Here is a 115,343-nt window from a genome sequence, read left to right as displayed (position 1 = left end):
CCGCGGCCAGTCGCTGTCCGTGCATGGCTGCATCTACGGGATCAAGGATGGCCTGTGGAAGAACCTCAACGTCACCGTCAGCGGCCTCGACCAGTTGCCGCCGCAGTATCGCTTGAGTCCGCTGGGCGGTTGCTGCTGAGAGAGGCGGAAGCTCTTTCCCACGAGTTCCCCTGTCCCTGGAGGGACAGGGGAACTGTCGAGGACGGGCTTCAGAACTCCACGCTATACGTCAGGCTGTAGGTCCGTCCCCGTCCCTTGTAGTCGAACAGTCCCGCTGGTGCGAGCCCGCCGTAGTAGACCTGGGCGCGTTGTCCCCAGACCGTGGTGTAGTCCTTGTCCAGTAGGTTCTGGATGCCCGCGGTGAGGGTGCCCACCGGCAGCGCCTGGGTGCCGAGCAGGTCGAACAGCGCGTAGCCGTCGATCTTGTTGCCCGCCTCGTCGTTCAGGTTGAAGGTGCGCACGCCCTGCAGGCGCAGGCTGCGCTGATCGTCCTTCCAGCCGACGAAGGCGCCGGCCTTGGACGGGCTGGCCGAGGTCACGTCCTGCTTCAGCCAGCGGCCGTCGACCTTCTCCTGGGAGCGGATGGCCAGGCCGTTGACGCCGAGCTGCCAGTGATCGTCCAGCCAGTAGGTAGCCTGGCCCTCCAGGCCGTAGTTGCGCTTCTTGGTGTCCTGCTGCAGCACCGCCAGGGTCTTCGAGTCGTACTTGATGCTCTTGTCCGACCAGGAATAGAACGCCGCCACCTGGGTATCCAGGGCACCGTCGGTGTGCCGCCAGCCCAGCTCAACCTGCTTGGTCTTGATCCCGTCCAGCGGCGAGTCGTTCACGCTGACCCCCTGCAACAGCGGGTAGTGGCCATTGCCGTCGGCTGCGCCGTAGCGTCCGAAACCGTAGTACTTGGCCGGGTCCGGCAGCTCGAAGCCTTCGCTGTAGTTGGCCCAGACCTGTTGTTGCAGGTTCAGCTTGTAGATGGCGCCGACGTTGACCAGGTTGACGTCGTAGTCCTTGCTCCCGCCCGGAACCGCGTCGGCGGTCTTGCCGAGGCCGTTGGCGATGAGGATCTGCTGGTTCGCCGCAACGAAGTCGCTGACGTCGGTGCTCATCGACTGGCGCCGCACGCCGGCGCTCAGGGTCAGGTCGTCGGTGGCCTTCCAACTGCCCTGGAGGAAGAAGGCGCGGCTGTCGGTATCGATGTCCGGGTAGCGGCCCAGCTTGGCCTGTTCGCTGGCTACCAGCCCGCCGCTGGCGGCGGCGAGCGGCAGGTTGAAGAGCATCTGGTCGGACGTGAATTTTTCCCGGTCCAGGTCCACCCCGTAGGTCAGGCTGGCGCGCTCCCAGGTCTTCACCAGGGCCAGTTTCATCCCGTAGTAGTCAGTGTCCTGCTGCGAGGCCGAGTAGTAGGAAGTGCCGTAGTTGATTGCGCCACTATTGCTGTAGCGGATGGTGGGGAAGGGGTTGAAGGCCATCTTCTCGTTGCGGTAGTAGGCCTGCAGGTAGAGGTCGTGACCCAGCACTTCCGGCGCATGGTAGGTGGCGTTGAACTGATGGCGCTTGCTTTCCGGCTCGCGGTCGAGGTCGACGCCGCCCTTGATCGAATAGGGTGCCCGTCCGCGCAGGGCATCGAAGTTGCGCCCGAGATCGAGGCCGCGGTCGCCGTCGTAGCCGGAGTCGTAGTACTGGAGGCCGAGATCGAGGCTGTGGCCATTGGCGAAAGTGAAGCCAAGGCTGCCCATCAGGTCTACCGACCTGTTGTACTGCAGGTCGGTCTGGGTGATGTCCGTCAGTACCTGGTCGCCACTGCCGTCGTAGGCCGCGCCGTTCTTCTGGTAGGCGATGGCCAGGCGGCCGTTGAACAGGTCGTTGCCGCCGCTGATCGACTGCGCCGCGCGCAGGTCGTGATCCTCGTGGCTCTGGAAGCCGCTGCGGGCGCCAAGCTCGGTGTTGAAGCGAGTGTCGCCGCCGACGCCCTTCTTGGTCACGATGTTGATGATCCCGCCGGTGGCGCCGCCGCCGTACACCGCGCTGGCGCCGGACATCACCTCGATGCGCTCGATGTTGAATGGGTCGATGGAGTCGAACTGCCGGCTGATGCCCCGCGAACTGTTCAGCGACACCCCGTCGATCATCACCAGTACGCTGCGTCCGCGCAGGTTCTGGCCGTTGTTGGTACGACCCTGGGAGCCGATATCCAGGCCCGGGATCAATTGTCCCAACGCCTCCTTCAGCGGCACGCCGGCCTGGGTCTGCTGGTCCAGTTGCTCGCGCTCGATCACCCAGACCGTGCCGGGCAACTCGCTGATGCTGGTCGGCGCGCGCGAGCCGATCACCACCATCTGCTGCTCCACCGGATCGGCAGCCAGCGCAGGAGCGGAAAACGAAGCGAAAAGGGACAGGGAAAGCGCCAGGGGAGCCGGGCGCGAAGGGATGGAGCGGGGCATGAGGAGATGTCCGAGTTGCTGTTGTTTTGATGGGCGGCAAAGCTAAACAAATCGATAATGATTATCAAATGATTCGAACTGTTTCAATGAGGCATGCCTGGCTTCCAAAGCAAGATGAAATGCCTGACACGGGGCGCTGCGCATGGCGTGGCCCTACAGCGGATCCTCGGGCATTCCTCGATGACGATGCGGTATGCGCACCTAACGCCGGAGCACTTGGAATCGGCGATGCGCTTTTCTCCGATTACTCAGTCTGGCTACAAATTGACCACATGAGGATCTGTGGTAATCTGTAGTGAAGTTAACGCTTAACGTTAAGGGTTAATGAATGATTCTGACCTTTCGCTGCGACGAGACTCGTCAGCTTTTTGAGACGGGTCTTTCGAGGCGGTGGGGAGCGATCCTCACAGTCGCTACGCGTAAGCTCGCAATGCTTCATGCGGCTACGGAGCTTCGAGACTTGCGCTCTCCACCTGGAAACCGGTTGGAGCCGTTGCAGGGAAAGCGGGCGGGCCAACATAGCATCAGGATCAATGACCAGTGGCGTGTCTGTTTCGTCTGGACGGATGCGGGTCCCGAAGAAGTCGAAATAGTTGATTACCACTGAGGAGGTGGACCATGGCTACCAATGGTATGCGCCCCATCCATCCTGGGGAAATATTGCGCGATGAGTTTCTGATGGAGTTGGATATCTCTCCAGCTGCTCTAGCACGCGCTTTGAAAGTCTCCGCTCCGACAGTGAATGATATCGTTCGTGAGCAGCGTGGTATCTCCGCAGATATGGCGATTCGTCTGGGGCGTTACTTTGATACGTCCGCTCAGTTCTGGATGAATCTCCAGAGTGAGTATTCGTTAGCAACTGCTTATGCGGCGAATGGCGAGCAGATCGAACATGAGATTGAGCCGCTGCTTGCTCACGGATAGCGGTGACGTTGATCGTAGAGCCCCGCAGATGCGGGGCTTTTTTATGCGAACCGTAAATCGGTAAAGGGGGGCGTAGACGGTTTGTAGTCTGCCGACCAAAACAAAAAGGGGTTAGCTTGCGCTAACCCCTTGAAAAATATGGTGGCTACACCGGGACTTGAACCTGGGACATCAGCATTATGAATGCTGCGCTCTAACCGACTGAGCTATGTAGCCGAGTGGCGCGCATTTTCCGTATCTCGGGCGGGGCTGTCAACCCCTGGGCCTAGATAATTTTCTGATCTTTCAATCGTTTAGACGGAAGGGGTCGGATCGCCGGAGAGAGGGCGATGGGGAGGGGCAGGAACGAAAAGCCCCGGCGCTTGGCCGGGGCTTTCCTGGGACGGGAAGGGGATTACACGTTTAAACGTTGATCGGTCGGCAAAGGGCCGTAAATGCTAGGTTTCACGAGGAAATCGGGCCACGGCCTTTGCGAGAATTGCTGGAAGTACCCCCAGTTGTACCCCCATAGGGGTATCGGGATGATAAATCAGTCTGGATGCCGGTGCCAGCGCTGCGCCTACCGGATAAAACGGGTATGACGCAGACCGCATTGTTGGCTGACGCCCGGAACGGTACGCGATGAGATGCAGGAGAACTGGCCGCTGTGGCCCAGACCTCGGAGAACTCTCATGGCAGACCATCACACCCGCCACATCCCGCTGGGGCAAGATGCCCTGTTCACCACGCCCGCCTCGCTCATGCTCGATGCTCGCCTCACGCCGCTGGAGCGCAATGGCTGGCAGGTGCTGCGCATGCTGCGCTCTGCGGAAGGCATCAGCCCGCTGGCGAATCTGGGGCAGTTGCGCCGCTATCTCACCTCCACCCCGCTGGGGCAGAGGGCCGGGTACGAGACGGCCCGGCGCGTTCTCGTGGTGCTTCGGCTGACGGGGTGGATCAGTCTGGTCGGCCAGCAACGCGACCCTCTGACGGGGCATGTGCTCAGCGAGCTGTATCAGGTTCACGAAAGCGCCCTGCACTTCCAGCAGGCCTGCACGCTCGATGCCAGTCTGCCCGCGCTTCTGCAATCTTCCATCGGCCACGAAAACAACCAGGTGGATCGGGTGGCTGTCCACATTCGGGCAACGCTGGCACAGGCACCTGAAGCTGCCTCCATTGCGACCCACGATCAGCGTCACGATGACGATGATTTGCCCCCTACGCCGCCGTCGCAGGCGAGCGAAGCAGCAGACCCACTGCCATTGTCTGGCGATTCCGCTGGCAACACGCTTGTTCCGCAACAGACCGGACACGCTCGCCACATGACGGCTGAGCAGGGCGGTACGTATAAGACGTATATGTATAAAAAAGAACGTACGTACCGCGCGCGCGAAAGCGACGGCGATTCGGCATCGCAATCGGTGAGCTTGCCGCCTTGCCTGAGTAATGCCCAGGCAGATCAGCAAAAAGACGTGCAGGCCGCCTTGCGGCGGCTGCCGCCGCAGCATCGCCAGGAAGTACTCGACGAGTTGCAGGCACGCAGCCAGAGCGGCACCGTGCGCAATGTCGTGGCCTACTTCTTCGCCTTGGTGAAGCGCGTTTTTGCGGGCGAGTTCCGTCTGTGGGCAGGACGCAAGGAGGCGTCTGCCGCGAACCGGCCTACAACTCCGCCGCGCACCGAAGCCCGCCCGGAACCGACTGCGCCACCGGCATCGCGTGAAACCGCCCTGGCGCACATCGCCAACATCCGCAAGATGCTGAACGTCCCGACGAACGCTGGGGACATCGCAGCACAGGTAATGCAGGTCAGGGGATGGCAGCCCCATCCTGCGTAGCAAATGCTGCCGCGAAACGGGTCGTCACTGCACTCCGCAGTGACGACCCGCGCCACACCACCAACAATGCGGGCAAAAGCCAGTTCCTATTGCGTGCGGCCTACATGATGATGGCCGCCCTACATTGATCGGGCAGTTGCCAAGACCGATGGGCTTCGTACATCGGCCCCCCATCAGCGCAGGTTCCTGCAAGCGCTGGCCCGACAGGGTGGAGCCACCCCAGGTATGCCCAGGCTCCGACCGCATACCGGCCCTACCCAGGGCGGAGCCTTCTTCGTCTGTTTGAACTCATCCCTATCGCGCCGCCTGGCGCACTGTCCTTTGCAGCAATTGCCTGTGCGCGACGCACAGGGCTCCCGTTGCATTTCTCATCCCACTCACTTCATAGGAGGACTCGTCCACGTTCACATCACTTTCGTCTTGTAGTACCTCCGTCCGGGCTTCCAGCAGGGAGCAAGACGGACGCCTCATTCGAGGCTCTGGTGTCTCCTGAACACCATGCCCTTGCCCTCACGGGATCTCGCCTTGGCGAGCTGGCACCAACACTAACCACTGAATTTCAGGACAACGCAGTACGGCGCTTTGCTTGGAGGCCGGAAGATGGACGACTTGACCTACTCCCTGCGACAGCTCTGCCAGCGCAACCGTGACGGCAGCTACACCACGCAGGCCGACCGGATGCGTTCGCTGTCGCTGGCCGCGCGGCAACTGCGCGAGGCCGGTTTCCGGCAGATGAAGGCGTCGTCACTCAAGGGCAAGCACGCCCAGGCGCTGCTGGATCGCTGGCAGGAAGAAGGCTTGTCGTCCGGTACCATCAAGAATCGGCTCTCTCACTTGCGCTGGTGGGCCGAGAAGATCGGCAAGGCCGGCATCCTGCCAGCGGACAACACGCAACTCGGCGTGGCCGAGCGCCGCTATGTGACCAACGTCAGCAAGGCCCAAGAACTGGGCACAGGTCTTGAACAGGTCACCGACGCGCACGTACGCATGAGCCTTCAGCTACAGGCCGCCTTCGGATTGCGTCGGGAGGAAGCGATCAAGTTCCAGCCCAGTTACGCGGATCGGGGCGACCACATCGCCCTCAAGGGATCGTGGACCAAGGGCGGTCGGGAGCGAACTGTGCCCATCACAACGACAGAGCAACGCGAGGCGCTCCACGCAGCACACCGCCTGGCGGGCACAGGATCACTGATCCCGGCAAACAAGACCTACATCCAGCAGCGGAACGTCTACGATGGACAGTGCAAGGCGGCGAGTCTGAGTCATATGCATGGCCTTCGCCATCAGTACGCGCAAAGCCGTTATGAGACGTTGACGGGGAGGCCGCCGCCAGCAGCAGGTGGACCATTAGTCACGGAGTTAAGTCCAACGCAGCGCATAGAAGACCGCCATGCTCGTCAGACCATCAGCCGTGAGTTGGGACACGAGCGCGTTCAAATCACTGCCATCTACCTCGGTAGCTAGATCAGGCAGTATGAGGCCCCCTGGCCTACATACACAGCCGTCCACCGGCTTAATCTGCAGGACCAACAAACGTATTCAGCGCCGTTGCAATCCTCTTGCGTCGCTCAAGCAAGAAATCCTTGTAGCTTTCCACTTCCAGCAGCGATGCCTCAACCGGGATGCACTGTGCTGCGAATGCTGGCTCGCCAAGCCGGTCCACCAGTGGGGGCAGGTAAACCGCCGGGGCCTTGTCGCTGATCGCGCGATTCGTCTTGCCGCCGATGAAGGCCAGATTGGCGATGTCATCCGCCTCGCGGGCAGTGAAGCTGGTCTTCAGTACGGCTTTGGGAAAGATGTGATGGAACTGCAAGCGATGCTGGGCGCCCGAATGATCTAGAGCAATGGCCAGATGGCTGCGCCAATCTTTCGCACCGGCAGCGCGGAAAGCCAGGAACATGGTCTTGAACAGCGCGCTGCGCTGGTTGCGGCCTTCCAGCTCCTCCGCGGTAATGTCCAGGCGGCCGAACTGCAGGCGCAGCCGGTCGATCAGCTCGCTCACCGCTCCGCCCTGACGAATATTTGCCAAATCCTGATCCAGAATGGTTTCGCTGGAGCCTCGGGAGAAGCGGCCTTTGGCATTGGCCATCAGCGCCCAGTAGCGCAGTTGGCGGGCCTCATCGTTGCTCAGCGCATAGTTGCGGCTATGCCCGAAATACGCCAGCACCACCAGCAGGAAAGGCGACGACAACAGTGCCGGGCTATCGATGCCAAGATTGCTGCGCAGGAAGTTGAGCGCGAACTCCATGCCATCGCAAGCTTCTTTCCATGCCTTCTGCAGCTTCTCCACATTCAGGCTACCCACGATCTGAAAACGTGATTGACCGGTGGCAAACGCCATCAGATTCTTCAAGTGCAAACCGAGATCAAGGTCAAAGCCCGTCTTGGCGCATGCCTTCTGGAAATCCTGGAACGTCTGCAGCGAGTGCCGCCACTTGGCGGTGATCTGAGCCAGAGCCAAGTCGGAACTGCGCAGCTTGGCTCCCAGTGAATTGACCCGGACGAAGATTTCCGTGACCTCATCGTAGGAAAGCGTGCGTTCCAGCACGTCCATCCGATAAACGTACTTGCGGATGCCACGTAGCCGGGCCAGGCGCTGACTGTACTTCTCGTACCGCGGATCGTCAAAACCACTGATACCGGCACGTTTGAGGAACGGCGCATCGTTGTCGGTCTTGAATACTTCCGACACTTTCACCCAATGCGGCAACTGCTCCAGCTTCCTCGTGGCCACCACGAACGTCATCTTGTTGAAGCGCTTGAGCAGTTCGTCCTCGGTCGAGTCCGTCTCATCGCCAATCAGTTCGCTATCGTCGTCAGCATCGTCCTCGTCGTCGCCGTTCTCTTCTACTTCGGTCACGACCGCCAACTGGTCGGAATGCTCCAAGTTGAACAGCAAGTCGATAGGCCGACGACGGCCGCGCACCGATACTGGCTCGCCGCGAATGACGGCAGAGAGCGATGTCAGACGCTGCTGACCATCCAGCAGGAGCCGGGTGCTCTGGTAGGGATTCGTGTTCTGGCTGACCGCGAAATCCTGCAGAGGCACAGTTTCATCCGTTTCCCAAAGCAGGATTGCGCCTGATGGATAGCCGCGATACAGCGAATCCAGCAGATCGCGCACTCGCGTGGAGCGCCACACATACTGGCGCTGCATCTCTGGCAAACGCAGTTCGCCCCGCTCGATCATTGATACCAGTTCTTCAACGCTTGCTTCGGCCTTGGCCATGTTTTTCCTTCGATCAGGCACCGAGCAGGAAGCGCTCGCGGTGCCACTGTAAATAATGCCGGTGCTCGCTGGCCAGCCAGCGCAACGTCATTCCCGAATGAATGCCAAGCCCAGGCAGATCGCTTTGGGACAGGCGGGTGCTGGTCAGCAGATGCCCGGTATCGTCGAAGCTGATCAGAAAGCGATCGAACAGCGCATCGAGATTGGCCACCAACAGAAAGCCGTTGAAGGCATCCAGCCGCTCGGCATCGTCGGCACATTCAGCCCAGGGTTTGGCATGGCTGGCACGCAGCGCTTCAGTCACAGCGACGCCGGTCACTGCGCAGGCACCACCCCAGTAGGTCAGCAAGGCATCGCGGTAACGCGCCTGCCCCACGCGCTGACGCACCAGGCGTTCGACTTCCGTGCCCCTGGCTTCGGCAGATATCGTCTCGACAGCTTGCGCCACGGCCGTGTGGTAGTCGCTCACTGCCTGATTCGGCAAGGCCTGCGACAGACTGGCCGTGCGGCGCAGGAGAGCCGCCAAATCGGGCAGGGTCAGCACACAAAACACGTCATCAGCTCCGGCCCGCGGTTGGAAACTGCGCAACAGTTCCGGCAGCAGCGCGGGCGTAGCCGGTTGAAGGCGCAAGCCGAAGCCATCGGCCGATGCCGTCACTACCGCCTGGCTGCGATGGCGGGCCGAAGCCAGTATCACCGCATCGCCAGCCGACGACAGCACGTGTTCGAAGCCGTTGTCGTGGCCGGTTTTTTCGATGAGGGCGCGTTGCAGCGGGTTCATTCAACCAACTCTCGGCCCAGTCTTCGGAAACTCATTCCTGTCTCACCTTTTACAAATCTCTTTTTAAGAGACGATCGGCAGCTGGCGAACCGCGAAGCTGCAAAGCAAGCCAAGGTGCTTGTGCATACTCTTTCGGAGGCGGGGTAGTAGTCGTCACGATGTACTGAAACAAGGGGGCCGATCCAAATCCTTCCAGTTCATGCACAAGATGAAATAGACCGTGGTACAAAGCGAGCCCAAGGTCGGCTTCACGTGGGCTGTCATGGATCAGGAAAGCCGGAAGCCTCGTGTCACCATCGATACTCATGCACAGGGTCGCGAGATCGAAAGCCACGACTTTCAGCGAATCGATCGCAGATGTCGAACGATCACCACCCATCTGGACAACCAGGCTCAGCCCGTTTCCGGTCAATCGGATTTCGCCACTGGCTTCAGGTCCGACCAAGCGTCGGATGATCGGGTCGAACTTCTGGGCAAGCTTCGAGAAAACCGTCGCGTTCTGGTTTTGCAGCGCCGCGATCCGCTCCCGCACTTGCTCTATCTCGGTTTGATGCCTATCCAGGCGGGCTTCGGTAGTTTGCTGCTGTTCGAACAGCGAGGCCAGGCGCTCGACATCGTCCACGGCCTTGCGTGCGGCATACCACGCCCCATCGCGCTGTTCGCGAAGCTTCAGCAGGTTCTGGTAATGCTCTTCCCTGCGCGTTGCATCCTGTTTCGCCAACGCCAGCTCAGGTCGCAACTGCTTCAGTAGCGATTGGGCTGATTCCAGACGCTCCTGTTCATCCTTGAGCGTTTTTCTGCCGTTCTCCAACCTAGCCTTGCAAGCCTCCAGATCTGGAACCTTGTGTGACAACCCGCATTGACTCGCCAGCACGCGGTCAATGGGCACCTCGCAGATGGGACAAGGATAGTTTTCTGCTTCCTTGAGCGAGTAGGCCAATGTTGGATATTCGCCCTTGATCGCGGATATCGCCCGCTCGATGGCTGGTATCACAGCCTCTTGCCTTCCGATATCAGCCTGGATTCTTGCCACCTCCGCTTGGGCCTTTTCGTGCGCCTGCCGCACGGAATCTATATCCAGAGTCGCGCCCGCCCCGCTGGACTGGGTTTCCGCTGCCAACCGCTCCTGCGCCGCCCGGCGCAGGATTTCGACGCCCAGAGCCCCCTGCGCAAGCTCATCGTCCGCAACGCCAAGCACTTCCAAAAGCTGCTTTCTCAGCTTGCGGATTTCCCAGGCACGATGGCCTATTTCCTGCTCCTGGCTGCGGCTCGACTCGCTCATCGCGGCGATGTCGACGCGGAGCGTCTGTTCGGAGGGATCGATGGCGTTCAACAGGGCTCGCAGTGCCTCCAGCCTCTCGGTTCGATTCAACCCCCGCGCCGGCGACTCCGAGTCGGATAGTGAGGACCGCCATTCAAGAACATGGTCGAATCTGCATTCCTGGTCCCTGCTCAACAGCGCCAGCGCAATCTGCCAGGCCTGATGCCCTTGTTTCTTGCCAGCGATCAGATCTCTGACGCCTGGTGTCAGCAGATTCTCTTCGATGGCGTTGAGCAACGGAGACAGGCCGGTGGCCGGCATTTCGCTGAGAACAAGCTCATCGAGATTGCCATCCAGTACTGCGAAATGCCGCCGCCGGATACCCAAGGGTCGAAGGACGGCCCAACAGGCGCCATCCAGCACGACTTCCATGCCAACCCATCCGTTGGGAAACGCCGAACCGATTCCGTCGCGCTGATCTTCGGGAGCAAACTTGTCCTCGCCCAGGCAATAGCGCAGCAGCCTGCAGAACAAAGTCTTGCCTCCGCCATGACCGATGCCATTGTCGTCCGGCGTCCAGACGATGTTCAGGCCTGGACGTAATGGAACATCCCGCAAGGGCGGCTCTCCAGGTTTCTCCCATATCACCAGCCGCCTCACCCATAAACGTGGCTCATGCATCTGTGCCGGCGGAGTAAGGCATAGCTGTTGCTGGAACATGTCAGGCTGCGGCTTCAATCCATCCCCCTATCTCGTCAGGCAATTCGCGAATGACACGATCGAAGTCTTGCCCTCGCGCTTGCAGGAAAACAAGAATCATCTGGGCGCGTCCTTCGGCCCATTCGGCAGCAGGCACATCCAGTTCGGCACCTTTGGCCCAAGTCCCCGCTCCAAGATCTTCAATCAGGTAGCCACTGCTTCGCAGGAAGCGCACAGCCCCGCCCCAAGCCTGATTTGCACGCGGGATGAAGCTCAACACCGCCCCGGGCAGCGGCCTGGCTTCTTCGCCTACCAGGCGTTGCCAATCCAGAGCATCCTGCGCATCCAGCAAAGGCGTCATCAGCCTGGGCTCAAGCGCCAAGACGGCGGCGAGACGTACATGGCGCACTGGCCATGGGGCCTGCGCAGCCTTGAGCAAGGCGGCCAGGGCCACCCCCGTCTCCGCACCTTCATTCTGTTGTGGTCGTGCCCAGATTCCATCAGGCAGGGACGCTCGATCGACGACCTGCCGAGCCGTGGCTTCAGCCTGAACAGGCAATGCGTCTTCTACCTGGAAACCTCGCTTGAAGGCTTCCAACACCAGATGCTGGGTGCGGTACTGCACATGATCGCGACGGGTTTCGCCATCGACACTGGCCAATCGAAGGGGCGTGACTGACGTCTCCCTGTACGCCCCGAAATCCCGCAGCTCATTGTTTCGGAGCACGCGGAAGGTTTCGCTGGGGTAGTCGGCGCCCATGACGTCGGCGGGGTCGAGGATATAGCGCAGTTCTTCCTCGGTGAGGCCGTAGAGTTTGGCGTAGTAGGCGTCGAGTTCGGCGCGCAGGGTGGCGCGGCGGTCGGGGTCGAAGGCGAAGGGCGGGCCTTCGTAGCCCAGATCTCTGGCCCAAGCGGCAAGGTCATGGGTGGTGTAGGTCAGTTCCAGTACGCGCGGCACGATGAAAGCGAGGTCGGCCTCGGTGTAGCGGTCTGGCGGCAATACGGGAAGCTGTTTGTAGATGAAGTAATTCATGTGCGTGCCGCCTGTCTTGTGCCGCGCCACAAAGTCAAATACCAGCGCAGACAGGTTGGCGAGCAGCGCAGCGAATCGTGCACGGTTTCCTCCGTCGGGGAACAGCATCAATGGCATCTGATTGCCAACGCCAGCCAACGGCACCACCGACGCAATGACCGTCCGCTCATTGGTCGCATTGGTAATATCCCGCCACCCCATCAACCACTGCGGGCAGGCGACCTGCAACCAGCGTTCGGCCAGGGCGAGCACGGCGGGTTCGTCCGCCAAGGGCGTCTCCGATGCAGGCAGATGGCCGTAGTCGGCGGCGAGCGCCAGCACGGCGCTCTCGGCTTCAGGGTCAGTGGCGTACCAGGCCGTGGCGTTGCGGGCACCGGGCGTGTAGGGCTGCACCTTGGCTTCGCCTTCGGCGGGCAGGTAGTCGTCGTTCAGGGGTTGCAGGCTTTCTGGGCTGTTGCCGACGAGACCCAACGACGTGGGCGCGATGGTTTGCGCATAGGGGTGGCGGACGACAAAGGCTTTCCAGGCGGGGTATGTGCCCATGCCCGGATGGGCGCGGCGCTGTTCGGCTAGGTGCCGACCGAACAGCAACTGGGTCACGCCGAGCACGGTGGCCTGTGCGTTGCCGTCCTTGAGAGCCTTCAGCAAGCCATCGGGCAAACGGGCGACGCGCAGCCAGACTTCGCGGGCTTGTACCCAGTAGCGCGGGGTGACGGTGAAATCCGGGTTGGATTTTTCGGCTAGCGTGACATCGCGGCTGTTGCCGTCCGCCGTGTAGGTAGCCCAGCGGTGGTCGAACTGGTGGATGAGCTTGGCTTCGTAGAGCGGCAGATGGTCGGCGGCTGGCTCGTCCTTGAACAGGTGGCTTGCGCTGGTCATGTTGAAGAGACCTTGCGCGAAAGTAATACCCCACGGGTTTTGCGTGGGTTCCACCTCCTTGGCTTGCTTGCCCTCGTCTGCGGTGACGGCATCGCGCATCAGCACCGGGGCGGCGCGGTAGAGCTTCTTGGTCAGTTCCGAATCGCGCTCGCTGCGGAATACCGGGCAGGTGAGCGTGTTGGGGTTGATGAGGAGGAATTCCTCGGGCGTGAGGGTGAAGCGACGGCGCGGGTCGGCCAGTTGGCTGACCTGGGTGGCGAAGCAGACGAACTCGGCCCGTTCCGCTGCGCCCAGAGTGAGCAGGCAGAACTTCATCCGGCTATCGACAGCAGGAAACAGCTTTTCGCGGTTCTCGATGTCGTACAGGCTGACCAGCCACCGGTTCTGTGTGATATGGCCGAAGTACGCCTTGGTGCTGTCGTCAGTAGCAATGCCGGTAGGCACGATGAAGCCGGCGCGACCACTGTCGGCATGGATTTGTAGAATAGTTTCGGCAAACAAGGGATAGGTGTTGAGCTTGCCAACAGCCGTCAGCGGAAAGCGTCCCGATTCCCGGTAGAAGTTGTTGGCGGCCGCAATCCGTTGGCTTTCCTTGACAAACTCATCCCACAGACGCGGATCGGTTTCAGGCAGTGCAGCAATGGCTTGTTTGCGCGCATCGCCCGCCAGTTCCGCGATGCGCTGGGCACGCGTGGCGAAGAACTCCTCTTCGCCCATCTGCGACACCTCCCACGGCGGATTGCCCAGCACGCAATCGAAGCCGCCTTGCGCAAACACCTGCGGGAAGGCCAGCGGCCAGTGGAACACGCGGGCCTGCTTGCAGGCGGCGCGCGCGGCGGCGATGGGGGCGGCGTGCTCGGTCTGGGCGCGTTGCGGGTCGGTCAGCAGCGCATGCAAGGTGATGCTGGTGGGCACGGTGTCGGCGGTGTCCTGCACCTTGGGCAGCAGGTAGGCACCCACCAACGCATCGGCCGTGTGGGCCAGCGAGCTGTTAGCGGAGTCCTCCAGAAAGTGGCGCCAGGCGTGTTCCTTGGCGGCCACCTGCTCGGGGGTATCGGCGGGCAGGGTTTCGATGGCACGTAAGGCTTCGAGGCCGCTTCGGTTGTCCACGCCCAGCAGCATCTGGCGGCCTTGCAGATCCTTGGCGATCTGCTTGAGGCCGGAGGCGTTGGCTTTGGCCAGCTCCTTGCAGACGTCCTTGTCATCGCCGCTCAAGGGTTTGAAGGCATCCTTGGCGATGCCTTGTTCCAGCGCGTTCATGTCGGTCAGGCCCAACAGGGCGTCGCCCACTTGCAGGTGGTGGTCGAGAAAGCCCAGTGGGCGGCCTTCTTCGTAGCCTTCCAGCCACAAGGCCATGCGCGCCAGTTCGATGGCCATGGGGTTGCGGTCCACGCCGTAGATGCAGCGGGCCACCACTTCGCGCAGGGCGTGGCGGTAGTCCTGCGGCTGGATGGCGCCTTCCTGCCCGCCTTCTAGGCTGCGCAACTGGGCGAGCTTTTCCGCCAAGCGGCGGGCGGCGGCGAGCAGGAAGTGGCCGCTGCCGCAGGCCGGGTCGATAACGCGGATGGCCAGCAGTGCCTCTGTAGGGTTGGTCGACTGCGCGGCCAGGCGCTGTTCGATGACGGGATCGAGCGCGCTTTTGATCAGCTCCTGCACCAGACTGTCGGGGGTGTAGTAGCTACCGGTGAGCTTGCGGGCGTTGCCAGCGGTGCTGCCTTCCTCGGTACGGCCGACAAAGCCGAACGTGCGCGCGGGCAGGTCGATGGCAGGCACCAGCTCCAGCAAGCTTTCGTAGACACTACCCAGTTCCTCCGGGCCCATATTGCGGTAGTCCACTGGGATGAGGCTGCTGCCCTTGCCTTGCGCGACCACTGCCCAGCGCAGGTGTTGCAAGGCGGTGAGCAGGTGGGCGTTGTCCAGGCTGGCGACATCCAGATCGGGGCATTGTTCGGGCGCGAACAGGCCGCCCAGCGCGGGCAGGGCCAGGCGCGGCTCGCCCTGTGCCAGACCACGGAAGACGATGCGGATGGCTTGCCACTGGTCGTCGTGGCGAGTGCGGGCACGGCGCTTGAGGCACAGCTCGCGCAGGCGGGCCAGGGCGTAGCCTTCGGCATAGGCGCGGCGGGCAACCTGTGCTTCGGCGCTGTCGTCCTGCGGGTGCAGCACGCCGCGCTCTTCCACGGTGAAAACGAAGATGAGCCGGTAGATCAGGCGCAGCAGTTGTTGGAAATAGTCATCCTTGCTGAGCGTGCCGTCGTTCAGGGCGGCGCGTAGGGCGTGGTTGGCAGGGTGTTGCAGGAAACCTGCGCCGAAGGTCAGCAGGGCCTGCTCGACGCCGTTGCGCAGGCCATCGCGCACCCGAGTGCCTTCCTGCTGGCCTTCGCTGCGCCATTGTTCCCAGATGCACGCCGTAGCGCCCTGGCCGGGGCGGGATGCGCGGCTGGCGTGCAGTAGACGCCAGACGTTGGCGAATTCGGCATAGCGCTGGCCGCCGAGCAGATCGGCCAGATCGACTTCGAGAAAGCTGGGGCGGGTGAGCGAGGCTGCGTCGCGCAGCAGCCGCAGCTGTCTGCCGTTGCTGACGATGCCCCATTGCAGCGGTTCGCTGGCGTTGAGCAATTCCTGCATGGCCTGGAACGGGGCTTTCTTACGGTTGCCGCCGCCTTGCACGGCAAACCGCGCGTCAGCCTCGTCCAGGCCCAGAGAGTGTGGTGCCACCAAGACGGGCAAGGTACCAGCCATGAGGCTGACCGGGTAACGCAGTTCACCCACTTGCTGTGCTGCCGCGGCTTGCGAGGTGGCGTAGCCAAAGGTATCGCGCAGCAGTTCGTGGACGAAGGCGGTGGTGAGCTGCGCGGCATCGACGTCGGCGCGTTCCATCTGCGCGGCGAAGTGCTGCCATTGGGCGCAGGCGATCTGGAAAGCGCGGCTGTATTCGTCCTTGAGCTTGACGCCCTTGGGGGTACCGTAGTCGGCCTCGCTCTGGGCGCTGGCGCGGCCCTGAGCGGCTTTTTCCAGTTGATCGGGCAGGAATACCCCCCCTTCGAGCTTGAGGGTGGGCAGGTTCAGCGTGGCCTGGGCCTTGCGGATGCGTTTCATGGTTGTTCTTCTCCAGGCCGAGGCTTATAGCGAGTCAGGCAGCAGCACGTACACGCCCATCACATCGACCGGCAGGCAGGGGCTGACGCTGTACTGGCCGACGTCACGGGTGGCTTCGCGCACGCGCTGGTGGTCGGCCAGCAGGGCATCAGCCCGCTGTTGGGCCACCGCTTGCAGTTGCTGCGGGTGCGCGACGAGAAAGTCGAGCGCAGTGCGGATTTCGCGCTGTGCCGCCTCTGGCGGCAGGTTACCGCTGGGCGTGCATTCGAGCAGGCGACTCACGCCATCGTCGGCCAGCCATTGGGGAGCGTTGCGGCCCTTCACAGCCAGAGCAACGGTTTCTTCCGCCATCATCTGGAAGGGTTCGCGACGGCGTACGTAGCTGAGCTGGTGGCGCAGGCGCAGAAGATAGAGGGTGGTGACGACCTCCACGTCATTGGTAAGAGTGGCAGCACAACGGGCGGCCAGCGGACGTTCGCCGCTGAGTGCATCTTCCAGCAGGTGCTGGGCGAGCAGGCCGACCAGCGGATGACTGCGGTGCAGTTCGCTGAAGTCGATGAGCTGGGGTTTGTCGATGCCCTCGTCGGCCAAGCGTTGGCGCAGGGCTTCGGGGAGGTGCTGCGGCAAGAAGCGTGCAGTCTGCTTGCGACCGATTTCCAGCGGTGACCCTAAACGCACGCAAGCGCTTTGCAGGAAACGCTGCACGTCATCCTGGGTACCCAAGGCCTGCTGCTGTTTGTGCCATTCGGGCAGCACCTCGTCTGGCTTGATGCGGCGCTGGGCGAACACGGTGCGATTGGCCTTGGCTTTTTCCAGCGCGTCGCGCCATTGGGCTTGCAGAGGAGCGAGCAATTGCTCCGGCTCACCGAAGTCGAATGCGACCTGCGGCGATGAGGTGCGACTGTCGCTGCGTTTCATCAATGCCGCCTTGACCAGGGCCTGATTGATGCGGGCAGTGTCCTCGGGCATGGGAACGAGCACGCCGAGCTCCTTCTGAATGGCCTCGCCCTTCTTGATGATGACATTGAGCACGAAACCATCTACCGGGTTGTCTTGCCCGTAGAGCATGGTGCAGCGCACCTCATCGGCCTGCTGGCCGAAACGATCGACGCGGCCTTCGCGCTGTTCATGGCGGGTGGGGTTCCAGGCCAAGTCGTAGTGGACGACAGCGGTGAATAGATGTTGCAGGTTGATGCCTTCGGAGAGGCAGTCGGTAGCGACCAGGATCCGTTGCTCGGTATCCTCCATGTCGTCCACGCGCTCGCGGCGTTCTTCGGGTGTGAGTTCGCCGGTGACGGCATCAACGGTGGCCTTGGGGAAAGCGGCCTTGATGTGTTCGGCCACGTAATGGGCGGTGGCGATGTAGCGGCAGAACACCACAGGATGGTAGCCCTCCTTTACCAGCAGGCCGATATGCCGGATGAGCGCCGCCAGCTTGGGATCACCGGCCTTGCCGGAAAGACGTTGCGCGTCGGCGATCAGGGCTTGCAGGCGCGGCGCGGCGTCCTGCACCTGGGCAGGCGGCTCCAGATCGCTGCCTGAAAGGTCGTCGGCCTCACCATCGTGCAGGCGCTCATCACTGAGCAGGTCGTCATCCGGCAGGGTGCCTTCCAGCCGCGTGGTCAGTGCCTTGACGGCGGCAGCGGGCGACGACGCCACGCAGCGCAGCAATGCCAGGGTGGCGTACCAGATGAGGCGAGCGCCGCCTTGCTGTTCTTGCTGCTCAACGGTTTCAGCCAGTTCGCGGCAGTAATCCTGCACGGCGTCGAAAAACGCGCCCCATTCGCCGCTGAGCTGGTAGGTGAGCTCGGTTTTCATGCGACGGGGAAAACCTCGTCCGTCATGGGTCTCGGCCTGCCATTCAACGATATCCTTGCGACGGCGCTGAACGAAGTGGCGGGCCAGTTCCTGACGCAGCGGGTCGGAGGCCGTCATGCGGCCTTGTAATGCGGCAAAGCGCGGATCGAGCAGCGACAGCAGGTTGTAGAAGGCGGTTTCGTCACCGGAGTGGGGGGTGGCGGTCAGCAGGATCAGGTGTCGCTGCGCGTCACGGGCAAGGCGTTGCAGCAGTTCGAAGCGCAATTGCTTGCCCGCGCCGCTGCTGGCGCAGGTGTGGGCCTCGTCAACGATGATGCATTCGGGGGCAGTGGCGAGAAACTGTTCGCGGTGGCGTTCGCTCTTGATGTAGTCCAGGCTGACGACCACCACGGGATGATGGTCGAACAGGCGCACACCATGCGGAAGATCACGTTCGATGCGGGAGGCCGAAGCCGAAGTCAGCGCCACGGCCTGAAGGTTGAAGCGGATTTCCAACTCACTTTGCCATTGCTCGACAAGGTGCGGCGGGCAGAGGATGGCCAGGCGGGCGATTTCGCCGCGATCCATGAGTTCGCGTGCAATCAGACCGGCTTCAATGGTCTTGCCGATACCCACGTCGTCGGCGATCAACAAACGCACCGTGGACAGGCGCAGCGCCATCAGTAGCGGCACAAGCTGGTAACCGCGTGGCTCCACGGCAATATTGCCGAAGGAGCGGAACGGGCCGGCCCCGGCGCGCAGAGTCAGGCGCAAGGCATCGCGCAGCAACAGCGCGGCGGCGTGGCTTCCCGCGCGTGCGGGGTCGGGCCAGTCGAAGGTGGCAGGTTCGACGGGATGCAGTTCCAGCTCGGGGATCAGGGCGATACTTTCGTCATCGGCCCCGCTCAATGGGCGCAAGCGCAACCAGTCGCGGCGGGAGTCGCTCTGCACCACCCATTCGCGGCCACGGGCACGCACCAAGTTGCCGGGCAGGAAGTCGTGTTCGAGGATCGTCATGCGCCTTTATTCCTTAGAACCGAACACATCGGCGTGCGCGGCGAATTGTTGTGGCCAGCGTGAAGCATCCGAAAAATCGAGTACCTGCCAGCCTTTGTCCTGCAATACGCTGGTGGTCTGCTGATCCACCGCGGACAGAAACACCAAAACACGAGATGCCTTGTACTGGGCCGCTGCGGTGGCTGCGCCATTGTTGACGGAGACGTTGACCGCATCAGGTTGCACGGCCCCTGCCTGGCGGAGCGCGGACAGCCAAGCATCAAGTGGCTCGTAAGCTGAAGTCGTCGAGGCAACGGTGGCCGGGCTGCTCGTTACGGGCTGTACCTGGGCATTGGCCAGCGCGACCAGCAGCTTGAGCGCATCCGCATTGCGGCGGTTGATGTGTTCGTGGTCCGGCTGGTTGAAGTAGGACAGTAGGCACTGGTAGCAGCCGGCTTCACACTGATGATTGCCAAGTGCATCGGTCTGTTCCAGCGACGGCAGATCGTCCAGCGTCCAAATGCCGCTCTGCGGTTTGCGATAGTGAATCAGTTGCAGGGCATTGCTGGCTACGAGTGCAAGGTCGTCGCGATTGTTTGCCAGACGCGTGAGCACACCCGCACCGCCTTCCGCCGCTTCGTAAAACAGCAAGGCGCGGCGCTCGTCGGACTTTGGCAGTGGCTCGACCACCAGTTCGGATTCCTCGATCTGGAAGGTCATTTCGATGCCGCGCTTAAGCGCGGCCTGCAATGTGGCCATGGCCTCCAGAGGCAAGGCATGTACGGGAGCGAAGATCAGCAGATTGCGATGATCTTCCACAAAGGGAACGATGCGTTGGTTGGGCACCTTCTCCAGCAAAGCATCGTCGCCGCCCTGGTCGTCTTCCGCATCCGGTGCATCCTGCTTGCTCCAGGTGCCCGTGATGGGGTTGATGTAGAAGCCCAGTTGCTCCTTGTCTTTGCGCCTGCGCCAGCCGCGGTTGATGCGCCAGATTTGCGCAGCGGGCGCGTAGGTGAGCTCGCCCAGCACGTCCTCGCCTTGTTGAATCGTGGCCTTCTGCTGCTGGATACGGCCATCGGGGCCGGGCAGGAAGCGGTAGGTGGTTTGCAGCTCGAAGCCCTGACGCTGGCGCTCCTCGTCGTTGATGGAGATGCGCTCGGTGGCCACAGTTTCTACGGTTTCGATACGGTAGAGTTCGCGCACCCAATCGTGCTCGGTGAGCAAGGCATCACAGTTCTCGCAGCGATTGACCAGCGGCTGTTCGCCGCCCGGCTCGCCGAGATGGCCGTAGCCACACTGGCTACACACTAGAGAGGCAATAGTTGCCAATTGGCTGTTGCCGGAAATGTGGTCTGTATTGCCTACGTTGAGTTTGGCACGCACCACGCGGTACATGCGGCCCTGGTGATAAATGAGGCTGCGGGGGCCGAATTCGGACAGGGCCAGGAAGCGCGGCCGGCTGACCATGCTGCCTTCGTCATCCTTGCCATTGACGGCCTGGCCGCCACGGGCGGGAATCCATGCCATCAGCGGCAGGCGCGGGAAGTTGTAGCCTGGCAGGAAGCCTTGGCTGGCCAAGTAGCGATAGGTATAGAAGTCATTGTTCTGGCCGTTGCCGGATTTGAGCAATACGGCGTACTGGCGCGCGGCGTCGCCGTAGCGGCGCTGGGCATTTTGGCGCTCAGTGTGCGAGGCGGTATGGCTCTTGACGATGCGATCAGCCATATCCATCTGCTGACGGGTGGCATCGAACAGCACGCGCCAGCGCTCCAGCGCCCCAGAGAACGCTTGCGCCGCATTGACGATGACCTGGCGCACATAGTCTGGAGTGAACCAGGCGCTGCCTTCAAGCTCGCCCTCAAGCTGGTCGATGACCCGGTCGGCACTGGCCAAGGCCCGCTGCTGGACAGCCTGCGCCCGGAGCGCTTCGTGCAAGGGCTGTTTCAGTGGTTTGCCGGACTGGTCAAGATCCAGCATGGGCGCAATGCTGTCGTCCAGCGGCACCTGGGTGCTGGCCAGCCAGACCGCTTGCAGATGGCTGTCGATGAGATCGCGGTTGCTCAGGTCGAGGGTTGGCGCTCGCACTACGCCATGCACCATTTGCTCTGCATTGTGGAAGAACCACTGGTCATGCGGACTGAGTGCCGCGCAGTAGGTGATGACTAGCGCCTGCTGACCCGAGCGACCCGCACGGCCGCTGCGCTGGGCGTAGTTGGCTGGGGTCGGCGGCACATTGCGCAGGTACACGGTGTTGAGCGCGGAGATATCCACGCCAAGCTCCATCGTGGGGGAGCAGAACATCACCGGCAGACGTTCCAACGGCGCTTCGTGGGCCGGGTTCTGCGCCCAATCCTGCCTGTCTTTTTCGGTGTAGCGAAAACGCTGCTCCAGCAGTTGCCGGCGTGGCGCATCCACCTGGGCCGTGTGTTCCTGGGCCTCGAAGTCGAACAGCGGATGCGAGGGCCGACGCAGCAGGTCGGCAATGCCGAGGTACAGGGTGCGGAAATACTGGTTGATTCGATTACTATCAGTTTGCGGCTGATCGGCAATCAGGCACCAGTCCAGAGCAGCCGCGTTCAGGCGCCAGCCTGCGAGCTGGGCGTCGATAGGTTGGCGCTGCACATAGCCATAGTCCTTGGCGGACTCCAGCAGCGCTTCGATCAGCTTAGCCCACTCGACATCTTTCCACTGCGCGACCTCGCTGGCGCAGGCGCTGTTGCGCCAGAAGGCGGCCGTCTTTATTTGCCGTAGCAGACGGGAGCGTGGACCACCTGTCACCAAGTCGGTGCGCGGCTTGCCCTTGTATTCCGGGCGCTTGCCGAGGATGAGATAGCGGCCGGTATCGAGTTTCTCGTCGGGAGCGAAGGCCCAACGTTCATTCAGGTAGGTGTGGGCGCTGGTGCGTGCCTTGTCCTGCTCGACCGGGTCGAGGTAACGACTTTCCAGGCACAGATGGCGGCGCAAGGCGTCGAACAGTAGTTCGAACAAAACTGTCCGCTGCACTGCCGTCAATTTGGTCAAGGTGCTGTTTGCAGCAAAGATGCTGGCGTCAGCGCAAAAGGCATCTAGGTCTCGATACCGAATCTGCAACAGGCCGAGTTGATCCAGATTCGGATTATTGAAGCGCCAGCCACGCCGCAGATCACGCAGTAGCCGGTAGGCGATGATGAAGCGCAATGTGCGTTGCGCTTCTTGTCGGGCCAGTCCCATGAGCTTGGGGGTGCGCAGATACTCCACCAAGGTCGCTTCATCGACCCCTTGAAAGCCGAGGGCCTTGAATACGCTTTCGGCCAAGTGTTCTTCATCGAGTTGGCCGCCGCTGCCCTGTAGTGCGCCGATCAAGCCGGCACGCAGCGTCAGCAGGAAAATGAAGTCGTTGAAATGCCCCGCCTGCAGAGCGGCATCCTGGCGGTTGTCGGTAAACCCAAGCAACTTGCGTGGGTCAGGCTGCCCTGGCGCAGGTTCGGAAAGTGCGAACAATTGCTGCAAGGCCGCCAGGGCAATCATGGTAGTGGCCGAAGAGCGGCCTTCGCCGGACAGGCTGGAGAGGCGGTTGGCATCCTTGCCGTGGGCTTCGTGTGTCGTGCCGCAGTTCAGGCAGAAGCGGAACTTTCCCGGAATGAACCAGAACTCCGCCCCCGAGCCCGTTTGCCCTTTGGCATCGACCGTGACCATATAGGGAACGGCATTCTTGTAGGCTGGCTTGATTTTGGGTTCGCTACGGCTGAGGTCGATCCAGGTTTCCGGCAGGTCTTCGAGCAGGCCACCGTATTGCTGCCCGGGCACCAGAGGACACAGGAAGCCATAGCTGGCGTCGTCTTCTGCCGCGATATCGTCGATTTCACGTGAGCTGAAGCTGACCGGTTGCTGTGCGTGCCAGACAGGTAGGTATTCCTGGCCGCAATCGCGGCAGAAGTGAGTCGGGTAAAGCAGCACATTCTCTTGCTGTCGCCCCGGCGCGAAACGCTGAGCATCGAGCGTGACATGGCGCTTACCTCGCGCCTCCAGCGTGGTGAGTACCTTGCCGGGACCGCTGATGAACTGGTGCAGCTTGAACGCGAAAGGCGGCCTGCCCTGGGGCGTGCGCACATCATGGGCAGCCACTAGAAAGCGCTGCAGGGCGGTGCGAGCGGCTTCAGGCTGGCAACCCGCGTCTTCGGCGAGACGGCGGCTGGCCTCTTCCAACATCATGGGGCTCGCCCGCCTGGGAGGCTCGTCGGCAGGTAGTTCGATACCCAGGTTCAACTCCACCCAGATGGATAACGGATCATTGCGAAAGGCGTCGAAGTCAGCCCAGATATCCTGCTTTCGCGTAATGGCCGCCGGTAGTTCTGTGCGGATGGCGTTGACGTCCTTGAGCGGGTTGGTGACGCGCTCCAAGGTCTCGCCGATGACGTCATGCTCGCTGATCTGGGTGCCAAAAAGTTTGCTAGCCACGTCGGCTACCACGCGGTTGCGGTCGGCTTGGCTACCTGTGCTGGACATGGTGGCCGACGTGCCGATGCAGACCAGTTGCTCGGCTTTCAAGCGCTCTCGCAGGCGCCGCACTAGCAAGGCAACGTCCGCCCCTTGACGGCCACGATAGGTATGCAACTCATCCAGCACCAGGAACTCAAGTCCCTCGCAGTGTTCCACCACACGCCGATCCACTTCGTCGAAGCGCGTGAGGATGTACTCCAGCATCATGAAGTTAGTGAGCAGGATATCGGGCGGGTCATCCGCGATGGCGCTGCGTTCCGCCTTGCTTTCCTGGCCGGTGTAGCGCTTGACGGTGAAGGGACGAAGCTCTGGCGCATAGCCATGCAGAAACTTGTCGAGTTCTTCCAGCTGGCTGTTGGCCAGAGCATTCATCGGATAGATGACAATGGCACTGGTACGTGCTTTGCCATCAGATTGCTTGGCCTTGAGAATGCGGTCGATGATCGGGATGAAAAAGGACAGGGACTTCCCCGACCCCGTTCCGGTCGTGACCACATAGCTTTGGCGTTCCTGGCCTTTGGCCAAGGCTTCCATCTGGTGCTTGTAAAGATGCAGGGGTTCTGGCGAACCTTCAGACTTCCCGACCTGGAAGATCTCTGCGCAGGCAGCATGCAAGACCCCCTGCGCCACCAGTTTCTGCACCGTGCCCTGGCGTTGGTAATTCGGGTTGATCTGCACCAGCGGCTCAGGCCAATAGCGGCCTTGCGCATATTGATGTTCGACCTCGGCTTGGATATCAGGCGCAGCGATGCGAACGAAACTGCGGGAAAAGCTGCCGTATCGTTCGATGAGCTGGTCGCGGAATTGGAAAACGTTATCCATGGAGAGTCCTCACTGATCCATCTTGTGGCCAATCGCCAGAACCGCTGTACTACCGGAGGTGCCTGCTGTGATGCGCTTCCATTTCGCACCTCGCCCCTTGCCAGTCGATTCGATCAACTCCTCTGATTTCATCGCTCGCAGCACTAGTCGAACCATGTCCCGGCTCACGCCCGGACAGGCTTCTTCAATCTCGGAAATCGAGAACGGCTGGGTGCGCCCCAGAACTTCCGTCCGCACTCGGTCGCCTTTGCTGCCACGTCCCCGTTCGATGGTGCCGACACGCTCCTCGAACTCACGGTAGGCCCGTAGTAAGGCACCCCAGAAGTAGTCGAGCCAGGGTTTGACGTCGTGCTGCCCCTGGTGCCAGCCCTGCGAGCTGGCTTCCAGCGTCTCGTAATAACCTTCCTTGGTGTCCTCGAAGACGCGTTCCAAACTGATGTAGCGACCCACGGCATAGTCGAAGTGGTAGAGCAGCAGCAGGGTCAGCAAACGGGACATGCGACCGTTGCCGTCCGGGAAGGGGTGGATGCACAGGAAGTCGAGCATCGCCAGCGGCACCAGTACGAGGGGGTCGGCCAGGTGCTGATCCAGCGCGGTGGCGTAGCGCCCGGCCAGATCGGTCATAGCCATGGGTGTGAGGTGCGCAGCGACCGGCTGGAAGCGTAGACGTGACGTGCCGTCCGGGTGACGCTCGATGATGTCGTTATTGGTGGCCTTCCAGCGTCCGCCCGCCTGCGGCATATAGCGGTACAGCAGGGTGTGCAGTTGCAGCACCACTCCCTCACTGAAGGGCATGTGCGCGGCGGACTCGTGGATCAGCGCCAGGGCATCACGGTAGCCGGCGATCTCCTGTTCGGAGCGGCTCTTTGGTGTTGCGTTGCGGATGACCAGAGACTTCAGCCGCGAGGGCGCTACGACAACACCTTCCAGCCGGTTAGACGACTCGGTGGACTCCACCACCGCGATCTGGCGCAGGCCCTTGAGGGCTTCGGGCGACTGCGCGGCGTAGAGTTGCTGCTTCCCCTGGTACTCGCCCAGTGTGCGCAACGTGGCGGCCTGAGTGCCATCGAAGCGAAGCGCGGCAAGGTACTCGGGTGTGAGCGAGTGCATGGAAATGTAAGCCCAGGCTGTGTAAATGGGGTAATCATAGCCTTTAAATGGGGCATTGTCTCTAAAAATACCTCATTAACAGTATTTGACTACCCCATTTCCTGAACATTGGACCGGTCGCGAGGGGCTGGCATGGCCGACCAAGAAGGAAATGAGCGACATGAGCCTCAAAAGGGGCAATCAATTCAAAATTACCCCATTTATTCCATTGTTTACCCCATTCCCAGCACCCAGCCTTAAGCAAAGGCAAATGGCAAGGGAACGGCACTCAAGGGACAACGGCCCTATCCAGAAAAGGAAAAGGCCGCTCCTGTCCATTCGTTCTACAACACCCGGTCAAATCGCCCCTATGCCGTGCCGCTGCCCTCCGCCGCACCCAGATAGTCCGCCCAGTCCTGCAACAGCGTCCTTCTCTGATCCAGCAACAGCGCCTTGTTGTAGGTCGCCCGCACCTTGTTGCTTTCCACGTGGGCAAGCTGCCGCTCAATCGCATCAGGCCGGTATCCGTTCTCATTGGCCCAGGTCGAAAAGGTCGTCCGCCAGCAATGCGGCGTCGTGCCCCGGCCCAGGTTCATGTCGCGCATCGCGTAGGTTAGCCGGTTGGGCGTAGTGAAGCCCTTGCCACTACGGTGTGGGAACAGATAGCGGCCACCGCCCGTGATGCACTGCAAATCCTTCAGCACTGCTACGGCCTGCGTGGACAACGGGCTGACATGGTCACGCCGCGCTTTCATCTTCGCCGCAGGCCGACGCCACAGAGCATCCTCAAAGTCGAACTCGTCCCACTCGGCATCCGCCGCTTCCCCTGGACGGCAAGCCGTCAGAGCAATCAACCGCAGACACAAAGAGGTTTCCGGATAGCCCCGGTAGCCGCGCAACTCCTGATAGAACTTCTGGATTTGCTCTCGCGTCATCGCCGCCTTGCTCTCGCTGAACGGCACACGCAGCAGCCCACGAAGACTGGGTATAGGATTGGCCTCGACCAGACCCCGCACTACCGCGAATTCGAAGATGGCCGAAAGATCGCCTTTGACGTGAATCGCGGCCCATGCACCGTGGGCCTTGCACTCCTCCAGCAACGGGCGGATCTGCTTCACGCCAATGTCGCTCATCGGCATCCCATCGAATTTGGGTGACAGGTATTTCCTGATACGGGACTCTTTCGTGCGGTAGGAACTGAGCGCAAAGACTGGCTTGATCTCGGCCAGGTACGCCTGCGCCACCTTGGCGAACGAGCTTTCCTTTGCGCGCTTGCGTTCCTCCAGCACTTCCAAGTTGCGCTGCTTGACCTGCTGCCGTTCATGGGCAGGATGGATACCTTGCTTGACGAGGATTCGCGCTTTCTCGCGGGCCGCACGCGCCTCAGCAAGGCTTACTTGAGGAAAGCCGCCAATGGCAAAGAGGTTCTCCTTACCTTGCAGGCGGTACTTCCACCGCCAGAGCTTGCCGCCGGTGGGCTTTACCAGTAGGAACAGGCCCCCGCCGTCTGATAGTTTCCAGTCTCGATCAGTCGATTTGGCCGACCTGACCTTGAGGTCGGTGAGTAGGTTTTCGGGCATCGTTGGACTCCACTGCGGGGAAAAGTACCCCCACGGTTGAACACGAGTACCCCCAACGCTACCCCCGAATTTTCCGGACCTCGATGAACAATAGGAACGCTCAGCAGACCGTATTGTTTACGTAACCCATTGATTTCAAATGGGCCAACCTGTCCACCAAGCGCTACTGAGCGCCACCGAGATCCAGCAAAAATCGTCAGACGTTGATCACACGTTGAAGCGGAAATGCATCACGTCGCCGTCCTTGACGATGTAGTCCTTGCCTTCCAGGCGCCACTTGCCGGCTTCCTTGGCGCCCTGTTCACCCTTGAACTGGATGAAGTCGTCGTAGGCGACCACTTCGGCGCGGATGAAGCCTTTCTCGAAGTCGGTGTGGATCACGCCGGCGGCCTGCGGGGCGGTGGCGCCGACGCGGACGGTCCAGGCGCGGACTTCCTTCACCCCGGCGGTGAAGTAGGTCTGCAGGTTGAGCAGGCCGTAGCCGGCACGGATCACACGGTTCAGGCCGGGTTCCTCGAGACCGAGGGACTCGAGGAACATGTCCTTCTCTTCGCCGTCTTCCAGCTCGGCGATCTCGGCTTCGATCTTGTTGCACACCGGCACCACCACCGCGCCTTCTTCCTCGGCGATGGCCTTCACCACATCCAGGTGCGGGTTGTTCTCGAAGCCGTTCTCGGCGACGTTGGCGATGTACATCACTGGCTTGCTGGTCAGCAGGTGGAAGCTGCGTACCAGGCGCTTCTCCTCCTCACCGAGGTTCTTCAGCAGCGAACGCGCCGGCTTGCCTTCGGTGAAGTGGGGGATGAGCTTTTCCAGCAGGGCCTTCTGGGCCAGGGCTTCCTTGTCGCCGCCCTTGGCGTTGCGGGCGACTTTCTGCAGTTGCTTCTCGCAGCTGTCGAGGTCGGCGAAGATCAGTTCGAGGTCGATGATCTCGATGTCGCGCTTGGGGTCGACGCTGTTGGACACGTGGATCACGTTGTCGTCTTCGAAGCAGCGCACCACGTGGGCGATGGCGTCGGTCTCGCGGATGTTGGCGAGGAACTTGTTGCCCAGGCCCTCACCCTTGGAGGCGCCCGCCACCAGGCCGGCGATGTCGACGAATTCCATGGTGGTCGGCAGTACGCGCTCGGGCTTGACGATCTCGGCCAGGGCGTTCAGGCGCGCGTCGGGCATCGGCACGATGCCGCTGTTCGGCTCGATGGTGCAGAACGGGAAGTTTTCCGCCGCGATACCGGATTTGGTCAGGGCGTTGAACAGGGTGGACTTGCCGACGTTGGGCAGGCCGACGATGCCGCAGTTGAATCCCATGCTATGTCCCTCGCGCTCAGACAGGCGCTAGAAAAGTGGTTCAGGCCTTCTGGCTGTGCAGCTTCTGCATCGCCCGGGTCCAGTCCCCGGCGAGCATTTCCGGCAGCACGCCGAGGGCGAAGTCGATGCTGGTGTCGAGCAGTTCCTGCTCGCTGCGCGGGGCGCGGCCGAGCACGTAACCGGAAACCAGGCTGCTGTGCCCCGGATGGCCGATGCCAAGCCGCAGGCGATGGAAAGAATTCTGATTGCCGAGCTGGGCGATGATATCGCGCAACCCGTTGTGCCCGCCGTGTCCGCCGCCGGTCTTGAGCTTGGCGACGCCAGGGGGCATGTCGAGTTCGTCGTGGGCCACCAAGATGGCGTCCGGGGCGATCCGGAAGAATCCCGCCAGCGCCGCCACGGACTGGCCGCTGCGGTTCATGTAGGTAGTCGGGATCAACAGACGAACGTCCTTGCCCTGGTGGCTGAACTTGCCGACCAGGCCGAAATACTTGCGGTCAGCCACGAGGCTGACGCCCTGGGCATGCGCCAGGCGCTCAACGAAAAGGGCCCCCGCGTTATGCCGGGTCTGGTCGTATTCAGGACCCGGGTTTCCCAGGCCAACGATCAGTTGTACGGCAGTCACGACGGGAGCCCCTCTCTATAAAAAGGCGATCGAGTAATGAATTACTCGGCGGCGCCTTCTTCGCTACCTTCTTCCTTCACCACGCGGGAAGCGTGGATGTTGGCAACGGCCAGATCGTTGCCGTGGGCCAGTTGTACCAGCTCGACGCCTTTCGGAGCCTTGAGGTCCGACAGGTGAACGATCTGGCCCAGCTCGACCTTGGCCATGTCGACTTCGATGAATTCCGGCAGGTCTTTCGGCAGGCAGGAAACTTCGACTTCGGAGATGGTGTGGGAGATCTCGCCACCGGATTGCTTGACGCCAACGGCTACTTCTTCGTTGATGAAGTGCAGCGGTACGTGGGCGGTCAGCTTGTGGTCGGCGACCACGCGCAGGAAGTCGGCGTGCATCACGAAGCCTTTCGCCGGATGGCGCTGCAGGGCCTTGATCAGTACGGTTTCCTTGGCGCCGCCAACGTTCAGGGCGATCACGTGGCTGAAGGCAGCCTCGTTTTCCAGGAGCTTGGCGATTTCGCGCAGTTCCAAGGTTACGGACTGGGGCTCTTTGTCGCCGCCGTAAACGACAGCAGGAACCAGACCGGCGTTACGACGCAGGCGGCGGCTCGCACCTTTCCCCAGATCGGAACGCACTTGGGCATTCAGAATAAAGTCGACCATTGTGTATCTCCAAAAATAACAATGCGCCCGAACGCTTGCGACCAGCGTTCGGGCGATTTCAAAGGCCCCGCCGGAGCGGGGCGTTTTCGTTCAGGCGCGTTCGCCGAGGCTGGGCCTCAGCGGAACATCGCGCTGATCGATTCTTCGTTGCTGATCCGGCGCATGGCTTCCGCAACGACCGGAGCGATGTCCAGCTGGCGGATGCGGCCACAGGCCTGGGCAGCGGCGGACAGCGGGATGGTGTTGGTCACCACCAGCTCGTCCAGTACGGATTTCTCGATGTTCTCGATGGCACGGCCGGACAGCACCGGGTGGGTGCAGTAGGCGATGACCTTGGCGGCGCCGTGCTCTTTCAGTGCCTTGGCGGCGTGACCGAGGGTGCCGGCGGTATCGACCATGTCGTCTACCAGTACGCAGGTACGGCCTTCGACGTCACCGATGATGTGCATCACTTCGGACTGGTTGGCCTTGGGACGACGCTTGTCGATGATCGCAAGGTCCACGCCCAGGGACTTGGCCACGGCGCGCGCGCGCACCACGCCGCCGATGTCTGGGGAGACGATCATCAGGTTCTCGAAGCGCTGGTCTTCGATATCGTCCACCAGCACGGGGGAACCGTAGATGTTGTCTACCGGGATATCGAAGAAGCCCTGGATCTGATCCGCGTGCAGGTCGACCGTGAGGACACGGTTGACCCCGACGACGGTCAGCATGTCGGCCACTACCTTGGCGCTGATGGCCACGCGGGCGGAGCGCGGACGGCGATCCTGGCGGGCATAGCCGAAGTAGGGGATGACAGCGGTGATACGAGTGGCCGAGGAGCGGCGGAAGGCATCGGCCATCACCACCAGTTCCATCAGGTTGTCGTTGGTCGGCGCGCAGGTCGGCTGAATCAGGAATACGTCCTTGCCGCGGACGTTTTCGTTGATTTCGACGCTGATTTCGCCATCGGAGAATTTGCCAACTGAAACATCGCCAAGAGGAATGTGCAGCTGACGCACGACGCGTCGTGCAAGATCGGGGTTAGCGTTCCCCGTGAAGACCATCATCTTGGACACGCTACAGGTACCTGTGTCGACCGAAGGGATCCGGATGAAATACAGAAGAGGAAAATGGCAGGGGCGGCTGGATTCGAACCAACGCATGGCAGGATCAAAACCTGCTGCCTTACCGCTTGGCGACGCCCCTGTGGTATTGCTCGAATGCCGTTTCGGCATTCCTTTCTCAGACCAGAGTTTCCAGCTTCCGGTGCAACATCGAAACGTTGCTTCCTTTGGCGACGAACCTCTGAAGGTGGTCTGGAAGAAGGGCCGAGACTTTATCAGCTTCAGCTTTGTTTGGGAAGCTCCCAAACACACAACCTCCAGTGCCGGTTAATCTAGCTGAAACAAATTTGTTTAGCAAGATCAAAGCGTTACGAACTTCTGGGTAACGCCTCTCGACTACCGGCTGACAGTCGTTTCGGCTGTCCCCCTCGAGAACGGTGCGCACTTTAATGGCGGGAGAATCGCGTGTCAACAGTGGATCTGAAAAAATTTCTGCTGTGCTGACAAGTACTTGCGGAACCAAGACGAGATACCAGAGCTCCGGGATGTCCACCGGGGTGAGCTTTTCGCCCACGCCCTCGGCGAAAGCCGCGCGTCCGCGGGTGAAGACCGGCACGTCGGCGCCCAGGCGCAGGCCCAGGGCGGCGATGCGGTCCTCGTCCCAGCCGAGTTGCCAGAGATGGTTCAAGGCCAGGAGCGTCGTGGCGGCGTCGGAGCTGCCGCCGCCGATGCCGCCCCCCATGGGCAAGCGCTTGTCCAGCCAGATGTCGACGCCTTGCAGGCTGCCGGAGGCTTCCTGCAGCCCGCGCGCGGCGCGCACGATCAGGTTGCTGTCGTGCGGCACCCCGGCGATTTCCGTGTGCAGGCGTACCTGGCCGTCCTGGCGGGCTTCGAAATGCAGCTCGTCGCCGTGGTCGAGGAATTGGAACAGGGTCTGCAACTCGTGATAGCCATCGTCGCGGCGGCCTAGGATATGCAGGAACAGATTGAGCTTGGCCGGGGCTGGCAGGCTGAGGCGCACGCTCATGTCAGCGGCCGAGCTGGCGCGGCTGCCAGTCCTTGATCACCAGGGTGACGTCGAGGTCCTGGCCGTGCAGCTTCAGGCGCTCGGGTAGCCAGTAGCCGTTCTGTTCGGCGTAGCGGGTGTATTCGATCTGCCAGCCGTCCTGTTCCAAGCGCGCCAGGCGACTGTCGGCGTCGAGGGTCAGGCGGCTCTTGCTGTCCGGCGCCGGGAGGCCGCGTACCCACCAGAGCAGGTGCGAGACCGGCAGGCGCCAGCCTAGTTGTTCTTCCAGCAGGGCTTCCGGGGACTCCGCCTGGTAGCGGCCCTGCCCGGCGACTTCCAGGCTCACCGCGCCTTCACGCCCGGTCAGGCGTGCTGCGCCGCGGCCGAGCGGGCCGGACAGGCGGATGTCGTAGTAGCCCTGGCGCTGCAGCCAGAACAGGGTGCCGCTGCCGGAGTCGCGCGGGGCGCGGATGCCGACCTTGCCGTCGATCTGCCAGGCATCCAGCTCGCTGAGTTGCTGCTTGTGGGTTTTCCAGGTCTGCGCATCGCCCTGGCCTTCCAGGGCTTCGTGGGAGGTCAGGCCGGCGCAGCCGCTGAGCAGGGCCAGCGCGGAGGCGGCGAGGAAAAGACGTAGACGCATGGTTTCAAGGAGTCTCGGCGCCGGTCAGGCGCTTGATGGTGCGGCGCAGCACGTCGCTGTCGGGCTGCTTGTCGAGGTATTCGCGCCAGATGGCTCGGGCGTCGTCTTGGCGCCCCTGGGCCCAGAGGACTTCGCCCAGGTGCGCGGCGACCTCGTGGTCGGGGTAGCGCTGCAGCGCCTGGCGCAGGTAGCGCTCGGCGTCCGCCAGCTTGCCCTGGCGATAGTTGATCCAGCCCATGCTGTCGAGGATCGCCGGGTCGTCCGGGTTCAACTTGTGCGCCTTGAGGATCAGCTCGCGCGCCTCGGTGTAGCGGGTAGTGCGGTCGGCCAGGGTGTAGCCGAGGGCGTTGAGGGCCATGGCGTTGTCCGGCTCGCGGGCGATGACGAAGCGCAGGTCCTTTTCCATCTGCGCCAGGTCGTTACGCTTCTCCGCCAGCATCGAGCGGGTGTAGAGCAGGTTGAGGTCCTCCGGGTACTGCTTCAGACCCTCCTGGATGGCCTGCCAGGCCTTTTCCTGCTGGTCGTTGTTGGACAGCGCCTCGGCTTCGATCAGGTACAGCTGGATGGCGTAGTCGGGTTGCTCGCTGCGCGCCTTGTCCAGGCGCTGGGCGGCTTCGTCGACGCGACCGGCCTTGAGCAGGACGTCGGTCTGGCGCAGTTGCGCCGGGAGGAAGTCATTGCCCGGGCCGACCTGGGCGTACTCGTCGAGGGCGCGCGCGGTGTCCTTCTGTTCCTCGGCGAGGCGGCCGAGGTTGAAGTGGGCGGCGTCGACGTGGCTGTCGCGCTCGACCAGTTCTTCCAGGTAGATCCTGGCTTCGTCCCAGGCCTGGGCTTCCAGGCAGACCAGCGCCAGGGAGAAACGCAGGTCGTCGTCGTCGGGGAATTGCTGGACCAGTCCGGCGAACTCGGCCTTGGCGTCGTCCAGGCGGTTCTGCTCCACCAGCAGGCGCGCGTAGGCGAGGCGCACGCGCTTGTCGTCCGGGTGTTCCTTGATCCCGGCCTTGAGCAGCGGCAGGGCCTCGTCGCTGCGCTTCATGCTCTGCAACAGGCGCGAGCGGAGCAGCAGCGGGGCGACTTCGTGGCGGCTTGCGGAGTTGTCCTCGAGCAGGGTCAGGGCTTCGTCCGGGCGGCCGTCCTGTTGCAGCAGCAGGGCCTTGCCGAACAGCAACTGGCCGTTGTTCGGGTATTTCTTCAACAGGTGGTCGAAGCTCTGCAGCAGGCCGGCGCGGGTATCCGGGTCGGTCTCCGCGGCAGACAGGGCGAGGAAGTCGAAGTGCGTGTCGCCCTGGCCGTTGAGGACCTTCTCCATGTACACCATGGACTCCTCGTAGCGCCCGGCGCGGGCCAACTGGATCGCGGCGGCGCGTTGGGCATCGAGGTTGTCCGGCGCGCTGCGCGCCCAGAGCAGGGAGGTGTCGAGGGCTTCCTGGTCGGCGCCGAGGTATTCGGCGATGCGGAAGGCGCGCTCGGAAACCCCGGGGTCGCGGGTTTTTTGCGCCTGCACCACATAGTTGCTCAGGGCGATGTCGAAGCGGTTGCGCTGCCCGGCCAGTTCGGCCACCAGCAGCGAATACAGGCTGTCCTCGCTGAAGGAGCCGTACTTTTCCGGCTTGGCCTTGGTCTCGACCGCGGTGTCTTCCACCGGCGGGGTGCCATCGGGAGTCTTGTGGATAAGTGACTGGCAGCCGCCGAGCAGCAGCGTGACGGTCAGCAGCGCAAGGGATTTGTTCATAGAGGAAGAAAGCCGGCCTTGAACCTGCGAGGGTGGCGCCATCATGACATAAGCCGTCCGGCAAGCCCAAGGGGGCCGGGACGGGCGTCGACGAAGCTGTCTATGGAGTCAATACATCGGCAATGGTTGTCCTGCCCTTGGCGAAGTAGGAGAATTGCGCGTTTCCCCGATTAGCTCAGCGATCCTGCATGGCCTTCATTGCCCTCGGCATCAATCACAAGACCGCCTCGGTGGCTGTCCGCGAGCGCGTGGCTTTCACTCCGGAACAGATGGTCGAGGCGCTGCAGCAGCTCTGCCGCCTGACCACCAGCCGCGAGGCGGCCATCCTGTCGACCTGCAACCGGAGCGAACTCTACCTGGAGATCGACCATCCGACCGCGGACGACGTGCTCGCCTGGCTGGCGGACTACCATCGCCTGACTCTCGACGAGTTGCGCGCCTGCGCCTATGTGCACCAGGACGAAGACGCGGTGCGCCACATGATGCGCGTGGCCTCCGGCCTCGACTCGATGGTCCTCGGCGAGCCGCAGATCCTCGGTCAGATGAAGTCGGCCTACGCCGTCGCGCGCGAGGCCGGCACCGTCGGTCCGCTGCTCGGCCGCCTGTTCCAGGCCACCTTCAGTACGGCGAAGACCGTCCGCACCGATACCGCCATCGGCGAGAACCCGGTGTCCGTGGCGTTCGCCGCGGTGAGCCTGGCCAAGCAGATCTTCAGCGACCTGCACCGCAGCCAGGCGCTGCTGATCGGCGCCGGCGAGACCATCACCCTGGTCGCGCGCCACCTGTTCGAGCAAGGCGTGAAGCGCATCGTGGTGGCCAACCGCACCCTGGAGCGCGCCAGCCTGCTCGCCGAGCAGTTCGGCGCCCATGCGGTGCTGCTTTCGGAGATCCCCGAGGAGTTGGCCAACAGCGATATCGTCATCAGCTCCACTGCCAGCCAGTTGCCGATCCTCGGCAAGGGCGCCGTGGAGCGCGCGCTGAAGCAGCGCAAGCACAAGCCGATGTTCATGGTCGACATCGCCGTGCCGCGCGACATCGAGCCGGAAGTCGGCGAACTGGACGACGTCTACCTCTATAGCGTCGACGACCTCCACGAAGTAGTGGCGGAGAATCTCAAGAGCCGCCAGGGCGCTGCCCAGGCCGCCGAGGAACTGGTCGGCAGCGGCGTCGCCGAGTTCATGCAGCGCCTGCGCGAACTGGCTGCGGTGGACGTGCTGCGCGCCTATCGGCAGCAGGCCGAGCGCCTGCGCGATGAAGAACTGGGCAAGGCCCAGCGGCAACTGGCCAACGGTGCCGACCCGGCCGAGGTGATGGCCCAGTTGGCCCGCGGCCTGACCAACAAACTGCTGCACGCGCCCAGCGTGCAGATGAAGAAAATGTCCGCCGAGGGCCGCATCGACGCGCTGGCCCTGGCCCAGGAGCTGTTCGCCCTCGACGAGGGCGCGCCGCGCCACTGACCGGTACCTATGCCTGCATGAAAGCTTCTCTGCTGAAAAAGCTGGATGTCCTCAGCGATCGCTACGAAGAACTGACGGCGCTGCTCGGCGACGCCGAGGTGATCAGTGACCAGACCCGCTTCCGCGCCTATTCCCGCGAGTACGCCGAGGTCGAACCGGTGATCCTGGCGTTCCGCGACTACCGCAAGGTGCAGGCCGACCTCGAGGGCGCCCAGGCGTTGCTCAAGGACAGCGACCCGGAGTTGCGCGACCTCGCCGAGGAGGAGGTCGCCGAAGCGCGCGGCCGTCTCGCTGCCCTCGGCGACAGCCTGCAGCGCATGCTGCTGCCGAAGGATCCCAACGACAGCCGCAACGTGTTCCTGGAGATCCGTGCCGGCACCGGTGGCGACGAGGCGGCGATCTTCTCCGGCGACCTGTTCCGCATGTATTCGCGCTACGCCGAGCGCCAGGGCTGGCGGGTCGAGACGCTGTCGGAGAACGAGGGCGAGCACGGTGGCTACAAGGAAGTGATTGCCCGGGTCGAGGGCGACAACGTCTACGCCAAGCTCAAGTTCGAGTCCGGCGCGCACCGCGTGCAGCGGGTGCCGGAAACCGAATCCCAGGGCCGGATCCACACTTCCGCCTGCACTGTCGCGGTGCTGCCGGAGCCGGACGAACAGGCAACGATCGAGATCAACCCGGCCGACCTGCGGGTGGACACCTACCGTTCCTCCGGCGCCGGCGGCCAGCACGTCAACAAGACCGACTCGGCGGTGCGCATCACCCACATTCCCAGCGGCATCGTGGTCGAGTGCCAGGAAGAGCGCTCGCAGCACAAGAACCGCGCCAAGGCCATGGCCTGGCTGGCGGCCAAGCTCAACGACCAGCAGCAGGCCGCGGCGCAGCAGGCGATCGCCAGCACGCGCAAGCTGCTGGTGGGCTCGGGCGACCGCTCGGAGCGCATCCGTACCTACAACTTCCCGCAAGGGCGGGTCACCGACCATCGCATCAACCTTACCCTGTACTCCCTGGGCGAGGTGATGGAGGGCGCGGTGGAACAGGTGATCGAGCCGTTGCTGCAGGAATACCAGGCCGATCAACTGGCGGCCCTGGGCGACTGATATGACCACTATCTGTACCCTTCTCAAGGATTCCCAACTGCCCGATTCGCCCAGCGCCCGGCTCGACACCGAGTTGCTGCTGGCGGCGGCGATGGGCAAGCCGCGCAGCTTCCTGCGTACCTGGCCGGAGCGCATCGTGCCGCGCGAGGCCAACGAGCGGTTCGACGACTGGATCGCCCGTCGGCGCAACGGCGAACCGGTGGCCTACATCCTTGGCCACCAGGGCTTCTGGAGCCTGGACCTGGAGGTCGCGCCACACACACTGATCCCGCGCCCTGACACCGAACTGCTGGTGGAAACCGCGCTGGCGACCCTCGCGGCGGGCACCGCTACCGTGCTCGACCTGGGCACCGGCACCGGCGCCATCGCCCTGGCCCTGGCCAGCGAGCGGCCGCTATGGACAGTGACTGCGGTGGACCGTGTGGAAGAGGCCGTGGCGCTGGCCGAGCGCAATCGCCAGCGGTTGCTCCTGGAGAACGTCGAGGTGCGCCGCAGCCACTGGTTCTCCGCCCTCGATGGCCGGCGCTTCCGGATGATCGTCGGCAATCCGCCGTATATCCCTGCCAGCGATCCGCACCTGAGCGAGGGCGACGTGCGTTTCGAGCCGAAGAGCGCGCTGGTCGCGGGTAGCGATGGCCTCGACGATATCCGCCAGATCGTCGCCCAGGCGCCGCGGCATTTGCTGGACGAAGGCTGGTTGCTGCTCGAGCACGGCTATGATCAAGGGGCGGCGGTGCGCGAACTGCTCGGCGCCCGCGGCTTCGCCGGGGTACATACGTTGCGCGACCTCGGCGGCAACGAGCGGATCACTCTCGGACAATGGGCATGCTGAGCGACGAGGAACTGCTGCGCTACAGTCGCCAGATCCTGCTGGCGCAGGTCGACGTCGAGGGCCAGCTGCGCCTGAAGCGCAGCCGCGCACTGATCGTCGGTCTTGGCGGCCTGGGTTCGCCGGTGGCGCTGTACCTGGCCGCGGCTGGGGTCGGCGAGCTGCACCTGGCGGATTTCGATACGGTCGACCTGACCAACCTGCAACGGCAGGTCATCCACGATGGCGCCAGCGTCGGCGTCGGCAAGGTGGAGTCGGCGATGCGCCGGCTGGGCGCGCTGAATCCGCAGATCCGCCTGGTCAGCCATAGCGCCGCGCTGGATGAGGACTCCCTCGATGCCGCCGTGGCGGCGGTCGACCTGGTGCTCGACTGCACCGACAACTTCGCCACCCGCGAGGCGGTCAACGTCGCCTGCGTGCGCGCCGGCAAGCCGCTGGTCAGCGGCGCGGCGATCCGTCTCGAGGGCCAGCTTTCGGTATTCGATACCCGCCGCGACGAAAGCCCCTGCTACCACTGCCTCTACGGGCACGGCAGCGAGGCCGAGCTGACCTGCAGCGAGGCCGGCGTGATCGGTCCGCTGGTGGGCCTGGTCGGTAGCCTGCAGGCGCTGGAGGCGCTCAAGCTGCTGGCCGGTTTCGGCGAACCGCTGGTGGGCCGCCTGCTGCTGGTGGACGCCCTCGGCACGCGCTTCCGCGAATTGCGGGTGCGTCGCGATCCTTCCTGTGCCGTCTGCGGGCAACGCCATGGCGGTTGAGTCGGCCGCGGTCGGCGTTTTCGATTCCGGGGTCGGCGGGCTCAGCGTATTGCGTGAGATTCGCGCGCGCCTGCCATCCGAATCGTTGCTCTACGTCGCCGACAACGCCCATGTGCCCTACGGCGAGAAGAGCGCGGAGTACATCCGCGAACGCTGCGAGCGGATCGGTGATTTCCTTCTGGAGCAGGGCGCCAAGGCTCTGGTACTGGCCTGCAATACCGCGACGGCAGCGGCTGCGGCGGAATTGCGCGAACGTTATCCGCAGGTGCCGCTGGTGGCCATGGAGCCGGCGGTGAAGCCGGCCGCGGCGGCCACCCGCAACGGTGGGGTCGGCGTCCTGGCCACCACCGGAACTCTGAAGAGCGCGCGTTTCGCCGCCTTGCTCGACCGCTTCGCCAGCGACGTACAGGTCTTCACCCAGCCCTGTCCGGGGCTGGTCGAGCGCATCGAGGCCGGCGATCTCTATGGGCCGCAAACCCGGGCACTGCTGGAGCGCCTGCTGGCGCCCATCCTCGAACAGGGCTGCGATACGCTGATCCTCGGCTGTACTCATTATCCCTTCGTCAAACCCCTGCTGGCCGAGCTGATCCCGGCGGAGATGGCAGTGATCGATACGGGAGCGGCTGTCGCCCGGCAACTGGAGCGCGTATTGTCGGCGCGGGCGCTACTGGCCTCTGGCCAGGCCGCGACGCCGCGTTTCTGGACCAGCGCGCTGCCGGAGGAGATGGAAAGGATCCTGCCGATCCTCTGGGGAAGCCCGGAAAGCGTAGGAAAATTAGTCGTTTAGTCGTTCCTGGCAGACGTGACAGCGATTTTTTGAACTAAAGCGTTTGGTCTAGTATCTGCTTTAGTAAGTGCGCTCTTATAATGCGCAGCTTGAATGCGGGGGCTTTCATGCAACTTTCGAAAAGGACGTTTCAATGAAGAAACTACTTCCGCTGGCCGTTCTGGCCGCACTTTCCTCCGTCCACGTGGCCTCCGCCCAGGCGGCGGACGTCTCGGCCGCCGTCGGTGCGACCGGCCAGTCGGGCATGACCTATCGCCTGGGCCTGAGCTGGGATTGGGACAAGAGCTGGTGGCAGACCTCCACCGGGCGCCTGACCGGCTACTGGGATGCGGGCTACACCTATTGGGAAGGTGGCGATGAAGGCGCCGGCAAGCATTCGCTGTCGTTCGCTCCGGTATTCGTCTATGAGTTCGCCGGCGACTCGATCAAGCCATTCATCGAGGCCGGTATCGGCGTGGCGGCGTTCTCCGGCACCCGTGTCGGCGACCAGAACCTGGGTTCCTCCCTGAACTTCGAAGACCGCATCGGCGCCGGCCTGAAGTTCGCCAACGGCCAGTCGGTCGGCATTCGGGCGATCCACTATTCCAACGCCGGCCTGAAACAGCCGAACGACGGTATCGAGTCCTACAGCCTGTTCTACAAGATCCCGATCTAGTCGGCACGGTCGAAAAAAGCCGGGTTCATCCCGGCTTTTTCATGCCTGCGATTCTTCCACCACGCCGCACCGCCCCATGGAAAGAGCGAGCCATTTGGCGGGAGGCGATAGCTCGCTGACGCGCCCTACGCGCGACCATCGCGCGGCGGCAGGTTGCGGAAAGCCGCCAGCGCCCGTTCGCGGCTGGCCTTCAGGTCGACCATCGGCCGTGGATAGTCGACCCCGGCGAACAGCCCCAGGCTGGACGGATCGTGGATCGCCTTGCGCTCCAGGCCGGCCAGTTCCGGCAGCCAGTGGCGGATGAACTCGCCGCGTGGATCGAAGCGTTCGGACTGTGAGAGCGGATTGAACAGGCGGAAGTAGGGGACGGCGTCGGTGCCGGTGGATGCGCTCCACTGCCAGCCGCCGTTGTTCGCCGCCAGGTCGCCGTCGATGAGGTGGCGCATGAACCAGCGTTCGCCTTCGCGCCAGTCGATCAGCAGGTTCTTGCTGAGGAACATCGCTACCACCATCCGCAGGCGATTGTGCATCCAGCCGGTGGCGAGCAACTGGCGCATTGCCGCGTCGATGATCGTTATGCCGGTGCGCCCCTGTTGCCAGGCTTCGAGTTCCGCCGGGGCCTGGCGCCAGCGCAGGGCTTCGGTCTCCTCGCGGAAGGGGCGGTGCCGGGAGACCCGTGGGTAGCCGACCAGGATGTGCTTGTAGAACTCGCGCCAGAGCAGCTCGTTGATCCAGGTCGCGGCGCCTTGCTGGCCGCCGCTGAACTCGCCGCGGTTGGCGACCAGCGCGGCGTCCAGGCATTGCCTGGGCGAGAGTACGCCGGCGGCCAGGTAGGGCGACAGTTGGCTGGTGCCGGGAAGCGCCGGGAAGTCGCGCCGTTCATGGTAGTCGGCCAGGTGCTGGTCGGCGAAGTCGCGCAGGCGTTCCTGCGCTACCTTTTCGCCTGCCGGCCAGAGGCGGCGCAAGCTATCGGCCGGCCGCGGGAAGGCGGGCACGGCATCCGGCAGCGGGTCGCTGGCCAGCGCATGCGGTGGCTGGGGCTGCGGACGCGGGCGGACACCCGGCAGGGCCTGGTAGAGCCGTTCGTGGCAGACCTTGCGGAACTGGCTGAACACCTGGAAATAGCCGCCAGTTCGGGTCAGCACCGAGCCGGGGGCGAAGAACAGCTGGTCGAGGTGGCTGTGGAAGGCCACGCCCTGTTCGCGCAGGCGTTGGCCGACGGCCTGGTCGCGGCGTTCCTCGTTCACCCCGTATTCCTGGTTGACGTGTACCGCGCCGATTCCCAGCTCCCGGCAGAGCCGGCCGATGACTTCCGGGGCTTGCCGCCAGTGGCCGCAGTCGCGCACCAGCAGCGGGATGTTCAGCGCGGCGAGCTGGCGTTGCAGCTCGCCCAGGTTGCGCAGCCAGAAGTCGACCTTGCAGGGCGCATCGTCGTGTTCCCGCCACTGCGCCGGGCTGAGCAGGTAGAGGGCCACGCAAGGGCGCCCATCGGCGGCGGCGAGGAGCGCGCTGTTATCGGTGGTTCGCAGGTCGCAGCGAAACCAGATCAGGTTCATCGGAAGTCCGTTCATGGGTTCAACAGGCCTCGTTCGCCGAGCAGGCGGCGGGCTTCCAGGGGCGTGCTCGCCAGCAGCAGGCCAGTTAGCGCCAGGGTTTCGAAGGCTTCGCGCTGGATCTCCACGGCCGGTCCGACCAGCACCACCGGGCAGCTCACCCCTGCCAGCAGGCGCGGCAGGTGCTCCGGGTTGAGGCGATGACTGGCGTACAGCAACACGCCGCGAGCTTCCAGGCGTTCGCAGGCCAGGGCCAGTTCGGCCGGTGGCAGCGGCCAGTCGAAGACCTGCAGCGGCACCTCGCCGCTGCCGAGCAACCAACTGCACAGCCAGAGGTTCGGTTCCAGCGACAGCTCGGACTGGTTGACCAGCAGCAGCGGCGCGCCCTGTTGCAGCCGCTGCTGGTGATAAAGGCGGGCGCCCAGCTTGCTGCGCAACCAGGAGAAGAAGAAGGCCCGCTCCATGCGCGCGCCGAATTGTCCCTGCCAGCGTCGTTCGAGGTGCTGCAGCAAGGGTTGCAGAAGCTTTTCGCAGAGGGTCGCTACCGGATAGAGCGACGCGGCCTGGTTGAACAGATCGTCGAGGCGTCGCTCGGCCAGCGCGGCGATGGCGTCCAGCAGTTGTTCGTGCAGGCGTTCCCAGGGGGATTCGACATCCGCCGCCGGGGTTTCCTCCGGACGCTCCAGCAGCGCGCGCACCTGGCTGATGGCGACGCCACGCTCGAGCCAGACGAGTATCCGGCGGATGCGCTCGACCTGCTCTTCGCTGTAGAGCCGGTGCCCCTTGCCGGTGCGTTGCGGCACCACCAGGCCATAGCGGCGCTCCCAGGCGCGCAGGGTGACCGGATGGACGCCGGTCAGACGAGTGACTTCGCGGATCGGCAGGCCGCCGCGTTCGAGGTGGGGCGAGTTCATCGGGAAATCCTAGAGCGCGTTGCGCAGGCCGAGTTCGGTCGGGTGCGGTTGCAGGTAGGCCTGCTGGGCGATGTATGCATGCGGGTGGCGACGGAAGTGGTGCTTTAGCAGGGTCAGCGGTACCACCAGCGGCACGCTGCCATGCCGGTATTGCTCGATCAGCTCGCGCAATTCACGCCTGTCTTCGGCTGCGAGGTCGCGTTTCAGGTAGCCGCTCAGGTGCAGCAACACGTTGCCATGGCTGCCGCGGGTCGCGCAGCGGCGCAGGCCCTGCATCAGCTCGCCGAAGTAACGCGTGCCGAGGGCTTCCGGCTGGTAGTGGCCGGCTTCGCCGAGCAGGCGGCCGAGACTGCGGTAGTGCTCCGGCGAATGCGCCAGCAACTGGTACTTGTAGCGGCTATGGAAGGCGACGATGGCCGAATGGCTGAGGCCGCGCTGGCACAGGGCCTGCCAGTGGGCATGGGCGAACACGCGGGTGAGGAAGTTCTCCCGCAGGACCGGATCGTGCAGCCGGCCTTCTTCTTCCACCGGTAGCTCCGGCAAGGCTTCGCAAAGGGCTGCGGCGAAGCGTCCACGGCCTTCGGCGCGCGGCGCGCCGCCGCCTTCTGGATAGACCTTGACCCGTTGCAGCCCGCAGGACGGCGAACGTTGCATGAAGATGAAACCGTCCAGCGTATCCGCCCGTTGCGCCACCCGCCGCGCATATTCGGCGAGCGCTCCGCCGACCGCCAGGCCGTCGCGGCTCCGCGCCTCGGCGGCTTCCGGAGTGCCTTCCAGGCGAATCGCCGGGCGCGGCGTGCCCAGGCCGATGGCCTGTTCCGGGCAGAAGGAGACGAACTCGACGTGCCGCGCCAGTTCCTCGCAAAGCGCGGATCGCTTGTGGCCGCCGTTGAAGCGCACCGGTTCGCCGAGCAGGCAGGCGCTGATGCCGAGTCGGGGCGTCAGGGAAGGGTGGTGAGATTCGTGCATCGGTGTCGTCTCCCGAGGGGAAAGGAGGTTCGCGCGCAGCTCGACAGCCAGGCGGTCATACGACACATCCTAGAACTTATCTTGTACAGGTCAATGTATTTGTATAGGTATTTTCTTGTCACATCGGGCCGCCAGGCGACGGCCCGATCCCCTCAGAGATGTTCCAGCAGGCGCCGCGCGGCTTCCTGGCCGCTGAGCCAGGCGCCTTCGACGCGGCCGCTGGAGCACCAGTCGCCGCAGGCGTAGATGCCCAGGTCGGGATCGCCGAGGGCGCCCCACTGGTGAGCTTCCGCGGGGCGTGCATAGAGCCAGCGGTGGGCGATGCTGAAGGCGGCTTCCGGTACGGCGCAGCCGATCACTTCGGCGAAGGCGCAGCGCAGGTGCTCGACCACGTCCTCCTTGGCCATGTCGATGTGCTGCCGGCTCCACTGGCTGGTGGCGTGCAGCACCCAGGTGTCGAGGGCGGTGTCGCGCCCCGGCTTGCTGCGATTGCAGGCCAGCCAGGCGATCGGACTGCCGTGCACGAAGCAGCCCTGCACCGGGGTGTCGAGTACCTCGCGGAAGCCCAGCGCCACCGCCCAGGTCGGCTCCATGACCACGCTCGCGGCGGTGGCCGCCAGTTTCGGCACGCTGGCCAGCAGCGGCGTGGCCTGGGGAGCGGGGATGGCGATCAGGACCTGGTTGAACGGACCGTGGTTCTGTCCCTCGGCGTCCTGCAGGTGCCAGTGCTGCTTGCCGCGGAAGACCTCGGTGATGCGGCAGGAGAAGACCACTTGCAGATCGGTGAGCAGGGCGCGGGTGATCGCACTCATCCGTGGGATGCCGACCCAGCGTGGCTGCTCGTCCGGGGAGGGGCTCAGCTGGCCGTCGCGGTATTGGTAGAGAGCGGGTTTCCACTCGTCCACCCAGCCTTCCTCGCGCCAGTGTTGCAAGGCGTCGAGGAAGCGCCGGTCGCGGGCGGTGAAGTATTGCGCGCCGAGGTCCAGCGTGCCGGCCTCGCTGCGCTTGCTGGCCATGCGGCCGCCGCTGCCGTGGCCCTTGTCGAACAGTTGTACGGTCTGGCCGGCGGATCTCAATGCGTGGGCGGCGGAAAGCCCGGCGATGCCAGTACCGATGATGGCGATGGGGACGCTCATGACATGCCTCTCTGGTTGTGTAGCGTCTGGACAGGCGAATCAGGTTTCTTGTACAAGCTTGATTTAATGTACAGTGTTGCGCGTGCTTCGAGGCGCACCTTGCGTCGCGCCGATGGCGCGCTTCCTGGCCTGTCGAACCTTCAGACGTTCCGTTCGGAAGTATCAACCGAGTTATCTGAAGAATAGACGGCTGGCGCCGTTCACTAAGGCACCAATGCGATGCAAGCCCTGTTCCTTGGCTGAGTCGAAAACGACGCCAGGGTTCCCTGGCCGGAGCCGACGGATCTTCCATTCACAGGATAACGCCGGAATGGGGGGAGGATGCACGGTCATCGGGCAGATCGATGTCCAGGGTCCAGACTGAAAGGGCACGCAGGCAAAACGAGGAGACAGCCATGCACATTCTCTTGACCGGCGGTACCGGCCTGATGGGTCGCCGCCTGTGCGCCCGCTGGCGACAGGCCGGACACCGGCTGACCGTGTTCAGCCGGCGGCCGCAGCAGGTGGAATCGCTGTGCGGCGTCGGCGTGCGCGGCATCGATCGTTTCGACGAGTACGGCGACCAGCCGCTCGACGCGGTGGTCAACCTGGCCGGCGCGCCGATCGCGGACAAACCCTGGAGCCACAAGCGCAAGGCGCTGCTGTGGGAAAGCCGGGTACGCCTTACCGAGCGCCTGGTGGAATGGCTGGACGCTCGTGAGCAGCGCCCGGACCTTCTGTTATCGGGTTCTGCGGTGGGTTGGTATGGCGACAGCGGCGAGCGCCCGGTGACCGAGGAGGGGGCGGCGGCCGGCGAGGATTTCGCCAGCGAGCTATGCCTAGCCTGGGAGCAGATCGCCCGCGAGGCGGAGAAGCTCGGCACCCGTGTCGTGCTGTTGCGCACCGGCCTGGTGCTGGCCCCCGAGGGCGGCTTCCTCGGGCGCCTGTTGCCGCTCTACCGGCTCGGCCTGGGCGGACCGCTGGGTGACGGCCGGCAATGGATGCCGTGGATTCATATCGAGGATCAAATCGAGCTGATCGATTTTCTTTTGCGGCGGCCCGATGCCAGCGGTCCCTATAATGCGTGCGCTCCCAACCCGGTGCGCAACCGCGATTTCGCCAAGGCCCTGGGCCGGGCGCTGCACAAGCCGGCGCGGATACCGACCCCCGGGTTCGTCCTGCGCCTCGGGCTGGGAGAAATGTCCGGATTGCTGCTCGGCGGCCAGCGAGCCTTGCCGCAACGCTTGCAGGACGCCGGCTACCGTTTTCAATTCACCGACCTGGACGTGGCGCTGGCCGATGTCCTGGACGCCCGACGAAAGGATCAGGCATGACCGAGAATGCCCTGCTGTTGCTCAACCTGGGCTCCCCGGATTCGACCCGGGTGGAGGATGTCCGCCGCTATCTCGACCAGTTCCTCATGGATCCCTACGTGGTCGACCTACCCTGGCCGCTGCGGCGCCTGCTGGTGTCGCTGATCCTGATCAAGCGTCCGGCCGAATCGGCGCACGCCTACAGCTCGATCTGGTGGGACGAAGGGTCGCCACTGATCGTCCTCAGTCGTCGCCTGCAGGAAGCGATGAAGCCGCACTGGCCGCATGGACCGGTGGAACTGGCGATGCGCTACGGCCAGCCGGCCATCGAGAAGGTCCTGCTCGACCTGGCGCGCCGTGGTATCCGGCGGGTCACCCTGGCGCCGCTGTATCCGCAGTTCGCCGACAGCACTACGACCACCGCCGAACAGGAGGTGCGCCGGGTGATCGCCGCCCATCGCCTGGGCCTGGAGGTCAGCACGCTGCCGCCGTTCTACGACCAGCCGGTCTACCTCGATGCCCTGGTGGAAAGCGTGCGTCCGTACCTGCAGCAGCCCCACGACCATCTGTTGCTGAGCTTCCATGGCTTGCCCGAGCGGCACATCCGCAAGCTGGTGAAGGATCCTGCCCACGACCTGCTGGCCGAGAACAGCCGCAACGTCAGCCCCGAAGCCCTCGCCCTCTGCTACCGCAGCCAGTGCCTGCGCACCGCCGAGGCCTTCGCCGAGCGCGCCGGCCTGGAGCAGGGGCGCTGGTCGGTGGCGTTCCAGTCGCGCCTGGGGCGCGCCAAGTGGATCGAGCCCTATACCGACGCCAAGCTCGACGAACTGGTGCAGCGTGGGGTGAAGCGCCTGCTGGTGATGTGCCCGGCGTTCGTCGCCGACTGCATCGAGACTCTGGAGGAAATCGGCATGCGCGGCCGCGAGCAGTTCATCAGCGCCGGCGGCGAGGACCTGGTGCTGATTCCCTGCCTCAACGACCACCCCGCCTGGGTCGGCGCCCTGGCCGAGATGAGCGGGCGCCTGGCCAGGCCGCTCTGAGAGCCTGTTCATGATCCGCTGCGCGGCGCGGTATGAAGGCTTTGAAGCGCTCATTTGCCGCTCGTCAGCTCCGCTTCCCCGCCCAGCTCGCGAGATGCTGGACAGGCTCTGAGCGCACGCGGCGGCGAATGACCTGGCGGTCATTCGCCGGAACCCGCTTCCCGCATTCAGCAGTTCTATAGTCCCTTGCCCTGGGTATAAGCCCGGATGTTGCCGGCTTATCCTGCCTGTCGACCCTCCCTTCGCATCCGCCGCTTCGGCGGCGTCCAGGAGTTCGGCATGCATAACAACAATAACGGCTATCCCTCCAACCTTGCGGCCTGGACCACGGTGGCGATCCTCATGGTCGCCTATGTGCTGTCCTTCATCGACCGGCAGATCCTCAACCTGCTGGTCGGCCCGATCCGCCGCGACCTGGCCATCAGCGACACGGAAATGAGCCTGCTGATGGGCTTGTCCTTCGCCCTGTTCTACACCCTTTGCGGTATCCCGCTCGGACGCATGGCCGACAACCGCAGCCGGCGCGGCCTGATCCTGTTCGGCGTGCTGGTGTGGAGCGCGATGACCGCGGCCTGCGGTCTGGCGCGCAGCTATTGGCAATTCCTCACCTTCCGGGTCGGCGTCGGGGTCGGCGAGGCGGCGCTGTCGCCAGCGGCCTATTCGCTGATCGCCGACAGCTTCCCGCGCGAGCGTCGGGCGACGGCGATCAGCGTCTACTCGATGGGCATCTACCTGGGCTCGGGGCTGGCCTTCCTGCTCGGCGGGCTGGTGATCAAGTTCGCCTCGGCCCAGGGCGACGTGCACCTGCCGCTGTTCGGCGAGGTGCGCCCGTGGCAACTGATCTTCCTCATCCTCGGCGCCGCCGGCGTGCTCTTCTGCCTGTTGCTGCTGGCGATCCGCGAGCCGGCCCGGCGCGGAGTCGGCGCAGGCGTGGCGGTGCCGCTGGGCGAGGTCGGCGCCTACCTGCGGGCCAACCGCAAGACCGTGCTCTGCCACAACTTCGGTTTCGCCTGCCTGTCCTTCGCCGGCTACGGCAGCGGCGCCTGGGTGCCGACCTTCTTCGTCCGCACCCACGGCTGGGACGCCGGTCATGTCGGGGTGGTCTACGGCAGCATCGTCGCGGTGTTCGGCTGTCTCGGCATCGTCTTCGGCGGGCGCCTGGCCGACTACTGGGCGAAGCGCGGGCGCAGCGACGCGAACATGCGCGTCGGGCTGCTCGCCGCCTGGGCGGTGATTCCCTTCACCCTGGTCTACCCGCTGCTGGACAACGCCAGTTGGGCGGCGGCGCTGATGGCGCCGACGGTGTTCTTCCTGAGCATGCCTTTCGGCGTGGCCCCGGCGGCGATCCAGGAGATCATGCCCAACTCGATGCGCGGCCAGGCCTCGGCGATCTACCTGTTCGTGGTCACCCTGTTCGGTCTCGGCGTGGGCCCGACGGCGGTGGCGCTGGTCACCGATTTCGTCTTCGCCGACGACATGGCGCTGCGCTACTCGCTGCTGCTGGTGACCCTGGCCGCGGTGCTCGGCGCGGTGGTCCTGCTGGGGATCGGCCTCAAGCCCTATCGCGCCAGCCTGGAGCACCTGAAGGACTGGAGCCTGCGACGGGAAGGCGAGGGCGGCGAGGATTGGAAGGCGTCCCGGCAGCCGGCCTGACTCAGTAGGTGAGGATGACCCGCACGGTATCGCTGTAGGTACCGGCGGGGACGTTGCCCTGTGCCGGGTTGACGATGGCCCGGTACGGCACGTTCTGCGCGGCGCCGCTACCGGTGCCTGCCTGGGTGTTGCTGGTGGTCCAGACCGTCGAGTCGCCCGGTTTGTAGAGGTTGTACTGGATCGCGTTGGTGCCGCTGAGCATTCGCCGCCAGCCGCCGCTGAAGTTGTTGCCGTTGTCGAAGCCGATGGTATAGGTGGCGTTCAGGGTGCAGCGCACGCCAATGTTCTGGTTCACCGCGGTGAAGGCCGAGACCAGCGCGGCGCTGCCGAAGCTGAGGTCCGGAGCGCTGTCGATGAAGCAGTCCTTGAGCACCGTCAGGGTAACGTTGACGCTGCTGCTGGCGGTGCCGTCGTCGTATACGCAGACTGGGCCGATGCCCGCCGCGCACAGGTGCCAGGCCCAGTTCAGGCCGATGGTATCGGTATAGGTGCCGGCCGGCAGGGTCACCCCGGTGGCGGTGCGCAGGTACAGCGGCAGGCTGCCGTCGGTGGCGTTGAACAGGCCGAGGATGCCGAGGAAGGTGGTGCTGCTCCAGCGTACCGTCGAGCCGACGTTGTAGACGGTGCCGCAGCCGTTGTCCTTGCAGATGCTGTAGGGCAGGTAGGTGCCGCTGGCGGCATTGTACAGCCGCGGCGTGGTGCCCAGCGGATTGGCGGTGCTGGCGATGGTCGCGTCGATGGTGTTGGTGCTGAGGATCGACAACAGGCTGCCGGTGCACTTGAAGCCGGTGGTGCCGGTGATGGTCTGTGCGGTGCTGGCCACGGTGAACGAACTCAGGCTGCCGAAATTGCCGGTGCCGGAGCTGGTGGTGCAGGCGGCGAGCAGCAACGGGCTGGCGCAGAGCGTAGCGAAGCCGAGCAGGCAGGCAGACGTGGAGTGGCGGCTCATGGCGTATCTCCGATGGGGGCCGAGCAGGTCAGCGGGCCGACCTGGCTGACGGTGGGTTTGCGCGTGTCCAGGCGGAAGCGTGCCTGGCAGGCCCGGCCGTCGGGGCGGACCACGCGTAGCTGGTTGTCGCTTTGCAATCCTTCGAAATAGACCTGGCCGTCCCAGCCGACGCTGGCGCGCTGGCCGCTGCCGGTTTCTTCGGCCCGGCTGCCCAGCGGCAGCGGTTCGCCGCGCTCGTCCACCAGGCTGATGCTGGCGGCGACCACGGCACGGATCGGGAAATCCAGCAGCAGGCCGCTGCCCTGGCGTACCGCCACGCGCTGCTCGACTTCGGGCGCGCTGACGTTGGCCGGAAGGTCCAGCGGCTCGATCTGGAACTTCGCCGGGTAGTAGGCCGCGACCCAGGGCACCAGCAGGTGGCCGTTGTCGTCGGTGCTGCCCATCAGTTGGTTCTCGTAGCGGATCGGCACCTGTGGATAACCCTTGGTGCTGACCAGGACGAAGGCGTCGTTGATCCGGTTGCTGGCGAACACGGCGTTGTCCATCCATACCAGCGAGCCGCTGAGATCGGCCCAGCGCGTGTAGTTGCCGGTCTCGCCATAGAGGCCGCCCTGCAGTTGCACGTTCTGCATGCGCCAGGTCAGGTCGGCCTGCTGGTAGCGGCTGGCGCCGCCGCCATAGCCGAGGTTCCAGCCGAGGCCGCCCTGGCTCGGCGTGGAGCGGCTCCAGATCACCCGCTCGCTGTAGCGCCGGTCGCTGTCGCGGGTGACGCCGATGTTCAGCAGGCCGTTGATGTCGAAGGGAATCACCAGTTGCATCAGCGCGCTGTAGCCGTCGCCGTCGAGATCCTTGTTCAGCGCCAGGTAGACGCTGCTACGGCTGCCGATCGGGCGGCTGTAGGAGAGGTTGGCCAGGCGCGTGCGGCTGCCGTCGCGGGCGCGGATGTCGAAGTAGCCGGTACCGATGGTGCCATGCTCGTCGAAGGTCAGGCTGGCGGTAGCCTGGTCGGTGCGCCGGCTCAACTGGTACTCGCCGTCCAGGGTGCCGAGGTCGCCATAGCCGGCGCTGCGCTCGATGTGTTGCAGGCTGAGGCCGAGCCGTCGCGAATAGTAGGAGTAGCCGAGCAGGTATTGCTGGCCGCTGTCGCCCTGGCCGTCGCTGCCGCTGGCCGCCAGGCTGAGGGTGCCGAAGGTGGCCACGGCGATGTCGCCGCCGATGCCGAGCAGGCGCAGGTCGCTGGCGGCCTCGGCGTGGGTGGAGAGGGTCAGGCGGTCGCTGACGCCGTAGCGGTAGATGCCGCTGGCGGCATTGTCGGCATAGGAGAAGTTGCGCAGGCCGTAGTCGTCGCGCAGACGCCCGACGGACAGGTCGAAATCGCTCAGGCCGCGCGCCAGCAGGGTGTTGGATACGTAGAACGGCAGGCTGGTCACCACTTGTCGGCCCTGGGCGTCGGTGGTCACCACCGTGGCTTCGCCGGCTCCGTTGATATACGGCACGTTGCTGATGGCGAAGGGACCGGGCTGCAGGTCGGCGCTGCTGGCCTTGTAGCCGTTGATGAACAGGTCGACGGTGCTGGGTACGGCGGCCTGGCCGTCGAAGCGCAGCAGCGGATAGGTGACCAGGTCCGGACGTACGCCGAAGTTGCGGGCGAAGCGAAAGCCGCCCATGCGTACCGGGGTGGTCCAGTTCAGCGCGCCGTTGACGTAGTCGCCCAGTTGGTAGCTGTGCATGTTGCGTTCGTCGTTGTACAGCCAGTAGGTGTCATAGCGCAGGTAGCGGCTGTCGAGGTTGTCGGCGTCGCCGAAATAGCGGGTGTAGACGCCGGTGTTGGAGATCACCCCGAAGCCGTCGAACAGACGTTGCTCGAGCAGCGCGGAAAGCCAGGGCGTGGCGCCGTCGGCGGGGGCCGAGTAGTACAGGTCGTAGTTGAACAGCGCGCCGAGGCTGCTGCGCGCCGGGGCGCGGGCGACCAGTCCGGGATCGTCGAAGCGCTGCTCCGGCAGCCAGTCCGGCGGCACTTGCAGGTGCAGTTGCTGGCTGGCGCTGTCATAGTCCGCCCGGACCTCGGGCAGGGCATCCACCGCGACCTGTCCGGCGGGGTTGCCAGGCAGGCGCACGCCGGCTTCGCGCAGGGCCGCGGCGTCGAGCAGGTAATGGCCATCGGCGGCGTTGACCGGCACCACCTGGCCGCTGTCGCGGCCGTTGATCACCAGTTCCAGGTAGTAGAGGACGTTGCCGCCGCCGCCGGACGGAGCGGGTTGCGGCGGCGGCAGTCCGGCCAGGTAGTCCGCCGCATGGACAGGGGAGAGCAGCGCCAGGCCGATCAGTAGCGAGCGGTGGCGGCGAGAGCGCCGCTGACACGGGCGAGGCACGGGACCGACGTCCGCCTCAGTACCCGGGAACGCTGATCGGCGCGTCGTTGTCCGCCAGTTGCAGTTTCAGGGTCATGCCGGCGTCCGGCAGCAGCCCCGGCGGCAGCGGCCAGCGCATCTGCTGGCCGGGCAGCACGTAGCCGAGCAGGCCGTCCAGCAGCGCCAGGCTGCGGCCGTTGCCCTCCCAGCGGACATGGCTCAGGCGGGCGTGCACGCTACCCTCGTTGCGCACCTGCAGGTAACGCTTGCCCTGTTCCTCGACCAGCCGCCAGGCCAGCTTCGGCCGGGTCGCGTCGGCCGGGTCGCGCTCGACATCGCTGCGCGGCTGGGTCCAGACGCCGTCGGCGCTGACGAACAGCGGTACCGAATAGCGCATCTGGAACTGCAGGGCGAGACCGGGGCTTCGTTGCGTCTGCCCCGCGCTGCCGTCGGGCACTTCGTCGATCAGCACCCGGTAGGCGTCCTCCGGCGTGCTGGGCTGGCCGCCCTGGCGGATCAGCCGGACCAGTTGCCGGCGGCCCGGCTCGACCTTGACGAAGGGCGGGCTGGGAATCACTGCCTGCTGGTTGCGATAGACGTCCTGGAAATCCGCCTGGGACCAGCCGAGCACGCGCACCTGCAGGACCACCGGTTGCTTGCCGCGATTCTCCAGCCACAGCGCCGTGGCCGGTTGGTCGGCTTCGATGGCCGGGTTGATCGGCCAGATCAGCACCGCACTGGCGGCTTGTGCCGGGCCGCCCAGGAACAGCGCCAGCAGCGCCGCAAGCCAGCGGCCGGGGCGGAGAGGTAGGTGTGGACTGGGCATGTGATCCTCCATGACGGCTCAGAACGAAAGGGTGACGGTGACGGTATCGCGGTAGTTGCCGGCGGACGGCAGGCTGCCGACCGCGAACAGGCGCGCGTATACCGTGTAGGTCTGGGTGCTGGCGGGAAAGTTGGCGATGGTCCGCGCGAGTGCCCCGTTGCCCCAGACCTGGGAGTAGGCGGCATCCTGGTAGAGCTGGTAGGCGAGGGTCTCGTTACCGCTCACCCGCTTCAGGTAGCGCTGGTTGCTGCTGCCGCCATTGATCCCGTAGTCGAGGGCGACGGAGACGGTCATTCCCGGAGTGCAGGTCAGGACGATGGAGCCGGCCCCGGAGCTGCTGGCGACGTTAACCGGACTGGCCAGGTTGCCGAGGGTGCCGAAGCTCAGGGTGCCGAGGTCATAGGCGTTGTCGCTGATGGCGGTGCCGAAGGCGCAGCCGTTGGCGACCACCGCCTGGACCTGGAAGGCGCGGCTGATCGGCGATGGATCGGCATGCGCGACCAGGCTCGGCAGCGGGAGCAGGAGAAGCGACAGGAGTAGATGCCGGCTGGACATCGGCATCACCAGCTGATGGTCACGTTGACGGTGTCGCGGTAGGTCCCGGCGACCGGCGTGGTCTGTGCCGGCACCAGGCCGTAGATGGGGTACCACTGGTCGTTGCCGTTGCCGGTGGCGGCAACGCCGGTGGTGTTGTCCCAGACGATGCCGCCGGGGCGGTCGCTGTACAGGTTGTAGGTCAGGGTGAGGGCGGTGTTGGCGATGTTCGCCATGCGCCGCGTGGCGACGCTGCCGTAGAGCCCGCCGTCGAGCGTGATCGCATAGGTCTGGCCGCTGACGCACTTGACCCGGATGGAGCCTGCGCCTTGCTGGCTGGTGGCGCTGATGGCGTTGTTCAGGGAGGCGTACTGGCCGAAGTCGAGGGTGCCGAAGGTGATCGCGCCGCCGCTGCCGACGCTACCTGCCTCGCAGGCCGGGAGCAGCGTGGCGCTCAGGACGATGGTGGCGGTCTGCGCGTTTGCCGGGTTGCAGCCGAGCAGGCAGAGCAGTCCTCCGGTGAAGTAGCGGTTCAGGCTCATCGGTCCCCCCAGGACCATGCTGCCCGGCGCCGCGCCTGGCGGCGCGTCTTACCAGGCGATGGTGACCAGCAGGGTGTCGGTGTAGGTCCCCGCCGTCGGCGTGGGCGTGCTTTGTCCGGTGGGCACCACGCGGCCATAGAGGGGGATGTTGACCGCGGTGCCGGTGGAGACCGAGGAGATGTCCACCGGTGTGTTGGCCTGGATCAGCGCGCTGCGCGCGGCGTCCGAATAGATGTTGTAGGCGATGGTGCTGCTGCTGGTGGTGGTGTTCTGCATGTAGCGCTGGCCGCCGCTGGCGTGCAGGCCTGCGTTCACCGTCAGGCTCGGGGTCAGGCCGGTGCTGCACTGGATCTGGATATTGCCGCTGGTGCCGACGGTCTGCGCGTCGACCACGTTGGTGAGGTCGGAATGGCTGCCGAAGTCCAGGGTTCCCCACTGGTTGATACCGCCGCTGACGCTGCCGTTGATGATGGTGCAGCCGGCACCGATGACCATCTGCACGCCGACCTGGCCGATTAGCGTACCGGCGGCCTGGGCGGTGCCCAGCAGGCTGGCGCAGGAACAGAACAACAAGACTGCCGGAGTGCGTTTATTCATCTCTAACTTCCTGTCGATAATGAATGTCGGTGGCGCAGAAGGACGTTGGCGGATAAATAAAGTTCCCACGACTTTAAATGATCGGCCTTATATATCCGCCAAACTCGAAGTTCATGGCTGACGACGCGCCGGGTGCGGCGCAGAGCGGCTAGCCAGTCATGTTTGACTGGCTATATAGCAGCGCGAGTAAATCTCTGCTAGTCAGATGGCGTGGTTATTTGGGAAATGCAAGGAAGTTTAATTACAAAGTAGTAAGCGATTGACTACATGATTTGAAAATAACGAGGCGGGTGGAATACGGACGGAACAGCGAAGTGTTCCGCCCGTTGGTTTCAGTGCGAATCCTTGTGCTGTTCGTCGAGCGCCTTGTTCTGCCAGCCGTCGTTGCCCGGCAGCAGCAGGTTGAGGACGATGGCGACGATGGCGCACAGGGCGATGCCCTTCAGGCCGATGTCGTCGGGACCGGTACCGCTGCCGATCAGCACGCCGCCGATGCCGAACACCAGGGTCACCGAGACGATCACCAGGTTGCGCGCTTCCGAGAGATCGACCTTGTGCCGGATCAGGGTGTTCATGCCGACCGAGGCGATGGTGCCGAACAGCAGGCAGAGGATGCCGCCCATCACCGGTACCGGGATGCTTTGCAGGATCGCGCCGAACTTGCCGACGAAGGCCAGGGTGATGGCGATCACCGCCGCCCAGGTCATGATCTTCGGGTTGTAGTTCTTGGTCAGCATCACTGCGCCGGTGACTTCCGCGTAGGTGGTGTTGGGCGGTCCGCCGAACAGGCCGGCGGCCGAGGTGGCCAGGCCGTCGCCAAGGAGGGTGCGGTGCAGGCCGGGCTTCTTCAGGTAGTCCTGGCCGGTGACGCCGCCCACCGCGATGACCCCGCCGATATGCTCGATGGCCGGGGCCAGGGCCACCGGGACGATGAACAGGATCGCCTGCCAGTTGAATTCCGGCGCGGTGAATTTCGGCAGTTCCAGCCAGGGTGCGGCGACGATTGCGGCGGTGTCGACCACGCCGAAGACGAACGACAGGGCGAAGCCGACCAGCACGCCGGCGATGATCGGCACCAGGCGGAAGATACCCTTGCCGAATACCGCCACCACCAGGGTGGTGAGCAGCGCCGGCATCGAGATCATCATCGCGGTGCGGTACGGCAGCAGCTCGCTGCCGTCGCCGGCCTTGCCCATCGCCATGTTCGCCGCGATCGGCGCCATCGCCAGGCCGATCGAGATGATCACCGGGCCGATCACCACCGGCGGCAGCAGTTTATCGATGAAGCCGGTGCCCTTGATCTTCACCGCCAGGCCCATGAAGGTGTAGACGAAGCCGGCGGCGACCACCCCGCCCATGGTCGCGGCCAGGCCGAACTGGCCCTTGGCGAGGATGATCGGGGTGATGAAGGCGAAGCTGGAGGCGAGGAACACCGGTACCTGGCGCCCGGTCACCAATTGGAACAGCAGGGTCCCGAGGCCGGCGGTGAACAGCGCGACGTTGGGATCCAGACCGGTGATCAGCGGCATCAGCACCAGCGCGCCGAAGGCGACGAACAGCATCTGCGCGCCTGACAGCACCTGGCGCCAGAGCGGCTCCTGGAAGGCATCGCCCATGTTCAGGCTTCCTTCTGCTTGGTACCGAAGATCTTGTCGCCGGCGTCGCCCAGGCCCGGAATGATGTAGCCGTTCTCGTCGAGCTTCTCGTCGATCGAGGCGGTATAGATGATTACGTCCGGGTGGGCCTTGCGTACCGCCTCGATGCCCTCGGGGGCGGCGACCAGCACCATGGCGCGGATTTCCTTGCTGCCGGCCTTCTTCAGCAGGTCGATGGTGGCGACCATCGAGCCACCGGTGGCGAGCATCGGGTCGATGATCAGCGAGCGGCGCTCGGCGATGTCCGGCGCCAGTTTTTCCAGGTAGGTGCGTGCTTCCAGGGTCTCTTCGTTGCGGGCGACGCCGACCGCGCTGACCTTGGCGCCGGGAATCAGGCTGAGCACGCCGTCGAGCATGCCGATGCCGGCGCGCAGGATCGGCACCACGGTGATCTTCTTCCCGGAGATCTTCTCCACCGTCACCGGGCCGGCCCATCCGGGGATTTCGTACTGTTCCAGGGGCAGGTCCTTGGTCGCCTCGTAGGTCAGCAGGGCGCCGACTTCCTGGGCCAGTTCGCGGAAGTTCTTGGTGCTGATATCGGCACGGCGCATCAGGCCCAGTTTGTGGCGGATGAGGGGGTGGCGGATCTCATGTACGGGCATGGGCGACTGTCTCCAACGGGGGCGGGCAAAAAAATTGCGCTAGCGTAATGCATTCCGCACAGTCTGGACCATTATTCTGATTCGCACTCGACCGCCGGGGGTTGCCCGATGGCGACCGGATGAGTACCTTTGCCGACTTTTTCTCAGCCCAGCCAGGGAGAAGCACCATGTCCGTCGATCTCGCGCACATCCGCCAAGTCATGGCGGAAGCCGACTGCCTGTTCAACAACGACGAGGTCGAGGCAGCCATCGGTCGCGTCGCCGAGGCGATCAACCGCGATCTCGGCGAGACCAACCCGGTGGTCTTCTGCGTGATGAACGGCGGCCTGATCTTCTCCGGCAAGCTGCTCCCGCTGCTCGACTTCCCCCTCGAACTGTCCTACCTGCATGCGACCCGTTACCGCAACGAGACCTCCGGCGGCGAACTGTTCTGGAAGGCCAAGCCGGAAATCTCCTTCATCGACCGTGATGTGCTGATCATCGACGACATCCTCGACGAAGGGCACACCCTCTCGGCGATCATCGACTTCTGCAAGCATGCCGGCGCACGCGCGGTGCACACCGCCGTACTGGTGGACAAGGAACACGAGCGCAAGGCCCGGCCCGACCTCAAGGCCAGCTTCACTGGCCTCTACTGTGCCGACCGCTACGTGTTCGGCTACGGCATGGACTACAAGGGCTACTGGCGCAACGCCGCGGGCATCTTCGCGGTCAAGGGGCTCTGAGATGGCCGGACCGCGCTACCTCGACCAGCAATTGTTCGCTGAACTGGCGAGCGGGGCGGGTAACGCGCCGCGTGGTCGCCAGCATCACAACTTCCACCGCATGGAGGAGCCCTGCCACCGCATGGCAGTGGGCCTCCAGCCGAATACCTACATCCCGCCGCACCGGCACCTGGATGCGGGCAAGGCCGAGGCGCTGATCGTGCTCAAGGGCCGTCTCGGCCTGCTGGTCTTCGCCGAGGACGGGGAACTCCTCGACAAGCGCGAGTTGAGCGCCGCTGGGGACTGCCCCGGTGTCGACCTGCCGCCCGGGGTGTTCCATGCCCTGGTGGTGCTGGAGCCGGACAGCATCCTGTTCGAATGCAAGGCCGGGCCTTACCGCCCGCTCGGCGAAGGCGAGTTCGCCAGTTGGGCGCCTGCCGAAGGCAGCGCCGATGCGCCGGCCTACCGGGACTGGATGCGCGCCCAGTTCGCCTGAGCGCTTCGGCGGCGGGTCGGCAGCCATGCTAGAGTGCCGGCTCGCCCTGTCCGGAGGTCCCGATGTTCGCCCGTAGCCTGTGCGGCTCCCTGCTCCTGTTCGTCAGTCTGGCCGGCCTGGCCGCCGAGAATCCCCCGATGCACGCGCGCTTCCTGCCGCCCGACGACGGCCAGTTGCGCCAGGAGGCGCCGGAGCAGCAGCAACTGATCCAGATCACCGAGTACAGCGTGGTGCTGGGCAACCAGCGGCAGTCCAACCAGCAGCCGATCCCGATCACCACGCCGACCCTGCTGCGCCTGAAGGGCAAGCCGCTGAGCAAGGGCGCGACCCTGGCCCAGGTGCTGATCCAGTTCGACAGCGAAGGCAAGAGCCTGAAGAAGCCGGTCTACGATGCCGGGACCCGCACCCTCACGCTCAACTACCCGCTGGCGCAGTACCCGGCGTTGCTCGACCTGCTGCGCAACCAGACGGTCTATTGCCAGTTCCTCGCCTATCCCAACGGCCATGTCTGGGCCGACCTGCACACCGGCGCGGTACGCGCGCGTTGAGCCTCGCCGCGCGCCGGGAGTAAACTGCCTGGCCTTATCCCGCGCCGGGCGAGCCCGGCCCCAGAGCCGTTGAGAGAAAGCGATGCGCAAAGACAAGAAACAGATCATTGGCGAAGAGATCAGTGACGAGTCGATCAAGCTGTTCCTCGGCGTCGAGCCGGCCGACGACACGCCCCCCTCGCTGCACAAGCTGATCAAGGCCTATCGCGGCCTGCGCATCGACGACTTCGAGCGCTTCCTCACCTTCTTCCGCGAGGCCGGCTACGATCTCGATGCGCGCGACGCCAAGGGCAACGACTTCGTCGCCCTGGTCGCCGACCAGCGCCAGGCCGCGCCCTACATCGAAGCGCTGCAGGCGGCCAAGGGCGCCTGAGCCGGCCATGCAGCGAAAAGCCCGCCCTTCGGCGGGTTTTTTCGTTGCGCGGTCCGCCGAGTCACGCCCGTCGGAGAACGCCAGCATCCGAATGGCGGCTGGCGGTGGCAAGGGACGATAGGCATACGGGCCTTCTCGCATTGCGGAGCGCCAGGGAGACAGGGGGGGGCGAATGGCCAGGACTGCTTTATTCGCTCTGCGAGAGGCTGCTGCTTTTCTACACTCACAGGAAAAACAGCCTGCCGAGGTTCCCATGTACGTCCAGCCCTACGTCTGCTTCAACGGCCGTTGCGAAGAGGCCCTGCGTTTCTATGAACACGCCATCGGTGCCAGGGTGAGTTTCCTGTTCCGTTTCGACGAGGCGCCCGGTCCGGTGGTGGTGCCGGAAGGCTGGTGCGACAAGGTGATGCACGCCAACCTGCAGATCGGCGACAGCCAGATCATGGCCTCGGACGGGCACGGGCCGGCGTTGCAGCCGATCTCCGGGATTTCCCTTTCGCTGAATACCCGCGACCCGCAGCAGGCGCGGCGCTGCTATGACGCCTTGCTGGAGGACGGCGGGCGGGTCGAGCTGGAGTTGGGCAAGACCTTCTGGTCGCCCTGTTTCGGTACCCTGGTGGACCGTTTCGGGGTGTCCTGGATGATCAACTGCGAGGCCGGCGCCTGACTCCACAAATGAAAAAGCCGCCCGAAGGCGGCTTGTTCCGTCGCGCGGCTCACTCGGCGTTGACCGGGGCCTGCACGTCGTTCTTCGCGGTCAGTTCCAGCACCTCGCTGCAACGGCTGCTGACGCTGCGGTACAGCTCGGCGTCGCTTTCCAGCTCTTTCTCGCGAGCCGGGAAGATTTCCTTCAGCTTGGCGCTCCACTCCGGCGAGCGGGCCTGCTCCGGGAAGCAGCGCTCGATCAGGCCGAGCATGATCGAGACGGTCACCGAGGCGCCCGGCGAGGCGCCCAGCAGGGCGGCGATGGAGCCGTCGTGGGCGGCCACCAGCTCGGTGCCGAACTGCAGGATGCCGCCTTTCTTCGGATCCTTCTTGATGATCTGCACGCGCTGGCCGGCGACTTCCAGGCGCCAGTCCTCGGCCCTGGCTTCGGGGTAGAACTTGCGCAGGGCTTCCAGGCGCTGTTCCGGCGATTGCATGACCTGGCCGATCAGGTAGCGGGTCAGGTCCATGTTGTCGCGGGCCACCGAGAGCATCGGCAGGATGTTGCCCGGGCGTACCGACAGCGGCAGGTCGAGGAACGAGCCATGGCGCAGGAACTTGGTGGAGAAACCGGCATAGGGGCCGAACAGCAGGGATTTCTTGCCGTCCACCACGCGGGTGTCCAGGTGCGGCACGGACATCGGCGGCGAGCCGACCTCGGCCTGGCTGTAGACCTTGGCCTGGTGCTGCTTGACGATTTCCGGGTTGTCGCAGCGCAGCCACTGGCCGCTCACCGGGAAACCACCGAAGCCCTTGCCTTCCGGGATGCCGGAAAGTTGCAGGAGCGGCAGGGCGCCGCCGCCGGCGCCGAGGAAGACGAAGCGTGCCTGGATCTCGCGGTCGCCGCCGTTGCGGGTGTCCTTGACGGTGACCCGCCAGCCGTTATCGGCGCGGCGCAGGTGGGTGACCTTCTGGTTGTAGCGGATCTGCGCGCCCGGCTGTTGCGCCAGGTGTTGCAGGAGCTGGTTGGTCAGGGCGCCGAAGTTGACGTCGGTACCGCCCTCGACGCGGGTCGCGGCGATCGCTTCGTCGGCCGGACGACCCGGCATCATCAGCGGCATCCACTCGGCGAGGGTGGCCTTGTCCTCGGAGTAGACCATGGTCTCGAAAGCGTGGTGCCTGGTCAGCGATTCGAAGCGCTTCTTCAGGTAGGCGATGCCTTCACTACCGCGCACGAAGCTCAGGTGCGGTACCGGGTTGATGAAGGTCTTCGGCGAGCCGAAGGTGCCCTTGGCGACCAGGTGCGACCAGAACTGCTTCGACACCTCGAACATGGTGTTGATGCCCACGGCTTTCTTGATGTCGATGCTGCCGTCGGCCGACTGCGGGGTGTAGTTCAGCTCGCACAGGCCGGCGTGGCCGGTGCCCGCGTTGTTCCACGGGTTGGAGCTTTCGATCGCGCCGGACTCCTGGAGTTCGACGACTTCCATCTTCAGGTTGGGGTCGAGTTCCTTGAGCAGGACCGCCAGGGTCGCGCTCATGATGCCGGCGCCTACCAGCAGCATGTCGACTGTTTCGTGATCGTTTTGCGCCATTAACGCTTCTCCAAAATCTTCAGCACCAAATTGACGACAGACGGGGCAGGGCCGAGGCCGGTACGGGCCGGCAGGCAGCGGCGGAGGGAGCCGTCATGTCCGATTCTTCGCAACAACGGCGGGACGCCGGGCGTCATCGCCTATGGATGCCGGGCGCGGGGCTGGCGATCTGGCAGCCTGGCTGGCCCATGCGGGCATCCGGTCGTGCAAGCACATTCGCGACGGAACGGGCCGTCAGGCTCTGGTCATGAGGTATCCGCTGCGGTCGCGTCTGCGGGGGGCTGTTTCAAGCGCTAATGGCGCACTTACCGACGCAAAACTCTTCATTGCTCGCCACACTCTCGTGAAGTAGTGAAATACCTTCGATCCACGCTCTTTTGGAGACATGGGCCGGAAGGGCTCGTCTGTCGCGGGCATGCCTTCGCAGAATCGTGCGGGGTCATGCGGCATTCCTTGCCGAAAAACTCGCTACAGGCGTTTCAGGGCGTCTGCCTCATGGGGCAGCGCTCTACTGGCGGCTCTCTGTGGGGGGATGGCGCGGGGGCCGGAACCCGATCAGGAGGCGTCCTTATAATCGGGGGGCGATTATAACGGTGAAAATCAAAAAATACCCCGCTCCTTAGACTTTTTTCCCATTCCCGGTCACGAAGTGCCCGCCGGCGAAAGCCCCCTGGGACAATCCGCCGCGCCGTATCTGCCAAACGCCGGGCATGCGTGCCCTGCGCCACCTGCCACAGGCGAGGAACCGCGCCCCGTGGCGAACGTCCAAGGCAATGCTGCGGTGCCTTCGCGGCGCCGTTATACTGCCGGCCATTCGTGCCCAACCCATGGAGAGATGAGCATGCTGCATCGCCTGTTGCTCAGCCTGATGACCGCAAGCGCCCTGGTTCTCGGCGGCTGCGCCCTGAGCCCGCAACAACTGGACCCGCAACCGGTCCTTAAAGGACCGTTGACCGCCGTCGGCCATGGCCAGCCGGTGGTGGTCAAGGTGGTCGATGGCCGTCCCGGCCCGTCCCTGGGCACCCGCGGCGGCCTCTACGCCGATACCAGCACCCTGACCGTCCGCAGCGAGGACGTGGTGCCCAAGCTCCAGGCCCAGGCCGAGACGGCCGTGCGCCTGCTCGGCTACACGCCTTCGGCCAACGCCTACAACGCGCCGCAACTGACCCTGACCCTGGCCGAGCTGAAGTACCAGTCGCCGAAGGACGGCGTCTACGTCACCCAGGCTGATATCACCGCGACCTTCCGCGCCGACGTGCAGAACAGCAGCCGGCGTTACACCGGTCGCTACGGCGCCTCGCTGAACCAGCGCTTCGGTATGGCGCCGAACCAGGCGACCAACAGCAAGCTGGTCAGCGAGGTGCTCAGCGACGCCCTGACCCGCGTGTTCAAGGACCCGACCATCGCTCAGACTCTCGGCCAGCAATGAGCCGGCGGTAACGAGAAAGCCCGGCGGATGCCGGGCTTTTTCATGCGCTCGGGAAACTCAGGCGGCCTGGTGGAACGGGTCCGGCTCGCCGATGCTGATGCGTTCGTCGGTCTCAGGCAGGTCGAGGTGTTCATGGCCGCAGGCGGTGCAGTACACCAGCCAGCGGTCGTCCTGGACATTGAAGGAAAGATCGACGATCACGGCCTCGATCTCGTCCAGGTGGTCGATCAGATAGTTATGTTCGTGGGGTGCGGTTTCCAGCATGACGACTCTCCTGTGTTGTCGTTTGCCTGGGTGGGGTTCTGTGACCGGCAAAGCACTTTCAGACTAGCTGGTCACGCTGGCGAGGCCGCGCCTTTTTTAGACGGATTGCTGCTAACCGCTGCGCTTCGTCGCGACAACCCGGGTGCCGCTGGCCGTCGCTCATGCATTCTGGATAGAATTCGACCAGTCCTTCCCCGCCGTCCCCGACGGTCCGTCCTGTCATCAGCTCACCCAAGGCGTTATTCGGTAGCCCCGGCGTGTGGTCCTGTTGCGGAGGTTATCGATGTCCTTGCAAGCCTTGTGGGCGCTGTTCCTCGCCCATCCCGCGCAGGCCGTGAACGGCCTTGCGCTGTTCTTCGGTGTCGCCGGCGCCTGGCTGCTGCTGGCCACCCGCGCACGCGAGCGTCGCGCCCTGGCGCGCTGGGCCGCGGAGGGCGAGGCGGGGGAGGAGGCATTGCCGATGGACGAGGCGACCCTGCGGATCAACCTGTTCTTCTACCGATTCGGCGCCGCCTGCCTGGGCCTGGCGCTGCTGGTCAGCTGGGCCAGCACGCGGTTCTGAGAGGGCCTGCCTCGGCGAGCCGAACCGCACGCGGATAACCGTCTGCGGGTTCGAAGCCGTTGCCCGATGGAGAAGCCCGGCGGCGCCGGGCTTTCGTCTTCAGGATTGCTGCCTGATCCGGTATTGGTTGAGTACCGGGTTGGCGTATTGCAGCACCAGCCAGGGGCGCTGCTCGGCCGGGCATTGCTCCAGGCGGCGGTTCCATTCCTTGCGCGCCTTCTCCAGTTCTTCGCTGCCGAACAGGCTCTCGGCCGTGGGGACGGCGAGGTCCGGGTCGCGGTTCTCGCTCATCTCGTAGGCCAGGTAGTGCACCGGGAACAGACGGTAGTTGCCGAGGATCTGCCGGTCCAGTTCGGCGGCCAACTGCTTGGCGTCGCTGAACTCGCCCTCCAGTTCGGCGCCGAAGTTGATGTGCACGCGGCCCTTGTAGCCGGTGATGCCCAGGGCGATGCTGGCATCGTCCTCGCCCGGCGCCTTGCGGTATTCGCCGGTGCTGGCGCGGGTGTGCAACTCGCGGGCCTTGGCCAGGTCGCAGGGGTCGTATTCGTAGCTGATCGACACCGGGATGAAATGCAGGGCGCGCACCATTTCGGCGAAGGGTTCGTCCTTGCGGCTCATGTGGAACATCTTGAGGATCGCCGAGTCGGTACGGTCGTCGCCGTCCTTGGCCCGCCCTTCGGCCTGGGCGATCCACACCGACTGGCGGTCCTCGCGGATCGAGTGGTTGATGTAGGCGGAGAGCGTCTGGTAGGCGGCGAGCTTCTCGCGCCGGCCGCTCAGCGAACGGTGCACGATGAAGCTTTTGTTCAGGCGCATCAGGTCGCTGACGAAGGATTTCTGCAGCAGGTTGTCGCCGATGGCGATGCGCGGGGTAGGCAGGCCGGCGTGGTACACGGCGTAGTTGACGAAGGCCGGGTCCATCACGATATCGCGGTGGTTGGCGATGAACAGGTAGGCGCAGCCTGGCTTGAGGCGATTGACCCCGGAGTAGGTGACGCCATCGGTGGCCTTCTCGATGGTGTGGTCGACGTAGGGCTCGAACTTGTCCTGCAGCGTGGCGACGCTGCGGATGCCGGTGACCTCGCGGGCCAGGCGATGGGCTATAAGAGGTTTGAGCAGCCAACCGAGGGGACCGGCCAGGCGCGGGAAGCGGTAGCGGACCAGGGCGCCGAGGAAGGCGTCGTCGCTCAGGAGGCGTTGCAATACCGCGGGGACTTCGGCGTCACTGTAGGGTCGGATGGCTTCGAACTCGCCCATCATGCTTTCTGGTTCCATATGGATGCTGCGAAGGCCGCCCAGGGGGTGGCCGAAAATTGAACCGCGCGATTATAAACGGAACTCATAGGGGGTGCAGCGATGCTCGAAAGCCAGGCCTATAGCTGCCCTTACTGCGGGGAACCGGCCGAGGCGCTGCTCGACCTGAGCGCCGGCGACCAGCAGTACTACGAGGACTGCCCGGTGTGCTGCCGGCCGATCCTGTTCGACCTGCGCACCGATGGGCAGGACTGGTCACTGAACGTCCGCCGGGAGGATGACTGATGCAGCGCGTATATGAGCCGGCCGACCTGCTGGAAGCCGAGATGCTGGTGGGAATGCTCGCCAGCGAAGGGATCGCCGCCCATGTCAGCGGCCGCCACCTGGTCGGCGCCATCGGCGAACTGCCGCCTGGCGGACTGCTGGCGTTGTTGGTGGCGGACGAGCAGACGGAGCGGGCGCGGGAACTGATCCTCGCCTACAACGCCGCCGCCCCGCTGGCCGAGGAGCCGCCGGAGCCCTGCGGCCCCGGCAGCCTGTTGTGTTGAGGCGGCCGCCGCTCAGTCGGCCGCCAGTTCGAAGACCTGCCAGCGCACCGAGCTGACGCCCTTCTCCAGGCTGACCCGGCTGACCAGGCGTTCCAGCTGCGCCGGAGCCTCGGGAGTGCCGAGCAGTTCGGCGCGGACTTCCAGCTTGGCCGGGTTGTCCAGATCCTCGCTGTGCAGCGATTGCAGGCGCAGGTCGCTGCTGCCGAGGCTGTGCAGCATCAGGCTGCGAACCTGGATCTCGTCCTCGGCGCGGCAGACGATCTGCACTTCGTAGCGTTGCTCGGCCTCGCTGGCCGGCAACACGTCCTGGCGGTTCAGGCGTTGGGCGATGTCGCGCAACAGGATGTTGGCGCAGAGCACCACCAGGCTGCCGAGCGTGGCCTCCAGCAGCAGGCCCATGCTGCACAGGACGCCGATGGCGGCGGTGCACCAGAGGGTGGCTGCGGTGTTCAGGCCGCGCACGTTGAGGCCGTCGCGCATGATCACGCCGCCGCCGAGGAAGCCGATCCCGGAGACCACGTAGGCGGCGATCCGTGAAGCGTCGCCGGCCAGGCCGGGCACGCCCTGGGTCATCAGCACGAACAGGCAGGCGCCAGTGCTGACCAGCGCGTTGGTGCGCAGGCCGGTGAGGCGTTGGCGCAGCTGGCGTTCGGCGCCGATCAGGGCGCCCAGGACCAGCGCGACCGCGACGCGCAGGAGAAATACTTTCCAATCCATGTTTCACCTCGTTGCCGGCCGACGGCCGGAGCTGGCGCGGGCCGTCGGTCCGCGCGGATAAAGGACGATGGATTGCGCAGGACCGCGGCTTCCCGCTGCGCGGTTGGCGCGAGGGAAGGGACACGAAGGGAAAATGGGGATGCGTCATCCCGGACGGGATGCGGATCGCCACTGTCCGCCATGTTCGGCGAGGCAGTGGCAGAGGGTTCTGCTGGACTAGCTCGCCGGATGGACCTGTCGCAATCGACTAGGGCTGTTGTCCAATGCAGGACTCCTGTGTGGGTTACAGAATGCGGGCGGCACCATAAGCCTGGAGGATAGGCGCGTCAAGTTAAGATTGGGTTTCATTCAGCTTGCGTTCGGCAAGGCCAGTGTGGCGCTTCGGGTTACACTGTGCGGCTTTCCCTCACCAGGCAGTGCCAAGCATGAGTGGTCGTTACGCCCTGTTCCGCTGGAATCCGTCGCTGGCGGCCCTGCCGGGCTTTCCGGCGGATTGGCGGGCGCACTGGAACATTTCTCCGGCGAACCAGGTGCTGATGGTTCGCGAGGACGCCGGTGCGCGCCGCGCCGACCTGGCGCGCTGGGGGCTGACCCCGGCCTGGCTCACCGACCTGTCGCGTACGCCCAGCCACGCGCGGGCGGAAACCCTCGCCGAGCAACCGATGTTCCGCGAGGCGTTCCAGCAGCGCCGCTGCCTGCTGCCGGCCAACGGCTTCTATGAATGGCGCGGGGTGCGCAAGCGTCCGTACTGGGTCTCCACCGGCGAGCGCCTGTTGTTCTTCGCCGGCATCTGGGAGGCCTATCCGGTGCATGGACAGACCTGGCTCAGCGTGGCCCAGGTATCCCAGGCGGCCGCCGAGTTCCGCCGGCCGCTGCTGCTCGACGAGGCCGAGCAGGATACCTGGCTGGCTCCGGACACGCCGCTGCCGGCGCTGATAAGCCTGCTCGCCAAGCCCCAGCCGAACCTGCGCAGCGTGGCCCTGGCCGGCTTCGTCAACAAGCCTGAAACCGACGGGCCGGAGTGCCTGACCCCGGCCTGACGCTAGACCCTGAACTGATTCACCAGGCGCCGCTGCTGCTCGGCCAGGCGGGTCAGCTCGGCGCTGGCCTGCGAGGCCTCGTCGGCGCCGCCGGCCACCTGGTTGGCGACCTGGCCGATGTTGGCGACGTTGCGGTTGATGTCCTCGGCCACCGCGCTCTGCTCCTCGGCGGCGCTGGCGATCTGGGTGTTCATGTCGTTGATCACCGATACCGCCTGGGTGATCGACTCCAGCGCTTCGGCCGCCTGGCGCGCATGGCGCACGCTGTCGTCGGTGCGCTCCTGGCTGTCCTGCATGACCTTCACCACGTCGCGGGTGCCCTGCTGCAACTGCTGGATCATGCTCTGGATTTCTTCGGTGGCCTGCTGGGTCTTCTGCGCCAGGTTGCGTACCTCGTCGGCCACCACCGCGAAACCGCGACCCTGCTCGCCGGCGCGGGCGGCCTCGATGGCGGCGTTGAGGGCGAGCAGGTTGGTCTGCTCGGCGATACCGCGGATCGCCACCAGGATCGCGTTGATGTTTTCGCTGTCCTTGGCCAGGTTCTGCACCACGCCGACCGCGCGGCCGATCTCGCTGGCCAGGGCCTGGATCGCCGCCGAGCTGCTTTCGACGATCTGCTTGCCCTGGTGCGCGGCCTGGTCCGCGTGGTTGGCTGCCTCGGCGGCGTGGGTGGCGTTGCGCGCCACGTCCTGGGCGGTGGCGGTCATCTCGTGGACCGCGGTGGCCACCAGTTCGATCTCCGCCAGTTGCTGCTGCACGCCCTGGTTGGTACGGATGGCGATGTCGGCGGTGTGCTCCGAGGAGTCGCTGACCTTCTGCACCGATTGCACCACCTGGCCGATCATGTTCTGCAGCTTGCCGAGGAAGGTGTTGAAGCCCTTGGCGATGGAGCCCAGCTCGTCGGCGCGCTCGCTGCTCAGGCGGCGGGTGAGGTCGCCTTCGCCCTGGGCGATGTCGTCGAGCATGCCGACCAGTTGGCGCAGCGGCCGGGCGATGCCGTAGCCGACCAGCCAGACCACCAGCAGGCCGAGGGCCGCTACCACCAGACCGGCCAGGCTCATGCCGAGGATATCCTGCTGGCGCTGGTCGCTCAGCTCGCCCTGGAGTTGCTGCAGTTCGCCGAATACCGCCGCCTGGGGAATCTGCAGCATGAGGGTCCAGCGCACGCCGCTGTCGGCGATGGTGAAAGGCAGGAACAGCTCGATGTGACCGTGCTCGGCGTCGATGTCGTAGAGCGGCTGGTCGATCGTGAGGTTCTTCAGGTTGTCCACTTCGTTGCCGTCGAGGACGCTGCCGGCGGGCTCGCCGAGCTTGCTGTCGTCGCGGGTGTAGGCCACCAGGCGGCCGTTGCTGGCGATCAGCGCCATTTCCCCGGCGCCATCGTAGAGCTGCTGGTCGGCGCGCTTGAGCAGGTCCTGGATGAAGGCCAGCGAGAGGTCGGCGCCGACTGCGCCGCGGAACTGGTCGCCAACCATGATCGGCACGTTGAAGGACGACATCATCACGGTCTTGCCGCCCATTTCGTAGGGAGCCGGGTCGATGATGCAGGGACGCTTGTTCTCTTTCGGACAGGCGTAGAACTCGTTCTCGCGCACCCCGGTGGGCAGCAGCTTTTCGCTATCGATACTGTCGGTCATGGCCTCGACGATCGGCTTGCCGTCGGCGCCGCGATACCACCAGGGCAGGTAGCGACCATCCGGGCCGTAGCCCTTGCCGGGTTGCCCGGCGAAGGCGGCGTCGGTATCGAAGGCATTGGCTTCCCAGGCCATGAAGGTGTCGAGCAGCTTGGGGTTGTTCTGCACGGTGCTACGCAGCAGCGCGGAGATTTCGTCGCGGCTGGCGTTCAGCTGCGGCATGCCGTCGGCGCCCGGCTCGCCGAGCAGGCGGGTGCTGTTGGCCAGGCCGTGGACCACCGTCAGCGGATACTCCAGCTCGCGCTGGATCTGGCTGACCTGGGCGCGGGCCAGGGCCACCAGGCGCTCGTTGATGACCTTCTCCAGCAGGCCCTGGGTGCGTTGCTGCACCAGTTCCTGGGTTCGCGCGCCGGCGAACAGGGCATACAGCACCAACACCACGACGACGCTTAGAACGCTGGCGCCGGCGAGGGCGGCGACAGAAAACTGGATCGACTTGAGCTTCATGATGGGACTTCCGACCCTTGTTGGAATTGTCTCTGGCGAGGTTATCGGCAAGAGGGCGGCAAATCCTTAATCGGCCGATGGAGATTTCCTCGCCAACGGCTGTTGCCGGCGCTCGAGGCGCGGCCTACCATGCGCTCGGCCTTCAGAGGAGAACAAAGGACCATGGCTCATCCCTTCCGATTCGCCACCCTCGCCGGCGCGCTGCTGCTCGCCGGTTGCCAGGCAGTGAACACCACCAGCGGCGGCGCCGTCGGCGTCGACCGCAAGCAATACATGTTCAGCATGTTGTCCAGCCAGGAAGTCGACCAGATGTACGCCCAGTCGTACCAGAAGACTCTCGGCGAGGCGAAAAGCGCCGGCGTGCTCGATACCAGCAGTGCCGACGCGCGGCGAGTCAAGGCGATCGCCCAGCGGCTGATCCCGCAGACCGCCGCCTTCCGCCCGGACGCCACCAGCTGGAACTGGGAAGTCAACGTGGTGAAGAGCGACGAACTCAACGCCAACTGCGGTCCCGGCGGCAAGATCATTTTCTACACCGGGCTGATCGACAAGCTGAAGCTCACCGACGACGAGATCGCCGCGGTGATGGGCCACGAGATCGCTCACGCCCTGCGCGAGCATGGGCGCGAGGCCATGTCCAAGGCCTACGGCGTGCAGGTGGCCAGCCAGATCGGCGCCCTGGCCGGCCTCGGCCAGGAAAGCCTGCAACTGGCCAATACCGGCGTCGACTACCTGATGACCCTGCCCAACAGTCGTGCCAACGAGAACGAAGCCGACCTGATCGGTCTCGAGCTGGCCGCCCGCGCCGGCTACAACCCGGAAGCGGCGATCACCCTCTGGCAGAAGATGGGCAAGGCCAGCGGCGGTGCCAGCCAGCCCGAGTTCACCAGCACCCACCCCTCCGACAGTTAGCGGATGGCCAATCTCCAGGCCGCGATTCCCAAGGTGATGCCGCTGTACCAGCAGGCCAGGCGCGGCAAGTGAGGCCAGGGCGCGCGGTCGCGGGGGGCGGCCGGCGCGCCGACAGGCTTACCATCGGAAACGCCTGTTGTGTATTTCCGTAACCTGCTGTTTGGTATCTCGCCGGCGTTCGGCCTAGACTGCTGGCCGACCCGCTTGCGGGACCCGTGGACGAACAGCCACTCTCACGCCCTGGAGCTCATGTGAAATACGCCGTACTCGGAGCCACCGGCCTGCTGGGACATCACGCCGCGCGCGCCATCAGGGCCGCCGGTCACGATCTGGTGCTGATCCACCGTCCTTCTTCGCAGATCCAGCGTCTCGCCTATCTGGAGCCCGAGTGCCGGGTCGCCGAGATGCTCGACCACGCCGGCCTGGAACGCGCCCTGCGCGGCCTCGACGGGGTGATCTTCAGCGCCGGCTACTATCCTTCGCGGCCGCGCCGCTGGCAGGAGGAAGTGGCCAGCGCGCTGGGCCAGACCAACCCGTTCTATGCCGCCTGCCTGCAGGCCAGGGTGCCGCGCATCCTCTACGTCGGTTCGGCATATGCCATGCCCCGGCATCCCCAGGGACTACCGGGGCACGAGGGGTTGTTCTACGACAGCCTGCCGAGCGGCAAGAGTTCCTACGTGCTGTGCAAATGGGCGCTCGACGAGCAGGCCCGGGAGCAGGCGCGCAACGGCCTGCCGGTGGTGATCGGGATCCCCGGCATGGTACTCGGCGAACTGGACATCGGCCCGACCACCGGACGCGTGATCACCGCCATCGGCAATGGCGAGATGACCCACTACGTCGCCGGCCAGCGTAACGTCATCGATGCCGCCGAAGCCGGGCGCGGCCTGCTGATGGCCCTTGAGCGCGGGCGTATCGGCGAGCGCTACCTGCTGACCGGGCACAACCTGGAAATGGCCGACCTGACCCGGCGTATCGCCGAGCTGCTCGGCCAGCCTGCGCCGCAGCCGATGTCGATGGCCATGGCTCGCGCGCTGGCCACCCTGGGCCGCTTGCGCTACCGGGTCAGCGGCCAGTTGCCGCTGCTCGACGAAACCGCCATCGAGGTGATGGCTGGCGGGCAGTTCCTCGATGGACGCAAGGCCCGCGAGGAACTCGGCTTCTTCTCCACCACCGCCCTCGACGACACCCTGCTGCGCGCCATCGACTGGTTCCGCGACAACGGCTATTTCAATGCCTAGGACGGTTGGCTAGGGCAGCGCTTTTTCCGCGAAGGGCCGGGTCTGCAGTCCCAGCTGAGCGCGAAAGCTCTCCATGTCGAACATGGTGCACAGCTCCTGCAACTGGCCCTGCGGGTTGAACACCCAGAAGCCCATCGCGGAAATGCTCAGCACCTTGTCGCTGGCCGGATAGCCCAGGGTCGGCCGGACGATGGTGCCGATCAGCGTGCTCCAGGTGAACACCTTGCGTTCCTCGCCGATGCAGTCTTCGACCACGACCTCCAGGTCCGGCATCGCCGTGCGGATGTCCTGCAGCAGGCGGATATAGCCGGCGGTATCCAGGGGATGGCCGATGAACGAGCTTTTGTAGAGGAAATCCTTGCTGTGCAACTGCTCCACCAACGCCATGCGGCCCTTGTTCCAGGACAGCTCGATGTGATGGCGGGCGAGTCGTTTCAGGTCGTGTGAGGGCATCTCCGGCTCTCGTGGGCGAGTGGTGGGGCAGGCATCCGGTGCCTGCCTGAACTGTAGCCGTTCCTATGCATTTTGCATTGGCCGCCCAGCCATCCCGGGCCCGGCGGCGCAGTCCTTCAGAGCCAGCCGGTCAATTGCGCGGCGTGCCAGGCGGCGTACAGACCAAGTGCGGCGAAGGCGGCCGCGGCCAGGCGGCGGATCAGGGTCAGCGGCAGCTTATCGGCGGCCAGGTTGCCGATCAGTACCACCGGTACGTTGGCGATCAGCATGCCCAGGGTGGTGCCGATCACCACCAGCCAGAAATGCGGATACTGGGCGGCCAGCATGACCGTGGCGACCTGGGTCTTGTCGCCCATCTCGGCGAGGAAGAACGCGATCAGGGTGGTGAGGAAGGGGCCGTATTTCTTCAGTCCGGACTCTTCGTCGTCGAGCTTGTCCGGTACCAGCGTCCACAGGGCGACGGCGATGAAGGAGGCGGCGAGGATCCAGCTGAGGGTAGCTTCCGAGAAGAAGCTGGCGACCCAGGCGCCCACCGCGCCGGCAGCGAAATGGTTGGCCAGGGTGGCGGCAACGATGCCGGCGATGATCGGCCACGGCTTGCGGAAACGCGCCGCGAGCAGGAGTGCCAGCAACTGGGTCTTGTCGCCGATTTCCGCGAGGGCAACGATCAGGGTAGGGACGAACAGCGATTCCATCAGGCTTCCTAAGGGGCGGGTCGACCAATCACCATGACACGCGCCATCTGCCCGCCCCGGGTCAGATCGTGCGTGTCATAGGTCTTGTCAAACCCTTGGCCTGTCTGGGCAGGCTTGGGTCGCGCGCGCCATGGTCTGCGGACCAAGTGTGTTGACGCGTGCCGGGCGAGGCCGGTGCGGCGCTCGCGGGAGACTACTCCCCTAGGACGGGGCGCATTCTGCCCAAGCCGGGCGGCTTGGGCAAGCCCGGGACGGAAACTTTCGTCCGGGAGGGCGGCGAGGGAGCCTGATCGCAAGGAAACGTGCCGGCATCCGCAGCGATCCGCGAGGAATCGCTGGGCGGCAGGGTGAATCAGGTATTGGTCGGGCTGACGTCCATTTCGTGGTAGCGAACGAAGCGCGCGCGCTTCTTCCAGCGGTATCCCAGCCAGATCGCCAGGAACAGCGGCAGGCTGATGTAGGTGGCGAGGAGGCCGATCCAGTCGATGCGTTCGCCCACCAGCGCCTGGTAGTTCTGCCCGAGGGTGATGACCATGCACAGGGCGAAGGCGAACAGCGGGCCGAAGGGGAACAGCTTGGCCCGGTAGGGCAGGTCTTCCAGGCGGCCGCCCTGGGCCAGGTAGCCCTTGCGGAAGCGATAGTGGGAGATGGCGATGCCCAGCCAGGCGATGAAGCCGCACATGCCCGAGGTGTTCAGCAGCCATGTGTAGACGGTGCTGTCGCCGAAGGCCGAAGTGAGGAAGCACAGGGCGCCGACCAGGGTAGTGGCGTACAGCGCATTGCGTGGCACGCCGCTGCGCGAGACACGGGAGAACAGGCGCGGTGCCTTGCCCTCGAGGGCGAGGTTGTAGAGCATCCGGGTCGAGGCGTACATGCCGGAGTTGCCGGCGGAGAGGATCGCCGAGAGGATCACCGCGTTCATCACCCCGGCCGCCGCGGCGAAGCCGGCGCGCTCGAAGAGCAGGGTGAAGGGCGACACGCTGATGTCGCTGGCATCGTTCTTCAGCAGGTTCGGGTCGGTGTAGGGAATCAGCATGCCGATCACGAAGATCGCCAGGATGTAGAACATCAGGATGCGCCAGAACACCTGGCGAATGGCGATCGGGATGTTCTTCCGCGGATTTTCCGATTCACCGGCGGCGATGCCGATCAACTCGGTGCCCTGGAACGAGAAGCCGGCGATCATCGCCACCCCGACCATCGCCTGGAAGCCGCCGACGAAGGGCGCGTCGCCCATGGTGAAGTTGCTGAAGCCGGGCGACTCCACGCCATGCATGATGCCGAAGATGGTCGCCAGGCCGACGCCGATGAAGATCACCACCGTGACTACCTTGATCAGGGCGAACCAGAATTCGCTCTCGCCGAAGCCGCGCGCGGAAATCACGTTGAGGCCGAACATGATGCCCAGGAAGATCGCGCTCCAGTAGATGCCCGGCACCTCGGGGAACCAGAAACTCATCACCAGTTGCGCCGCCACCAGTTCCGCGGCGATGGTCACCGCCCAGTTGTACCAGTAGTTCCAGCCGAGGGCGAAACCGAAGCCATCTTCGACGAACCGGCTGCCATAGGTGCAGAACGAGCCGGAAACGGGCATGTAGGCGGCCATCTCGCCGAGACTGGTCATGAGGAAGTACACCATCAGCCCGATCAGTGCGTAGGAAAGCAGCGCACCGCCGGGCCCGGCGGTGGCCACGGTGGCCCCGGAGGCGACGAACAGCCCGGTGCCGATGGAGCCGCCGATGGCGATCATGTTCAGGTGGCGCGGCTTGAGCACCCGCCGCAATTGCTGGCCCTGGCTGGCGTTCAGGTCAGTCATCGGCGGCCTCCCGGCGGGTGGCCATGGAAGGGTCTGGCTGCGGGCGTGCGGGCAGGGAGAGGAAAAGCTTCATTCACAGGGTTCCAGGCAGAAATCAGGAGCGACGGGCGGAGTAGATGCGGAAACCGTCGCCTTCGGCGAGTGTCCGGCAGGGGCCGAGGTGGCGTTCGATCAACGGCGGGTACTTCAGGAAGCTGTTGGCGACCAGGCGCAGTTCGCCGCCCGGCGCCAGGTGCTCGGCGGCGCGTTGCAGCAGGCGCTCGGAGGCCTGGTAGTCGGTGTGCACGCCCTGGTGGAAGGGCGGATTGCTGACGATCGCGGCGAGTTCGCGCGGCGCGCCGTCGATGCCGTCGGCGGCGATCACTTCGCCGTCCAGGCCGTTGGCGGCGAGGGTCAGTCGGCTGCTCTCGACAGCGAAGGCGTCGACGTCGAGCAGGCTCAGGCGACTGGCGGGGTAGCGACGCTTGAGGACCGCCCCGAGTACGCCGGCACCGCAGCCGAAGTCCAGCAGATGGCCGCCGGGCAGGGCTTGCAGTTGCCCCAGCAGCAGCGCGCTGCCGCGATCCAGGCGGCCATGGCTGAACACCCCCGGCAGGCTCACCACCTGCAGCTCGCCATCGGCCAGCGGCAGGCTGTAGCGCTGGGCCAGGGCGTGCAGGTCGGGCTCGGCCGGCGCCTGTTCGATACGCACCTGCCAGAGCTGGCAATGCCGCGCGCTATCCAGTTTGCGGGGCTTGCCGTAGGCGGCCAACTGCTTGCTCGCGCGCTCGATCCCGCCGCGCTTTTCGCCGACCAGGAAGAGTTCGCCGCCGGGCAGGCGGGCGGCCAGGCTGGCCAGCAGGTAGTCGGTCAGTTCGCGGGACTTGGGCAGGAACAGAACGGCCGAAGTCCAGGCGCCGATCGGCGCGCGCGTGTCGAAACGGCTACGGCCGGGGAAGCGGGCGTCCAGCTGCGCCTGCTCGCCGGCGTGCCAGCTCCAGCCCTGGGCCTGCGGTAGCTCGGCGAGCAGGTCGTCGGCGGGCAGGCCGGCCAGCAGCAGCGGGGTCGCGAAGAGGTGGCGCTGGCGCAGCAGCACTTCACTGCGAGGGTCCATGCGGGCTCCGGAAAAAATGGGAAATCTTAACAGGCTTGGGCCTGGCATACCCGCATGGATTGTCGGCGAGGATCGCCGTTCATCCGTGCGCGGTGCCCGCAGCGCCGTCTCAGCCGGCGTTGACAACCCGCAGGGCGCGCCCGGCCTTCCATGCCTCTGCGTTTTCCGCCAGTTGGCCGACGATGCGCTGCCGCGCTTCGCGACTGCCCCAGGCGTTATGGGGGGTGACGATCAGGCGCGGGATGTCGGGGGCCAGCAGCGGATTGCCGTTTCTCGGCGGCTCGACGCTGAGCACGTCGGTGGCGGCGCCGCCCAGGTGGCCGCCGCGCAGGGCGTCGGCCAGCGCCTGTTCGTCGACCAGGCCGCCACGGGCGGTATTGACCAGGAAGGCGCCAGGCTTCATCAGCGCCAGTTCGGCGGCGCCGAGCATCCCGCGGGTGTCCTCGGTCAGCGGGCAGTGCAGGGTCAGGGCGTCGACCCGTGGCAGGAGTTCGCCAAGCGGCAGACGGTCCGCCCGGGCGGGCCGTCCTGGCAACTGACCGAGCAGCACGCGCATGCCGAACGCCTCCGCCAGCCGCGCCACCGCCCCGCCCAGTTCGCCATGGCCGAGCAGGCCGAGGGTCTTGCCTTCCAGTTCGACGATGGGGAAGTCCAGCAGGCAGAACTGGCTGGATTGCTGCCAGCGGCCGCTGCGTACCGCCTGCTGGTAGTCCGGCAGGCGCGTAGCCAGGGCCAGTAGCAGCGCGAGGGTGTGCTGGGCTACCGAGGGCGTGCCGTAGCCATGGCAGTTGGCGACGACGATACCGCGCTCGCGAGCGGCAGCGAGATCGATGTTGTTGGTGCCGGTAGCGCTGACCAGGATCAGTTCCAGCTCTGGGCAGGCGGCGATGCATTGCGCGTCGATCGGCGCCTTGTTGCTGATCGCGACCCGCGCACCGTGCAGCCGCGCGGCGACTTCCTGCGGTTGGCTGGCGGCATGCAGTTGCAGCTCGTCGAAGGCGGCGCGCAGGGGGCGCATGTCCAGGTCGCCGAGGTCGAGGGAGGCATGGTCGAGGAAAACGGCGCGCAGGGCATGGCTCATGGAAGGTTCCTTGGCGGCAGCGGACGGGGGCTGCCTAGCCTAGCAAACCCGCGTGCCAGGGAGGTCTTCCGGTTTTCTTGACAGTGATTATCCCGAAAGTATTGTCGGTTTTTTGACGGTATTACATATTTAACCTCGGTAGTGTCATTTTTGAGTCACTCCGACGAACGGTCGCCCTTTCAAGTGGACAATTTTTGATCTGAAAGGCATTTTTTTGGCACACAAGGCGCAATGTGAATTGCTTCTCAGATTTTCGTCATTTAACTGACGAAATGCAGTGCTGGAAAACTGACGTGCGCCACGCAGATAGGGAGATTTTCATGGTCCGTCCGGATAGCCAGCGCGGCAAGCGCACCTCTTCGAAAGCTGGTAGGGAAGGGCGTTTCGTCCTTGCCGCCAGCAGTACCCTCATGTTCGCCATCGCCAGCATCAACGCGGCCATGGCGGCACCTACCGGTGCCCAGTTCAACCCCAACGAGATCAAGATCAGCCAGCAGGGCAAGACCACGCTGATCGACCAGAGCACCCAGCGCGCGATCATCAACTGGAAGGGCTTCGACGTCTCCGCCGACGAGGCGGTGCGCTTCAACCAGCCCGGTGTGACCTCGTCGACCCTGAACCGGGTCACCGCAGGCCAGGAAAGCGTGATCGCCGGGCGCATCTCCGCGCCCGGCCAGGTGATCATCTACAACTCCAACGGCGTGGTCTTCAGCGGCTCGGCCAAGGTCGACGTGGGCTCCCTGATCACCACCACGGCGAACATCAGCGACGAACACTTCCGCCAGGGCAAGCTGATCTTCGACCAGCCCGGAAACCCCGACGCGCGGATCGTCAACGACGGCAGCATCAGCGTCGCGGAGAAAGGCCTGGCGGCCTTCGTCGCGCCGTCCGTGGCCAACAACGGCGTGATCAACGCCCGCCTCGGCACCGTGGCGATGGCCGCCGGCAATGCCGCGACCATCGACCTCTACGGCGATGGCCTGGTGTCGATCGCCGTGACCGACCCGGTTACCCGCAAGCCGCAGGATGCCCAGGCGCTGGTCAGCAACGGCGGCGCGATCCAGGCCGACGGCGGTAGCGTGCTGATCACCGCCGAGCAGGCTTCCCGGGTGGTCGACAACGCGGTCAACCTGTCCGGCGTGATCCTTGCCCGCGGCACCGAGGTGCGCGAGGGCAGCGTGGCGCTGGTAAGCAAGTCCGGGGACATCCAGATCGCCGGCAAGATCGACGTCAGCGGTCCGAAGAACGGTGGCGACGTGCTGGTCAGCGGGCAGCAGGCGGCCCTGGCGAGCACCGCCAGCATCGACGCCCGCGGCGCCGCGCAGGGCGGCAGCGTGCGCATCGGCGGCGACTTCCAGGGCCGCGGCGAGCTGCCACGAGCGAAGAACGCTACGCTGGCCAAGGGCGCCAGCATCGACGTCTCGGCTACCGGCAAGGGCAATGGCGGCCTGGCGGTGGTCTGGTCCGACGGCAATACCCGCATGGACGGGCGGATCCTCGCGCGCGGCGGCGCCCAGGGCGGCAACGGCGGCCTGGTGGAGACCTCCGGCAAGGTCAACCTGAGCATCGCCGACAGCGCCTACGTCAGCGTCGCCGCACCCTACGGCAACGGTGGCACCTGGCTGCTCGACCCGACCACCCTGCGCATCGTCGCCTCCGGCGGCACCTCAGGTTCGGTGGGGGGCGCCAACGGCGCCAGCGGCGATGCGACGGTGAATGCCTCGGTGGTCACCGGGGCGCTGGCAGGCGGCAAGGTGACCCTCAGCGCCAGCGACCGGCTGTCGGTGGAAGCGCCGCTGATCACCAGCAACCTGGGCGGCGCCAGTCGCGGCCTGGAACTGATCGCCACCGGACCTGCCGGTGCGGTGGATATCTCTGCGCCGATCCTGTTCCGCAACGGCAGCCTGGCAATCCGCGCCGGCGGCAACATCAACTTCCTCAGCGGCGGCACGCCGCAGACCAGCGGCATCGTCGACCTGGGTAGCGGCACCCTGTGGATGCAGACCAGCACCGCCGGCAAGATCAGCCAGCAGGCCGGTACCGCGCTGATCGCCGCCAACCTCGCCGGCCGCGCCGGTAGCATCGACCTGGCTTCCTGGGACAACTACGCCGGCAACCTGGCGCTGCAGACCTTCAACGGTACGCTCAAGTACCGGCAGAGCAACGCCACCGGCGTGACCACGAGCGGCACGGTGTTCGATCCGTTCATCAACCAGAGCATGACCGGCACGGCGCAGAACATCGTCTCCAGCGTCGGCACGCGGATTCTCGAGGCCAACAGCGTCGGCACCACCGGCAACTACACGCTGACCGCCGACGGCAACAGCGAGTTCGACCGCCTGGTGTTCACCGCGCTGCCCTATCGGCGGGTCAGCGGTTCCGCCAGTTTCCCGACCAACGACTCGTCGGACTACCTGGTGACCAACCTGCGCTACCAGGTCAACGGCAGCAACGTCACCGCCACCCCGAACGGCGGTGCGCCCAGCGGGTTCACCGTCGCCGCCGGCAACGGCAGCGTCACCACCTGGACCGGAAACTGGGGCACCAGTTGGGGCGTCAAGGGCTTCGGCGGCGTGATCGGCGTGACCGACGAACTGCAGTACGACGTCGGCACCGGCCTGACCGAGGAACTGATCTTCGGCCTCGGCGGCAAGACCAGCCGCGTCGATACTCGCCTGGACCTGTTCATGCGCGAGGGAGCGTTCAACAGCTTCGCCGAGCGCGCCCAGGTGGAGATGTTCAAGACCACCACCACTGCCGGCGACATCCTTTCCCGCCAGCAGACCGCCACCCTGACCGCCAATGACGCTACCCGCGTCTACGGTGATGTGAATCCGACTCTGACGGCCACGATGTCCGGCATCAACGCCATCGACGCCTACGTCAACAGCCAGTTCAACGACCTCTACCAGGCGACCGCCAGCACCACGGCGACCCAGGCGTCGAACGTCGGGCAGTACGCGATCACCGGTAACGCCAATGGTAGCGAGTATTTCAGCCAGCGTTACCAACTGGTGCGCCAGGACGGCAAGCTGACCGTCACGCCGGCGCAATTGATCGTCAGCGCCGACGCCAAGACCAAGGTCTATGGCGACGCCGATCCGACCCTCACCTACCAGGTCAGTGGCCTGAAGAACAGCGATACCGCCGCCGGCGTGCTGAGCGGCAACCTCGGCCGGGTGGCCGGGGAGAACGTCGGCAACTACGGGATACTTCAGGGCGGGCTGGGCCTCAACACGGCCAATTACACCCTCAGCTACGTCGGCAACGACCTGCGCATCACTCCGGCGCAACTGAACGTGATCGCCGATGCCAAGACCAAGGTCTATGGCGACCTCGATCCGGCGCTGACCTATCAGGTCTCCGGTCTCAAGCGCGGCGATACCGCCGGTGCGGTCCTCAACGGCGGCAGCCTGAGCCGCGTGGCTGGCGAGAATGTCGGCGTGTACGGCATCAACCAGGGCGGCCTGGCATTGAACAGCGGCAACTACGATCTGAGCTACCAGGGCAATAACCTGACCATTACCAAGGCGCTGCTGAATGTGATCGCCGACGGCAAGACCAAGGTCTATGGCGACGCCGACCCGAGCCTGACCTACCAGGTCAGCGGCCTGAAGAACGGTGACAGCGCTGGTTCGATCCTGACCGGTGGGCTGAACCGCGTCGCAGGCGAGAACGTGGGTGTGTATGGCATCAACCAGGGCGACCTGGCATTGAACAGCGGTAACTACGACCTGAGCTACCAGGGCAATAACCTGACCATCACCAAGGCGCTGCTGAATGTGATCGCCGACGCCAAGACCAAGGTCTATGGCGATGCCGATCCGAGCCTGACCTATCAGGTCAGCGGCCTGAAGAACGGCGATACCGCTGGCTCGGTGCTCAATGGCGGCGGCCTGGTTCGTGTCTCCGGCGAAAACGTAGGCAACTATGCGATTCAGCAGGGTGGCCTGGGTCTGGTCAGCGGTAACTATGACCTGGCTTACCAGGGCAACAACCTCACCATCACCAAGGCATTGCTGAATGTGATCGCCGACGCCAAGACCAAGGTCTACGGCGATGCCGATCCGAGCCTGACTTACCAGGTCAGCGGCCTGAAGAACGGCGACACCGCCGGTGCCGTGCTCAACGGCGGCAGCCTGAGCCGCGTGGCTGGCGAGAATGTCGGAGTGTACGGCATCAACCAGGGTGGACTGGGCCTGGTCAGCGCGAACTACGACCTGAGCTACCAGGGCAATAACCTGACCATCACCAAGGCGCTGCTGAATGTGATCGCCGATGCCAAGACCAAGGTCTATGGCGACGCCGATCCGGCACTGACCTATCAGGTTTCCGGGCTGAAGAACGGCGATACCGCCGGTGCCGTGCTCAACGGCGGCAGCCTGAGCCGCGTGGCTGGCGAGAACGTCGGCGTGTACGGCATCAACCAGGGTGGACTGGGCCTGGTCAGCGCGAACTACGACCTGAGCTACCAAGGCAACAACCTGACCATCACCAAGGCGCTGCTGAATGTGATCGCCGATGCCAAGACCAAGGTCTACGGCGACGCCGACCCGAGCCTGACCTACCAGGTCAGCGGCCTGAAGAACGGCGACACCGCCGGTGCCGTGCTCAACGGCGGCAGCCTGAGCCGCGTGGCTGGCGAGAATGTCGGCGTGTACGGCATCAACCAGGGTGGACTGGGCCTGGTCAGCGCGAACTACGACCTGAGCTACCAGGGCAATAACCTGACCATCACCAAGGCGCTGCTGAATGTGATCGCCGATGCCAAGACCAAGGTCTATGGCGACGCCGATCCGGCACTGACCTATCAGGTTTCCGGGCTGAAGAACGGCGATACCGCCGGTGCCGTGCTCAACGGCGGCAGCCTGAGCCGCGTGGCTGGCGAGAACGTCGGCGTGTACGGCATCAACCAGGGTGGACTGGGCCTGGTCAGCGCGAACTACGACCTGAGCTACCAAGGCAACAACCTGACCATCACCAAGGCGCTGCTGAATGTGATCGCCGATGCCAAGACCAAGGTCTACGGCGACGCCGACCCGAGCCTGACCTACCAGGTCAGCGGCCTGAAGAACGGCGACACCGCCGGTGCCGTGCTCAACGGTGGCAGCCTGAGCCGCGTGGCTGGCGAGAATGTCGGCGTGTACGGCATCAACCAGGGTGGACTGGGCCTGGTCAGCGCGAACTACGACCTGAGCTACCAGGGCAATAACCTGACCATCACCAAGGCGCTGCTGAATGTGATCGCCGACGCCAAGACCAAGGTCTACGGCGATGCCGACCCGAGCCTGACTTACCAGGTCAGCGGCCTGAAGAACGGCGATACCGCTGGCTCGGTGCTCAATGGCGGCGGCCTGGTTCGTGTCTCCGGCGAAAACGTAGGCAACTATGCGATTCAGCAGGGTGGCCTGGGTCTGGTCAGCGGTAACTATGACCTGGCTTACCAGGGCAACAACCTCACCATCACCAAGGCGCTGCTGAATGTGATCGCCGACGGCAAGACCAAGGTCTATGGCGACGCCGACCCGAGCCTGACCTACCAGGTCAGCGGCCTGAAGAACGGTGACAGCGCTGGTTCGATCCTGACCGGTGGGCTGAACCGCGTCGCAGGCGAGAACGTGGGTGTGTATGGCATCAACCAGGGCGACCTGGCATTGAACAGCGGTAACTACGACCTGAGCTACCAGGGCAATAACCTGACCATCACCAAGGCGCTGCTGAATGTGATCGCCGACGCCAAGACCAAGGTCTATGGCGATGCCGATCCGAGCCTGACCTATCAGGTCAGCGGCCTGAAGAACGGCGATACCGCTGGCTCGGTGCTCAATGGCGGCGGCCTGGTTCGTGTCTCCGGCGAAAACGTAGGCAACTATGCGATTCAGCAGGGTGGCCTGGGTCTGGTCAGCGGTAACTATGACCTGGCTTACCAGGGCAACAACCTCACCATCACCAAGGCACTGCTGAATGTGATCGCCGACGCCAAGACCAAGGTCTACGGCGATGCCGATCCGAGCCTGACCTACCAGGTCAGCGGCCTGAAGAACGGTGACAGCGCCGGCTCGATCCTGACCGGCGGGCTGAACCGCGACGCAGGCGAGAACGTGGGTGTGTATGGCATCAACCAGGGCGGCCTGGTGCTGACCAGTGGCAACTATGACCTGGCCTACCAGGGTAATGACCTGACCATCACCAAGGCGCTGCTCAACGTATTCGCCGATGCCAAGAGCAAGCAGGTCGGCACCGCCGACCCGGCGCTGACCTATCAGGTTTCCGGCCTGAAGAATGGCGATAGCGCCGGTCAGGTGCTCGCCGGCGGGCTCGGTCGGGTGGGCGGCGAAGCCGTAGGCCAGTACGACATCCTCCAGGGTGGGCTTGCCCTCACCAGCGGCAACTACCAGCTCAACTACCAGGGCAACCTGCTGAGCATCCTGCCGCTGCCGGTCACGCCGGGCGACCTGGGGCAACTGGCAGCGCTCTCCGACTTGCGCGAACTGCAGAAGGGGCGCGATCCGGATACCCCCGGGGATGCGGTCTACCGCACCACCACGCTGGAAAACCCGTTCCTCGAAAACCCGTTCCTGCGCGCCTACGCTCTGGGCATGGACGTCAGCGATCCTAACCTGCTGCCGGCTACCGCCGCGGGTCCGGCGGAGGACGCCAGCGCCAAGCGGGTGGGGCAGTTCACCGATCGTCCGCTCAGGGCAGAGGCCGAGAGTGGGGCGGGTTGCTCGAACCAGAGCTACCTGGCCGACTACTGGAGCTGCTTCAACAAGCCTCTGAATTTCTAACCCTTTTCGCAATGCGCACTATCGTCTCCGGGCGGTAGTGCGTCATCTGCCCGAGGTGAATGATGAAACCTTCGCAATGGACGCTTCGCTGGGTGACGCTCTGTGGCTGCGGGATGCTGGCAGCTTCCGCCGCCGCCGTGGAGTTGCCAGGGACTGTACAGCCATCCCAGCTCGATGAACGCTTCAAGCCCCGCAGCGAGCCGCAGGCCAAGCCCGAGGCGCCGCTGGTGGTGCCCAAGCAGGTCGCGCCGCAAGGCAGCGAACAGATCCGCTTCGAACTGCGCGAGATACGCATCGAAGGCAACACCCGCTATGACAAGGCGGTGCTCGAGTCCTATTACCAGCATATGCTCGGCAAGCAGGTGTCCCTGGCCGAACTGGTCGACCTGGCCAACCGCCTCACCGCCAAGTACCGCCAGGACGGCTACCTGTTGACCCAGGTAGTGGTGCCGGAGCAGAGCATCGAGGGCGGCAAGGTACGCCTGCAGGTGATCGAGGGTTACCTCGAACACGTGCAGATCAAGGGAACCGTCGATGGGCCGCGGGTGCGGGTGGAGGAACTGCTCGCACCGCTGACCGAAAAACGTCCGCTGGATGCCGATACCCTGGAGCGCGGCCTGCTGCTGGTCGGCGACCTGCCGGGGGTCAACGTGCAGAGCGTGCTCAGCCCGGGTCAGGCGCTGGGCTCGTCGAACCTCGACGTGGCCTTGCAGCAGCAGCGATACGAAGGCTTCGTCAGCCTCGACAACCGCGGTTCGCACTACACCGACCCGACCACCCTGGCCTTCGGCGCCACCGAGTTCTCCCGCCTGGGCTTCTACGAGCAGATCGACGTGCTCGGTGCGATCTCGCCGTTCAGCGATGCCACCCGCTACATCCAGTTGCGCGGCACGTTGCCGCTGGGCGGCATGTTCGCCGGCGATACCCTGCAGATCATGGGTTCCTATTCGAAGGTCAACCCGGACATCCCGGACTCGGTATTCCCCTTCGACAGCGTCAGCAAGAGCACCGAAGGCAGCATTTCCTACAACCATCCCTTCATCCGCTCGCGCTCGCAGAACCTGAGCGGCGGCCTGGCGTTGCAGTGGAAGGATACCGAGACCCGCCTGCGCGACTTCGCCAGCGACGCCTCGAACCCCGGTCGTGACCATGTGCGGGTGTTCCAGCAACGCCTGACCTATGACTGGGTCGACCGCTGGATGGGCATCAACCTGGCGGAGGTGCGCAACAACATCGGCCTGGACATGTGGGGCGCGACCAAGAAGGACGATGAACGTCGTTCCCGCGAAGTGGCCGACGGACGTTTCGTCTATCTCAACGGCAACATCGGGCGTCTGCAAGGGCTCGGCGGACCCTGGTCGGTGTATGGCGAGTTGCAATGGCAGTACAGCTTCGACCCGTTGCTGCCGAGCGAGCGCTTCGGCGTTGGCGGCAGCGGGATCGGTCGCGGCTTCGCCCCGGGCAACATCACCGGTGACCGTGGCTTCGCCCTGAAGCTCGAACCGCGCTATGGCCAGGCGGTGGGCTATAGCTGGCTGCGCAGCTACCAGGCCTACGCTTTCTACGACTGGGGCAAGACCTACAACCTCGACGTGGACGATGACGAGCAGCAGAAGCTCGGCTCGATCGGTGCCGGGGTGCGCTTCAACCTCACCGACCAGTTGTCGTTCAACCCGGAGATTGCCCGCCAGGTCATCGGCGAGCCAGCCGACCAGCGCGATGGGAAGCGCGAGACGCGGGTCCTGTTCAACGTGGTGGCGCGCTTCTGAACCCTGCCGGCCTCCGTTCCGGAGGCTGCTGACGGAGCCCCTCTCCGGTTCTGCGGAGAGGGAGGTCCGTGCTCAATTCCGAGTGTTTTTCTCAAACTTTCGATTTCTTCGATTCTTCATATCGATGCCGTCAATCCGTGTCGAGGTCGGTCGGAGAGGCGTATTCTTGCTGTAACTGCTGTGCTAGAGCGGTTATTCGCACTATTTCAAACGTCGATGAATACTATTGGCGCGCTTCGTTTTCCAATCGAGTTTCCCGAACAGAGAATGGCCCCACGTAACGAATACCTGGAGCCACTGCCATGAAACGCCCGCTGTTCCTCGCCATCGCCCTTGCTACCCTGACCGCCAATGCCGCCTTCGCCGCACCGCGGGTCGAATCCATCGCCCTGCGCGGTGCCCAACAACTGATCGCCTCCGACGGTTCCGACCGTACCCTCGAGCGCCTGCGCAAGACCCAGGCGCCGCGCGTCCAGGAAGAACGCCGGGTCGCCGAAAGCGGCAGCGAGCAGACCATCGATCGCTTGCACCGCGACATGACCAGCCGCGAGGCGCGCCTGGCCGAGAACGGCAGCGAACAGACCGTCGACCGTCTGCACAAGGACATGGGGCGCGTCGATCTGCGCCTGGCCGACAACGGTAGCGAGCGCACCGTCGACCGCCTGCATCGGGAGATGCGGCGCCCCGCCTGACACCGCGGATCACGCCGCAAGGTGCGAGAAAAGCCCGGCTCGATGCCGGGCTTTCTTATTGCCGAGAAGGTGCGGTGTTCCATGGGGAGGACGGATAACGCCCCAGGCGTTATCGCCGATACGCCGCTGTCGGGGCAGCGACGCGCGACGGCATTGGCCTCAGTGCAGGCGGTCGCGTTGCGCCAGGCTAGGGAACAGCTTCATCCATGCTCCGGTGACCACCAGGGTGCCGATCCCGCCGAGGACCACTGCCGGTACCGTGCCGAACCAGTGTGCGGTGAGCCCGGACTCGAACTCGCCGAGCTGGTTCGAGGCGCCGATGAACAGGCCGTTCACCGCGCTGACCCGGCCGCGCATCTCGTCGGGGGTCTCGAGCTGCACGAAGGCGCCGCGGATGACCATGCTGACCATGTCCGCGGCGCCGAGTACCACCAGCACGCCGAGGGACAGCCAGAACGATTTCGACAGGCCGAAGGCGATGGTTGCCAGGCCGAAGATGCCCACGGAGAGGAACATGATCCGCCCGACGTTGCGTTCGATGCTGAAGTGCGCCAGCCAGAACGACATCGCCAGGGCGCCCACCGCTGGAGCCGAGCGCAGCAGGCCGAGGCCCCAGGGCCCGGTGAGCAGGATGTCCTTGGCGAACACCGGGAGCAGGGCGGTGGCGCCGCCGAGGAGCACGGCGAACAGGTCGAGGGAGATTGCGCCGAAGATGTCCGGTCGGCTGCGGATGAAACGGATGCCGGCGAGCAGCGAGTCGAGGGTGGCCTTGCCCTGGGTGAGCGGCTGGTTGCGTACCGGCAGGCTGAGCGTCAGGACGCAGGCGAGGACGTAGAGAGTCGCGGTCGGCACGTAGACCCAGGAGGCACCGAACGCATAGAGCAGGCCGCCGAGGGCCGGGGCGGCAATGGTCGCCGCCTGCATCGCCGAAGCCGAAGCGGCCACCGCGCGCGGGAACAGCCCGGCCGGTACCAGGTTCGGCAGCAGCGCCTGGGTGGTCGGCATTTCGAAGGCGCGGGCGGTACCGAGGGCGAAGGCGAGGACGAAGATCATGTTGCGGGTGATCTCTCCCGAAGCCGCGCCGAGCACCAGCGCCACCGCCACCAGGGCCTGGCCGGCCTGGCAGAGGGCGGCGATCCTGCGTCGGTCGTAGCGGTCGGCAACATGCCCGGTGTGGAGCATGAACAGTACCCGCGGGAGGAATTCGACCAGGCCTACCAGGCCCAGGTCGAGGACATTGCCGGTCAGTTCGTAGATGTGCCAGCCGATGGCCACGGTGAGCATCTGGAAGCCGCTGGCGGTGCAGACGCGGGCCAGCCAGAAGGCGAGGAAGGGACGATGGCGGAGCAGGGAGCTGGGTTGGCTGGACATGCTGGGGTCGGGCGTTTCGAGAGGAGGGCGGAGAGTAACATGTGGTTACCTCTTGGCTGTTGCCATTGCCGAAATCGAAGATTCAGAGAAGCGCACGAAAAGGTTGGAGCCGGCCTGGCAGGCGACCAAAGTCGAGTGTCCATGGGGCCTTCCAGCGGTAGACGGGACTTTTCCTCGGGTGCGACTTGTCGCTAAAATTAACTCCTGAGTCAGGTTTTTCCGCCTGCGTGCTCCACTTCGTCCGTCCGGACGAGCTGTTCAAGCCTGAATAACGACATGGGTGGGAACCGTACCACCCAGAGGAACTTGCATGTCCAACCGTGATATATCCCGGCGCGCCTTTCTCCAGGGCGGGTTGATCGCCGGCGTGGGTGTCACCCTGGCGCCGCTCGGCAGCCAGGCGTTCGCTGCCTTGTTCGAGAACCAGGTGACCGTTTCCGCCCAGCGCTGGATGGCGGGCAACGGCCAGGTCCGTTTCCGTAACGACGCCTTGTCCAAGGTCTGCGGCAACAAGGTGTTCGCCCGCGATATCCGCGCCAGGGACATGCCCGGCTGGCCGCAGCAGCAAGGCCACGCCATGTTGCTGAAGACCGTTCGCGCCGACCGCATCTACGAAGGCCACGACCTTTCCTGGCTGGGCGCCGAATTGCAGCCGGACCGTATCGTCACCGCCGCCGACCTGGAGAAGGACGGCATCGTCTTCCCCGAGGCGCATTCGCCCGATCCGCTCCTGCCGCCGGGCAAGGTGCCGATGTTCATCGGCCATCCGGTGGCGATCCTGATCTGGAACGACTTCGAGCGCTTCCGCCGGGCCAAGCTCAAGCTCAAGTTCAACGACAAGGCGATCCGCTATGGCGCCCAGGCCCCTCTGTACCAGGGCGATCCCTACGGCAGCTATCGCTTCGTCCGGGTCGGCGGCAAGACGCCCTACGAGGACGACGAGTTCTCCAGCCTGAAGGACTCCATGCTGTTCCCCACCATCCTCAACCGCAGACCGGTATGGACCCGCGAGCCGAAGCTGCACGGCGACCTCACCGAGCAGGGGCTGTTCCATGCCAAGCGCATGGCCGAGCAACTGGAAAACCCGCCGCAGGACTGGCTGGTCTTCGACGAGCGCTACAAGACCCCATCGATCGAGCCGGCGGCATTGGAGCCGGACAACGGCAACGGCTGGTACGACGCGGCGAGCAAGACCTTGCACTTCGTGGTCGCCACCCAGTGCCCGTTCGAAGTCGCCTACGAAAGCGTGCACATGATCAAGCCGTCGCGCTTCGCCCTGGAGAAGCTCAACATCCATCCGGGCTATACCGTCGGCTACGGCTCCAAGGACAACAACATCTTCGTCTTCTATGCCGCGCTCGCCGCGCTGTATGGCGAGGGTGTGCCGGTGCGCCTGGCCAATGACCGCTACGAGCAGTTCCAGAGCGGCATCAAGCGCCACCCGTTCGACATCCGCTACCAACTGGCGGTAGACAGGAACGACCTCGGCTTCCGCATCTTCCGCGCCGACATGAGCGCCGACGGCGGCGGGCGCGCCAACTACAGCGCCTCGGTGGCGGCGGTGGGCGCCACCGCCGCGCAGTCGATCTACTACATGCCGCAGAACGACCTGGCGGTCACCGCCTATCATTCGCGCGGCGTGGAGGCCGGCTCGATGCGCGGCTACGGTACCCTGCAGACCATGGCCGCGACCGAGATGATGGTCGACGAGATCGCTGGCCGGCTGGGCGTCGACGCCATCGACCTGCGTCGTCGCAACGCCCTGCGCTCGGGCATGAAGAACACCCAGGGCGCGGTCCCGGCCGGTGCCCTGCGCCTGCACGAGATCCTCGACAAGGCCGCTGCCCACGAGGTCTGGAAGGACCGCGACGCACGCAAGAAGCGCTTCGACGCGGAGGACCCGGACAACTGGTATGGGGTCGGCTTCGCCATTTGCCAGAAGGACTTCGGCACCGGCGCCGAGGCGCCGATGGCGAGCATCGAGTTCAGCGCCGACGGGCGCATCAGCCTGCGCCACATCGGCACCGAGATCGGTACCGGGATGTCCACCTCGCAGGCCTTCGTGGTCGGCGACTTCCTCGGCCGTCCGGCGGACGAGGTGAAGACCGCCGAGACCGAATGGCCCGAGCTGCGGCTCACCACCAAGGGCAATCCCTACCTGATGAGCCAGGCCGAGCAGGACGCCGCGCTACGCGATCCGCGCTGGGTCGGCAAGCTGGCCTCGCCGTCGTCGGCGACCAACTCGGCGTTCTATTTCAGCCACGCCACCCGCGAAGCCGCGCGCGTACTGTTCAACCACGGCCTGTGGCCGGCGGCCCTGGCGCTGTGGCGCAGCGGTCCGTTCGGCGGCCAGGCCAATCCCTATGTGGTGCGCCGCGAAAACGCGGTATGGGTCGACGGCCAGTTGACCGGCAACGGCCTGGCGCCGATTCCCTTCGCCGAGCTGGCGAAGAAGGCCCACGAGATGGGCCTGGTCACCGGCGTCAGCGTCCACGGCTTCAACCGCTGGAGCTGGGCCGAGGCGGACTTCGTCATCGATGGCGTGCGCGAACGCCTGCCGCTCGACGCCATGGCGGTGAAGTACGGCGACGGCGCGCCGGGAGTGAAGAAGGCGATGATGAACAGCGCCGGCTTCCACCTGCTCGACCGGCAGAATCCGGCTTATCCGGCGACCCAGCTGAACAACGCGATGGTCACCTACTACAGCCCGGTGGCGACCCTGGTCGAGCTGAAGGTGAACAAGGGCAGCGGCGAGGTGCAGGTGCTCGACCACCATTCCTGGATCGAGTGCGGCCGGGTGCTGGTGCCGGAGCTGGTCAAGGGCCAGCTGGAGGGCGGCATCGCCATGGGTATCGGCCATGCGCTGCTGGAGGAAATGCCGCTCTACGAGGGCGGCCCCGCGGAAGGGGACTGGAACTTCAACCGCTACCGGTTGCCGCGGGCGAAGGACGTGGCGGTGTGGAGCCAGACGGCGGAGATCCTCCCGCCGCTGTCGCCGACCGATCCGGCCAAGGGCATCGCCGAGGTGGTGATGATCCCGGTGGTCGGCGCCATCGCCAACGCCGTGGCGCACGCCACCGGCAAGCGCGTCCGCGACCTGCCCATCACTCCCGCCCGTATCAAGGAGGCCCTCCATGGCTAATCGCAAGCTCCAGATGACCCTCAACGGTCAAGCCGTCGGTCCGGTGGAGGTCGCCGAAGACCTGCCGATGATCGACTACCTGCACGAATACCAGAACCTCACCGGCTCGCGCCTGGGCTGTGGCCAGGGCATCTGCCATGCCTGCGTGGTGATCGTCGACAATCCGGACGGCACCAGCGAGGAAGTGCGCACCTGCATCACCGGCGCGCACTACTTCGACGGCAAGAAGGTTCGCACCATCGAGGGCCATGCCCAGCGCGACGAGAACGGCGACATCCGCGAGCTGAACCCGATCCAGCAGAAGTTCGTCGACCAGTTCGCCTTCCAGTGCAGCTATTGCGCGCCGGGCTTCGTCAACGCCGCCACCGTGCTGGTGGAAAAAGCCCAGCGCCAGCCGATCAAGCGCAGCGAGCTGGAGCAGGCGATCGAGGACAGCCTCGGCCATCACATCTGCCGTTGCACCGGCTACGTGCGCTACTACAGCGCCACCCGCGACGTGCTCGACGAACTCGGCCTGGTCAAGGAGGCTTGAGGATGAAACGCACCCTTCCCGGCCTCGCCCTGGCGCTGGCCGCGCTGTCGCCGTTCCTGGCCTCCGCCGCCGGCGCCGACGCGGCGCTGGTCAAGCGCGGCGAATACCTCGCCCGCGCCGCCGACTGCATGGCCTGCCATACCGCCGAGGGCGGCGCGCCGTTCGCCGGCGGACTGCCGATCCAGTCGCCGTTCGGCACCATCTACGGCACCAACATCACCCCGGACAAGGAACACGGCATCGGCGCCTACAGCGCCGACGAGTTCTTCGCCGCTCTCACCGAGGGCAAGCGCAAGGACGGCGCCTACCTCTATCCGGCGATGCCCTACACCTCCTATCACCTGATCGAGCGCGAGGATGCCGACGCCATCTACGCCTACCTGATGGCCCAGGAACCGATCGCCCGGCCGGCGCCGCAGACCAGCCTGAGCTTCCCGTTCAACGTGCGCATGGGCCTGGCCGGCTGGAACCTGCTCTACGGCAAGAGCGTGCGCTTGCAGCCGGAGGAAGGGCGCAGCGAGGCCTGGAAACGCGGGCAGTACATGGTCGAGGTGCTCGGCCACTGCGGCGAGTGCCATACCCCGCGCAACCTGGCCGGCGCCCTGGAGCAGGACAAGCGCCTGAGCGGCGGCCTGCTCAACGGCTACCTGGCGCCCAGCCTGCTGCCCGGCGACCTTGCCGCGCGCGGTTGGACCCAGCCGGACCTGGCGAGCTTCCTCAAGCACGGCATGAGCGCCCAGGGCAGCATGTTCAACGAGATGTTCCCGGTGGTGCACCACAGCACCCAGTACCTCGACGACGGCGACCTGGCGGCCATGGCCACCTACCTGCTCGGCGACCAGCCGCCGCCGGCCAAGGTGGTCCAGGCGCTACCCGAGGCGCAGCTGAACGACAGCGGCAGGCGCGGTCGCCAGCAGTACCTCAACGTCTGCGCCGGCTGCCACGGCGGCGAAGGCGAGGGCAAGCCGCATATCGCGGTGGCGATGAACGGCAACACTACCCTGCGCCTGCAAGACCCGCGTAATCTGTTGCGAGTGATCGAAGACGGCATCGTCGAACAGCAGTTCACCGGCTTCGAACGCATGCAACCGATGCCCGGTTTCGCCGGGAAACTCGACGACGAGCAACTCACGGACCTGCTCAACTACCTGCGCCAGACCTGGGGCGGATTGCCCGGTGACCTCGGTCCCCAACAGGTCGCGCAATTGAAGACGGAGAGCGCTTCGGTGCATACCGTCAAGGTGAAGTGAATCGTGCAACACCTCGATCTACAGGTGGTCCGCCAGGCGCTGAAGTGGTCCGTGGGCGGCGAACGGGTGTGGTTCTGTACCGTGCTCACGACCTACGGCTCGGCGCCCCGTGCGCCGGGATCGCTGCTGGCGGTGAACGCCAACGGCCACTGGATCGGCTCGCTGTCCGGCGGCTGCGTCGAGGATGATTTCCTCGAACGGGTCGCCGCCGGCGGTTTCCCCGATCCCGCGGTGATCGTGCGCTACGGCGAGGGTGACGACCCGAACTCGAACGTGCGCCTGCCCTGCGGCGGCATCCTCGACGTACTGGTGGAAAACCTGGCGCCGGACTGCGACGTCCAGGCCCATCTGCGCGAGCTGGAGTCGGCGTTGCTTGGCCAGCGCCGCCTGCTCCGCGAGGTCGAACTGGGCAGCGGCGCGCGCAGCCTGCGCGACGATTCCAGCCACGGCCCACGGGCGGAACGCGACGGCGAGCGCGTGCGCCTGCGCGTCGGTGCCGCCCAGCGCCTGTTGCTGGCCGGCTATTCCAGCGTCGCCCATGCCTGCGCCGAGTTCGGCAAGGGCCTGGGCTTCGAGGTGATCCTCTGCGACCCGCGCGAAGAAGCCTTGCGCGGCGTGCTGCTGGAGGGGATCGAGATCCGTCGCGAGCTGCCCTCGCTGTTCATCGCCGACGGCGGTTGCCACGCCGATACGGCGGTGGTGGCGTTGACCCACGATCCGAAGATCGACGACCTGGCGATGCTCGAGGCGGTGCGTACCGAAGCTTTCTATATCGGCGTGATGGGGTCGCGGGCGACCTCGGAGAAACGCTTCGAGCGCCTGCGGCGCATCGGCGGCCTGGGCGACGCCGAACTGGCGCGGATCCACGCGCCGATCGGCCTCAACCTGGGGAGCAAGACGCCGGCGGAAATCGCCCTGGCGGTGCTGGCGGACATTCTTCGCATCCGCAACGGCATTCCCCGCGAGCGGCTCTGATGGTCGCCGCCGACGAGGTGCTGTGCCTGGTCCTGGCGGCCGGGCAGGGGCGCCGTTTCGGCAGCGACAAGCGCCTGGCGCGCCTGGCTGATGGCACGACCCTGCTGGCGGCCAGCGTGGCGCGGGCGCGCGAGGCGTTCGCCGAGGTGCGGGTGGTGGTGCGTGCCGGAGACACCCCGGCGAGCCTGGGCCTGCCGGCGCAACAGCGGCTTGTCCACAGCCTCGACGCCTCGTCGGGCATGGGCCACAGCCTGGCCGCCGGCGTCGCGGCGGCGAGGAACAGCCCGGCCCGGGCCATCGCCGTCCTGCTCGGCGACATGCCCTGGATCGCCGCCGATACCCTCGAGCGTCTGGCCGCGATGGCCACTCCCGAAGCCATCGTGTTTCCCCTGTACGACGGCCAGCGCGGTCATCCGGTGCTGTTCGGCCGCGCTTTCTGGGACGCGCTTGCGCAACTGGACGGCGACCAGGGCGCGCGCCGCGTGCTGCTGGCCCATCGTCCGGCCTGGCGCGAGGTACCGTGCGACGATCCGGGCGTACTCCGCGACGTGGACACCCCGGCGGCGCTCGGCTGACTATTTTCCCGCTTTCAGGATCACGAACTTCGGATTCGCCGCGACCTGCTCGACCCCGCGGAACAGCCGCTTGAGCTTGGCGTGGTAGCCCAGGTGGCGGTTGCCGACGATCCACAGTTCGCCGCCCGCCGCCAGGGCATCGCGAGCCTGGAGAAACATGCGCCAGGCGAGGAAGTCGCCGACCACCTGCTGCTGGTGGAACGGCGGGTTGCACAGGACCAGGTCCAGCGAGCCCGCCGCCTGGCCGGCCAGGCCATCGTCGGCGCGGAACGTCGCCGGCCGCTCGCCCAGCGCTGCTTGCCAGTTTTCCCGTGCCGACTGCACGGCCATGTACGACTCATCCACCAGGGTCAGCTCGGCCTGCGGGTTGAGCAGCGCGTAGGCGATGCCGAGCACCCCGTTGCCGCAGCCCAGGTCGGCGGCGCGTAGCGCGCCGAGGCTGCGCGGCAGGTGCGGGAGGAAGGCGCGGGTGCCGATGTCGAGACCTTCTCGGCAGAATACGTTGGCGTGGTTGAGCAGCGTCAGCGGCGGCTGCTCCAGGTGATAGCGGGTCGGATAGGGCGAGCGCGGTTGCGGGCGCTCCGCTGCCTCGGCGATCAGCAGGCGGGCCTTCTTCACCGCCAGCGAAGCGTGCATCGGGCCGATGTAGCGTTCCAGCAGGTCGCCGGCGGCGCGTGGCAAGTGCTTGACCATCCCCGCGGCGACGACCTGCGCGCCCGGTGCCAGTTGGCCGTGCAGGCGGATCAGTTGCTCCTCCAGCAACGCGAGGGTCTTCGGCACCTTGACCAGCACGTGATCGAAGGGCCCCACGGCGGTTTCGCTGGCCGGGACGAAGCGCACCGAGCCCAGGTCGAGGCCGTTGCGCGCGAGGTTCTTGCGCAGGGCAAGGAAGCCCAGGTGCGAATCGCCGGTGCTGGTGACCTGGACGTGCGGCGCCAGGCTCGCGGCGAGGGCGCCGAAGGCGTCGTTGAGGACCAGCACTCGGCATTGCGCCGTCACGCCCCGTTCGTGCAACTGGTTGAGCAGGTATTCGTCGGCGGCGTCGAACGCCTGGAGGGGCTCGCCGTCCTGCTCGGGCTGGCGGACCAGATCGAGCTGGGCGAAGGGGGTGGCGAATAGAGGCATCGGGTTCCCGGCGGGGCGAATCCCGCTCGTCAATTAACAATCTGTCGAAACTGAGAGCTGGTTGGAGTTCTCCAGCTTGTGCGGCACACGGATATGCCGAAAAATTCTTTACCCGGCTCTGGTTAGTCGTTTCCTTACCGACGAGTCATCCAGCCGGGCACGCCAATAATAACCGGGCTAGGGCTTCGATAGCGCCTGTCATGACCCGGTAGCGCCTGGACGGGCGCCTTCGCCACTTCGAGCGGCGACCGTCACCCAACCCGTTTTCCGAACGAGACCCGTGCGAGCCGTCGCGGGGCTCGTCGTTGCCATCGCACAGGTACATCGATGTTCAAGCCGTTTGTCGGTGTGGCGCTCGCCGCACTGTTCGCCGTTTCCGCCGTCGCCCATGCCGAGGACGCCGGCCCGATCGTGATCAAGTTCTCCCATGTGGTCTCCGACGACACGCCCAAGGGCAAGGGGGCGCTGTTGTTCAAGAAGCTTGCCGAGGAGCGTCTGCCGGGCAAGGTCAAGGTCGAGGTCTACCCCAACTCGACGCTGTTCGGCGACGCCGACGAGATCGAGGCCCTGCGCGCCAACAAGGTGCAGATGCTGGCCACCTCACTGTCCAAGTTCGAGCCCTATACCAAGCAACTCCAGGTGTTCGACCTGCCGTTCCTGTTCGATGACCTGGAGGCCCTGAAGCGTTTCCAGAAGCGCGACAAGAGCCGCGAACTGCTGCGCTCCATGGCCAAGCACGGTATCTATGGCCTGGCCTACTGGAACAACGGCATGAAGCAGCTTTCCGCCACTCGCGAGCTGCACCGGCCGGACGATGCCAAGGGCCTGGTCTTCCGTATCCAGCCGTCGTCGGTGCTGGAAGCGCAGTTCGCCATGCTCGGCGCCACCGCCAAGCAGTTGTCCTACGCCGAGACCCTCAAGGCCATGCAGGCCGGCAGCGTGCAGGGCACCGAGAACACCTGGTCGAACCTCGCCGGACAGAAGATCGACAGCGTGCAGCCGTACATCACCGAGACCAATCACGGTGCGCTCAGCTACATGCTGATCACCAGCTCGGCATTCTGGACCAGCATCCCCTATCAGACCCGCACCGAACTGGAGAGCATCGTCGACGAGGTCACCCTGGTGGTGAACAAGGAAGCCGAAGCGCTCAACCAGAAGGAGCGCGAGCACCTGCTGGCCGCCGGCAAGAGCCGCCTGGTCAGCCTCAGCGCGGAAGAGCACGAGGCCTGGCGCAACGCCATGAAGCCGCTGTGGAAGAACTACGAGGCGCAGATCGGCAGCGACGTGCTGCGCGCGGCCCAGGTGGTCAACCGCAAGCGCTGATCGGCCGCTGGCTATCCCCGTCAGCGGGGATAGCCACAAGCCTTGCGGGTTTTTCTGCCGGGTGCTTTGCGGGACACTAGGGGAGTATCGGTATCCGGAGCGGACCATGACCGCCAGCGAAGAGAAATTCACCCGCCAGACGCTGCTCGACGTGCAGCCTCTGACTCCCAACCTGTTCACCCTGCGTACCAGCCGCGACGCGGGATTCCGGTTCCGCGCCGGGCAATTCGCCCGGCTCGGCGTGTACAAGCCCAGCGGCAGCATCGTCTGGCGCGCCTATTCGATGGTTTCGGCGCCTCATGACGAATTCCTCGACTTCTTTTCCATCGTCGTCCCGGACGGCGAGTTCACCAGCGAACTCAGCCGCCTGCGCGAGGGCGATCAGTTGCTGGTCGATCGCCAGGCCTTCGGCTTCCTCACCCTCGACCGCTTCGTGGATGGTCGTGACCTTTGGCTGCTGGCCACCGGGACCGGTGTGGCGCCGTTCGTCTCGATCCTGCAGGACTTCGAGGTCTGGGAGCGCTTCGAAAGCATCAAGCTGGTCTACAGCGTGCGCGAGAGCAAGGAGCTGGCCTACCGCGAGCTGATCGCCGGCCTCGCCGAGCGCGAATACCTGGCCGAGCATGCCCGCAAGCTGCAGTTCATCCCGGTGGTGACCCGCGAGCAGGTACCCGGTTGCCTGAACGGACGTATCACCACGCTGATCGAGAACGGCGATCTGGAGCGTATCGCCGACCTGGAACTGACCCCGGAGCATTCGCGAGTGATGCTCTGCGGCAACCCGCAGATGATCGAGGACACCCGCGCCGTGCTGAAGGCTCGCGGCATGAACCTCAGTCTGACCCGGCGCCCGGGGCAGGTGGCGGTGGAGAACTACTGGTAGGTGCGTGCCCGCGGAGTAGCGGCGGATAGCGCCGCCGCCCGGCCTGTTGTCCGGCAATGAAAAAGGGCCCGTTCGGGCCCTTTTTCATTGTTCCGCCGACGTGATCACGACTTGTTCTGCTGGGCTTTCAGCAGGTCGCGGATCTCGGTCAGCAGGGTTTCCTCGGCACTCGGCACTGGCGGTTCGGACGGCGCGACGGCTTCTTCGCGCTTGAGGCGGTTGATCGCCTTGACCCCCATGAAGATGGCGAAGGCCACGATGACGAAGTCGAGTATGGTCTGAATGAACTTGCCATAGGCCAGCACCACCGCCGGCACGTCGCCTTCGGCGGCCTTCAATGTTATCGCCAGGTCGGAGAAGTCGACTCCGCCGATCAGCAGTCCGATCGGCGGCATGATCACATCGCCCACGAAGGACGAGACGATCTTGCCGAAGGCCGCGCCGATGATGATACCGACAGCCATATCCACGACATTGCCCTTGACGGCAAAGGCTTTGAATTCACTCAGAAGACCCATGGGTTCACTCCCTGTATTTCGCTAATAGGTGAAGGCAGTGTAATTCAGCCCTCATCAGGATGCTCAGGCTGGAAGGTTGGCCATTGGTTCCGTGGGTTCCCCGGGTTTGATTGAAAAAAGCCATCAGGCCGGTAGATTTTGTCATTTATGTATTGAGTCGAAACTTTCTTACTGTCGAAACGCGTTGCCCGACAACGTCCGACGAGACCTATAAGGAGTTCCGACCATGAACCATGTTCTTCGCCCGAAGGCGGCAGATCTGCGCCTCGGCCTGGGCGCTTCGCTGCTGTCCTTTGCGCTGGTCGCCGGTGCCCAGCCGGCCGCGACCATGACCGACGACAACGGCGCCACGGTAGGCGACAACCAGAATTCGCAGACCGCCGGTCCCAACGGTCCGGTGTTGCTGCAGGATGGTCACCTGCTGCAGAAGCTGCAGCGCTTCGACCGCGAGCGCATTCCCGAGCGCGTGGTGCATGCGCGCGGCACCGGTGCGCACGGAGAATTCGTCGCCAGCGAGGATCTCTCCGCCCTGACCTCCGCGGCGCTGTTCCGCCAGGGCGAGGTGACGCCGGTGTTCGTTCGCTTCTCCACGGTCATCGGCGGCAGCGGGTCGCCGGAAACCTCTCGCGATCCGCGCGGTTTCTCCACCAAGTTCTATACCCGCCAAGGCAACTGGGACCTGGTGGGCAACCACTTGCCGGTGTTCTTCATCCGCGACGCGATCAAGTTCCCGGACGTCATCCACTCGCTCAAGCCGTCGCCCACCACCAACCTGCCGGACCCCGAGCGCACCTTCGATTTCTTCGCCCGGGTGCCGGAAGCCACGCACATGCTGACCCGGCTGTTCTCCGACTACGGAACGCCGGCCAGCTACCGCCACATGGAAGGTTCCAGCGTGCATGCCTACAAGCTGGTCAACGCCCGTGGCGAGGTGCACTACGTGCGTTTCGACTGGCAACCGTTGCAGGGCGTGAAGAACCTCAGCGCCAAGCAGGCCAGCGCGATCCAGGCGCGCGATTCGAATCACGCGACCCGCGACCTGGTCGAGGCGATCAACCGGGGCGACTACCCGAAGTGGGACCTGTACATCCAGGTCCTCGCCCCGCAGCAACTGGACGACTTCGCCTTCAACCCGCTGGACTCGACCAAGGTCTGGACCGGCGTGGCGCGGCGCAAGGTCGGCACCCTGACGCTGAACCGCAATCCGGACAACGTGTTCCAGGAGACCGAGCAGGTCGCCATGGCGCCGTCCAACCTCGTACCCGGCATCCAGCCCTCGGAGGACCGCATGCTCCAGGGGCGGCTGTTCTCCTACGCCGACACGCAGATCTACCGGCTCGGCGCCAACGGCCTGGAACTACCGATCAACCGGCCGCGGGAGATTCGCGTGGTCAACGGCAACCAGTTCGGGGGCGGCGACAACGGGCACAGCCTGTCGGACGTGAACTACCAGCCGGGACAGCGCGAGCCCTGGGTCGAGGATCCCCGTTCGCGGGTCGTGCCGATGCCGCTGAGCGGTACCGTGCAGCAACGGCGCATCGCCAAGACCCTCAACTTCCAGCAGGCCGGCGAGTTCTACCGCAGCTTGTCGCGCAGCGAACGGAAGAATCTGATCGCCAACCTGTCCGCCGAGCTTGGCCAGGTGCGCAGCGTCGAGGTGCGCCAGACCATGCTCGCGTATTTCTACAAGGCCGATGCCGACTACGGCCAGGCGCTCGCCCGGACGCTGGACGAGGACGCCGCGCGCATCGCTGCGCTGGCCGCGAGGTTGCGCGAGTAAGCGCGACGGAGGGGCGGCGGAACCGCCGCCTCCCGCTCTGGAACGGGCCTCATAACCCAGATGGCAGGAGTAGGGGGATGAAGATTCCCTATCGAGCATGTGGGCTTTTTCAATTTAGCGTCGCTCGCTCGGCTCAGTACTTTGGTTCGGCGCAACAAGACGCCTGACAAGCCATTAGGAGCTCTTCCATGAACCCTTCCCTGAACGCCTTCCGTCCTGGCCGCCTGCTGGTGGCGGCAAGCCTGACCGCCAGCCTCCTGTCGCTGTCCGTGCAGGCCGCGACCCTGACCCGTGACAACGGTGCGCCAGTGGGCGACAACCAGAACTCGCAGACCGCCGGGCCCAACGGTTCGGTGCTGCTGCAGGACGTGCAACTGCTGCAGAAGCTGCAACGTTTCGACCGCGAGCGCATTCCCGAACGCGTGGTGCATGCCCGCGGCACCGGCGCCCATGGCGAGTTCGTCGCCAGCGCCGATATCAGCGACCTGAGCATGGCCAAGGTCTTCCGCAAGGGCGAGAAGACCCCGGTATTCGTGCGCTTCTCCGCGGTGGTGCACGGCAACCACTCCCCGGAAACCCTGCGCGATCCGCGCGGTTTCGCCACCAAGTTCTATACCGCCGACGGCAATTGGGACCTGGTGGGCAACAACTTCCCGACCTTCTTCATCCGCGATGCGATCAAGTTCCCGGACATGGTCCATGCCTTCAAGCCGGACCCGCGCAGCAACCTCGACGACGACTCGCGACGCTTCGATTTCTTCTCCCACGTGCCGGAGGCGACCCGCACCCTGACCCTGCTGTATTCCAACGAGGGCACCCCGGCCAGCTACCGGGAAATGGACGGCAACAGCGTGCATGCCTACAAGCTGGTCAACGCCAGGGGCGAAGTGCACTACGTGAAGTTCCACTGGAAGAGCCTGCAGGGCCAGAAGAACCTCGATCCGAAACAGGTGGCGGAAGTCCAGGGTCGCGACTACAGCCACATGACCAATGACCTGGTGAGCGCGATCCGGAAGGGCGACTTCCCGAAATGGGACCTGTACATCCAGGTGCTCAAGCCCGAGGACCTGGCGAAATTCGACTTCGATCCGCTGGACGCGACCAAGATCTGGCCGGGCATTCCCGAGCGCAAGATCGGCCAGATGGTGCTGAACCGCAACGTCGACAACTTCTTCCAGGAAACCGAACAGGTCGCCATGGCGCCGTCGAACCTGGTGCCGGGCATCGAGCCCTCCGAGGATCGCCTGCTCCAGGGACGGCTGTTCGCCTACGCCGACACCCAGATGTACCGGGTCGGCGCCAACGGCCTGGGCCTGCCGGTCAACCGCCCGCGCAGCGAGGTCAATACCGTCAACCAGGACGGCGCGCTGAACGCCGGACACAGTACCAGCGGGGTGAACTACCAGCCGAGCCGGCTCGATCCGCGCGAGGAGCAGGCCAGCGCCCGCTACGTGCGGACCCCGCTGAGCGGCACCACCCAGCAGGCGAAGATCCAGCGCGAGCAGAACTTCAAGCAGACCGGCGAGCTGTTCCGCTCCTACGGCAAGAAGGACCAGGCCGACCTGATCGCCAGTCTCGGCGGGGCGTTGGCGATCACCGACGACGAGAGCAAGTACATCATGCTTTCCTACTTCTACAAGGCTGACAGCGACTACGGCACGGGCCTGGCCAAGGTGGCCGGGGCCGATCTGCAGCGCGTCCGGCAACTGGCGGCGAAGCTCCAGGATTGATCGCAACCGGGGCGGCCATCCAGGCCGCCCTTCCTCTATCGGTTTGGCGGGAGATGACGACGATGCGAGGTTGGATTCTGGCAGGCTTGCTGCTCGCGGCGCTGGCCGCGCAGGCTGGCGAGGTGCATGGGGTCGAGGTCGAAGCGCGGTTGCGCGACTACTTCTTCGATGCCGCCCGACGCGGTGACCAGGCCATGCTGAAGGAATTCGTCGAGGCCGGCTTCGACCTCGATGTGCAGGATGCCAAGGGCTATACCGGGCTGATCCTGGCCGCCTACCACGGCCATGGCGGAGCGGTGGAACAATTGCTGGAGGCCGGTGCCGACCCCTGCGTCCAGGATGCGCGCGGCAACACCGCCCTGATGGGCGCCATCTTCAAGGGCGAGGTCCGTATCGCCCGGCGCCTGATCGGCGCGCAATGCAGCCCCGACCAGCGCAACGGCGCAGGGCAGACCGCGGCCATGTACGCGGCGCTGTTCAAGCGCGAGGAGCTGCTCCAGGCGCTGTCGGCGCGCGGTGCCGACCTTGGCGCCCGCGATGCGCTGGGCAACAGCGTGGAAAGCCTGCGACGCGGCGAACTGAACGGCACTGCGGCGGCGAAGTGATCGGGGGCAATGTTCGGAGGAGGCCTGCTGGGCTAGTCTGGAGGTGTCGTATACAACGTCAGAGGAGGTCCGTCATGCCGCTCGAGCAACATCCGCTTTCCCGGGAGTTTCCGGATTTTCATGCCGAACTGAAGCAACTTCATGGCAACGACGCCCACTTCACTCGCCTGGCGACGGACTATGAGAGCCTCGACAAGCGCATCTACGAGGTCGAGGGCGGTCGCGAACCCCTCGACGACCTGGCGCTGCAGGGGTTGAAGCAGCAACGGGTGCAACTCAAGGACGAAATCGCCGAGAGGCTGAGGAAGGCCAACGGAAAAGGCCATTGATTCATTCACGACAACGGTATGAAAAAGGGCGCCTCCGGCGCCCTTTTTCATGTGGGCATGCTCAGAAGGCGCCGCCGAAACGGAAACTCTGTCCGACCGCGACGAAACACAGGCCCACCAGGGTGATCGCGGCGATGTGCCAGCCCAGCTTCGGCAGGCTCTCGGCGTTCAGGTTCGGGATCAGGCGCAGGCGCGCATGCACGCCCAGGGCGGCGGTCGCCGCCAGGAGCAGCAGCTTGAGCTGCAGGGCACGGGCCACCGGCGTGGCGCCGAACCAGTGGTCGAACGGCAGCCACAGGCTGGCCAGCCACAGGCCGCTGACCACCTGCAGCAGCAGGGCGGGGATGCCGATCCGCTCGTAGACCTGCTCGAAGGCGCGGATCGCCTGGGGATCGCGGCGGCGCAGGGCGCCGGGGAGGATGCCGAGGGCCAGGACCAGGTGGCCGCCGACCCAGATCGCGGCACCCAGCAGGTGCAGGAACAGCAGTGTGCGCATGGAAGTCTCCTTGTCCGGCCATCAGTGTCGCGCGAAGCGCGGTCGATCGAGGCTGATCGGAATCAAGCCAGCGGCTATCATCTGCGCTTTGCCCGCGAGAGGAGTTCCCATGGCCAAGGCCAAGCGCATGTACGGCTGCACCGAGTGTGGCGCGACCTTCCCGAAATGGGCCGGCCAGTGCGCGGACTGCGGGGCCTGGAACACCCTGGTGGAGACCGTCGTCGAGGCCGCGCCGAGCGGCTCCGGGCGCGGCGGCTGGGCCGGCCAGCAGGCCAACCTGAAGACCCTGGCGGAGGTCAGCGTCGAGGAGATGCCGCGCTTCACGACCGGTTCCACCGAACTGGACCGGGTTCTCGGCGGCGGCCTGGTGGACGGGTCGGTGGTGCTGATCGGCGGCGATCCCGGCATCGGCAAGTCGACCATTCTCCTGCAGACCCTTTGCAACCTGGCCAGCCGCGTCCCGGCGCTGTACGTCACCGGCGAGGAATCCCAGCAGCAGGTGGCGATGCGCGCGCGGCGCCTGTCGTTGCCGGAAGACAAGCTCAAGGTGATGACCGAGACCAGCATCGAGACCATCATCGCCACCGCGCGCCAGGAGCAGCCGCGGGTGATGGTGATCGACTCGATCCAGACCATCTTCACCGAGCAGTTGCAATCGGCGCCGGGCGGCGTCGCCCAGGTCCGCGAGAGCGCCGCGATGCTGGTGCGCTATGCCAAGCAGAGCGGCACGGCGATCTTCCTGGTCGGCCACGTGACCAAGGAAGGCGCCCTGGCCGGCCCGCGGGTGCTCGAACACATGGTCGACACCGTACTGTATTTCGAAGGCGAGTCAGACGGCCGCCTGCGCCTGCTGCGGGCAGTGAAGAACCGCTTCGGCGCGGTCAACGAACTGGGAGTGTTCGGCATGACCGACAAAGGCCTGAAGGAAGTGAGCAACCCTTCGGCGATCTTCCTCACGCGGGCCCAGGAAGCGGTGCCCGGCAGCGTGGTGATGGCCACCTGGGAAGGCTCGCGGCCGATGCTGGTGGAGGTCCAGGCGCTGGTCGACACCAGTCACCTGGCGAATCCGCGGCGGGTGACCCTGGGCCTCGACCAGAACCGTCTGGCGATGCTGCTGGCGGTGCTGCACCGGCACGGCGGTATCCCGACCTACGACCAGGACGTGTTCCTCAACGTGGTGGGTGGGGTCAAGGTGCTGGAAACCGCCTCCGACCTGGCGTTGATGGCGGCGGTGATGTCCAGCCTGCGCAACCGCCCGCTGCCGCACGACCTGCTGGTGTTCGGCGAGGTCGGGCTGTCCGGCGAGGTGCGTCCGGTGCCGAGCGGCCAGGAGCGCCTGAAGGAAGCCGGCAAGCATGGTTTCAAGCGTGCCATCGTACCCCTCGGCAACGCGCCGAAGGAGGCGCCGGCGGGATTGCAGGTGATCGCCGTGACGCGCCTCGAGCAGGCCCTGGACGCCCTCTTCGAGTGACCCGCCTCAGTCGTCGTGGGCGCTGACCAGCAGGGCCAGCTCGCGCTCGAGGAGTTCCTCGTCGCCCAGGTTCAGTTCCACCAGGCGGCGCAGGTGGCTGATGGAGTCGAGGTCGATGTGCTGGCATTCGAAGCCGAGCAGGCCGTCGCGAGCCCAGGCCAGGCTGATCTCCATGCGGATCAGTACATCCAGGCCCAGGTACAGGCGGGCCTCGAAGGGCCGTTGCGGGTCGCCGTTCCAGTCCTGCGGCTGGCCGACCAGGATGCCGTGCAGGGAGACGTCGTGGAGCAAGACCTCCCAGCGCCGTTCGCCCTGGAGGATCTCGCTGTCGGCGTCGAAGGCGATCCGGTGGAAACGTCGACGTTCGTCGTGCTGGTCACTCATGTCGCGATCCCTCGGTGCGCGCTGCTGGATACCACTATAGCCAAGCCATGCCGGCGGGGAAGTGGCGGAATTCGATCGGCGGTGCCGTCCGTCCCCGCCTGTGCGGCTGGATCGGCGGCATGTGTCCGAGTTTGACAGTTCGTCAAGTCTCGCCAAAGCTGCTAAAGCGTTTTTCTCCAAAATACAACTGCGGAGCGCAGACATGGACAAGCGACTTTTGAGCAAGGGGTTGGTTCTGGGGCTGCTGAGCCTGGGCAGCATGACGGCACACGCCGACGCGGCAGGCGGTAATGGCTGTGGTTGGGGCAACATGGTGTTCGAGGGCCAGCGCGGCCTGTTCCCGCACCTGCTGGCCACCACCACCAACGGTACCTCGGGCAACGCCACCTTCGGCATGACCTCCGGGACCAACGGTTGCAACACCAATGCACGCCTGGGCTACGGCGGCCGCTCGATCTTCGCCATGAACGGGATGCTCGACAACATCGCCGAGGACATGGCCAAGGGCCAGGGCGAAGCGCTCGACGCCTATGCCGTACTGCTCGGCGTGGAAGCCAAGGACCGGGCGCACTTCGCCCAGGTCACCCAGCAGCATTTCGGCGAGATCTTCGCGAGCAAGGATGCGACGGGCGAGCAGGTCCTGAGCAACACCCTGGCGGTGATGAGTCGCGACGGCACCCTGGCGCGCTACGCCAAGCAACCGGCCTGAGATTTCAGGCCCAGGAAAGAGCCCGCTACGGCGGGCTTTTTCGTGTGCGCGGCCTGCCCGCCGGAGGTTGCCGCCTCCGTTGCCACGGCAGACGAACGGCTTGGGCATACGGCGTTTTCCCAGGGCGCTTCCTACGGAGAGGGCAAGGCCGCGCCGAAGTGTTTTCGCCTGGCCGGCCCTTGTCGGCCATGGACTTTTCCGGCGGATTCCTGCGACATTGCGCCTACCGCCATCGTGCGGTAACCGCTCTAGACTAAGGTCGTATGACCCCTGGTCGGTTCGCGGCTAGAATTTTCGCTGCAGAACTGCGCCCTCCATCTGTCGGAAGCCAAACACTATGAACAATAACAATAGCCTGCTACGTCACCTCGCCTGGCTGGTGGTGGCGATCGTGGGCGCCGCGGCCCTGGGCGTCGTCGCCCTGCGTCGTGGCGAAGCGATCAACGCCTTGTGGATCGTGGTGGCGGCGGTGGCCATCTACCTGGTCGCCTACCGTTACTACAGCCTGTTCATCGCCAGCAAGGTGATGCAACTGGACCCCAACCGCGCCACTCCCGCGGTACTCAACAACGATGGCCTGGACTACGTCCCGACCAACAAGCACATCCTCTTCGGCCACCACTTCGCCGCCATCGCCGGCGCCGGTCCGCTGGTCGGTCCGGTCCTTGCCGCGCAGATGGGCTACCTGCCCGGCACCCTCTGGCTGATCGCCGGCGTAGTCCTCGCCGGCGCGGTGCAGGACTTCATGGTCCTGTTCATCTCCAGCCGCCGCAACGGCCGCTCGCTGGGCGAGCTGGTGCGCGAGGAAATGGGCCAGGTGGCCGGGACCATCGCGCTGTTCGGCGCCTTCCTGATCATGATCATCATCCTCGCGGTGCTCGCGCTGATCGTGGTGAAGGCTCTGGCCGACAGCCCCTGGGGCATGTTCACCGTCCTCGCGACCATTCCCATCGCGCTGTTCATGGGCGTCTACATGCGCTTCATCCGCCCCGGCCGGATCGGCGAGATCTCGATCATCGGGGTGTTCCTCCTGCTCGGTTCGATCTGGCTCGGCGGGCAGGTCGCGGCCAGTCCGGAATGGGCGCCGCATTTCACCTTCAGTGGAATCCAGATCACCTGGATGCTGATCGGCTACGGCGCCGTCGCCTCGGTACTGCCGGTGTGGCTGCTGCTGGCGCCGCGCGACTACCTGTCGACCTTCCTCAAGATCGGCACCATCATCGGCCTGGCGATCGGCATCCTGATCGTCATGCCGGAACTGAAGATGCCGGCCCTGACCCAGTTCACCGACGGCACCGGCCCGGTCTGGAAAGGCAGCCTGTTCCCGTTCCTGTTCATCACCATCGCCTGCGGCGCGGTGTCCGGCTTCCACGCGCTGATCTCCTCGGGGACCACGCCGAAGCTGCTCAACCGAGAGCCCGACGCCCGCTACATCGGCTACGGCGGCATGCTGATGGAGTCCTTCGTGGCGATCATGGCGATGGTCGCCGCCTCGGTGATCGAGCCGGGCATCTACTTCGCCATGAACAGCCCGCCGGCGGTGGTCGGCGCCGACGTCAACGCGGTGGCCGCGACCGTCAGCAGCTGGGGCTTCGCCATCACGCCGGAGCAACTCACCCAGACCGCCCAGGACATCGGCGAGACCACCATCCTGGCCCGTGCCGGCGGCGCGCCGACCCTGGCGGTGGGGATCGCGCACATCCTCCACCAGGTGCTGCCGGGCGAGAACACCATGGCCTTCTGGTACCACTTCGCGATCCTCTTCGAGGCCTTGTTCATCCTCACCGCGGTGGACGCCGGCACCCGTGCCGGGCGCTTCATGCTGCAGGACCTGTTGGGCAACTTCGTGCCGGCGCTGAAGAAGACCGAGTCGTGGACCGCCAACATCATCGGCACCGGCGGCTGCGTGGCGCTGTGGGGCTGGCTGCTGTACCAGGGCGTGGTCGACCCGCTCGGCGGGATCAATACCCTGTGGCCGCTGTTCGGCATTTCCAACCAGATGCTCGCCGGCATCGCGCTGATGCTCGCCACCGTGGTCCTGATCAAGATGAAGCGCCAGCAGTATGTCTGGGTCACCATCCTGCCGGCGGCCTGGCTGCTGATCTGCACCACCACCGCGGGCCTGATCAAGATCTTCGACAGCAACCCGGCGGTCGGCTTCGTCGCCCTTGGCGAGAAGTACGCCACCGCGCTGGATGCTGGCCAGGTGCTGGCGCCGGCCAAGGATATCGGCCAGATGCAGCACGTGGTGCTGAACGCCTACATCAACGCCGGTCTGACCGTGCTGTTCCTGCTGGTGGTGTTCAGCGTACTGTTCTACGCCATCAAGGTCGGCATCGCGGCCTGGGGCAAGAGCGAGCGGACCGACAAGGAAACCCCGTTCGAGCCCATTCCCGACGCCTGACCGGCCGCGCTCCCCGGTTCGCCGGGGAGCCTTAACGAGGAACTCGCCATGTTCAACGACCTCAGCCGCATGGGCAAATACCTGGGCCAGGCCGCCCGGATGCTGGTCGGCATGCCCGACTACGACACCTATGTCGAGCACATGCGCAACAAGCACCCGGACAAGCCGGTGATGACCTACGAGGAGTTCTTCCGCGAGCGCCAGGAGGCGCGCTACGGTGGTGGCAAGGGTCGGCCGATCCGCTGCTGCTGAATCCCCATCCTTCCGCGGGCCACGTCTGACGTGGCCCGCGTCTTTTCTGGAAGTTGCGCATGTCCGAAGTAGCCAACGACAACCACGCCCCGATCCCCGTCACCGTGCTCACCGGCTTCCTCGGCGCCGGCAAGACCACCCTGCTCAAGTACCTGCTGCAGGCCGAGCACGGCATGAAGATCGCGGTGATCGAGAACGAGTACAGCGAGACGCCGATCGACGGCCAGTTGCTCGGCGTCGAGCCGGTGCAGGTGATGACGCTGTCCAACGGCTGCGTCTGCTGCTCGATCAACACCGACCTGGAAAAGGCCCTGTTCCTCCTGCTGGAGCGCCGCGACAACGGCGAGATCGACTTCGACCGCCTGGTGATCGAGTGCACCGGCCTGGCCGATCCGGCGCCGGTGGCGCAGACCTTCTTCGCCGACGAGGAACTCTGCCAGCGCTACGTGCTGGACGGCATCATCACCCTGGTGGACGCCGCCAACGCCGAGCGTCACCTGCAGGAAACCATCGCCCAGGCCCAGGTCGGCTTCGCCGACCGCATCCTGGTGAGCAAGACCGACCTGGTCGACGCCGCCACCTTCGAGGCCCTGGGCCAGCGCCTGCAACGGATCAACCGGAGGGCGCTGGTGCATGTGGTCGAGCACGGCCGCATCGACCTGGCGCACCTGCTCGACGTACGTGGCTTCAACCTCAACGCCGACCTCGGTCCTGGCATCGGCCTGCGCCCGCTGCGAGCGGTGGCAGCCAAGGACAGCCGCGATCGCATCGGCACCCTGGTACTGCGCAGCGACACGCCGCTCGATCTCGAAAGACTGAGCGAGTTCATGGACGACCTGTTGCAGTGGCATGGCAATTCCCTGCTGCGCTACAAGGGCGTGCTGAACATCGCCGACGAGCCGCGTCGCCTGGTGTTCCAGGGCGTGCTGCGACTCTACGGCTTCGACTGGGATAGCGAGTGGCGGGACGACGAGGCGCGCGAGAGCGTGATCGTGTTCATCGGCGACAACCTGCCGGAGGACAGTATCCGCGAGGGCTTCGAACGCATCGTCGAAGGCCGCTGAGGCGCATCGACGCCAAAGGAGCGTGGAAATGGACAGGGAGGCATTGATCGGCGCCTGGCGGGAGTGCATCCGTGGCGCGGACAAATCCTGGGTGCTGTTCGCCCAGGGCACTTGCGTGATCCTCACGCAGCCGGAGCCGGACCTCGCGGCCCAGGCGCGGGCATCGCTGGCCGAGTGGGGAGCGGTACAGGTCTGCACGCCGGCGGGCGACTTCGGCGTGATCACCCTGGACAACGGCCGCGGCTGGGTGGTGACCGGGCATCACCCGGACATCCTTACCTTCGTCCCTCGCGAGGAACTGGAGGAGGACGCCGGCGAGCTGCTCGTCGGCATGCACGGCCGCTCCCGGCGGGGCGAGGATGCCGAGGCCTTGGCGGTGATCCATGTCGAGGACCGGCGATAACGCTACCCAGCGCCTCCTTCCTCGGAGGAAATGAAAAAGCCCGGCATTTGCCGGGCTCTTTCGTCTTGCCTTGTCGCTTAGTTGCCGTAGACCGGGAACTTGGCGCAGATCGCCTTGACCTTCTCGCGTACGCCGTCGACCACGGACTCGTCGCCCATGTTCTCGAGGATGTCGCAGATCCAGCCGGCCAGCTCGCGGCACTCGGCTTCCTTGAAGCCGCGGGTGGTCACGGCCGGGGTACCGATGCGCAGGCCGGAGGTGACGAACGGCGAGCGCGGGTCGTTCGGGACCGAGTTCTTGTTCACGGTGATGAACGCGCGGCCGAGGGCGGCGTCGGCGTCTTTGCCGGTGATGTCCTGCTTGATCAGGGAGAGCAGGAACAGGTGGTTCTGGGTGCCGCCGGAAACCACGTCGAAACCGCGGTCGAGGAAGACCTGGGCCATGCTCTGGGCGTTCTTCAGGACCTGCTGCTGGTAGGTCTTGAACTCCGGCTGCAGGGCTTCCTTGAAGCACACCGCCTTGGCCGCGATCACGTGCTCCAGTGGACCGCCCTGGGCGCCGGGGAATACCGCGGAGTTGAGCTTCTTCTCGATCTCCTCGTTGGCGCGCGCCAGGATCAGGCCACCGCGCGGACCGCGCAGGGTCTTGTGGGTGGTGGTGGTGACCACGTCGGCGAACGGCACCGGGTTCGGGTAGACGCCAGCGGCGACCAGGCCGGCGACGTGGGCCATGTCGACGAACAGGTAGGCGCCGACCTTGTCTGCGATGGCGCGGAAGCGGGCGAAATCGAGGACCTGGGAATAGGCGGAGAAGCCGGCGACGATCATCTTCGGCTTGTGCTCCACGGCCAGGCGCTCGACTTCGTCGTAGTCGATCAGGCCATTGGCGTCGATGCCGTACTGCACGGCGTTGTACAGCTTGCCGGAGGAGGAGACGCTGGCGCCGTGGGTCAGGTGGCCGCCATGGGCCAGGCTCATGCCGAGGATGGTGTCGCCGGCCGACAGCAGGGCCAGGTAGACCGCGGCGTTGGCCTGGGAGCCGGCGTGCGGCTGGACGTTGGCGTAATCGGCGCCGAACAGTTGCTTGGCGCGGTCGATGGCCAGTTGCTCGACGATATCGACGTACTCGCAGCCGCCGTAGTAGCGCTTGTGCGGATAACCTTCGGCGTACTTGTTGGTCAGCACCGAACCCTGGGCTTCCATCACCGCCGGGCTGGTGTAGTTCTCGGAGGCGATCAGCTCGATGTGCTCTTCCTGGCGCTGGGCTTCCTGCTCCATCGCGGCAAAGAGTTCGGCATCGTAGCGGGCGAGGGTCAAATCACGGCTGAACATGGCGGTCCTCATAAGGATCGGTGCTGGGAAAAGGCGCGCATTCTAACCCATGCGGCGGGTGCTGGCACATGAAAGGCCATCATGTCGCGGACAAGCGGCGCTCAAGCGCGCCGCACGGCGGCTCAGCCCTCGTTGAACATGAACAGCACGTCGCTGGCGTAGAGCATGCCGAACTGCTCGGCGGGCATCGGCCGGCCGAACAGGTAGCCTTGCACCTCGTCGCAGCCGTGCTCGCGAAGGAAGTCCAGCTGGGCCTGGCTCTCCACGCCCTCGGCGATCACCATCAGGTTCAGGCTGTGGGCCATGGCAATGATCGCCCGGGCGATCTGTGCGTCCTGTTCGCCGTGGGGCAGGCCGTCGACGAAGCTGCGGTCGATCTTCAGCACGTCGATGGGGAACTGCTTGAGGTAGTTCAGCGAGGAGTAGCCGGTGCCGAAGTCGTCCACCGCGATGGCCAGACCGAGGCGCTTGAGCCCGGAGAGGATCTGCATGGCCTCGGCGACGTCACTCATCAGGATGCTTTCGGTCAGCTCCAGCTCCAGGCAGGCCGGCGGGATGCCTGTCTCGTAGAGGATCGCGGCGATCCGCTCGCCCAACTGGCCATCGGCGAACTGCCGTGCCGAGAGGTTCACCGAGACCTTTGGCACCCGCACCTTGGCCTTGTGCCAGCTGCGCAACTGCTTGCAGGCTTCCGCCAGCAGCCAGTCACCGACCTGGGCGACCAGGCCGATCTCCTCCAGCACCGGAATGAACTCGCTCGGCGGAACCAGTCCGCGGCGCGGATGCTGCCAGCGCAGCAGGGCCTCGGCGCCGGTCAGGCGGCGGCCGTCGCCGGTGAACTGCGGCTGGTAGTGGAGGACGAACTCGCCCAGTTCCAGGGCGCGGCGCAGGTCGCTTTCCAGTTCCAGGCGCTCCAGGGCGCGGGCGTTCATCTCGGCCTGGTAGAACTGGAAGTTGTTCTTGCCCATCTCCTTGGCGTGGTACATCGCCGTGTCGGCGTTCTTCATCAGCAGGCTCAGTTCGGCGCCGTCCTGGGGCGACAAGGCCACACCGATGCTGGCGGTGACGAAGAATTCACGGCCTTCCAGGGTGAACGGCCGGGCCAGACGGCCGAGGATCAGCTCGGCGACCTGGATCGCCCGTTTCAGGGCGATCTCGCGGTCGCCCTGGGAAGGCAGCAGCAGGGTGAATTCGTCGCCGCCCATGCGCGCCACGGTATCGTCCTGGCTGACGCAGGCGCTCAGGCGGGTCGCCACTTCCTGCAGCATGCGGTCGCCGGCGGCGTGGCCGAGGGAGTCGTTGATCGGCTTGAAGCGGTCGAGGTCGAGGAACATCAGCACCACCCATTGGCCGTTGCGCTCGGCCTGTTGCAGGGCGGTATGCAGACGGTCCTGGAACAGCGTGCGGTTGGGCAGGTGGGTGAGGGCGTCGTAGTAGGCCAGGCGGTGGATGCGCCGCTCGCTGGCCTTGCGCTCGCTGATGTCGCTGAAGAAGCAGACGAAGCTGACCAGGTCGCCTTCCTCGTCGCGCACCGCGGTGATGCCGACCCAGGACGGATAGAGTTCGCCGGTCTTGCGCTTCTGCAGGATCTCGCCTTCCCAGCTGCCGCTGTGCTGCAGGCTGGCGAGCACGTGCTTGAGCTGGTTGGCTTCCTGGCGGTCGGCGGTGAGCAGGCGCGGCTGCTGGTCGAGCACGTCGGCCGGGCTGTAGCCGGTCAGGCGCGAGAAGGAATCGTTGACCTGGACGATGTAGCCGGCCGGGTCGGTGACCATGATCGCCGCCGTGGAGTGTTCGAATACCGTCGCCGCCATCCGCAGCTCGCGTTCGGCGCGGCGCTGCTGGCTGATGTCGCGGGCGATGCCGAGCAGGCCTTCGAAGCGGTCGTGCTCGTCCCACATCAGGACGATCCGCAGTTCGATGGGAATCTTGCGTCCGTCGGCGCGCAGGCAGTCGAGGGCGAACAGATGCTGGCCAGGGTTTTCCCGCAGCTCGGCGAGCTTCTGGCGGTCGCCGATGGCGTGCCGCACGCGGCGCAGCAGGCCGTTCAGGCGGCCGAGCTGGCGCGGGTTGGTGGCGGTCTGATGGAGGCCGTTGAGCAGCGCCCATTCCGGGCTGTAGCCGAACACGTGCTGTACCGAGGGGCTGACGTAGCTGGCGTTGAGTTCGGCGTCGGTGGAGAAGATCACGTCGCTGATGTTTTCCGCCAGCATGCGGTAGCGTCGGCCGTTCTCGCGCAGCGCGTTGTTCGCCTCGACGGTGAAGGTGATGTCCTTGGCCACGCCGATCAGGCGCGCCACGCGACCGCTGCGGTCGCGGCTGAAGGCCTGCTCGCGGATGTCGAACCAGTGCCAGCGGCCGTCGCGGTGGCGCCAGCGCAGCTGGCTGTCGAGCAGCAGGCCGTCGCCGACCACGTGCTGCAGGTTGCGGATGCGCCAGTAGTATTCCTGGTCGTCGGGGTGCAGCAGGGTTTCCCAGAAGTTCTCGCCCATCCGCGCCAGTTCTTCCTGGTTGTAGCCCAGTTGCTGGCCCAGGTGATGGTTGCTGAAGATCACCCGGCGCGCGTGCAGGTCGTGGATGTAGAGGGTATCGGGCACCGCCTGGACCGCGTCCGACCAGAACTTCTCGCGCTCGATCAGCGACAGTTCGACTTCCTTGCGACTGGTGACGTCGGACAGGCTGAGGGTCACCGCATGCCATTCGCCGGGGTTTTCCGGCAGGCGCAGTTGCAACCACAGGTGCCGCGGCGTGCTCTTGCCGCAGCGCAGCGTGGCTTCCAGTTCGAGTACCGGCCGGCGTTCGATGAGCGCCTCGATCACCTGCAGGCGCAGGCTGTCCGGTTGTAGCGGGCCGTGGTCGAGCAAGCGCTGCCAGGCCTGTTCGGTGGACTCGATCTGCAGCAGGCGGCGACTGACATCGTTGATCTCGGTGATGCGGATCCGCTCCAGCAGCGCCTGCTGCCGCCCGGGTTCGCCGGCGAGCCAGGCGCGCAGTGCGGCGCAGCTGTCCAGGCCTTGTTCCACCAGAGCCTGGCGCAGGGCGGAGAGGTCGAGCACGCAGAGGGCCACGCCGACCCCTTCGAAGATGTCCTGGTAGCGCCGCCGGGTTTCCTCCAGGACGCCGAGGGCGTGCTGTTCCTCGGTGACGTCGCGCAACACCCAGACCTGCCCGCCCTGGAGGATCTGCTCGCGGAGGGTCCAGGCCTGGTCGGCGAGCGCCGGATAGCTGGCCAGCGGATGGCGGCTGAGGGTGAACGTCCGCGGCTCGCCGCGTACCCGCAGCGGCAGCAACTCGCTACGGGTCTCGCCGTCGCCACCGGCGTCCGTCAGCCAGCCTGGCTCGAGGTCCGGCAGCAGGCCCAGCAGGTGATGCTGGCGGGCCTGGGCCGAACTGATGCCGAAGAGGCGTTCGGCCTGGGGATTGAGGTAGCTGAGGCGGCCGTCGGCGCGGGTCACCAGCACCCGCTCGTCGATCGCCGCCAGTGCCGTGGCCGCCTGGCGCAGGCTGCGCTGCGAGGCCAGGGTCATGGCGCGCAGGCCTTGCTGCTCGCGGTGCAGGCGCAGCAGCATGTACACGGTGACGCCGACCAGCAGGAGGAAGATCGCCAGCTCGCCGCCGATTCCCGGCAGCAGGCCGAGCCGCACTCGCGTGCTGTCGTAGAGCCCGCGAAGCTGCCAGTCGCTGTTGCGCAGCGGTTCCACGCCGAGGGTCTGCATGTCGTCGAGCAGCGCCGTGCTCCCTGGGGTATGCCAGAGCACCCGCCCGGCGTATTGGTCTTCCAGGCGCCAGAGCAGGTTGCCGGTGGGGAGGTCGGGACTCCACTGGGCGAGGCTGTCGCTGGCCAGGTGCAACAGCCAGAAGCCACTGTCGCGGCGGCTGCCGGGTTCGCGCAGGGTCAGGTAGAGGGATTCGCCGTCGCGCGGGTCGAGGCAATAGTGGTAGAGGCCGGAGCCGGCGTGCTGGCGCAACTGCTCGGGCAGCGTCGTTTCCGGCGACGGGCTGCCCGTCTGCGGGGCGCTGTCCACCCATTGCAACTGGCGCACCTGTGGCAGCGCATCGCTGATGCGTGGCAACAGCCTGTTCTGGATCTCGCCACGCTCGCTGGGGGGCACGCCCGGGAGCAGGGCGAGGGCGGTGCGCGCCTTGAGTTCGAGGGTCAGGGACAGGCGGTCGTTGAGACGATCGAGCTGGGCCGCGGCTCGCTCGTGTTCGAAGCCTTCCTGCTGGCGCAGCTCCTGGCTCATCTGCCAGAGCAGCAGGCCGAGCATCAACAGGACCAGCAACAGCAGGCCAGCCTTGGCTGCCGGTCGGTCGGGTACGGTCAGTGGGTCGCCGGCGGGAGGCGGCGACGGGGTTAGCGAGGGGGTCGACACTGACCGGAATTCCTGGGGGAGGTGTGATTCGGTAGACAGTTAGGATGCCCGGAAGCAAGGCCAAGTGCCAGTATCGCCGACGAGCGTCACGGTCCTTTCCGGCTGTCGAGGCACTTTGTCGCAGGACCGGTGACGACTGATCTTCCCGAGTGTCGAGCAGGCCTCCGGGCGGCCGAAGTCGACGGCACGCGGATCGGTCCGTGCCATGCGGCGACGAGAGGGGCGCCGCCGCGGGCGCAAGGGTCAGGAGCGCGCCGGATTGGAAGCGCCGTGGAGGAACATCTGCTCCAGGGTATGCGCGGAATTGGAGCTGGCCGCCCGACCGCGGCGTTCCGCATCGACCATGCCGTAGACCAGGGTGATGAACAGTTCGGTGAACACGGCTGCCGTGATGTCGATGCGAAACACGCCTTTCTGCTGTCCGCGCAGGAAGAAGGCGTCCAGCGCTTCCAGGTAGGACTGCCAGCGTGCGCCTTCGCCGTGCGGGTCGAGGAAGTCCGGGCGGTACTGGAATACCAGGAATACCAGCAGCTCGCGGTGGGTGAGGTGTTCCTTGATCAGGCGCTGCAACGCCTCCAGAGGCTCGGCATGCTCCAGGTCGCAGGCCTGGATGATCTGGTTCAGCACGGTCTCTCCGTGGTCCTCGAGCATCTGCACCAGGTTGTCCCGCGTGCCGCAGAAGCGGTGCAGGGTGGCCTTGCTTACGCCGGCCGCCTCGGCCAGTTCCTTCAGCGTCGCTCGCGGGCGGTCGACGATAGCGACTGCCAGTGCCTTGATGAGTCGCTCGTCATGGGAAATCAGGGTCATCGATGGGTCCCGGTTGGTTTTTCCGATTGTGCGCATTGTGCAGAAAACTGGCCTCGCGTCCAAAGGAATTAGATGACAAAAGATCATTTGAGACAATATTGACTCAATTAGCTCGAAAAAGTACCATTCGATCCGTTTTCAATCAACGGTCGGGTGGGTCATGGCTGATTTGCGTGCAATAGGAAGGATCGGGGCGTTGGCTATGGCCATCGCGTTGGCGGGTTGTGGGCCGGCGGAAGAGCGACAGGAGGTCGCCGAAATGGTGTTGCCGGTGGAGGTCCTGACGGTGCAGGCCGAGCCCCTGGCGCTGAGTTCGGAACTGCCTGGGCGGATCGAACCGGTGCGGGTCGCCGAGGTGCGCGCGCGGGTGGCCGGCATCGTCGTGCAGAAGCGCTTCGAGGAGGGCGCCGACGTCAAGGCTGGCGACCTGCTGTTCCAGATCGATCCGGCACCGCTGAAGGCTGCGGTGTCGCGCGCCGAGGGCGAGCTGGCGCGGAACCGCGCGGTGCTGTTCGAGGCGCAGGCG

92 protein-coding genes, 2 tRNA genes, 2 pseudogenes and 1 riboswitch (2 of these 97 only partly in view) are annotated in these 115,343 nt (G+C 65.1%); of the genes and pseudogenes, 48 read left to right on the top strand and 48 right to left on the bottom strand.

The features are described from left to right. A protein-coding gene (gene can, locus VQ065_RS26740) for a carbonate dehydratase (RefSeq protein ID WP_003095021.1) crosses the window boundary here: on the top strand, window positions 1–139 show its end. The gene continues 509 nt to the left of window position 1, outside the view; only the last 139 of its 648 coding nucleotides appear in the window; the start codon falls outside the window, past its left edge; its stop codon occupies window positions 137–139. 70 nt (window positions 140–209) lie between these two features. On the opposite strand, the gene VQ065_RS26735 is transcribed toward can, so the two are convergent. Further along, complete coding sequence (locus tag VQ065_RS26735; RefSeq protein WP_023104079.1) at window positions 210–2,438, bottom strand: TonB-dependent receptor; 2,229 nt, start codon at window positions 2,436–2,438, stop codon at window positions 210–212. 150 nt (window positions 2,439–2,588) lie between these two features. On the opposite strand from VQ065_RS26735, the pseudogene VQ065_RS26730 reads away from it, so the two are divergent. The 3 genes and pseudogenes from VQ065_RS26730 to VQ065_RS26720 form a co-directional block, all read left to right on the top strand. Beyond that, a pseudogene (locus VQ065_RS26730) lies at window positions 2,589–2,714 on the top strand (phage integrase); the annotation flags it as partial. Window positions 2,715–2,766: 52 nt separating this feature from the next. Then, complete coding sequence (locus tag VQ065_RS26725; protein WP_003113526.1) at window positions 2,767–3,045, top strand: type II toxin-antitoxin system RelE/ParE family toxin; 279 nt, start codon at window positions 2,767–2,769, stop codon at window positions 3,043–3,045. Between the two features lie 11 nt (window positions 3,046–3,056). Further along, a complete protein-coding gene (locus VQ065_RS26720) occupies window positions 3,057–3,362 on the top strand; it encodes a HigA family addiction module antitoxin (protein WP_003133769.1) in 306 nt (101 codons plus the stop codon). Between the two features lie 139 nt (window positions 3,363–3,501). Here the strand turns inward: VQ065_RS26720 and VQ065_RS26715 are convergent. Continuing rightward, window positions 3,502–3,578 (bottom strand) — tRNA-Met (locus VQ065_RS26715). A gap of 455 nt (window positions 3,579–4,033) precedes the next feature. Between VQ065_RS26715 and VQ065_RS26710 the strand changes: the two genes are divergently transcribed. Then, on the top strand, window positions 4,034–5,176 hold the full coding sequence (locus tag VQ065_RS26710; protein ID WP_023098851.1) for an STY4528 family pathogenicity island replication protein: 1,143 nt from the start codon (window positions 4,034–4,036) through the stop codon (window positions 5,174–5,176). A 600-nt stretch (window positions 5,177–5,776) separates the two neighbouring features. Then, entirely contained in the window at window positions 5,777–6,640 is an 864-nt protein-coding gene (locus VQ065_RS26705; protein ID WP_023098850.1) for an integrase domain-containing protein, read from the top strand. Window positions 6,641–6,689: 49 nt separating this feature from the next. Here the strand turns inward: VQ065_RS26705 and VQ065_RS26700 are convergent, their stop codons facing one another. The 16 genes from VQ065_RS26700 to lbcA all read right to left on the bottom strand — a co-directional run bounded on the left by VQ065_RS26700 (window position 6,690) and on the right by lbcA (window position 33,978). Further along, window positions 6,690–8,405, bottom strand: a complete 1,716-nt coding sequence (locus VQ065_RS26700) for a DUF262 domain-containing protein (protein ID WP_023098849.1) — start codon at window positions 8,403–8,405, stop codon at window positions 6,690–6,692. 13 nt (window positions 8,406–8,418) lie between these two features. Then, window positions 8,419–9,186, bottom strand: a complete 768-nt coding sequence (locus VQ065_RS26695; protein ID WP_023098848.1) for an HNH endonuclease — start codon at window positions 9,184–9,186, stop codon at window positions 8,419–8,421. A 49-nt stretch (window positions 9,187–9,235) separates the two neighbouring features. Further along, the gene (locus tag VQ065_RS26690) at window positions 9,236–11,167 is read right to left on the bottom strand and encodes a chromosome segregation protein SMC (RefSeq protein WP_224786699.1); all 1,932 of its coding nucleotides are present in this window, start codon (window positions 11,165–11,167) and stop codon (window positions 9,236–9,238) included. A 1-nt stretch (window position 11,168) separates the two neighbouring features. After that, window positions 11,169–16,157, bottom strand: coding sequence for an Eco57I restriction-modification methylase domain-containing protein (locus VQ065_RS26685; protein ID WP_023098846.1), 4,989 nt, complete (start codon window positions 16,155–16,157; stop codon window positions 11,169–11,171). Between the two features lie 24 nt (window positions 16,158–16,181). Next, complete coding sequence (locus VQ065_RS26680) at window positions 16,182–18,971, bottom strand: helicase-related protein (protein WP_023098845.1); 2,790 nt, start codon at window positions 18,969–18,971, stop codon at window positions 16,182–16,184. A 6-nt stretch (window positions 18,972–18,977) separates the two neighbouring features. Further along, window positions 18,978–24,251, bottom strand: a complete 5,274-nt coding sequence (locus VQ065_RS26675) for a DEAD/DEAH box helicase (protein WP_023098844.1) — start codon at window positions 24,249–24,251, stop codon at window positions 18,978–18,980. Window positions 24,252–24,260: 9 nt separating this feature from the next. Then, entirely contained in the window at window positions 24,261–25,361 is a 1,101-nt protein-coding gene (locus tag VQ065_RS26670) for a Fic family protein (protein ID WP_023098843.1), read from the bottom strand. A 347-nt stretch (window positions 25,362–25,708) separates the two neighbouring features. Next, the gene (locus VQ065_RS26665; protein WP_023098842.1) at window positions 25,709–26,920 is read right to left on the bottom strand and encodes a tyrosine-type recombinase/integrase; all 1,212 of its coding nucleotides are present in this window, start codon (window positions 26,918–26,920) and stop codon (window positions 25,709–25,711) included. Between the two features lie 207 nt (window positions 26,921–27,127). After that, on the bottom strand, window positions 27,128–28,228 hold the full coding sequence (ychF, locus tag VQ065_RS26660; RefSeq protein ID WP_003095017.1) for a redox-regulated ATPase YchF: 1,101 nt from the start codon (window positions 28,226–28,228) through the stop codon (window positions 27,128–27,130). Between the two features lie 40 nt (window positions 28,229–28,268). Further along, window positions 28,269–28,853, bottom strand: coding sequence for an aminoacyl-tRNA hydrolase (pth, locus tag VQ065_RS26655; RefSeq protein ID WP_003099278.1), 585 nt, complete (start codon window positions 28,851–28,853; stop codon window positions 28,269–28,271). 41 nt (window positions 28,854–28,894) lie between these two features. After that, window positions 28,895–29,509, bottom strand: coding sequence for a 50S ribosomal protein L25/general stress protein Ctc (locus tag VQ065_RS26650; RefSeq protein WP_003095013.1), 615 nt, complete (start codon window positions 29,507–29,509; stop codon window positions 28,895–28,897). A 116-nt stretch (window positions 29,510–29,625) separates the two neighbouring features. Beyond that, on the bottom strand, window positions 29,626–30,567 hold the full coding sequence (locus VQ065_RS26645) for a ribose-phosphate pyrophosphokinase (protein WP_003099281.1): 942 nt from the start codon (window positions 30,565–30,567) through the stop codon (window positions 29,626–29,628). A 55-nt stretch (window positions 30,568–30,622) separates the two neighbouring features. Then, a tRNA-Gln gene (locus VQ065_RS26640) sits at window positions 30,623–30,697 on the bottom strand. 36 nt (window positions 30,698–30,733) lie between these two features. Then, complete coding sequence (gene ispE, locus VQ065_RS26635) at window positions 30,734–31,582, bottom strand: 4-(cytidine 5'-diphospho)-2-C-methyl-D-erythritol kinase (RefSeq protein ID WP_003095007.1); 849 nt, start codon at window positions 31,580–31,582, stop codon at window positions 30,734–30,736. A gap of 1 nt (window position 31,583) precedes the next feature. Further along, window positions 31,584–32,201: a lipoprotein insertase outer membrane protein LolB gene (gene lolB / locus VQ065_RS26630; protein ID WP_003095005.1), complete on the bottom strand. Its 618-nt coding sequence runs from the start codon at window positions 32,199–32,201 to the stop codon at window positions 31,584–31,586. A 4-nt stretch (window positions 32,202–32,205) separates the two neighbouring features. Then, window positions 32,206–33,978 carry a proteolytic complex protein LbcA gene (lbcA, locus tag VQ065_RS26625; RefSeq protein WP_003162407.1) on the bottom strand — a complete coding sequence of 591 codons (1,773 nt, stop codon included), beginning with the start codon at window positions 33,976–33,978 and terminating at the stop codon, window positions 32,206–32,208. A gap of 143 nt (window positions 33,979–34,121) precedes the next feature. Here lbcA and hemA point away from each other — a divergent pair, with 143 nt between their 5' ends. From hemA to pagL, 6 genes are all read left to right on the top strand, one after another. Further along, complete coding sequence (gene hemA / locus VQ065_RS26620) at window positions 34,122–35,390, top strand: glutamyl-tRNA reductase (protein WP_003095001.1); 1,269 nt, start codon at window positions 34,122–34,124, stop codon at window positions 35,388–35,390. A 17-nt stretch (window positions 35,391–35,407) separates the two neighbouring features. Then, entirely contained in the window at window positions 35,408–36,490 is a 1,083-nt protein-coding gene (prfA, locus tag VQ065_RS26615) for a peptide chain release factor 1 (RefSeq protein WP_003094997.1), read from the top strand. A gap of 1 nt (window position 36,491) precedes the next feature. Further along, window positions 36,492–37,322, top strand: coding sequence for a peptide chain release factor N(5)-glutamine methyltransferase (gene prmC, locus VQ065_RS26610; protein ID WP_003094995.1), 831 nt, complete (start codon window positions 36,492–36,494; stop codon window positions 37,320–37,322). Continuing rightward, window positions 37,316–38,074 (top strand): molybdopterin-synthase adenylyltransferase MoeB, encoded by a 759-nt coding sequence (locus VQ065_RS26605; protein ID WP_014603555.1) that lies wholly within the window; start codon window positions 37,316–37,318, stop codon window positions 38,072–38,074. The genes prmC and VQ065_RS26605 overlap by 7 nt, the downstream gene beginning before the upstream one ends. Further along, window positions 38,064–38,861, top strand: a complete 798-nt coding sequence (gene murI / locus VQ065_RS26600) for a glutamate racemase (RefSeq protein ID WP_003094993.1) — start codon at window positions 38,064–38,066, stop codon at window positions 38,859–38,861. The genes VQ065_RS26605 and murI overlap by 11 nt, the downstream gene beginning before the upstream one ends. A gap of 133 nt (window positions 38,862–38,994) precedes the next feature. Continuing rightward, entirely contained in the window at window positions 38,995–39,516 is a 522-nt protein-coding gene (pagL, locus tag VQ065_RS26595) for a lipid A 3-O-deacylase (RefSeq protein ID WP_003094992.1), read from the top strand. A gap of 125 nt (window positions 39,517–39,641) precedes the next feature. Here pagL and phrB read toward each other — a convergent pair whose 3' ends face one another. The 4 genes from phrB to VQ065_RS26575 form a co-directional block, all read right to left on the bottom strand. Next, the gene (gene phrB, locus VQ065_RS26590; RefSeq protein WP_019485342.1) at window positions 39,642–41,087 is read right to left on the bottom strand and encodes a deoxyribodipyrimidine photo-lyase; all 1,446 of its coding nucleotides are present in this window, start codon (window positions 41,085–41,087) and stop codon (window positions 39,642–39,644) included. Further along, a complete protein-coding gene (locus VQ065_RS26585) occupies window positions 41,084–41,983 on the bottom strand; it encodes a MerR family transcriptional regulator (RefSeq protein WP_003094990.1) in 900 nt (299 codons plus the stop codon). The genes phrB and VQ065_RS26585 overlap by 4 nt, the downstream gene beginning before the upstream one ends. A 9-nt stretch (window positions 41,984–41,992) precedes the next feature. Then, window positions 41,993–42,952 carry a DUF523 and DUF1722 domain-containing protein gene (locus VQ065_RS26580; RefSeq protein WP_003094989.1) on the bottom strand — a complete coding sequence of 320 codons (960 nt, stop codon included), beginning with the start codon at window positions 42,950–42,952 and terminating at the stop codon, window positions 41,993–41,995. Between the two features lie 152 nt (window positions 42,953–43,104). Next, a complete protein-coding gene (locus VQ065_RS26575) occupies window positions 43,105–44,088 on the bottom strand; it encodes an NAD(P)/FAD-dependent oxidoreductase (protein WP_003094987.1) in 984 nt (327 codons plus the stop codon). A gap of 395 nt (window positions 44,089–44,483) precedes the next feature. Between VQ065_RS26575 and VQ065_RS26570 the strand changes: the two genes are divergently transcribed. The 3 genes from VQ065_RS26570 to VQ065_RS26560 all read left to right on the top strand — a co-directional run bounded on the left by VQ065_RS26570 (window position 44,484) and on the right by VQ065_RS26560 (window position 48,073). Further along, window positions 44,484–45,401: a TIGR01777 family oxidoreductase gene (locus tag VQ065_RS26570; RefSeq protein WP_003094984.1), complete on the top strand. Its 918-nt coding sequence runs from the start codon at window positions 44,484–44,486 to the stop codon at window positions 45,399–45,401. Next, complete coding sequence (gene hemH / locus VQ065_RS26565; RefSeq protein WP_003094982.1) at window positions 45,398–46,420, top strand: ferrochelatase; 1,023 nt, start codon at window positions 45,398–45,400, stop codon at window positions 46,418–46,420. The genes VQ065_RS26570 and hemH overlap by 4 nt, the downstream gene beginning before the upstream one ends. 279 nt (window positions 46,421–46,699) lie before the next feature. Continuing rightward, window positions 46,700–48,073 (top strand): spinster family MFS transporter, encoded by a 1,374-nt coding sequence (locus VQ065_RS26560; protein ID WP_003094980.1) that lies wholly within the window; start codon window positions 46,700–46,702, stop codon window positions 48,071–48,073. Window position 48,074: 1 nt separating this feature from the next. On the opposite strand, the gene VQ065_RS26555 is transcribed toward VQ065_RS26560, so the two are convergent. From VQ065_RS26555 to upp, 8 genes are all read right to left on the bottom strand, one after another. Beyond that, window positions 48,075–49,022, bottom strand: a complete 948-nt coding sequence (locus tag VQ065_RS26555; protein ID WP_003094979.1) for a Csu type fimbrial protein — start codon at window positions 49,020–49,022, stop codon at window positions 48,075–48,077. Beyond that, window positions 49,019–51,394 carry a fimbria/pilus outer membrane usher protein gene (locus VQ065_RS26550; RefSeq protein WP_003094977.1) on the bottom strand — a complete coding sequence of 792 codons (2,376 nt, stop codon included), beginning with the start codon at window positions 51,392–51,394 and terminating at the stop codon, window positions 49,019–49,021. Before VQ065_RS26550 ends, VQ065_RS26555 begins: the two co-directional genes overlap by 4 nt. 16 nt (window positions 51,395–51,410) lie before the next feature. After that, window positions 51,411–52,199, bottom strand: coding sequence for a fimbrial biogenesis chaperone (locus VQ065_RS26545; protein ID WP_003094976.1), 789 nt, complete (start codon window positions 52,197–52,199; stop codon window positions 51,411–51,413). Window positions 52,200–52,217: 18 nt separating this feature from the next. Next, the gene (locus VQ065_RS26540; protein WP_023098841.1) at window positions 52,218–52,760 is read right to left on the bottom strand and encodes a Csu type fimbrial protein; all 543 of its coding nucleotides are present in this window, start codon (window positions 52,758–52,760) and stop codon (window positions 52,218–52,220) included. Further along, the gene (locus VQ065_RS26535; RefSeq protein WP_003135089.1) at window positions 52,760–53,293 is read right to left on the bottom strand and encodes a Csu type fimbrial protein; all 534 of its coding nucleotides are present in this window, start codon (window positions 53,291–53,293) and stop codon (window positions 52,760–52,762) included. The genes VQ065_RS26540 and VQ065_RS26535 overlap by 1 nt, the downstream gene beginning before the upstream one ends. Before the next feature lie 30 nt (window positions 53,294–53,323). Beyond that, complete coding sequence (locus VQ065_RS26530) at window positions 53,324–53,872, bottom strand: Csu type fimbrial protein (protein ID WP_003094972.1); 549 nt, start codon at window positions 53,870–53,872, stop codon at window positions 53,324–53,326. 332 nt (window positions 53,873–54,204) lie between these two features. Continuing rightward, a complete protein-coding gene (locus tag VQ065_RS26525) occupies window positions 54,205–55,488 on the bottom strand; it encodes a uracil-xanthine permease family protein (protein WP_003094970.1) in 1,284 nt (427 codons plus the stop codon). A gap of 2 nt (window positions 55,489–55,490) precedes the next feature. Continuing rightward, window positions 55,491–56,129, bottom strand: coding sequence for a uracil phosphoribosyltransferase (gene upp / locus VQ065_RS26520; protein ID WP_003094968.1), 639 nt, complete (start codon window positions 56,127–56,129; stop codon window positions 55,491–55,493). A gap of 167 nt (window positions 56,130–56,296) precedes the next feature. Here upp and VQ065_RS26515 point away from each other — a divergent pair, with 167 nt between their 5' ends. From VQ065_RS26515 to VQ065_RS26495, 5 genes are all read left to right on the top strand, one after another. Continuing rightward, window positions 56,297–56,854, top strand: a complete 558-nt coding sequence (locus tag VQ065_RS26515; RefSeq protein ID WP_003094967.1) for a hypoxanthine-guanine phosphoribosyltransferase — start codon at window positions 56,297–56,299, stop codon at window positions 56,852–56,854. Window position 56,855: 1 nt separating this feature from the next. Further along, window positions 56,856–57,329, top strand: coding sequence for a WbuC family cupin fold metalloprotein (locus VQ065_RS26510; RefSeq protein WP_003094965.1), 474 nt, complete (start codon window positions 56,856–56,858; stop codon window positions 57,327–57,329). 62 nt (window positions 57,330–57,391) lie between these two features. Beyond that, window positions 57,392–57,877 carry a hypothetical protein gene (locus VQ065_RS26505; RefSeq protein WP_003094962.1) on the top strand — a complete coding sequence of 162 codons (486 nt, stop codon included), beginning with the start codon at window positions 57,392–57,394 and terminating at the stop codon, window positions 57,875–57,877. 82 nt (window positions 57,878–57,959) lie between these two features. After that, window positions 57,960–58,250 (top strand): PA4642 family protein, encoded by a 291-nt coding sequence (locus tag VQ065_RS26500; RefSeq protein ID WP_003094960.1) that lies wholly within the window; start codon window positions 57,960–57,962, stop codon window positions 58,248–58,250. Window positions 58,251–58,503: 253 nt separating this feature from the next. After that, window positions 58,504–58,917, top strand: a complete 414-nt coding sequence (locus VQ065_RS26495) for a VOC family protein (RefSeq protein WP_003094957.1) — start codon at window positions 58,504–58,506, stop codon at window positions 58,915–58,917. 49 nt (window positions 58,918–58,966) lie between these two features. Here the strand turns inward: VQ065_RS26495 and mqo are convergent, their stop codons facing one another. After that, window positions 58,967–60,490 carry a malate dehydrogenase (quinone) gene (gene mqo / locus VQ065_RS26490; RefSeq protein WP_003141615.1) on the bottom strand — a complete coding sequence of 508 codons (1,524 nt, stop codon included), beginning with the start codon at window positions 60,488–60,490 and terminating at the stop codon, window positions 58,967–58,969. A gap of 841 nt (window positions 60,491–61,331) precedes the next feature. Here mqo and VQ065_RS26485 point away from each other — a divergent pair. Beyond that, window positions 61,332–61,919, top strand: coding sequence for a YajG family lipoprotein (locus VQ065_RS26485; protein ID WP_003094953.1), 588 nt, complete (start codon window positions 61,332–61,334; stop codon window positions 61,917–61,919). 57 nt (window positions 61,920–61,976) lie between these two features. On the opposite strand, the gene VQ065_RS26480 is transcribed toward VQ065_RS26485, so the two are convergent. Then, complete coding sequence (locus VQ065_RS26480; RefSeq protein WP_003094951.1) at window positions 61,977–62,183, bottom strand: hypothetical protein; 207 nt, start codon at window positions 62,181–62,183, stop codon at window positions 61,977–61,979. A 283-nt stretch (window positions 62,184–62,466) separates the two neighbouring features. Here VQ065_RS26480 and VQ065_RS26475 point away from each other — a divergent pair, with 283 nt between their 5' ends. Next, complete coding sequence (locus tag VQ065_RS26475) at window positions 62,467–62,745, top strand: hypothetical protein (protein ID WP_003094948.1); 279 nt, start codon at window positions 62,467–62,469, stop codon at window positions 62,743–62,745. 99 nt (window positions 62,746–62,844) lie between these two features. Here the strand turns inward: VQ065_RS26475 and VQ065_RS26470 are convergent, their stop codons facing one another. After that, the gene (locus tag VQ065_RS26470) at window positions 62,845–64,005 is read right to left on the bottom strand and encodes a 1-acyl-sn-glycerol-3-phosphate acyltransferase (RefSeq protein ID WP_003094947.1); all 1,161 of its coding nucleotides are present in this window, start codon (window positions 64,003–64,005) and stop codon (window positions 62,845–62,847) included. Between the two features lie 96 nt (window positions 64,006–64,101). On the opposite strand from VQ065_RS26470, the gene VQ065_RS26465 reads away from it, so the two are divergent. Continuing rightward, window positions 64,102–64,284 carry a CPXCG motif-containing cysteine-rich protein gene (locus VQ065_RS26465; RefSeq protein WP_003094945.1) on the top strand — a complete coding sequence of 61 codons (183 nt, stop codon included), beginning with the start codon at window positions 64,102–64,104 and terminating at the stop codon, window positions 64,282–64,284. After that, window positions 64,284–64,547 (top strand): putative signal transducing protein, encoded by a 264-nt coding sequence (locus VQ065_RS26460; RefSeq protein WP_003094943.1) that lies wholly within the window; start codon window positions 64,284–64,286, stop codon window positions 64,545–64,547. Before VQ065_RS26465 ends, VQ065_RS26460 begins: the two co-directional genes overlap by 1 nt. A gap of 12 nt (window positions 64,548–64,559) precedes the next feature. Here VQ065_RS26460 and VQ065_RS26455 read toward each other — a convergent pair whose 3' ends face one another. After that, complete coding sequence (locus tag VQ065_RS26455; protein ID WP_003094941.1) at window positions 64,560–65,264, bottom strand: MgtC/SapB family protein; 705 nt, start codon at window positions 65,262–65,264, stop codon at window positions 64,560–64,562. Window positions 65,265–65,689: 425 nt separating this feature from the next. Between VQ065_RS26455 and VQ065_RS26450 the strand changes: the two genes are divergently transcribed. Then, window positions 65,690–66,304 carry an SOS response-associated peptidase gene (locus tag VQ065_RS26450; protein ID WP_003094938.1) on the top strand — a complete coding sequence of 205 codons (615 nt, stop codon included), beginning with the start codon at window positions 65,690–65,692 and terminating at the stop codon, window positions 66,302–66,304. Between the two features lie 2 nt (window positions 66,305–66,306). On the opposite strand, the gene VQ065_RS26445 is transcribed toward VQ065_RS26450, so the two are convergent. Next, complete coding sequence (locus VQ065_RS26445; RefSeq protein ID WP_003094935.1) at window positions 66,307–68,445, bottom strand: methyl-accepting chemotaxis protein; 2,139 nt, start codon at window positions 68,443–68,445, stop codon at window positions 66,307–66,309. 162 nt (window positions 68,446–68,607) lie between these two features. Here VQ065_RS26445 and VQ065_RS26440 point away from each other — a divergent pair. Both VQ065_RS26440 and VQ065_RS26435 read left to right on the top strand, forming a co-directional pair. Further along, a pseudogene (locus VQ065_RS26440) lies at window positions 68,608–69,429 on the top strand (M48 family metallopeptidase). A gap of 143 nt (window positions 69,430–69,572) precedes the next feature. Continuing rightward, entirely contained in the window at window positions 69,573–70,598 is a 1,026-nt protein-coding gene (locus tag VQ065_RS26435; RefSeq protein WP_003121034.1) for an NAD-dependent epimerase/dehydratase family protein, read from the top strand. Between the two features lie 9 nt (window positions 70,599–70,607). Here the strand turns inward: VQ065_RS26435 and VQ065_RS26430 are convergent, their stop codons facing one another. From VQ065_RS26430 to VQ065_RS26410, 5 genes are all read right to left on the bottom strand, one after another. Further along, window positions 70,608–71,051 (bottom strand): nuclear transport factor 2 family protein, encoded by a 444-nt coding sequence (locus VQ065_RS26430; RefSeq protein ID WP_003094928.1) that lies wholly within the window; start codon window positions 71,049–71,051, stop codon window positions 70,608–70,610. 116 nt (window positions 71,052–71,167) lie between these two features. Beyond that, window positions 71,168–71,746 carry a TMEM165/GDT1 family protein gene (locus VQ065_RS26425; protein ID WP_003094926.1) on the bottom strand — a complete coding sequence of 193 codons (579 nt, stop codon included), beginning with the start codon at window positions 71,744–71,746 and terminating at the stop codon, window positions 71,168–71,170. Between the two features lie 89 nt (window positions 71,747–71,835). Further along, window positions 71,836–71,960, bottom strand: a riboswitch (yybP-ykoY riboswitch). 138 nt (window positions 71,961–72,098) lie between these two features. Further along, the gene (locus VQ065_RS26420) at window positions 72,099–73,562 is read right to left on the bottom strand and encodes an amino acid permease (RefSeq protein ID WP_003094922.1); all 1,464 of its coding nucleotides are present in this window, start codon (window positions 73,560–73,562) and stop codon (window positions 72,099–72,101) included. 94 nt (window positions 73,563–73,656) lie between these two features. After that, window positions 73,657–74,655, bottom strand: coding sequence for a class I SAM-dependent methyltransferase (locus VQ065_RS26415; protein ID WP_003094920.1), 999 nt, complete (start codon window positions 74,653–74,655; stop codon window positions 73,657–73,659). Between the two features lie 109 nt (window positions 74,656–74,764). After that, window positions 74,765–75,736, bottom strand: a complete 972-nt coding sequence (locus tag VQ065_RS26410; RefSeq protein ID WP_003094919.1) for a 2-hydroxyacid dehydrogenase — start codon at window positions 75,734–75,736, stop codon at window positions 74,765–74,767. Window positions 75,737–76,056: 320 nt separating this feature from the next. Here VQ065_RS26410 and cdrA point away from each other — a divergent pair, with 320 nt between their 5' ends. From cdrA to VQ065_RS26395, 3 genes are all read left to right on the top strand, one after another. Continuing rightward, a complete protein-coding gene (gene cdrA, locus VQ065_RS26405; RefSeq protein ID WP_107236434.1) occupies window positions 76,057–82,524 on the top strand; it encodes a two-partner secretion system adhesin CdrA in 6,468 nt (2,155 codons plus the stop codon). A 62-nt stretch (window positions 82,525–82,586) separates the two neighbouring features. Further along, on the top strand, window positions 82,587–84,293 hold the full coding sequence (cdrB, locus tag VQ065_RS26400) for a two-partner secretion system transporter CdrB (RefSeq protein ID WP_003094915.1): 1,707 nt from the start codon (window positions 82,587–82,589) through the stop codon (window positions 84,291–84,293). Between the two features lie 302 nt (window positions 84,294–84,595). After that, on the top strand, window positions 84,596–84,985 hold the full coding sequence (locus VQ065_RS26395; RefSeq protein WP_003094913.1) for a hypothetical protein: 390 nt from the start codon (window positions 84,596–84,598) through the stop codon (window positions 84,983–84,985). A 159-nt stretch (window positions 84,986–85,144) separates the two neighbouring features. Here the strand turns inward: VQ065_RS26395 and VQ065_RS26390 are convergent, their stop codons facing one another. Beyond that, entirely contained in the window at window positions 85,145–86,356 is a 1,212-nt protein-coding gene (locus VQ065_RS26390; RefSeq protein ID WP_003094912.1) for an MFS transporter, read from the bottom strand. 310 nt (window positions 86,357–86,666) lie between these two features. On the opposite strand from VQ065_RS26390, the gene VQ065_RS26385 reads away from it, so the two are divergent. Genes VQ065_RS26385 through VQ065_RS26365 form a run of 5 tightly spaced genes read left to right on the top strand, consistent with a single transcriptional unit; the run spans window position 86,667 to window position 92,830 of the window. Then, window positions 86,667–89,498 (top strand): xanthine dehydrogenase family protein molybdopterin-binding subunit, encoded by a 2,832-nt coding sequence (locus tag VQ065_RS26385; RefSeq protein ID WP_003094910.1) that lies wholly within the window; start codon window positions 86,667–86,669, stop codon window positions 89,496–89,498. Next, window positions 89,491–90,030, top strand: coding sequence for a (2Fe-2S)-binding protein (locus tag VQ065_RS26380; RefSeq protein ID WP_003094903.1), 540 nt, complete (start codon window positions 89,491–89,493; stop codon window positions 90,028–90,030). Before VQ065_RS26385 ends, VQ065_RS26380 begins: the two co-directional genes overlap by 8 nt. Before the next feature lie 2 nt (window positions 90,031–90,032). Next, window positions 90,033–91,280 carry a cytochrome c gene (locus tag VQ065_RS26375; RefSeq protein ID WP_003094901.1) on the top strand — a complete coding sequence of 416 codons (1,248 nt, stop codon included), beginning with the start codon at window positions 90,033–90,035 and terminating at the stop codon, window positions 91,278–91,280. A gap of 3 nt (window positions 91,281–91,283) precedes the next feature. Continuing rightward, window positions 91,284–92,255 (top strand): XdhC family protein, encoded by a 972-nt coding sequence (locus tag VQ065_RS26370; RefSeq protein ID WP_003094899.1) that lies wholly within the window; start codon window positions 91,284–91,286, stop codon window positions 92,253–92,255. Continuing rightward, window positions 92,255–92,830: a nucleotidyltransferase family protein gene (locus tag VQ065_RS26365; protein ID WP_003094898.1), complete on the top strand. Its 576-nt coding sequence runs from the start codon at window positions 92,255–92,257 to the stop codon at window positions 92,828–92,830. The genes VQ065_RS26370 and VQ065_RS26365 overlap by 1 nt, the downstream gene beginning before the upstream one ends. Here VQ065_RS26365 and VQ065_RS26360 read toward each other — a convergent pair whose 3' ends face one another. Further along, on the bottom strand, window positions 92,831–93,955 hold the full coding sequence (locus VQ065_RS26360) for a methyltransferase (protein ID WP_003094896.1): 1,125 nt from the start codon (window positions 93,953–93,955) through the stop codon (window positions 92,831–92,833). It lies immediately after the preceding gene. 327 nt (window positions 93,956–94,282) lie between these two features. Here VQ065_RS26360 and VQ065_RS26355 point away from each other — a divergent pair, with 327 nt between their 5' ends. Together VQ065_RS26355 and VQ065_RS26350 are read left to right on the top strand one after the other, a co-directional pair. Beyond that, complete coding sequence (locus VQ065_RS26355; RefSeq protein WP_003094894.1) at window positions 94,283–95,281, top strand: DctP family TRAP transporter solute-binding subunit; 999 nt, start codon at window positions 94,283–94,285, stop codon at window positions 95,279–95,281. A 106-nt stretch (window positions 95,282–95,387) separates the two neighbouring features. After that, on the top strand, window positions 95,388–96,164 hold the full coding sequence (locus tag VQ065_RS26350; protein ID WP_003094892.1) for a ferredoxin--NADP reductase: 777 nt from the start codon (window positions 95,388–95,390) through the stop codon (window positions 96,162–96,164). 104 nt (window positions 96,165–96,268) lie between these two features. On the opposite strand, the gene mscL is transcribed toward VQ065_RS26350, so the two are convergent. After that, window positions 96,269–96,682, bottom strand: coding sequence for a large-conductance mechanosensitive channel protein MscL (gene mscL / locus VQ065_RS26345; RefSeq protein WP_003094890.1), 414 nt, complete (start codon window positions 96,680–96,682; stop codon window positions 96,269–96,271). Window positions 96,683–96,908: 226 nt separating this feature from the next. On the opposite strand from mscL, the gene VQ065_RS26340 reads away from it, so the two are divergent. The 4 genes from VQ065_RS26340 to VQ065_RS26325 all read left to right on the top strand — a co-directional run bounded on the left by VQ065_RS26340 (window position 96,909) and on the right by VQ065_RS26325 (window position 101,126). Beyond that, entirely contained in the window at window positions 96,909–98,462 is a 1,554-nt protein-coding gene (locus VQ065_RS26340) for a catalase (RefSeq protein ID WP_003094886.1), read from the top strand. Window positions 98,463–98,650: 188 nt separating this feature from the next. Continuing rightward, window positions 98,651–100,192 (top strand): catalase KatB, encoded by a 1,542-nt coding sequence (katB, locus tag VQ065_RS26335; protein WP_003094881.1) that lies wholly within the window; start codon window positions 98,651–98,653, stop codon window positions 100,190–100,192. Window positions 100,193–100,245: 53 nt separating this feature from the next. Beyond that, complete coding sequence (locus VQ065_RS26330) at window positions 100,246–100,797, top strand: ankyrin repeat domain-containing protein (protein ID WP_003135009.1); 552 nt, start codon at window positions 100,246–100,248, stop codon at window positions 100,795–100,797. Window positions 100,798–100,871: 74 nt separating this feature from the next. Further along, on the top strand, window positions 100,872–101,126 hold the full coding sequence (locus VQ065_RS26325) for a YdcH family protein (RefSeq protein ID WP_003094873.1): 255 nt from the start codon (window positions 100,872–100,874) through the stop codon (window positions 101,124–101,126). 61 nt (window positions 101,127–101,187) lie between these two features. On the opposite strand, the gene VQ065_RS26320 is transcribed toward VQ065_RS26325, so the two are convergent. Beyond that, window positions 101,188–101,622, bottom strand: a complete 435-nt coding sequence (locus VQ065_RS26320; protein WP_003094870.1) for a CopD family protein — start codon at window positions 101,620–101,622, stop codon at window positions 101,188–101,190. Window positions 101,623–101,731: 109 nt separating this feature from the next. Here VQ065_RS26320 and radA point away from each other — a divergent pair, with 109 nt between their 5' ends. Then, window positions 101,732–103,093 (top strand): DNA repair protein RadA, encoded by a 1,362-nt coding sequence (radA, locus tag VQ065_RS26315; RefSeq protein WP_003094867.1) that lies wholly within the window; start codon window positions 101,732–101,734, stop codon window positions 103,091–103,093. 6 nt (window positions 103,094–103,099) lie between these two features. On the opposite strand, the gene mapZ is transcribed toward radA, so the two are convergent. Then, entirely contained in the window at window positions 103,100–103,477 is a 378-nt protein-coding gene (gene mapZ / locus VQ065_RS26310) for a cyclic di-GMP-binding protein MapZ (protein ID WP_003094864.1), read from the bottom strand. A gap of 202 nt (window positions 103,478–103,679) precedes the next feature. Here mapZ and VQ065_RS26305 point away from each other — a divergent pair, with 202 nt between their 5' ends. The 5 genes from VQ065_RS26305 (at window position 103,680) to VQ065_RS26285 (ending at window position 108,309) form a co-directional block, all read left to right on the top strand. Then, complete coding sequence (locus VQ065_RS26305) at window positions 103,680–104,186, top strand: DUF3015 domain-containing protein (protein ID WP_003094862.1); 507 nt, start codon at window positions 103,680–103,682, stop codon at window positions 104,184–104,186. 337 nt (window positions 104,187–104,523) lie between these two features. Next, window positions 104,524–106,590 carry a carbon starvation CstA family protein gene (locus VQ065_RS26300; protein WP_003094859.1) on the top strand — a complete coding sequence of 689 codons (2,067 nt, stop codon included), beginning with the start codon at window positions 104,524–104,526 and terminating at the stop codon, window positions 106,588–106,590. A gap of 48 nt (window positions 106,591–106,638) precedes the next feature. Further along, on the top strand, window positions 106,639–106,842 hold the full coding sequence (locus VQ065_RS26295) for a YbdD/YjiX family protein (RefSeq protein WP_003094856.1): 204 nt from the start codon (window positions 106,639–106,641) through the stop codon (window positions 106,840–106,842). A gap of 59 nt (window positions 106,843–106,901) precedes the next feature. Then, window positions 106,902–107,906 carry a GTPase gene (yjiA, locus tag VQ065_RS26290; protein WP_003094852.1) on the top strand — a complete coding sequence of 335 codons (1,005 nt, stop codon included), beginning with the start codon at window positions 106,902–106,904 and terminating at the stop codon, window positions 107,904–107,906. A 22-nt stretch (window positions 107,907–107,928) separates the two neighbouring features. Continuing rightward, the gene (locus VQ065_RS26285) at window positions 107,929–108,309 is read left to right on the top strand and encodes a hypothetical protein (protein WP_073660242.1); all 381 of its coding nucleotides are present in this window, start codon (window positions 107,929–107,931) and stop codon (window positions 108,307–108,309) included. 77 nt (window positions 108,310–108,386) lie between these two features. Here the strand turns inward: VQ065_RS26285 and glyA are convergent, their stop codons facing one another. The 3 genes from glyA to nfxB form a co-directional block, all read right to left on the bottom strand. Continuing rightward, on the bottom strand, window positions 108,387–109,640 hold the full coding sequence (glyA, locus tag VQ065_RS26280) for a serine hydroxymethyltransferase (RefSeq protein ID WP_003094846.1): 1,254 nt from the start codon (window positions 109,638–109,640) through the stop codon (window positions 108,387–108,389). A 122-nt stretch (window positions 109,641–109,762) separates the two neighbouring features. Then, window positions 109,763–114,010: a cyclic di-GMP receptor MorA gene (gene morA, locus VQ065_RS26275; protein WP_021264099.1), complete on the bottom strand. Its 4,248-nt coding sequence runs from the start codon at window positions 114,008–114,010 to the stop codon at window positions 109,763–109,765. A gap of 243 nt (window positions 114,011–114,253) precedes the next feature. Then, window positions 114,254–114,817, bottom strand: coding sequence for an efflux pump transcriptional repressor NfxB (gene nfxB, locus VQ065_RS26270; protein ID WP_003094842.1), 564 nt, complete (start codon window positions 114,815–114,817; stop codon window positions 114,254–114,256). 160 nt (window positions 114,818–114,977) lie between these two features. Here nfxB and mexC point away from each other — a divergent pair, with 160 nt between their 5' ends. Next, window positions 114,978–115,343, top strand: the beginning of a protein-coding gene (mexC, locus tag VQ065_RS26265) for a multidrug efflux RND transporter periplasmic adaptor subunit MexC (protein ID WP_023657821.1). The gene runs 798 nt beyond the window's last position; only the first 366 of its 1,164 coding nucleotides appear in the window; the start codon lies at window positions 114,978–114,980; the stop codon falls past the right edge of the window.

This window comes from Pseudomonas sp. KBN10P06128 (assembly GCF_037574945.1).
Taxonomy (GTDB): domain Bacteria; phylum Pseudomonadota; class Gammaproteobacteria; order Pseudomonadales; family Pseudomonadaceae; genus Pseudomonas; species Pseudomonas aeruginosa.
The sequence above is the reverse complement of the archived record's forward strand: the minus strand, read 5'-3'. Positions and strand labels throughout refer to the sequence as shown.

Bases quoted from the DNA above. Each gene is read 5' to 3' on its own strand.
- VQ065_RS26515 (WP_003094967.1), top strand. From the start codon at position 56,297: ATGTCCGTCGATCTCGCGCACATCCGCCAAGTCATGGCGGAAGCCGAC.
- VQ065_RS26420 (WP_003094922.1), bottom strand. From the start codon at position 73,562: ATGACTGACCTGAACGCCAGCCAGGGCCAGCAATTGCGGCGGGTGCTC.
- VQ065_RS26415 (WP_003094920.1), bottom strand. From the start codon at position 74,655: ATGGACCCTCGCAGTGAAGTGCTGCTGCGCCAGCGCCACCTCTTCGCG.
- VQ065_RS26695 (WP_023098848.1), bottom strand. From the start codon at position 9,186: ATGAACCCGCTGCAACGCGCCCTCATCGAAAAAACCGGCCACGACAAC.
- VQ065_RS26325 (WP_003094873.1), top strand. From the start codon at position 100,872: ATGCCGCTCGAGCAACATCCGCTTTCCCGGGAGTTTCCGGATTTTCAT.
- VQ065_RS26710 (WP_023098851.1), top strand. From the start codon at position 4,034: ATGGCAGACCATCACACCCGCCACATCCCGCTGGGGCAAGATGCCCTG.
- VQ065_RS26330 (WP_003135009.1), top strand. From the start codon at position 100,246: ATGACGACGATGCGAGGTTGGATTCTGGCAGGCTTGCTGCTCGCGGCG.
- VQ065_RS26455 (WP_003094941.1), bottom strand. From the start codon at position 65,264: ATGGATTGGAAAGTATTTCTCCTGCGCGTCGCGGTCGCGCTGGTCCTG.
- VQ065_RS26355 (WP_003094894.1), top strand. From the start codon at position 94,283: ATGTTCAAGCCGTTTGTCGGTGTGGCGCTCGCCGCACTGTTCGCCGTT.
- VQ065_RS26510 (WP_003094965.1), top strand. From the start codon at position 56,856: ATGGCCGGACCGCGCTACCTCGACCAGCAATTGTTCGCTGAACTGGCG.
- mscL (WP_003094890.1), bottom strand. From the start codon at position 96,682: ATGGGTCTTCTGAGTGAATTCAAAGCCTTTGCCGTCAAGGGCAATGTC.
- lolB (WP_003095005.1), bottom strand. From the start codon at position 32,201: ATGCGTCTACGTCTTTTCCTCGCCGCCTCCGCGCTGGCCCTGCTCAGC.
- VQ065_RS26470 (WP_003094947.1), bottom strand. From the start codon at position 64,005: ATGATGGGCGAGTTCGAAGCCATCCGACCCTACAGTGACGCCGAAGTC.
- VQ065_RS26385 (WP_003094910.1), top strand. From the start codon at position 86,667: ATGTCCAACCGTGATATATCCCGGCGCGCCTTTCTCCAGGGCGGGTTG.
- yjiA (WP_003094852.1), top strand. From the start codon at position 106,902: ATGTCCGAAGTAGCCAACGACAACCACGCCCCGATCCCCGTCACCGTG.
- radA (WP_003094867.1), top strand. From the start codon at position 101,732: ATGGCCAAGGCCAAGCGCATGTACGGCTGCACCGAGTGTGGCGCGACC.
- VQ065_RS26450 (WP_003094938.1), top strand. From the start codon at position 65,690: ATGAGTGGTCGTTACGCCCTGTTCCGCTGGAATCCGTCGCTGGCGGCC.
- VQ065_RS26705 (WP_023098850.1), top strand. From the start codon at position 5,777: ATGGACGACTTGACCTACTCCCTGCGACAGCTCTGCCAGCGCAACCGT.
- VQ065_RS26445 (WP_003094935.1), bottom strand. From the start codon at position 68,445: ATGAAGCTCAAGTCGATCCAGTTTTCTGTCGCCGCCCTCGCCGGCGCC.
- VQ065_RS26735 (WP_023104079.1), bottom strand. From the start codon at position 2,438: ATGCCCCGCTCCATCCCTTCGCGCCCGGCTCCCCTGGCGCTTTCCCTG.
- VQ065_RS26410 (WP_003094919.1), bottom strand. From the start codon at position 75,736: ATGAGCCATGCCCTGCGCGCCGTTTTCCTCGACCATGCCTCCCTCGAC.
- VQ065_RS26320 (WP_003094870.1), bottom strand. From the start codon at position 101,622: ATGCGCACACTGCTGTTCCTGCACCTGCTGGGTGCCGCGATCTGGGTC.
- VQ065_RS26485 (WP_003094953.1), top strand. From the start codon at position 61,332: ATGCTGCATCGCCTGTTGCTCAGCCTGATGACCGCAAGCGCCCTGGTT.
- VQ065_RS26545 (WP_003094976.1), bottom strand. From the start codon at position 52,199: ATGCCCAGTCCACACCTACCTCTCCGCCCCGGCCGCTGGCTTGCGGCG.
- VQ065_RS26475 (WP_003094948.1), top strand. From the start codon at position 62,467: ATGTCCTTGCAAGCCTTGTGGGCGCTGTTCCTCGCCCATCCCGCGCAG.
- VQ065_RS26725 (WP_003113526.1), top strand. From the start codon at position 2,767: ATGATTCTGACCTTTCGCTGCGACGAGACTCGTCAGCTTTTTGAGACG.
- VQ065_RS26365 (WP_003094898.1), top strand. From the start codon at position 92,255: ATGGTCGCCGCCGACGAGGTGCTGTGCCTGGTCCTGGCGGCCGGGCAG.
- VQ065_RS26605 (WP_014603555.1), top strand. From the start codon at position 37,316: ATGCTGAGCGACGAGGAACTGCTGCGCTACAGTCGCCAGATCCTGCTG.
- mapZ (WP_003094864.1), bottom strand. From the start codon at position 103,477: ATGAGTGACCAGCACGACGAACGTCGACGTTTCCACCGGATCGCCTTC.
- VQ065_RS26505 (WP_003094962.1), top strand. From the start codon at position 57,392: ATGTTCGCCCGTAGCCTGTGCGGCTCCCTGCTCCTGTTCGTCAGTCTG.
- VQ065_RS26700 (WP_023098849.1), bottom strand. From the start codon at position 8,405: ATGGCCAAGGCCGAAGCAAGCGTTGAAGAACTGGTATCAATGATCGAG.
- pagL (WP_003094992.1), top strand. From the start codon at position 38,995: ATGAAGAAACTACTTCCGCTGGCCGTTCTGGCCGCACTTTCCTCCGTC.
- VQ065_RS26460 (WP_003094943.1), top strand. From the start codon at position 64,284: ATGCAGCGCGTATATGAGCCGGCCGACCTGCTGGAAGCCGAGATGCTG.
- VQ065_RS26305 (WP_003094862.1), top strand. From the start codon at position 103,680: ATGGACAAGCGACTTTTGAGCAAGGGGTTGGTTCTGGGGCTGCTGAGC.
- ychF (WP_003095017.1), bottom strand. From the start codon at position 28,228: ATGGGATTCAACTGCGGCATCGTCGGCCTGCCCAACGTCGGCAAGTCC.
- VQ065_RS26375 (WP_003094901.1), top strand. From the start codon at position 90,033: ATGAAACGCACCCTTCCCGGCCTCGCCCTGGCGCTGGCCGCGCTGTCG.
- VQ065_RS26680 (WP_023098845.1), bottom strand. From the start codon at position 18,971: ATGACGATCCTCGAACACGACTTCCTGCCCGGCAACTTGGTGCGTGCC.
- phrB (WP_019485342.1), bottom strand. From the start codon at position 41,087: ATGAACGGACTTCCGATGAACCTGATCTGGTTTCGCTGCGACCTGCGA.
- hemH (WP_003094982.1), top strand. From the start codon at position 45,398: ATGACCGAGAATGCCCTGCTGTTGCTCAACCTGGGCTCCCCGGATTCG.
- VQ065_RS26690 (WP_224786699.1), bottom strand. From the start codon at position 11,167: ATGTTCCAGCAACAGCTATGCCTTACTCCGCCGGCACAGATGCATGAG.
- VQ065_RS26525 (WP_003094970.1), bottom strand. From the start codon at position 55,488: ATGGGCGATGCCTTCCAGGAGCCGCTCTGGCGCCAGGTGCTGTCAGGC.
- VQ065_RS26650 (WP_003095013.1), bottom strand. From the start codon at position 29,509: ATGGTCGACTTTATTCTGAATGCCCAAGTGCGTTCCGATCTGGGGAAA.
- glyA (WP_003094846.1), bottom strand. From the start codon at position 109,640: ATGTTCAGCCGTGATTTGACCCTCGCCCGCTACGATGCCGAACTCTTT.
- prfA (WP_003094997.1), top strand. From the start codon at position 35,408: ATGAAAGCTTCTCTGCTGAAAAAGCTGGATGTCCTCAGCGATCGCTAC.
- VQ065_RS26340 (WP_003094886.1), top strand. From the start codon at position 96,909: ATGAACCATGTTCTTCGCCCGAAGGCGGCAGATCTGCGCCTCGGCCTG.
- VQ065_RS26540 (WP_023098841.1), bottom strand. From the start codon at position 52,760: ATGCCGATGTCCAGCCGGCATCTACTCCTGTCGCTTCTCCTGCTCCCG.
- VQ065_RS26495 (WP_003094957.1), top strand. From the start codon at position 58,504: ATGTACGTCCAGCCCTACGTCTGCTTCAACGGCCGTTGCGAAGAGGCC.
- VQ065_RS26395 (WP_003094913.1), top strand. From the start codon at position 84,596: ATGAAACGCCCGCTGTTCCTCGCCATCGCCCTTGCTACCCTGACCGCC.
- hemA (WP_003095001.1), top strand. From the start codon at position 34,122: ATGGCCTTCATTGCCCTCGGCATCAATCACAAGACCGCCTCGGTGGCT.
- VQ065_RS26675 (WP_023098844.1), bottom strand. From the start codon at position 24,251: ATGGATAACGTTTTCCAATTCCGCGACCAGCTCATCGAACGATACGGC.
- VQ065_RS26360 (WP_003094896.1), bottom strand. From the start codon at position 93,955: ATGCCTCTATTCGCCACCCCCTTCGCCCAGCTCGATCTGGTCCGCCAG.
- VQ065_RS26300 (WP_003094859.1), top strand. From the start codon at position 104,524: ATGAACAATAACAATAGCCTGCTACGTCACCTCGCCTGGCTGGTGGTG.
- VQ065_RS26665 (WP_023098842.1), bottom strand. From the start codon at position 26,920: ATGCCCGAAAACCTACTCACCGACCTCAAGGTCAGGTCGGCCAAATCG.
- VQ065_RS26465 (WP_003094945.1), top strand. From the start codon at position 64,102: ATGCTCGAAAGCCAGGCCTATAGCTGCCCTTACTGCGGGGAACCGGCC.
- VQ065_RS26350 (WP_003094892.1), top strand. From the start codon at position 95,388: ATGACCGCCAGCGAAGAGAAATTCACCCGCCAGACGCTGCTCGACGTG.
- VQ065_RS26570 (WP_003094984.1), top strand. From the start codon at position 44,484: ATGCACATTCTCTTGACCGGCGGTACCGGCCTGATGGGTCGCCGCCTG.
- lbcA (WP_003162407.1), bottom strand. From the start codon at position 33,978: ATGATGGCGCCACCCTCGCAGGTTCAAGGCCGGCTTTCTTCCTCTATG.
- VQ065_RS26425 (WP_003094926.1), bottom strand. From the start codon at position 71,746: ATGGAATCGCTGTTCGTCCCTACCCTGATCGTTGCCCTCGCGGAAATC.
- upp (WP_003094968.1), bottom strand. From the start codon at position 56,129: ATGCCCGTACATGAGATCCGCCACCCCCTCATCCGCCACAAACTGGGC.
- VQ065_RS26720 (WP_003133769.1), top strand. From the start codon at position 3,057: ATGGCTACCAATGGTATGCGCCCCATCCATCCTGGGGAAATATTGCGC.
- prmC (WP_003094995.1), top strand. From the start codon at position 36,492: ATGACCACTATCTGTACCCTTCTCAAGGATTCCCAACTGCCCGATTCG.
- ispE (WP_003095007.1), bottom strand. From the start codon at position 31,582: ATGAGCGTGCGCCTCAGCCTGCCAGCCCCGGCCAAGCTCAATCTGTTC.
- VQ065_RS26480 (WP_003094951.1), bottom strand. From the start codon at position 62,183: ATGCTGGAAACCGCACCCCACGAACATAACTATCTGATCGACCACCTG.
- VQ065_RS26585 (WP_003094990.1), bottom strand. From the start codon at position 41,983: ATGAACTCGCCCCACCTCGAACGCGGCGGCCTGCCGATCCGCGAAGTC.
- cdrB (WP_003094915.1), top strand. From the start codon at position 82,587: ATGAAACCTTCGCAATGGACGCTTCGCTGGGTGACGCTCTGTGGCTGC.
- VQ065_RS26430 (WP_003094928.1), bottom strand. From the start codon at position 71,051: ATGCCCTCACACGACCTGAAACGACTCGCCCGCCATCACATCGAGCTG.
- VQ065_RS26535 (WP_003135089.1), bottom strand. From the start codon at position 53,293: ATGGTCCTGGGGGGACCGATGAGCCTGAACCGCTACTTCACCGGAGGA.
- nfxB (WP_003094842.1), bottom strand. From the start codon at position 114,817: ATGACCCTGATTTCCCATGACGAGCGACTCATCAAGGCACTGGCAGTC.
- VQ065_RS26500 (WP_003094960.1), top strand. From the start codon at position 57,960: ATGCGCAAAGACAAGAAACAGATCATTGGCGAAGAGATCAGTGACGAG.
- cdrA (WP_107236434.1), top strand. From the start codon at position 76,057: ATGGTCCGTCCGGATAGCCAGCGCGGCAAGCGCACCTCTTCGAAAGCT.
- VQ065_RS26295 (WP_003094856.1), top strand. From the start codon at position 106,639: ATGTTCAACGACCTCAGCCGCATGGGCAAATACCTGGGCCAGGCCGCC.
- VQ065_RS26685 (WP_023098846.1), bottom strand. From the start codon at position 16,157: ATGAAACGCATCCGCAAGGCCCAGGCCACGCTGAACCTGCCCACCCTC.
- VQ065_RS26575 (WP_003094987.1), bottom strand. From the start codon at position 44,088: ATGAGCGTCCCCATCGCCATCATCGGTACTGGCATCGCCGGGCTTTCC.
- VQ065_RS26555 (WP_003094979.1), bottom strand. From the start codon at position 49,022: ATGAGCCGCCACTCCACGTCTGCCTGCCTGCTCGGCTTCGCTACGCTC.
- VQ065_RS26380 (WP_003094903.1), top strand. From the start codon at position 89,491: ATGGCTAATCGCAAGCTCCAGATGACCCTCAACGGTCAAGCCGTCGGT.
- mqo (WP_003141615.1), bottom strand. From the start codon at position 60,490: ATGGCGCAAAACGATCACGAAACAGTCGACATGCTGCTGGTAGGCGCC.
- murI (WP_003094993.1), top strand. From the start codon at position 38,064: ATGGCGGTTGAGTCGGCCGCGGTCGGCGTTTTCGATTCCGGGGTCGGC.
- katB (WP_003094881.1), top strand. From the start codon at position 98,651: ATGAACCCTTCCCTGAACGCCTTCCGTCCTGGCCGCCTGCTGGTGGCG.
- VQ065_RS26670 (WP_023098843.1), bottom strand. From the start codon at position 25,361: ATGCACTCGCTCACACCCGAGTACCTTGCCGCGCTTCGCTTCGATGGC.
- VQ065_RS26530 (WP_003094972.1), bottom strand. From the start codon at position 53,872: ATGAATAAACGCACTCCGGCAGTCTTGTTGTTCTGTTCCTGCGCCAGC.
- VQ065_RS26390 (WP_003094912.1), bottom strand. From the start codon at position 86,356: ATGTCCAGCCAACCCAGCTCCCTGCTCCGCCATCGTCCCTTCCTCGCC.
- VQ065_RS26560 (WP_003094980.1), top strand. From the start codon at position 46,700: ATGCATAACAACAATAACGGCTATCCCTCCAACCTTGCGGCCTGGACC.
- VQ065_RS26580 (WP_003094989.1), bottom strand. From the start codon at position 42,952: ATGCACGAATCTCACCACCCTTCCCTGACGCCCCGACTCGGCATCAGC.